Origin of the sequence: Variovorax sp. YR266 (genome assembly GCF_900107295.1) — a bacterium.
Taxonomy (GTDB): Bacteria; Pseudomonadota; Gammaproteobacteria; order Burkholderiales; family Burkholderiaceae_C; genus Variovorax.
The window spans coordinates 166295-278646 of the sequence record NZ_FNPM01000005.1 but is presented as its reverse complement, the minus strand read 5'-3'; the positions used below and the strand labels follow the sequence as shown (position 1 = coordinate 278646).

106 protein-coding genes, 1 tRNA gene and 1 riboswitch (2 of these 108 running past the window's edge) are annotated in these 112352 nt (G+C 66.2%); of the genes, 45 read left to right on the top strand and 62 right to left on the bottom strand.

Features of this window, described 5'->3' with window-relative positions; all coding sequences use genetic code 11:
- The 6 genes from urtD to BLW48_RS15660 all read left to right on the top strand — a co-directional run.
- Positions 1 to 42, top strand: partial view of an urea ABC transporter ATP-binding protein UrtD gene (urtD, locus tag BLW48_RS15685; RefSeq protein ID WP_093055857.1) — the 3' end only. Its footprint begins 702 nt before the window's first position; only the last 42 of its 744 coding nucleotides appear in the window; the start codon falls outside the window, past its left edge; its stop codon occupies positions 40 to 42.
- A gap of 212 nt (positions 43 to 254) precedes the next feature.
- Entirely contained in the window at positions 255 to 944 is a 690-nt protein-coding gene (urtE, locus tag BLW48_RS15680) for an urea ABC transporter ATP-binding subunit UrtE (protein ID WP_093176382.1), read from the top strand.
- A gap of 38 nt (positions 945 to 982) precedes the next feature.
- On the top strand, positions 983 to 2215 hold the full coding sequence (gene fmdA, locus BLW48_RS15675; protein ID WP_093176047.1) for a formamidase: 1233 nt from the start codon (positions 983 to 985) through the stop codon (positions 2213 to 2215).
- A 14-nt stretch (positions 2216 to 2229) separates the two neighbouring features.
- On the top strand, positions 2230 to 2571 hold the full coding sequence (locus BLW48_RS15670; RefSeq protein WP_093176044.1) for a zinc ribbon domain-containing protein: 342 nt from the start codon (positions 2230 to 2232) through the stop codon (positions 2569 to 2571).
- Between the two features lie 157 nt (positions 2572 to 2728).
- A complete protein-coding gene (locus tag BLW48_RS15665; RefSeq protein ID WP_093055861.1) occupies positions 2729 to 3079 on the top strand; it encodes an alpha/beta hydrolase in 351 nt (116 codons plus the stop codon).
- Between the two features lie 123 nt (positions 3080 to 3202).
- Complete coding sequence (locus tag BLW48_RS15660; RefSeq protein ID WP_093055863.1) at positions 3203 to 4498, top strand: aspartate carbamoyltransferase; 1296 nt, start codon at positions 3203 to 3205, stop codon at positions 4496 to 4498.
- Between the two features lie 23 nt (positions 4499 to 4521).
- Here the strand turns inward: BLW48_RS15660 and BLW48_RS15655 are convergent, their stop codons facing one another.
- From BLW48_RS15655 to BLW48_RS15645, 3 genes are all read right to left on the bottom strand, one after another.
- On the bottom strand, positions 4522 to 4872 hold the full coding sequence (locus BLW48_RS15655) for a VOC family protein (protein ID WP_093176041.1): 351 nt from the start codon (positions 4870 to 4872) through the stop codon (positions 4522 to 4524).
- Positions 4869 to 5171, bottom strand: a complete 303-nt coding sequence (locus tag BLW48_RS15650) for a hypothetical protein (protein WP_093176038.1) — start codon at positions 5169 to 5171, stop codon at positions 4869 to 4871. Before BLW48_RS15650 ends, BLW48_RS15655 begins: the two co-directional genes overlap by 4 nt.
- 63 nt (positions 5172 to 5234) lie before the next feature.
- Positions 5235 to 5918: a class I SAM-dependent methyltransferase gene (locus tag BLW48_RS15645; protein WP_093176379.1), complete on the bottom strand. Its 684-nt coding sequence runs from the start codon at positions 5916 to 5918 to the stop codon at positions 5235 to 5237.
- Between the two features lie 187 nt (positions 5919 to 6105).
- On the opposite strand from BLW48_RS15645, the gene BLW48_RS15640 reads away from it, so the two are divergent.
- On the top strand, positions 6106 to 6483 hold the full coding sequence (locus tag BLW48_RS15640) for a hypothetical protein (protein WP_093073610.1): 378 nt from the start codon (positions 6106 to 6108) through the stop codon (positions 6481 to 6483).
- A 28-nt stretch (positions 6484 to 6511) separates the two neighbouring features.
- Here BLW48_RS15640 and BLW48_RS15635 read toward each other — a convergent pair whose 3' ends face one another.
- From BLW48_RS15635 to BLW48_RS15585, 11 genes are all read right to left on the bottom strand, one after another.
- Positions 6512 to 8797: a glycoside hydrolase family 3 N-terminal domain-containing protein gene (locus tag BLW48_RS15635; RefSeq protein WP_093176036.1), complete on the bottom strand. Its 2286-nt coding sequence runs from the start codon at positions 8795 to 8797 to the stop codon at positions 6512 to 6514.
- Positions 8798 to 8885: 88 nt separating this feature from the next.
- Positions 8886 to 9875, bottom strand: a complete 990-nt coding sequence (locus BLW48_RS15630) for a tripartite tricarboxylate transporter substrate binding protein (RefSeq protein ID WP_093176033.1) — start codon at positions 9873 to 9875, stop codon at positions 8886 to 8888.
- Between the two features lie 52 nt (positions 9876 to 9927).
- A complete protein-coding gene (locus BLW48_RS15625) occupies positions 9928 to 10905 on the bottom strand; it encodes a D-2-hydroxyacid dehydrogenase (RefSeq protein ID WP_093176030.1) in 978 nt (325 codons plus the stop codon).
- Positions 10902 to 11885 (bottom strand): Bug family tripartite tricarboxylate transporter substrate binding protein, encoded by a 984-nt coding sequence (locus BLW48_RS15620; protein ID WP_093176028.1) that lies wholly within the window; start codon positions 11883 to 11885, stop codon positions 10902 to 10904. Before BLW48_RS15620 ends, BLW48_RS15625 begins: the two co-directional genes overlap by 4 nt.
- Before the next feature lie 32 nt (positions 11886 to 11917).
- Positions 11918 to 12706, bottom strand: a complete 789-nt coding sequence (locus BLW48_RS15615) for a class II aldolase/adducin family protein (protein ID WP_093055881.1) — start codon at positions 12704 to 12706, stop codon at positions 11918 to 11920.
- 29 nt (positions 12707 to 12735) lie between these two features.
- A complete protein-coding gene (gene tcuB, locus BLW48_RS15610) occupies positions 12736 to 13965 on the bottom strand; it encodes a tricarballylate utilization 4Fe-4S protein TcuB (protein WP_093176025.1) in 1230 nt (409 codons plus the stop codon).
- Positions 13949 to 15376, bottom strand: a complete 1428-nt coding sequence (tcuA, locus tag BLW48_RS15605; RefSeq protein WP_093176022.1) for an FAD-dependent tricarballylate dehydrogenase TcuA — start codon at positions 15374 to 15376, stop codon at positions 13949 to 13951. The genes tcuB and tcuA overlap by 17 nt, the downstream gene beginning before the upstream one ends.
- Positions 15377 to 15453: 77 nt before the next feature.
- On the bottom strand, positions 15454 to 16380 hold the full coding sequence (locus BLW48_RS15600) for a LysR family transcriptional regulator (RefSeq protein WP_093055887.1): 927 nt from the start codon (positions 16378 to 16380) through the stop codon (positions 15454 to 15456).
- A gap of 7 nt (positions 16381 to 16387) precedes the next feature.
- Positions 16388 to 17266 (bottom strand): bile acid:sodium symporter family protein, encoded by an 879-nt coding sequence (locus BLW48_RS15595; RefSeq protein ID WP_093176020.1) that lies wholly within the window; start codon positions 17264 to 17266, stop codon positions 16388 to 16390.
- Positions 17267 to 17374: 108 nt separating this feature from the next.
- Positions 17375 to 18142, bottom strand: coding sequence for a class II aldolase/adducin family protein (locus BLW48_RS15590; RefSeq protein ID WP_093055891.1), 768 nt, complete (start codon positions 18140 to 18142; stop codon positions 17375 to 17377).
- Positions 18143 to 18160: 18 nt separating this feature from the next.
- On the bottom strand, positions 18161 to 18751 hold the full coding sequence (locus BLW48_RS15585; protein ID WP_093176018.1) for an HD domain-containing protein: 591 nt from the start codon (positions 18749 to 18751) through the stop codon (positions 18161 to 18163).
- A 120-nt stretch (positions 18752 to 18871) separates the two neighbouring features.
- Here BLW48_RS15585 and BLW48_RS15580 point away from each other — a divergent pair, with 120 nt between their 5' ends.
- Positions 18872 to 19594, top strand: coding sequence for a Crp/Fnr family transcriptional regulator (locus BLW48_RS15580; protein ID WP_093055895.1), 723 nt, complete (start codon positions 18872 to 18874; stop codon positions 19592 to 19594).
- Positions 19595 to 19609: 15 nt separating this feature from the next.
- Here BLW48_RS15580 and BLW48_RS15575 read toward each other — a convergent pair whose 3' ends face one another.
- The 5 genes from BLW48_RS15575 to BLW48_RS15555 form a co-directional block, all read right to left on the bottom strand.
- Positions 19610 to 20776 (bottom strand): ABC transporter substrate-binding protein, encoded by a 1167-nt coding sequence (locus tag BLW48_RS15575; RefSeq protein WP_093176016.1) that lies wholly within the window; start codon positions 20774 to 20776, stop codon positions 19610 to 19612.
- A 113-nt stretch (positions 20777 to 20889) separates the two neighbouring features.
- The gene (gene trmB / locus BLW48_RS15570) at positions 20890 to 21660 is read right to left on the bottom strand and encodes a tRNA (guanosine(46)-N7)-methyltransferase TrmB (RefSeq protein WP_093176013.1); all 771 of its coding nucleotides are present in this window, start codon (positions 21658 to 21660) and stop codon (positions 20890 to 20892) included.
- Complete coding sequence (gene gluQRS / locus BLW48_RS15565) at positions 21657 to 22619, bottom strand: tRNA glutamyl-Q(34) synthetase GluQRS (protein WP_093176011.1); 963 nt, start codon at positions 22617 to 22619, stop codon at positions 21657 to 21659. Before gluQRS ends, trmB begins: the two co-directional genes overlap by 4 nt.
- A gap of 7 nt (positions 22620 to 22626) precedes the next feature.
- Positions 22627 to 23730: an NAD(P)/FAD-dependent oxidoreductase gene (locus BLW48_RS15560; RefSeq protein ID WP_093176008.1), complete on the bottom strand. Its 1104-nt coding sequence runs from the start codon at positions 23728 to 23730 to the stop codon at positions 22627 to 22629.
- Positions 23731 to 23860: 130 nt separating this feature from the next.
- Positions 23861 to 24814, bottom strand: coding sequence for a LysR family transcriptional regulator (locus BLW48_RS15555; RefSeq protein ID WP_093176006.1), 954 nt, complete (start codon positions 24812 to 24814; stop codon positions 23861 to 23863).
- Between the two features lie 160 nt (positions 24815 to 24974).
- Between BLW48_RS15555 and BLW48_RS15550 the strand changes: the two genes are divergently transcribed.
- Genes BLW48_RS15550 through BLW48_RS15535 form a run of 4 tightly spaced genes read left to right on the top strand, consistent with a single transcriptional unit; the run spans position 24975 to position 27717 of the window.
- Positions 24975 to 25676 carry a pirin family protein gene (locus BLW48_RS15550; RefSeq protein WP_093055906.1) on the top strand — a complete coding sequence of 234 codons (702 nt, stop codon included), beginning with the start codon at positions 24975 to 24977 and terminating at the stop codon, positions 25674 to 25676.
- Between the two features lie 34 nt (positions 25677 to 25710).
- Positions 25711 to 26178: a DoxX family protein gene (locus BLW48_RS15545; protein ID WP_093176003.1), complete on the top strand. Its 468-nt coding sequence runs from the start codon at positions 25711 to 25713 to the stop codon at positions 26176 to 26178.
- A 34-nt stretch (positions 26179 to 26212) separates the two neighbouring features.
- Positions 26213 to 26764, top strand: coding sequence for a flavodoxin family protein (locus BLW48_RS15540; RefSeq protein ID WP_093055910.1), 552 nt, complete (start codon positions 26213 to 26215; stop codon positions 26762 to 26764).
- Between the two features lie 29 nt (positions 26765 to 26793).
- Complete coding sequence (locus BLW48_RS15535; protein ID WP_093055912.1) at positions 26794 to 27717, top strand: pirin family protein; 924 nt, start codon at positions 26794 to 26796, stop codon at positions 27715 to 27717.
- Between the two features lie 62 nt (positions 27718 to 27779).
- On the opposite strand, the gene BLW48_RS15530 is transcribed toward BLW48_RS15535, so the two are convergent.
- The 5 genes from BLW48_RS15530 to BLW48_RS15510 all read right to left on the bottom strand — a co-directional run bounded on the left by BLW48_RS15530 (position 27780) and on the right by BLW48_RS15510 (position 33120).
- Positions 27780 to 29348 (bottom strand): tripartite tricarboxylate transporter permease, encoded by a 1569-nt coding sequence (locus BLW48_RS15530; protein ID WP_093055914.1) that lies wholly within the window; start codon positions 29346 to 29348, stop codon positions 27780 to 27782.
- A gap of 4 nt (positions 29349 to 29352) precedes the next feature.
- Positions 29353 to 29883 (bottom strand): tripartite tricarboxylate transporter TctB family protein, encoded by a 531-nt coding sequence (locus BLW48_RS15525; protein ID WP_176928806.1) that lies wholly within the window; start codon positions 29881 to 29883, stop codon positions 29353 to 29355.
- Between the two features lie 145 nt (positions 29884 to 30028).
- The gene (locus BLW48_RS15520; RefSeq protein ID WP_093176001.1) at positions 30029 to 31636 is read right to left on the bottom strand and encodes a sensor histidine kinase; all 1608 of its coding nucleotides are present in this window, start codon (positions 31634 to 31636) and stop codon (positions 30029 to 30031) included.
- On the bottom strand, positions 31587 to 32303 hold the full coding sequence (locus BLW48_RS15515; RefSeq protein WP_093055918.1) for a response regulator: 717 nt from the start codon (positions 32301 to 32303) through the stop codon (positions 31587 to 31589). Before BLW48_RS15515 ends, BLW48_RS15520 begins: the two co-directional genes overlap by 50 nt.
- Positions 32304 to 32334: 31 nt before the next feature.
- Complete coding sequence (locus BLW48_RS15510) at positions 32335 to 33120, bottom strand: sulfurtransferase (protein WP_093073643.1); 786 nt, start codon at positions 33118 to 33120, stop codon at positions 32335 to 32337.
- A gap of 61 nt (positions 33121 to 33181) precedes the next feature.
- Between BLW48_RS15510 and dnaE the strand changes: the two genes are divergently transcribed.
- Both dnaE and BLW48_RS15500 read left to right on the top strand, forming a co-directional pair.
- Complete coding sequence (dnaE, locus tag BLW48_RS15505) at positions 33182 to 36700, top strand: DNA polymerase III subunit alpha (protein WP_093175998.1); 3519 nt, start codon at positions 33182 to 33184, stop codon at positions 36698 to 36700.
- 113 nt (positions 36701 to 36813) lie between these two features.
- The gene (locus BLW48_RS15500) at positions 36814 to 37167 is read left to right on the top strand and encodes a YgiW/YdeI family stress tolerance OB fold protein (protein ID WP_093175996.1); all 354 of its coding nucleotides are present in this window, start codon (positions 36814 to 36816) and stop codon (positions 37165 to 37167) included.
- Positions 37168 to 37182: 15 nt separating this feature from the next.
- On the opposite strand, the gene BLW48_RS15495 is transcribed toward BLW48_RS15500, so the two are convergent.
- The 11 genes from BLW48_RS15495 to ribD form a co-directional block, all read right to left on the bottom strand.
- Entirely contained in the window at positions 37183 to 38913 is a 1731-nt protein-coding gene (locus BLW48_RS15495; protein WP_093175993.1) for a peptidoglycan D,D-transpeptidase FtsI family protein, read from the bottom strand.
- A 118-nt stretch (positions 38914 to 39031) separates the two neighbouring features.
- Positions 39032 to 39949 (bottom strand): cell envelope integrity protein TolA, encoded by a 918-nt coding sequence (gene tolA / locus BLW48_RS15490; RefSeq protein WP_093175991.1) that lies wholly within the window; start codon positions 39947 to 39949, stop codon positions 39032 to 39034.
- Between the two features lie 3 nt (positions 39950 to 39952).
- Positions 39953 to 40390, bottom strand: a complete 438-nt coding sequence (locus BLW48_RS15485) for an ExbD/TolR family protein (protein ID WP_093055930.1) — start codon at positions 40388 to 40390, stop codon at positions 39953 to 39955.
- A 15-nt stretch (positions 40391 to 40405) separates the two neighbouring features.
- Positions 40406 to 41128, bottom strand: coding sequence for a protein TolQ (gene tolQ, locus BLW48_RS15480; protein ID WP_093055932.1), 723 nt, complete (start codon positions 41126 to 41128; stop codon positions 40406 to 40408).
- Positions 41125 to 41583, bottom strand: coding sequence for a tol-pal system-associated acyl-CoA thioesterase (gene ybgC / locus BLW48_RS15475; protein ID WP_093055934.1), 459 nt, complete (start codon positions 41581 to 41583; stop codon positions 41125 to 41127). The genes tolQ and ybgC overlap by 4 nt, the downstream gene beginning before the upstream one ends.
- The gene (locus BLW48_RS15470) at positions 41580 to 42776 is read right to left on the bottom strand and encodes a pyridoxal phosphate-dependent aminotransferase (protein WP_093175988.1); all 1197 of its coding nucleotides are present in this window, start codon (positions 42774 to 42776) and stop codon (positions 41580 to 41582) included. The genes ybgC and BLW48_RS15470 overlap by 4 nt, the downstream gene beginning before the upstream one ends.
- Positions 42773 to 43318 carry a transcription antitermination factor NusB gene (gene nusB / locus BLW48_RS15465; protein WP_007837974.1) on the bottom strand — a complete coding sequence of 182 codons (546 nt, stop codon included), beginning with the start codon at positions 43316 to 43318 and terminating at the stop codon, positions 42773 to 42775. Before nusB ends, BLW48_RS15470 begins: the two co-directional genes overlap by 4 nt.
- The gene (gene ribH / locus BLW48_RS15460) at positions 43315 to 43776 is read right to left on the bottom strand and encodes a 6,7-dimethyl-8-ribityllumazine synthase (RefSeq protein ID WP_093055938.1); all 462 of its coding nucleotides are present in this window, start codon (positions 43774 to 43776) and stop codon (positions 43315 to 43317) included. Before ribH ends, nusB begins: the two co-directional genes overlap by 4 nt.
- A 6-nt stretch (positions 43777 to 43782) precedes the next feature.
- Positions 43783 to 44937, bottom strand: coding sequence for a bifunctional 3,4-dihydroxy-2-butanone-4-phosphate synthase/GTP cyclohydrolase II (ribBA, locus tag BLW48_RS15455; protein WP_093073649.1), 1155 nt, complete (start codon positions 44935 to 44937; stop codon positions 43783 to 43785).
- Complete coding sequence (locus BLW48_RS15450) at positions 44934 to 45599, bottom strand: riboflavin synthase (RefSeq protein ID WP_093073651.1); 666 nt, start codon at positions 45597 to 45599, stop codon at positions 44934 to 44936. Before BLW48_RS15450 ends, ribBA begins: the two co-directional genes overlap by 4 nt.
- A gap of 43 nt (positions 45600 to 45642) precedes the next feature.
- The gene (gene ribD / locus BLW48_RS15445; RefSeq protein WP_093175986.1) at positions 45643 to 46764 is read right to left on the bottom strand and encodes a bifunctional diaminohydroxyphosphoribosylaminopyrimidine deaminase/5-amino-6-(5-phosphoribosylamino)uracil reductase RibD; all 1122 of its coding nucleotides are present in this window, start codon (positions 46762 to 46764) and stop codon (positions 45643 to 45645) included.
- 96 nt (positions 46765 to 46860) lie between these two features.
- Between ribD and BLW48_RS15440 the strand changes: the two genes are divergently transcribed.
- The 6 genes from BLW48_RS15440 to BLW48_RS15415 are packed head-to-tail and all read left to right on the top strand — an operon-like array spanning position 46861 to position 53197.
- Positions 46861 to 47475 carry a GspH/FimT family pseudopilin gene (locus BLW48_RS15440; protein WP_256330782.1) on the top strand — a complete coding sequence of 205 codons (615 nt, stop codon included), beginning with the start codon at positions 46861 to 46863 and terminating at the stop codon, positions 47473 to 47475.
- Positions 47472 to 48014, top strand: a complete 543-nt coding sequence (pilV, locus tag BLW48_RS15435; protein ID WP_093175981.1) for a type IV pilus modification protein PilV — start codon at positions 47472 to 47474, stop codon at positions 48012 to 48014. Before BLW48_RS15440 ends, pilV begins: the two co-directional genes overlap by 4 nt.
- Complete coding sequence (locus BLW48_RS15430) at positions 48011 to 48820, top strand: PilW family protein (RefSeq protein ID WP_093175978.1); 810 nt, start codon at positions 48011 to 48013, stop codon at positions 48818 to 48820. The genes pilV and BLW48_RS15430 overlap by 4 nt, the downstream gene beginning before the upstream one ends.
- On the top strand, positions 48817 to 49524 hold the full coding sequence (locus BLW48_RS15425; protein WP_093175975.1) for a pilus assembly PilX family protein: 708 nt from the start codon (positions 48817 to 48819) through the stop codon (positions 49522 to 49524). The genes BLW48_RS15430 and BLW48_RS15425 overlap by 4 nt, the downstream gene beginning before the upstream one ends.
- A gap of 51 nt (positions 49525 to 49575) precedes the next feature.
- Positions 49576 to 52722 (top strand): PilC/PilY family type IV pilus protein, encoded by a 3147-nt coding sequence (locus BLW48_RS15420; RefSeq protein WP_256330781.1) that lies wholly within the window; start codon positions 49576 to 49578, stop codon positions 52720 to 52722.
- Positions 52723 to 52735: 13 nt separating this feature from the next.
- Positions 52736 to 53197, top strand: coding sequence for a type IV pilin protein (locus BLW48_RS15415; protein ID WP_093175970.1), 462 nt, complete (start codon positions 52736 to 52738; stop codon positions 53195 to 53197).
- Positions 53198 to 53232: 35 nt separating this feature from the next.
- On the opposite strand, the gene nrdR is transcribed toward BLW48_RS15415, so the two are convergent.
- From nrdR to BLW48_RS15400, 3 genes are all read right to left on the bottom strand, one after another.
- Entirely contained in the window at positions 53233 to 53676 is a 444-nt protein-coding gene (nrdR, locus tag BLW48_RS15410) for a transcriptional regulator NrdR (protein ID WP_093175968.1), read from the bottom strand.
- Between the two features lie 24 nt (positions 53677 to 53700).
- Entirely contained in the window at positions 53701 to 54945 is a 1245-nt protein-coding gene (gene glyA / locus BLW48_RS15405) for a serine hydroxymethyltransferase (protein WP_093175965.1), read from the bottom strand.
- Positions 54946 to 54986: 41 nt separating this feature from the next.
- A riboswitch (ZMP/ZTP riboswitch) is annotated at positions 54987 to 55112 on the bottom strand.
- Between the two features lie 30 nt (positions 55113 to 55142).
- Positions 55143 to 55982, bottom strand: coding sequence for a lytic transglycosylase domain-containing protein (locus tag BLW48_RS15400; RefSeq protein ID WP_093055958.1), 840 nt, complete (start codon positions 55980 to 55982; stop codon positions 55143 to 55145).
- Positions 55983 to 56718: 736 nt separating this feature from the next.
- Between BLW48_RS15400 and BLW48_RS15395 the strand changes: the two genes are divergently transcribed.
- Both BLW48_RS15395 and BLW48_RS15390 read left to right on the top strand, forming a co-directional pair.
- Complete coding sequence (locus BLW48_RS15395) at positions 56719 to 60534, top strand: DUF748 domain-containing protein (protein WP_093175962.1); 3816 nt, start codon at positions 56719 to 56721, stop codon at positions 60532 to 60534.
- 214 nt (positions 60535 to 60748) lie between these two features.
- On the top strand, positions 60749 to 63619 hold the full coding sequence (locus tag BLW48_RS15390) for a DUF349 domain-containing protein (RefSeq protein ID WP_093175960.1): 2871 nt from the start codon (positions 60749 to 60751) through the stop codon (positions 63617 to 63619).
- Positions 63620 to 63732: 113 nt separating this feature from the next.
- On the opposite strand, the gene BLW48_RS15385 is transcribed toward BLW48_RS15390, so the two are convergent.
- From BLW48_RS15385 to BLW48_RS15365, 5 genes are read right to left on the bottom strand one after another with little or no spacing between them, the layout of a single operon-like run.
- Positions 63733 to 64524, bottom strand: coding sequence for a M90 family metallopeptidase (locus BLW48_RS15385; protein WP_093175957.1), 792 nt, complete (start codon positions 64522 to 64524; stop codon positions 63733 to 63735).
- A gap of 17 nt (positions 64525 to 64541) precedes the next feature.
- A complete protein-coding gene (locus tag BLW48_RS15380; RefSeq protein WP_093175955.1) occupies positions 64542 to 65318 on the bottom strand; it encodes a UDP-2,3-diacylglucosamine diphosphatase in 777 nt (258 codons plus the stop codon).
- Positions 65319 to 65337: 19 nt separating this feature from the next.
- Positions 65338 to 65850, bottom strand: a complete 513-nt coding sequence (locus BLW48_RS15375) for a peptidylprolyl isomerase (RefSeq protein WP_093056403.1) — start codon at positions 65848 to 65850, stop codon at positions 65338 to 65340.
- A gap of 32 nt (positions 65851 to 65882) precedes the next feature.
- A complete protein-coding gene (locus BLW48_RS15370; RefSeq protein ID WP_093175952.1) occupies positions 65883 to 66491 on the bottom strand; it encodes a peptidylprolyl isomerase in 609 nt (202 codons plus the stop codon).
- A gap of 60 nt (positions 66492 to 66551) precedes the next feature.
- Complete coding sequence (locus tag BLW48_RS15365) at positions 66552 to 67142, bottom strand: tetratricopeptide repeat protein (protein ID WP_093056405.1); 591 nt, start codon at positions 67140 to 67142, stop codon at positions 66552 to 66554.
- A 204-nt stretch (positions 67143 to 67346) separates the two neighbouring features.
- Here BLW48_RS15365 and cysS point away from each other — a divergent pair, with 204 nt between their 5' ends.
- The 6 genes from cysS (at position 67347) to BLW48_RS15335 (ending at position 72825) form a co-directional block, all read left to right on the top strand.
- Entirely contained in the window at positions 67347 to 68723 is a 1377-nt protein-coding gene (gene cysS / locus BLW48_RS15360) for a cysteine--tRNA ligase (RefSeq protein WP_093175950.1), read from the top strand.
- 17 nt (positions 68724 to 68740) lie between these two features.
- A complete protein-coding gene (locus tag BLW48_RS15355) occupies positions 68741 to 69391 on the top strand; it encodes a DNA-3-methyladenine glycosylase family protein (protein ID WP_093056579.1) in 651 nt (216 codons plus the stop codon).
- 16 nt (positions 69392 to 69407) lie between these two features.
- Positions 69408 to 70388: an acetyl-CoA carboxylase carboxyltransferase subunit alpha gene (locus tag BLW48_RS15350; RefSeq protein WP_093056407.1), complete on the top strand. Its 981-nt coding sequence runs from the start codon at positions 69408 to 69410 to the stop codon at positions 70386 to 70388.
- 15 nt (positions 70389 to 70403) lie between these two features.
- Positions 70404 to 71381, top strand: coding sequence for a tRNA lysidine(34) synthetase TilS (gene tilS / locus BLW48_RS15345; protein ID WP_093175947.1), 978 nt, complete (start codon positions 70404 to 70406; stop codon positions 71379 to 71381).
- 55 nt (positions 71382 to 71436) lie between these two features.
- The gene (locus tag BLW48_RS15340; RefSeq protein ID WP_093056409.1) at positions 71437 to 72705 is read left to right on the top strand and encodes an aspartate kinase; all 1269 of its coding nucleotides are present in this window, start codon (positions 71437 to 71439) and stop codon (positions 72703 to 72705) included.
- 27 nt (positions 72706 to 72732) lie between these two features.
- A tRNA-Ser gene (locus BLW48_RS15335) sits at positions 72733 to 72825 on the top strand.
- Between the two features lie 76 nt (positions 72826 to 72901).
- On the opposite strand, the gene BLW48_RS15330 is transcribed toward BLW48_RS15335, so the two are convergent.
- The 10 genes from BLW48_RS15330 to BLW48_RS15285 all read right to left on the bottom strand — a co-directional run bounded on the left by BLW48_RS15330 (position 72902) and on the right by BLW48_RS15285 (position 82438).
- Positions 72902 to 74233: an MFS transporter gene (locus BLW48_RS15330; RefSeq protein ID WP_093175943.1), complete on the bottom strand. Its 1332-nt coding sequence runs from the start codon at positions 74231 to 74233 to the stop codon at positions 72902 to 72904.
- A complete protein-coding gene (gene argE, locus BLW48_RS15325) occupies positions 74230 to 75369 on the bottom strand; it encodes an acetylornithine deacetylase (RefSeq protein WP_093175941.1) in 1140 nt (379 codons plus the stop codon). The genes BLW48_RS15330 and argE overlap by 4 nt, the downstream gene beginning before the upstream one ends.
- Positions 75366 to 76469: a Leu/Phe/Val dehydrogenase gene (locus BLW48_RS15320; RefSeq protein ID WP_093175938.1), complete on the bottom strand. Its 1104-nt coding sequence runs from the start codon at positions 76467 to 76469 to the stop codon at positions 75366 to 75368. Before BLW48_RS15320 ends, argE begins: the two co-directional genes overlap by 4 nt.
- Before the next feature lie 280 nt (positions 76470 to 76749).
- Entirely contained in the window at positions 76750 to 77427 is a 678-nt protein-coding gene (locus BLW48_RS15315) for a Rieske 2Fe-2S domain-containing protein (protein ID WP_093175935.1), read from the bottom strand.
- Positions 77428 to 77439: 12 nt separating this feature from the next.
- Positions 77440 to 78165 carry an alanyl-tRNA editing protein gene (locus tag BLW48_RS15310; RefSeq protein ID WP_093073687.1) on the bottom strand — a complete coding sequence of 242 codons (726 nt, stop codon included), beginning with the start codon at positions 78163 to 78165 and terminating at the stop codon, positions 77440 to 77442.
- Positions 78166 to 78188: 23 nt separating this feature from the next.
- A complete protein-coding gene (locus tag BLW48_RS15305; protein WP_093175933.1) occupies positions 78189 to 79103 on the bottom strand; it encodes a DMT family transporter in 915 nt (304 codons plus the stop codon).
- An 88-nt stretch (positions 79104 to 79191) separates the two neighbouring features.
- Complete coding sequence (locus BLW48_RS15300) at positions 79192 to 79485, bottom strand: DUF1330 domain-containing protein (protein WP_093056416.1); 294 nt, start codon at positions 79483 to 79485, stop codon at positions 79192 to 79194.
- Between the two features lie 25 nt (positions 79486 to 79510).
- Positions 79511 to 80329 carry a hypothetical protein gene (locus BLW48_RS15295; RefSeq protein ID WP_093175930.1) on the bottom strand — a complete coding sequence of 273 codons (819 nt, stop codon included), beginning with the start codon at positions 80327 to 80329 and terminating at the stop codon, positions 79511 to 79513.
- A 47-nt stretch (positions 80330 to 80376) separates the two neighbouring features.
- On the bottom strand, positions 80377 to 81369 hold the full coding sequence (locus tag BLW48_RS15290; RefSeq protein ID WP_093175927.1) for a class I SAM-dependent methyltransferase: 993 nt from the start codon (positions 81367 to 81369) through the stop codon (positions 80377 to 80379).
- Positions 81370 to 81598: 229 nt separating this feature from the next.
- Positions 81599 to 82438, bottom strand: a complete 840-nt coding sequence (locus BLW48_RS15285; RefSeq protein WP_093073695.1) for an AraC family transcriptional regulator — start codon at positions 82436 to 82438, stop codon at positions 81599 to 81601.
- 279 nt (positions 82439 to 82717) lie between these two features.
- On the opposite strand from BLW48_RS15285, the gene BLW48_RS15280 reads away from it, so the two are divergent.
- Entirely contained in the window at positions 82718 to 84430 is a 1713-nt protein-coding gene (locus tag BLW48_RS15280; protein ID WP_256330779.1) for an acyl-CoA dehydrogenase family protein, read from the top strand.
- A gap of 9 nt (positions 84431 to 84439) precedes the next feature.
- Here BLW48_RS15280 and BLW48_RS15275 read toward each other — a convergent pair whose 3' ends face one another.
- Positions 84440 to 86383: a sensor histidine kinase gene (locus tag BLW48_RS15275; RefSeq protein ID WP_371127551.1), complete on the bottom strand. Its 1944-nt coding sequence runs from the start codon at positions 86381 to 86383 to the stop codon at positions 84440 to 84442.
- A 220-nt stretch (positions 86384 to 86603) separates the two neighbouring features.
- On the opposite strand from BLW48_RS15275, the gene BLW48_RS15270 reads away from it, so the two are divergent.
- Entirely contained in the window at positions 86604 to 87272 is a 669-nt protein-coding gene (locus BLW48_RS15270; protein WP_093073697.1) for a hypothetical protein, read from the top strand.
- A gap of 43 nt (positions 87273 to 87315) precedes the next feature.
- Here BLW48_RS15270 and BLW48_RS15265 read toward each other — a convergent pair whose 3' ends face one another.
- The 4 genes from BLW48_RS15265 to BLW48_RS15250 all read right to left on the bottom strand — a co-directional run bounded on the left by BLW48_RS15265 (position 87316) and on the right by BLW48_RS15250 (position 90769).
- Entirely contained in the window at positions 87316 to 88122 is an 807-nt protein-coding gene (locus BLW48_RS15265; protein ID WP_093175922.1) for a PPK2 family polyphosphate kinase, read from the bottom strand.
- A gap of 64 nt (positions 88123 to 88186) precedes the next feature.
- Positions 88187 to 88624 carry an RNA-binding S4 domain-containing protein gene (locus BLW48_RS15260; RefSeq protein ID WP_093056422.1) on the bottom strand — a complete coding sequence of 146 codons (438 nt, stop codon included), beginning with the start codon at positions 88622 to 88624 and terminating at the stop codon, positions 88187 to 88189.
- A 19-nt stretch (positions 88625 to 88643) separates the two neighbouring features.
- Entirely contained in the window at positions 88644 to 90089 is a 1446-nt protein-coding gene (locus BLW48_RS15255) for a sensor histidine kinase (RefSeq protein WP_093175920.1), read from the bottom strand.
- On the bottom strand, positions 90086 to 90769 hold the full coding sequence (locus BLW48_RS15250) for a response regulator transcription factor (protein WP_093056424.1): 684 nt from the start codon (positions 90767 to 90769) through the stop codon (positions 90086 to 90088). Before BLW48_RS15250 ends, BLW48_RS15255 begins: the two co-directional genes overlap by 4 nt.
- 136 nt (positions 90770 to 90905) lie before the next feature.
- Between BLW48_RS15250 and BLW48_RS15245 the strand changes: the two genes are divergently transcribed.
- From BLW48_RS15245 to BLW48_RS15235, 3 genes are all read left to right on the top strand, one after another.
- On the top strand, positions 90906 to 91865 hold the full coding sequence (locus tag BLW48_RS15245) for a tripartite tricarboxylate transporter substrate binding protein (protein WP_093073703.1): 960 nt from the start codon (positions 90906 to 90908) through the stop codon (positions 91863 to 91865).
- A gap of 138 nt (positions 91866 to 92003) precedes the next feature.
- Positions 92004 to 92540, top strand: a complete 537-nt coding sequence (locus BLW48_RS15240) for a tripartite tricarboxylate transporter TctB family protein (RefSeq protein WP_093175917.1) — start codon at positions 92004 to 92006, stop codon at positions 92538 to 92540.
- 1 nt (position 92541) lies between these two features.
- Entirely contained in the window at positions 92542 to 94065 is a 1524-nt protein-coding gene (locus BLW48_RS15235; protein WP_093056426.1) for a tripartite tricarboxylate transporter permease, read from the top strand.
- A gap of 65 nt (positions 94066 to 94130) precedes the next feature.
- Here BLW48_RS15235 and BLW48_RS15230 read toward each other — a convergent pair whose 3' ends face one another.
- The 4 genes from BLW48_RS15230 to BLW48_RS15215 are packed head-to-tail and all read right to left on the bottom strand — an operon-like array spanning position 94131 to position 100668.
- Positions 94131 to 97247 (bottom strand): efflux RND transporter permease subunit, encoded by a 3117-nt coding sequence (locus BLW48_RS15230; protein WP_093175913.1) that lies wholly within the window; start codon positions 97245 to 97247, stop codon positions 94131 to 94133.
- 21 nt (positions 97248 to 97268) lie between these two features.
- The gene (locus tag BLW48_RS15225) at positions 97269 to 98471 is read right to left on the bottom strand and encodes an efflux RND transporter periplasmic adaptor subunit (protein ID WP_093073709.1); all 1203 of its coding nucleotides are present in this window, start codon (positions 98469 to 98471) and stop codon (positions 97269 to 97271) included.
- Entirely contained in the window at positions 98468 to 99964 is a 1497-nt protein-coding gene (locus BLW48_RS15220) for an efflux transporter outer membrane subunit (RefSeq protein ID WP_093175910.1), read from the bottom strand. The genes BLW48_RS15225 and BLW48_RS15220 overlap by 4 nt, the downstream gene beginning before the upstream one ends.
- On the bottom strand, positions 99964 to 100668 hold the full coding sequence (locus BLW48_RS15215; protein WP_093175908.1) for a TetR/AcrR family transcriptional regulator: 705 nt from the start codon (positions 100666 to 100668) through the stop codon (positions 99964 to 99966). Before BLW48_RS15215 ends, BLW48_RS15220 begins: the two co-directional genes overlap by 1 nt.
- A gap of 138 nt (positions 100669 to 100806) precedes the next feature.
- Here BLW48_RS15215 and BLW48_RS15210 point away from each other — a divergent pair, with 138 nt between their 5' ends.
- The 12 genes from BLW48_RS15210 to BLW48_RS15155 form a co-directional block, all read left to right on the top strand.
- Positions 100807 to 102333, top strand: a complete 1527-nt coding sequence (locus tag BLW48_RS15210; RefSeq protein ID WP_093075131.1) for a sigma-54 interaction domain-containing protein — start codon at positions 100807 to 100809, stop codon at positions 102331 to 102333.
- 118 nt (positions 102334 to 102451) lie between these two features.
- The gene (locus BLW48_RS15205; RefSeq protein WP_093175905.1) at positions 102452 to 103396 is read left to right on the top strand and encodes a dioxygenase family protein; all 945 of its coding nucleotides are present in this window, start codon (positions 102452 to 102454) and stop codon (positions 103394 to 103396) included.
- Positions 103397 to 103511: 115 nt separating this feature from the next.
- Entirely contained in the window at positions 103512 to 103715 is a 204-nt protein-coding gene (locus BLW48_RS15200; protein ID WP_256330778.1) for a hypothetical protein, read from the top strand.
- Positions 103716 to 103871: 156 nt separating this feature from the next.
- The gene (locus BLW48_RS15195; RefSeq protein WP_093056432.1) at positions 103872 to 105059 is read left to right on the top strand and encodes a substrate-binding domain-containing protein; all 1188 of its coding nucleotides are present in this window, start codon (positions 103872 to 103874) and stop codon (positions 105057 to 105059) included.
- Positions 105060 to 105238: 179 nt separating this feature from the next.
- Entirely contained in the window at positions 105239 to 106690 is a 1452-nt protein-coding gene (locus tag BLW48_RS15190) for an extracellular catalytic domain type 2 short-chain-length polyhydroxyalkanoate depolymerase (protein ID WP_093175903.1), read from the top strand.
- 48 nt (positions 106691 to 106738) lie between these two features.
- Positions 106739 to 107503 carry an ABC transporter ATP-binding protein gene (locus BLW48_RS15185; RefSeq protein ID WP_093175899.1) on the top strand — a complete coding sequence of 255 codons (765 nt, stop codon included), beginning with the start codon at positions 106739 to 106741 and terminating at the stop codon, positions 107501 to 107503.
- The gene (locus tag BLW48_RS15180; RefSeq protein WP_093175896.1) at positions 107500 to 108228 is read left to right on the top strand and encodes an ABC transporter ATP-binding protein; all 729 of its coding nucleotides are present in this window, start codon (positions 107500 to 107502) and stop codon (positions 108226 to 108228) included. Before BLW48_RS15185 ends, BLW48_RS15180 begins: the two co-directional genes overlap by 4 nt.
- Positions 108225 to 109208: a branched-chain amino acid ABC transporter permease gene (locus tag BLW48_RS15175; RefSeq protein ID WP_093056436.1), complete on the top strand. Its 984-nt coding sequence runs from the start codon at positions 108225 to 108227 to the stop codon at positions 109206 to 109208. Before BLW48_RS15180 ends, BLW48_RS15175 begins: the two co-directional genes overlap by 4 nt.
- A 13-nt stretch (positions 109209 to 109221) precedes the next feature.
- Complete coding sequence (locus BLW48_RS15170; protein ID WP_093175894.1) at positions 109222 to 110289, top strand: branched-chain amino acid ABC transporter permease; 1068 nt, start codon at positions 109222 to 109224, stop codon at positions 110287 to 110289.
- On the top strand, positions 110286 to 111170 hold the full coding sequence (locus BLW48_RS15165; protein ID WP_093175891.1) for an alpha/beta fold hydrolase: 885 nt from the start codon (positions 110286 to 110288) through the stop codon (positions 111168 to 111170). Before BLW48_RS15170 ends, BLW48_RS15165 begins: the two co-directional genes overlap by 4 nt.
- A 57-nt stretch (positions 111171 to 111227) precedes the next feature.
- Complete coding sequence (locus BLW48_RS15160) at positions 111228 to 111734, top strand: DUF1993 domain-containing protein (protein WP_093176373.1); 507 nt, start codon at positions 111228 to 111230, stop codon at positions 111732 to 111734.
- A gap of 141 nt (positions 111735 to 111875) precedes the next feature.
- A protein-coding gene (locus BLW48_RS15155) for a thioredoxin family protein (RefSeq protein ID WP_093176371.1) crosses the window boundary here: on the top strand, positions 111876 to 112352 show its 5' portion. 87 nt of this gene lie beyond the right edge of the window; 477 of the gene's 564 nt are visible here — the first part of the coding sequence; the start codon lies at positions 111876 to 111878; its stop codon lies beyond the right edge, outside the window.

Sequence of the window (112352 nt, the reverse complement as noted above, 5' to 3'; positions counted from 1 at the left end):
CAGGCGGATCCCAAGGTCATCGATGTCTATCTGGGGCACTAGATGAAGCGCTGTCGTTCAGGGCTCGCTCACGACGACGGGGTACCTTGCTCCGCGAATGTCCCCCGCCCTTCGGGCTCCTCCTTTATTTCGCTGCGCAAGGCACCCCATCGACGTGATCGTTGGACAGAGCAGTCGTTGATCAGTCGTGCACCAGCGGCCTGTGCAAGCACCCCGAACACAACCCGAGAGAGTCCAAAGATATGAGCAACCTCATGCTGAAGGTAGAAGACCTGCACGTAGCCTACGGCCAGAGCGAGGCCCTGCACGGCATCTCCTTCAAGGGCCATGCCAACGAAACCATCGCCATCATGGGTCGCAACGGCATGGGCAAGACCACGCTGTTCAAGAGCCTCATGGGCGTGCTGCCGTTGAAGAGCGGGCGCATCGAAGTGGCGGGCCAGGACGTGTCGCGCGACGAGAGCTTCCGCCGCGTGGCAAAAGGCATCGCCTACGTGCCGCAGGGCCGGATGATCTTTCCGACGCTGACGGTGGAAGAGAACATCCAGACCGGCCTCGAGAACTCGAAGACCCGCCGCATCCCCGAAGAAATCTACGCGCTGTTCCCCGTGCTGTGGGACATGAAGGGCCGCAAGGGCGGCAACCTCTCGGGCGGCCAACAACAGCAGCTTGCGATTGCACGCGCCCTCGTCACCGACCCCAAGGTGCTGCTGCTCGACGAGCCCACCGAAGGTATCCAGCCTTCGATCATCAAGGACATCGCCAAGGCACTCAACGAGATCCGCAAGCTGCGCGGCATCACCATCGTCGTGTCCGAGCAGGTGCTCAGCTTTGCGATGGACGTGGCCGATCGGCTCTTCGTCATCGAAGGCGGCCGCCTCGTGCATGAGACCGCGCGCGACAAGACCGACGTGGACCACATCAAGGCCTACCTCTCCGTTTGATTTCCGTTCAACCACAACCCAACCAGGAGCCACTGCAAATGACGGACACGCTGATCAAGGTCGATCTGACCAAGTCGCCCACAGAGAACGAGTTGATTCACAACCGCTGGCACCCGGACATTCCGATGGCCTGCTGGGTCAACCCGGGCGACGACTTCATCCTCGAGACCTTCGACTGGACCGGCGGCTTCATCAAGAACAACGACAGCGCCGACGACGTGCGTGACATCGACCTGAGCACCGTGCACTATCTCTCGGGCCCCGTGGGCGTGAAGGGTGCAGAGCCCGGCGACCTGCTGGTGGTCGACCTGCTCGACATCGGCGCCAAGCAGGACAGCCTCTGGGGCTTCAACGGCTTCTTCTCGAAGAAGAACGGCGGCGGCTTTCTCACCGACCACTTTCCCGAGGCGCAGAAATCGATCTGGGACTTCAAGGGCATGTTCACCAGCTCGCGCCACATTCCGGGCGTGAACTTCGCGGGCCTCATCCACCCCGGCCTGATCGGTTGCCTGCCCGACAAGCCCATGCTCGACATGTGGAACGAGCGCGAGAAGGCGCTCATTGCCACCGACCCCGATCGTGTGCCCGGCCTTGCCAATCCGCCGTTCGCCGGCACCGCCCACATGGGCAAGATGACCGGCGAGGCGAGGGCGAAGGCCGCCGCCGAGGGTGCGCGCACCGTGCCGCCGCGCGAGCATGGCGGCAACTGCGACATCAAGGACCTGTCGCGCGGCTCCAAAGTGTTCTTCCCCGTGTATGTCGACGGCGCAGGCCTCAGCGTGGGCGACCTGCACTTCAGCCAGGGCGACGGCGAAATCACCTTCTGCGGCGCCATCGAAATGGCCGGCTGGGTGCACATGAAGGTCACCCTCATCAAGGGCGGCATGGCCAAGTACGGCATCAAGAACCCGATCTTCAAGCCCAGCCCGATCACGCCGCAATACAACGACTACCTGATCTTCGAAGGCATCTCGGTCGACGAGAGCGGCAAGCAGCACTACCTCGACGTGAACGTGGCCTACCGCCAGGCCTGCCTGAACGCCATCGAGTACCTGAAGAAGTTCGGCTACTCGGGTGCGCAGGCCTATTCGATTCTTGGCACGGCGCCGGTGCAGGGCCACATCAGCGGCGTGGTCGACGTACCCAACTCGTGCGCCACGCTGTGGCTGCCCACGGGCATCTTCGACTTCGACATCAATCCGAACGCCTCGGGCCCGGTGAAGATGATCGACGGCAGCATCGACATGCCGCTGTCGCACGACCTGCGTTGAAAGATAGCCAGGCCATGCCCACTTACGACTACGCCTGCGGCCAGTGCGGCGGCTTCGAGGCGCTGCGGCCTTCGGGCCTGCGCGACGAGCCCGCCGCATGCCCCGATTGCGGATGCGCCGCGCCGCGTGTACTTTCGGCCGCACCGCGGCTCGCGCTGATGGCCTCGGGCACGCGCCGCGCCATGGAGACCAACGAGCGCGCACGGCACGAGCCCGGCAGTTCGCGCGACTACGCGCGCTTCAAGCATCCGGCGGGCTGCGGCTGCTGCAGTTCAGGCAAGCGGGGTGCGACTGTGACGGCTCCCAACGGGGCCAAGTCCGCGCCTTCGAGGCGGCCGTGGATGATCAGCCACTGAGGCTGGCGTTTCATGGGGCAACCCCTATTGACCGGCTTCTTTTCAAGGCCCTGATTGTTTCAATCCTGTGAACGCCGTGGTTCATTTCGACGGCGTTTTTCAGGGCTCTTCAGGATCAAACTTCTCCTCACCAACCCATCACCTGAAGGAGATTGAAATGAATGCCTCGAAGATCCTCGCCGCTGCTGCCCTCTCGCTCCTGGCTGCTGCCGGAGCCCACGCAGAAACCTACGACGGCGTGCACGTCGTGAACTCTTCTGTGACCCGCGCTGAAGTCGCACCGCAAGCCGTCGCCGCCGCTCGTGCTGGCAACGAATACAGCGATGCCTCGGGCGCTGGCGCACAAGCCTTCACCTCGACCGCCAATCGCGCGACCGTGCAAGCCGAAGCCGTTGCCAAGGCACACGACCCGTTCGCCAGCCTCGACCGCCGCGCGTTCTACCGCGACGAAGTGCCGGCTGCGTACAAGAAGCCCAGCGTGTCGTTCACGCGCCAAGCTGGCCTGTAAGCACCGACCACGGCACCTTCGGGTGTTGCAAAAGAAAGAACGGGCCCTCGGGCCCGTTTTTTCATGGCCGATCACTTTGTGGTCGTTGCCAAAATATACGCATTGAGTATATATTTGCGGCCCATGAACATGCCGCAACAGGTGCTCCTTCGCGACGCGATGCGTCAACTCAACATGACGCGCGACGCATTCGCAGAGCGCATCGGCAGCCGCAGAAGGGCGCTTGACGCCTGGCTCCTGCCCGACGAATCCAATGAATTCAGGGCCATGCCCGAAGTCGCACGGCGCTTCGTGAGCGAGATCCTGGCTTCAGACGGGCGGCGCAGTGAATATACGCAAAGCGCACATGAAGGTGCCTTGCGCCAGGCGCTGGCCACTGAAGGCTCGCACCACCTGCTGTCGGTCAGCCAGTTCAACCGCGACGCCATCGACGAACTGTTCCAGCTGGCTGACGTGATGCAGCCCATCGCGCGTCGCCGCAAGGTCAGCCGCGTGCTCGAAGGGGCCGTGCTGGCCAATCTGTTCTTCGAGGCCAGCACGCGCACCCGCGTGAGCTTCGGCGCGGCGTTCTGCCGGCTGGGCGGCTCGGTGTGCGACACCACGGGCTTCACTTTCTCGTCGATGGCCAAGGGCGAATCGATCTACGACACCAGCCGCGTCATCAGCGGCTATGCCGATGCGATCGTGGTGCGGCATCCGGAGCAGGGCTCGGTCGCTGAATTCGCGCGCGCCACCAACGTGCCGGTCATCAACGGCGGCGACGGCCCGGGCGAGCACCCCAGCCAGGCGCTGCTCGACCTGTACACCATCCAGCGCGAGTTCTCGCGCCTGGGCAAGCTGGTCGACGGCGCGCACATCGCGATGGTCGGCGACCTGAAGTACGGGCGCACCGTGCATTCGCTCATCAAGCTGCTTGCGTTGTACCGGGGCCTGAAGTTCACGCTGATCTCGCCGCCGTCGCTCGCAATGCCGGCGGAAATCGTGGAGGCCGTCAGCCGCAACGGCCATGTGGTCGAGACCGCCGCCACGCCCGCGCAGGCGCTGGCCGGCGCCGACATCATCTACGCCACCCGCATCCAGAAAGAGCGCTTCGCGAACGACGAAGTGCTGGAGGGCTTCGACAACGCGTTCGAGATCAACCGCGCGCTCATCGAATCAGCCTGCAAGCCCGAGGTGGTCGTGATGCATCCGCTGCCGCGCGATGGCCGCCCCGGCTCGCACGACCTGAGCGTCGACCTGAACAATGACCCGCGCCTGGCCATCTTCCGCCAGACCGACAACGGCATCCCGGTGCGCATGGCGATCTTTGCCACGCTGCTGGGCGTGGAAAAGCTCGTCAGCCGCTCGATGCGCGATGCTGCCTGGACGCCGCCCTCGCACATCGGGCCGGACGACAGCGTGTTTCACGGGCTCGATTGAGGCTCAGCACGAGCGCGTGGCCGTCAGGCGTGCGCGAGGATGTTGACCAGCTTGCCGAACGGATCGCGCACGTAGAAGCGGCGCACGCCCCAGGGTTCGTCCGTCGGGCCGTATTCGATGGCGAAGCCCGCGGCCTTCATGCGTTCGAGGGCCGTGTCGATGTCGTCGACCTCGATGGACAGATCGGGCACTGGCGTACCCGAGCCGCCTTCCGACGCGAAGCTGACCTGCAACGTCATCTCGGCCTGCGAGCCGTAGGTCTGGATCCAGCCGTGGTCCATGAGCAGATCGAGGCCGAGGATGTCCTTGTAGAAGACAGCCGCACGCGCGGGCTCGGGCGTTGCGAAGTTGGCGACCAGTCGTTTGACTTTCATGGGGCAGGTTTTCTGATCGTGAAGGTTTGGGGTTGGCCGTCGCGCTCGACGTGCAGCAGGCCGCCTTCGATGCGGATGCCGGTCCAGCGTTCGATGCGCCCGTCCGAATGGATGATCTCGATGCTGTCGTCGGACACCACTCGGTAGTTGAACAGCGGCCCGGCCAAAGGGCCGTTCTTCTTGCCGATCATCGCGGTCACACGGCCGGTGGATCGAAAGGAGTAGCTGTTGACCAGCGTGTCGGAAACGAGGTCGAGGAAGTGGTCGATGGGCAGGGCGTGGTTCGGCGTGATCGTCATGGTCTGGCGTTCGTTGTTTCCACAAGGCAGCCTTCCGATTCAGAAGCGGCCGAATATAGAGCCTCAAGCAGTCGCACGCCGATACGTCAGCAACCGCCCCCTGTATGCCGCCCGGCTCACGGTTGCGATCTGGTCCAGCCGCTCCTCGCACATGCCGAAGCCTTCGTCCGCCATCTGCCTGTTGAATGCCGACCGGTTCCCCCGGTCCGGGTCGACGATCCACACCTCGGCGGCGGGGCTGGTGTGGCGGGCGATGAAGGCGGCGAGCAGGCCTTCCGCATCGCGCTCGTACAGCAGGTCGCTGCCGATCACGAGGTCGAACAGGCCGTGCACGTCGCCGTCGGCGCCGGTCTCCTGCATGCCCCAGTGGCCGCGCCTGTATTTCATGGGCGGCAAGGCGTTCAGCCGAAGGTTCTCCAGCAGGAAGCCGCCAGCGAGCGGGTGGCAGTCGCTCGCTGTCATGTCGTTGCCGCGCCGATGGCCGACCAGGCTTGCTAGCGCGAGGCCGCAGCCAATTTCGAGCACGCGCGCGCCCAGCACCACGGGGTGCAACGCCATGCGCGCGGCCAGTTGCGCGCCCGAGGGCCACAGCAGCCCGAACATTGGCCACGAGGCGGAAGAGATTCCCTGCGCGGCAGCCGTGCCCAAAGGGTCTGAGAACTGTTGCCGATCGAGCAGCGATTGAATGACGAGGTCGTCGGCACCCGCGATGGCGATGCGCTCCAGCTTGAGTAGATAGCCTGGCATCGAAGGGAGCAGGGTCTCGCGTGCGAGGCCCCGGTGCAGCAAAGGTGGGCCAGTATGCGCCCTTGCCGGTTGCGTGCCTTCTCACGCTCACCTAAGCAAACTCTCACTGCTGTGTAAGCGGCCTCTCACGGCCTGGTAAGTACCGCGTCCTAGAGTGAATTCATCGTCATCACTCAAGGAGACAACCATGAGATTTCGTATCGCAACCCTCTGCATCGCCGCTGTGCCGGCGCTGGTGCTGACATCGCTCGCGCACGCAGGCGGGCTGGCCGATCCCGACTACCCGCAGATCTCGCATTCGACACAGTCGCGCGATGCGGTGGCCGAGGACGCCATGCGCGCCAACAACGGCATTCACGCAACAGAGGTTCTGGAATCGCAGGTGCAGGCGCCTGTGTCGGGCGCCGACCGTGCGCAGGTGCAGGCCGAGGCGATTCGCGCGAACACCGGCATCCATCCGACGGAAGTTCTGGAATCGCAGGTGCAGCCGCCGGTGGCTTCTGCGAACCAGCCGGATGCGGCGATGACACACGCCACCAACACAACTGGCGCGACCACCTACTGAGCCGCCGCGGCGCCTTGCACGCCCGGCGTCAATCGCGCGTGAGCACGAAGCGCCTGCGGATGCCGCTTGCGGCCGAAGGCGCCACCCACAGATCGAACTCGCCGGGCTCGACGGTCGGCTTCATGTCGCGGCCGATGAAGGCGAGGTCGTCGGCCGTGAGCGTGAACTCGACGACCGCTGAAGCTCCCGGCGCGATGCCGATCTTGCGAAAGCTCTTCAGCTCGCGCACCGGCCGCGTCACGCTTGCCGCGCGCTGGCCGATGTAGAGCTGCACCACTTCTTCCGCGTCGCGCTGGCCGGTGTTGGTGACGGTGGCGCGCACGCGCAGCGTTCCCGACGTCGGCAAGCGCTCCGTACTCAGCTCGACGTTGTCGTAGCGCACCGGTGAATAGCCGATGCCGAAGCCGAAGGGGTAGAGCGCTTCGTTCGTTGCGTCCAGGTAGCGCGTCTTGAATGACGTGCCTGGCGCGTTCTCGGGCGACGGCCTGCCGGTGCGCTTGTGGGCGTAGTAGTAGGGCACCTGGCCGGCCGTTTGCGGAAAGCTCACGGGCAGGCGGCCCGAGGGGTTGAAGTCGCCGAACACGACGTCGGCGATCGCGTTGCCGGTCTGCACGCCGAGGAACCACGTGACGAGGATGGCGCGCGCATTGCGCACCGCGCCCTTGAGCGCCATCGCTCGGCCGTTGCTCAACAGCACTATCACGGGCTTGCCGGTGGCGGCCACGGCCTCGGCCAGGTCTTGCTGTGCTTGCGGCAGCCCGATGTCGCTGCGCGAGCGCGCCTCGCCCGACATCTTCTCGCTCTCGCCGATGGCGAGCACCACCACGTCGGCATCGCGCGCGGCCGCCACCGCGGCGTCGATGCCGCCGGGCAGCGTCGACTCGATGCCCGAGCCGCGCACCACGTTCACCGACGAGTTGGGCCCCAGCGCCCCGCGCAGGCCCTGGTCGATGCCCACCGGTGCCGACTGTCCGGGGAACAGGCTCCACGCGCCCATCAGGTCGACGGTGCCCTCGGCGAAGGGCCCGATCAGCGCGATCTTCGTGCCGGCCTTGGGCAGCGGCAGCAGCATGCGCTCGTTCTTCAGCATCACGATGGAGCGGCGCGCGCTCTCGCGGGCCAGTGAGATGAATTCGGGGTTCTCGGGGCGCTGCGAGGCGGGTGGGCCGTCGAGGCCGTGCATCGGGTCGTCGAACAGGCCCAGCTTCTGCTTGACGCGCAGCACGCGGCGCACGGCCTCGTCGAGCCGCTCCATGGGCACCTCGCCCGAGGCCACGAGGTCGGGCAGGTAGCGCATGTACAGGCCGCTCTGCATGCTCACGTCGGTGCCGGCCATGAAGGCCTGCTTGGCGGCCTCGCGTGGGTTGGCGGCGTAGCCGTGCTCCACCAGTTCTTCGTCGGCCGTGTAGTCGGAGACCACGAAGCCCTGGAACTTCCATTCGTCGCGCAGCACGCCTGTGAGCAGCGAGTGGTTGGCGGTGGAGGGCACGCCGCCGATTTCGTTGAAGGCGCTCATCACCGAGAGCGCGCCGGCGTCCAGCGCCGCACGGAACGGCGGCAGGTACACCTCGCGCAGCGTCTGCTGCGAGATGTCGCTCACGTTGTAGTCGAGCCCGCCTTCGCCCGCGCCGTAGGCCGCGAAGTGCTTGGGCGTGGCCAGCATCGCGTCGGGCCGCGAAAGGTCCGACCCCTGGAAGCCGCGCACGCGCGCGGCGGCGAACTGCCGCGAGAGGTACACGTCTTCGCCCGCGCCTTCGAGGCCGCGGCCCCAGCGTGCGTCGCGCGCGATGTCGACCATGGGCGCGAAGGTCCAGCGGAAGCCGTCGGCCGTGGCCTCGACCGCCGCGGCGCGCGCGGTGCGCTCGGCCAGGTCCGGCTCCCAGCTGGAGGCCTCGGCCAGCGGCATCGGGAACATGGTGCGAAAGCCGTGGATCACGTCCGCGCCGAAGAGCAGCGGAATGCCCAGGCGCGACTCGTTCACCGCAATCTGCTGCAGCCGCCGCTTGCCTTCGAGGCCGGCGTTGTTGAACAGGCCTGTGAGCCGGCCGGCGCGCACGTCGGCAGTCTCCTGCTGTGCATTGCGCCAGCCGGCCTGGGGGTTGTTGGGGGTGTCGATGTCGGCGGGGCCGTACAGGGTGAGCTGGCCGGCCTTCTCCTGCACTGTCATACGGGCGATGAGAGCCTCGATGCGGGCCTCGGGCGTCAGCGCTGCATCTGCCGCGGCAGGGGCGGCGGATGCAGGGGGAAGCAGGAGCGCGAGGGAGAGAAGGGCGGAGGCGGGAGCGAGAAAGGAAGCCGGGGTTCTGATGCGCATGGCCTCCTATTCTCCAGATAACGCCGCCATGCCCTCTCGGCGGGTTTCCGCGCTGGCCGTAGGCCTTCTCCGATAGCCAGGGCCGTGCTTACTCTGCGGTGGCGCCCGAATCCTTCGCCACCTTCACCCATTTCGTCGTCTCGCTGCCGATGAAGGTTGCGAGCTCGGCCGGCTTCATGTTGCCGGCCGTCACGCCCTGTTCCTCGAAGCGTTTCACCACGTCAGGCTGCTGCAGCACGCGCGACACCTCGGTGTTCAGGCGCTGCACCAGCTCGGGCGGCGTGCCGTGCGGCGCCATGAGCGCGAACCATGTGGTCATGTCGTAGCCCTTGAGGCCGGCCTCGTCGAGCGTGGGTACGCCGGGGTAGGCGGGCGAACGTGTCTTCGTGGTCACGGCCAGCGCCTGCACCTTGCCGGCGCGGATGTGTGGTGCGGCCGAGGGGCTGGTTTCGATGGCCATCTGGATCTGCCCGCCCATCAGGTCGGCCATCATCGGCGCGCCGCCCTTGTAGGGCACGTGCACGATGTCGGTCTTCGTCATCGAACGAAACAGCTCGCCCGAGATGTGCTCCGTGCTGCCGTTGCCCGCCGAGCCGTAGTTGACCTTGCCCGGGTTGGCCTTGATGTAAGCGACGAGTTCGGCCACCGATTTCACGGGCACCTTCTCGTTCACGATCAGCACGTTGGGCGTGGATGCGACCAGCGCCACCGGATCGAAGTCGCGCTGGAAGTCGTAGGGCAGGCGCTTGTAGAGGCCCGGCGCGATCGAATGCGCGATGGTGGCCATGAACAGCGTGTAGCCATCGGCCGGCGCCTTCGACGCGATGGCCGCGCCCACGGTGCCGCCCGCGCCACCGCGGTTGTCGATGATGACCGGCTGCTTGAGCGCTTCCGACAGCTTCTGGCCCACGGTGCGCGCGACGATGTCGGTGGTGCCGCCCGCCACGAAGGGCACGACGAGGGTGATGGGCTTGGCGGGCCAATCGGCCGCGCTGGAAGACGCCGCGGCGGTGGCCAGCAGCAGGGCGGCCATGCAGGTGCGCAGAAAAGTCGAGGGGCGTGGGAGGGAGGATTTCATGGTCTGGATGTCGTGGAGTCGTTGTTATTGGCTATTGAAAAGAGTGCGCGCTTCACGCCACGCGGTTCAGCAGCGGCTGGTTGCGTACCCAGCGCCGCAGGTTGTCGAGAAAGATCGCGGCCACGCGCGCTTCGTTGCCGTCCGAATGGCCGGCGCTGTGGGGCGTGACGATCACGTTCGGCAGGCTCCACAGCGGCGAGTCAGTCGGCAGGGGCTCGTGCGCGAACACGTCGAGATACGCGCCGGCCAGCGCGCCGCTGCGCAATGCATCGATGAGCGCCGGCTCGTCGATCACTTCGCCGCGAGAGACGTTCACGAGCCGCGCACCGGCGGGCATGCGCGCCAGCGCCGCCGCATCGATGAGGCCGCGCGTGCGATCGCTCAGCGGGCAGGCCAGCAGCAGCCAGTCGGCCTGCGGCAGCACTGTGTGCAGCTGTTCGTAGCTCACGCTCTCGTGGGCCGGCACGGCGGCCGGGGCCTCGCTCCCGCGCACGGACACGACACGAAGCCCGAGTGCCGCGAGCAGCGCACCGAGGCCTTGCCCGATCGGCCCCCAGCCGACGACCACTGCCGTCTGCCCCGCAAGATCACGCGGCAGGCCACTGCCCATGAGCGGCGACCAAGTGCGTGCGCGTTGCGCGGCCAGCAGCTGTGGAAACTGCCGTGCCAGCATCAGCACGCCTGCCAGCGCGGTCTGCACGACCACGCCGGCGTTGGCGCCCGACGAGGTCGTGACCTCCACGCCGCGCGCCCGCAGCTCGCCGTACACCGGCCGGTCGGCGCCCGCGGAATGCGCGTGTACCCAACGCAGCGAGGGCGCGTGGCGCATTGCGTCGTGAAAGGCCTGCGTGTGCGGCAGCACCTCGTGCTTGGTCGACAGGCCGGTGACGTCGCGCGAGACAAAAGCCACGTCGGCGTCGTCGCCCGGGTTCACCAGCACGTGCGTGCGTTCGCCGAGCGCCGCGGGCAGGCCGGGAGTCGTCAGCGCCGCTGCTTGCGGCGTCATCAGGATGCGCAGCGGCGAGCTCATTCGGCCGTCGCGCCCGATTCGCGCACGATCGCCTTCCACTTCTCGTACTCCTGGCGCGTGAACTTGCCGAACTGCTCGGGCGTGCCACCGACCGGGTCGGCACCCTCGCGGATCATCTGCGCCTCGAGCGAGGGCAGCGCCTCGTTCACCGACTTGTTGAGCAGCGCGATCACCGGGGCTGGCGTGCCCTTCGGCGCGAAGAAGCCGAACCACGAGCCGGCGGAGAAATCGGGGAAGCCCTTCTCGGCCACGGTCGGTACGTCGGGCAGCGAGCGCGAGCGTTTCTGGCTGCTCACCGCAATGGCCCTGAGCTTGCCCGCCTTGATGTGCGCGATGACCGATGGAATGGTGGCGAACATGAATTGCACGCGGCCCGCGAGCAGGTCGTTGAGCGCGTTAGCGCCCTTGTAGGGCACGTGCAGCGTCTCGGCCCCGATGCGCTTGCTGAGCATGTAGCTCGACAGGTGCGACGAGGTGCCGACGCCGGTGGAGCCGTAGTTCAGCTTGTTGGGGTTGGCCTTGGCGTAGGCGATGAATTCCTCCAGCGTCTTCGCGGGCACCTCGGGGTTCACCACCAGCACGTTGGGCACGTCGGCGATCTGCACCACCGGCACGAGGTCGGTGAGCGGCTCGTAGGGCAGGTTCTTGTAGAGCGTCTGGTTGACGGCCATCGGGCCGACCGAATTGACGATCAGCGTGTAGCCGTCGGCCGGTGCACGCACCACGAACTCGGTGCCGATGTTGCCGCCGCCACCGGGCTTGTTGTCGATGATGAAGGACTGCTTGAGTTTTTCCGACATGTGCTGCGTGACGGCGCGCGCGAGGATGTCGGTGGTGCCGCCGGCTGTGAAGGCGACGACCACGCGCACGGGCTTGCTCGGGTAGGCCGTCTGTGCGGTGGCGTTGAGGCCGGCGGCCAGCAGTGCCGTGGCGCAGAAGAGCTTTTGCAAGAAGCGGGAAGAAGGCTTGTCTCGTGTCATTGTTGTGTTCTCGTGGGTAGTCGGTCTGGTGTTCAGTCGCGAAAGCCCGGGTCCATCCGGTCGAGCTTGCGCAGCAGCGCAGGCCATTCCATGAGGCCGTAGGGTCGGCGCGTGCCGGGCTGGTAGTTGTTCCAGGTTTCCTCCAGCACTTGCTGCGGCACGGCCCTTAGCAGCGTGTTGCAAGACATCGCACCGATCTGCGCGCGGCAGGCCAGCTCGAGCCGGTGCATCCAGTTGAAGGCTTCGCCCACGCTGCGGCCCACCACCAGCGCGCCGTGGTTGCGGAAGATCACGGCCTCGCGGTCGCCCAGGTCGGCCAGCAGCGAGGCCTGCTCCTCGGTGTTCAGCACCACGCCCTGGTAGTCGTGGTAGCCGATCTTCAGGAATCGCATGGCGGTTTGCGTGAGCGGCAGCAGGCCGCATTCGAGCGACGACACCGCCATCGACGCCCAGCTGTGCGTGTGGATCACGCAGGCCACGTCGGGCCGTGCCGCGTGCACGGCGCTGTGGATCACGTAGCCGGCCTTGTTGATGCCGTAGTCCAGCTCGCCGAAGTCGGGCTTCGAGAGGATGTTGCCGTCCTGGTCGACCTTGATGAGGCTGGAGGCGGTGATCTCCTCGTACATCATTCCGTAGGGGTTGATGAGGAAGGCGCCTTTCTCGCCCGGCACGTGCGAGGAGATGTGGTTGGCCATCATGTCGGACATGCCATAGAGGTCCACCAGCCGGTAGCAGGCCGCGAGGTCGATGCGGGCCTGCCATTCGGCATCGGAGCATCGGCCCTTCATGGAGGGAATCTGGAGTACGCCGGGTTGTGTCATGGGGTTTCCTTCGGATGCATGGGGTTCATTCAGTCGGCGCCAAGCTGCAGGCGGTTGGGCAGGCGCTTCTCGATGGCGAACTTCAGCAAGGCGGCCGAGCGGAAGATGCCGTGCGCGAACTTGCCGTAGGGCAGGGTGAGAAACAGCGCCATCACCACGCCCAGGTGCACCGCCAGCAGCAATGCCATGAAGGGCGTGTCGCGCCACGCCAGCAGCGCAAGGCCGGTGATGCTGGTGAGCAGCAGCAGGGCGATGAAACCGCGGTCCATGGGGCGCTGCGCCACGTCGCCGTGCGCCGGGTCGCGCCGCAAGTTGAGGCACAGCAGTCCGACCGGGCCCACCACCAGGCCGATGCCGCCCGCGGTGCCCAGCAGCACGGGCAGGCTGGTGAGCGCATAGGGCGCATGCAGGCTGAACAGGTAGTGGTACAGCGTGGCCACGCAGGTCGACGCGAAGCACAGCATGAAGCCGTAGAAGGTGAAGTGGTGGAAGCGCCGGCGCCACAGGGTGAAGCGGTCGTCTTCGTTGTTGCAGCCTTCGCCGTGGCCGCCGCCCAGGTACTTCAGGCACAGTGCGTCTTGCGCGGCCTCGGCGCTGGCTGCGTTGCGTACGCCGGTCACTTCGGCAGGCACGTTGTCGCGCGACGGCGATACCTCGCGCCAGAAGCGCCGCACGCCCATGGCCAGCGCGAACATCACGAAGAGAAACACCGCGCCGAACACCAGCGCGAGAAAGTTGTGCGGAAAGATCGCGTAGAAATTGCCCGCGAGCGGCTCGTGCAGCAGCGAGCCCGACATCGCTACTGCCAGCACCAGGAAGAGCGCGAGCCCGCCGGCCAGAGCGAGCGCAACCGTGAGGCCCGCGCGCTGGTAGAGCGCACCCATTGCAGGCGGCCAGGCGTAGTCGTGATACGTCTGCATGCGCACCTGCGCCATCGCCTGCGGCACGTTCACCGCGAACTCGTGCGGCGGCGCGTACTGGCAGGCGTGCAGGCAGGCGCCGCAGTTGTGGCACAGGTTGGCGAGGTAGTGCGTGTCGGCCTTGCCGAATTCGAGCCGGCGCGTCATGGCCGGGAACACGGCGCAGAAGCCTTCGCAGTAGCGGCAGGCGTTGCAGATCTGCAGGATGCGGGCGACTTCGCCTTCGCTCGCTGTCAACGGAAGGGCGGGCTGTATCGGGATCACGCGCGACGTGGCACCGCCACCGATGCCGTCGGCATCCGCACGGGCGCGTGCGACGAGATCAGTGAGCTGCTGCAAGGGCGGTCTCCGGGGATTTCTTCGAAAGGTTCTTTGCCGCGTTCGCGGCCTGCGTGCCGGCGATGCGCCCGAAGGCCGTGCCGATGCTCATGCCGACGCCCGCCGTGTAGCCTTTGCCGAGCACGTTGCCGGCCATCATTTCGCCGGCCACGAACAGGTTGGGGCTGGCCCGGCCGCCGAAGCGCACGGCTGCCGTTTCGTCAACCTTCAGGCCGAGGTAGGTGAAGGTGATGCCGGGCCGCACGGGGTAGGCGTAAAAGGGTGCGGTGTCGATGGGGCGCGCCCAGTGCGTCTTGGCTGGCGCGAGGCCTTCGGTGTGGCAGTCGTCGAGCGCGGTGTGGTCGAAGCGGCCCACATGGCAGGCGGCGTTGTAGTCCTCCACCGTGCGCACGAAGGTGGCTTCGTCGAGGCCGATCTTGCGTGCCAGTTCGCCGAGCGTGTTCGCCTGCGTGCCGGGAAACACCGGCGGCATGAAGCGCCCGACCGCTTTCTGGTCGATGACCGACCAGGCAATCTGCCCCGGCTGCTGCGCCACGAGCCGGCCCCAGATGGCGTATCGCTTGGGCCAGAAATCTTCGCCCTCGTCGTAGAAGCGCTTCGCCTCGCGGTTGACGACCACGCCCAGCGACACGCAGTCGATGCGTGTGCAGATGCCGCCGTCGTACAGCGGCGCGCGCGCGTCGATGGCCACCATGTGGCCCTGCGACGGATCGCCGATGCTGTCTGCGCCCGCCGCGATCATGTGCTTCAGCAGCACGCCCTGGTTGAAGCGCGTACCGCGGATCAGGAAGTTGTCGGCCGGCCATTCGCCGCGCTCGTTCTGGCCCCAGGCCTCGCGCAGCCATTCGCGGTTCGACTCGAAGCCGCCTGCGGCCAGCACGCAGCTTTTCGCTGCGATGCGCTCGCCGGCCTCGGTGCGCGCGGCCACGAAGCGGTCGCCGTCGAGCTCGACCGAGGCCACGGGCGTGTCGTAGCGGATCTGCACGCCCAGCCGTTCGGCGCTGCGGAAATAGGCGTTCACCAGCGCCTTGCCGCCACCCATGAAGAAGGCGTTGGTGCGCGCCACGTGCAGCGCGCCCGACAGCGGCGGCTGAAAGTGCACGCCGTGGCTGCGCATCCAGTCGCGGCAGTTCGACGAGGCGCGAATCACCAGGCGTGCCAGATGCTCGTCGGTGAGGCCTCCGGTCACCTTCAGCAGGTCTTGCCAGTATTCCTCTTCAGGGTAGGCCTCGATCAGCACGTCCTGCGGGGCGTTGTGCATGCAGCGCAGGTTGCGTGTGTGCTGCGAGTTGCCGCCGCGCCATGCCTTGGGCGAGGCTTCGAGCAGCAGCACCGAGGCGCCGGCCTCGCGTGCCATCAGGGCGGCGCACAGCGCGGCATTGCCGCCACCGACAACCAGAACATCTATCACTCGTGGGTCTCCTTGGAATACGGGAGACTCTAGGCACGCCGGCCTTCAGGCGAAAGGCCGATCCGGGCAACGGGTGTTCAGTTTTCGAGAAGACTTGCTCCTGTCCAACTGCCATCGCGCACCAGGGCGCGCGCCGTGTCGGCCATCACCACGCGGGTGGCCAGCGCGGCGGGAGAGAGCTCGTCGTCCGACAGGCTCACGAGCAGGTTGCGGCGGCCCACGTGCGCGTCGGCGATCTGCGTGAGCTGCAAGTCGTCGCGGTCGTGCCGTGCGGTGGCGGCGCCGGGTTGGATGGTGGCGCCGTGGCCGGCGCGCACCGCGTCCATCAGCAGCGCGAGGCCGTCGACCTCGGCCACGATGCGCGGCGCGATGCGTGCCCGGGCGAAGGCCGCCATCAGTGTGGCGCGCAGACCATGGCTGCCACTGGGCAGTATCAGCGGCAGTTCGGCCAGTTGCGACAGGCGCACGCGGGCGCCGGTGGGGCGCTGCGGCAGCGTGGGGGATGCAATGACGAAGAGCTTCTCGGCCAGCAGCGGGGTCACGCTCCAGCGCCGCGGCGTGTCGGTCTGGAACAGAACGGCCAGGTCGAGCTGCCGCGCCTGCAGCATGGTCGTGAGGTGACCGGACAGCGCTTCGACCATGTGCAGCCGCACTTCGGGGTAGCGCTCGCGCATGGCGCGCATCAGCGGCACGCCGAGCACCGTGGCGGTGGTGGGTGCCAGGCCCACGCTCACGTGGCCCGAGAGCCGCGCCTGTTGCGCGGCGCGTACCGCGTCGTCGGCATGGCGCAGCGTGAGCTGGGCCTGGTGGAGAAAGGCCACGCCCGCATCGGTGGGCGCAACGCCGGTCGAGCTGCGCTGCAGCAGCCGGGTGGACAACTCGCTTTCGAGCCGGCTGATCTGCTGGCTCAGCGCCGAGGTAACGACGCCCAGCTCGACCGCCGCGCGGCCCATGCTGCGAAGCTCGCAGACCTTGACGAAGTAGCGCAGTTGCCGGAGTTCCATCGCCCGATCATCGCGCAGGCACGGCGGCCGGTGCGGGCCGACGCAACAGCAGCCAGCCGAACAGCGGCGCGGTGATGTACATCACCACCGAGTAGATGGCCGCCGGCAGCGCGAGCTGGAAGCTGCCGAGCACGCTCACCGCGATGAAGATCGCGAGCGTGGAGTTGTGGATGCCGATCTCGTAGCTGATGGCGGTGGCCAGCGGCTTGTCGAGGCCCGCGGCGCGGCTCAGGTAGTAGCCCGCGAGCAGGCTCACGAGATTGAACAGCAGCACCGGCACACCGATCTCGGCGAAGGTGGCGGCCATGGTCTTCCACTCGTTGGTGATGGCGAGCACCGTCACCACCGCGAGCACGACGCCGCTGAAGATCTTGGTCGGCTTTTCCATGCGCGCCGCGAAGCCGGGGCTGCGCGAGGCCACGAACATGCCGATGGCCACCGGCACCAGCACGATGGCGATCACCTCCACCAGCTTGCGCGTCTGCAGCGGCACCACCTGGCCGCCTTGAGCGAAGTGCCCGATGGCCCAGTTCGCGATGAGCGGCAGCGTGACGATGGACAGCAGCGTGTTCACGGCCGTCAGCGAGATGTTCATCGCCACGTTGCCGCCGAACAGGTGCGAGAACAGGTTGGCCGAGATGCCGCCGGGCGAGGCCGCGAGCAGCATCAGCCCGACCGCGAACACGGGCGACAGGCCGAAGCCCACGATGATCGCGTAGCAAGCCAGCGGCAGGCCGATGACCTGCAGCACGAGCGCGATGGTCACGGCCTTCGGGTGCTTGAAGAGGCGCCTGAAGTCGGCGAGCGAAAGCGAAAGCCCGAGCCCGAACATCACGAGCGCGAGCGCGCCGAACAGGAAGCGGGTGACGATGACGGTGGCGTCCATTGGGTTTGTCTCCTCGGTGGTTCTTGTAGTTTTGGGGCGGTAAAAAAATAGCCGCCAGCACCTGTCGTGCAGGCGCTGGCAGCCGTGGAAACCGGGTTCGACGCTGTCTTATTGTTTGTAGCTGTCGTCGATGCGGTCGAGCTTGCGGATCAGCGAAGGCCAGACGAACTGGCCGCCCAGGCCACCGGTCTGCACCTTCATCGCCTGGCCTACGCCCTCGACGATCTTCGGGTTGACTTGCGTGAGTTCGCTGCCGCCCGATTGCGCCGCAATCTGGATCTGGCAGGTGTTCTCGAAGGTGTACATCGAAAGAAAGGCGTCGGCAATGGTCTTGCCGCAGGTCAGCAGGCCGTGGTTGCGCAGCATGAGGAAGTTGGCGCTGCCCATGTCGGCCTGCAGGCGCGGCTTCTCGTCGTCGCGGAAGGCCACGCCTTCGTAGTCGTGATAGGCCAGCGAGGCCAGCACGAAGGTCGATTGCTGGCTGATGGGCAGCACGCCGTTCTTCTGCGCGCTGACGGCGATGCCGGCCTTGGTGTGGGTGTGCAGCACGCACTGGATGTCTTCGCGCGCGGCGTGCACTGCGCTGTGAATGACGAAGCCCGCCGGGTTCACGGGGTAGGGCGAGTCGATGATCTTGTTGCACTGCTGGTCGACCTTGACCAGGCTCGACGCGGTGATCTCGTCGAACATCAGGCCGTAGGGGTTGATCAGGAAGTGGTGCTCGGGGCCGGGAATGCGCGCGCTGATGTGCGTGAACACGAGGTCGCTCCAGCCGTAGAGCGCCACCAGGCGGTAGCAGGCGGCGAGGTCGACGCGAAGCTGCCACTCCTCGGCGGAGACGAGCTTCTGGATTTCGGGTTGGGAGAAGGCGTTCATGGTTTCCTCTTGTCGATGTCAGGCGGCCGCGGGTTCGGTCAGCGCGGCCTTGTAGATGCTCTGCTTCGGCTGCGCCATCACGCGGCGCAGCATGGGCTCGAACTCGCTGATGGGCAGCGTCTCGGCCTTGGGGTCGAAGGCGGGGTTGTCGTAGAGCGCGCAGAACTCGGCCGTGCGCTCGTAGTGCGGGTGGCCCTTGAAGTTGTCGCGCATGTCGCGGTCCAGGCCGATGTGGTGAAAGAAGTAGTGGCCCTGGAAGATGCCGTGGTTCTGCACCATCCAGTGGTTGGCTTCGCTCACGAAGGGCTTGAGGATGGCGGCGGCGATGTCGGGGTGGTTGAAGCTGCCCAGCGTGTCGCCGATGTCGTGCAGCAGCGCGCACACGACGTACTCCTCGTCGCGGCCGTCGCGCAGGGCGCGGGTGGCGGTCTGCAGCGAGTGGGTGTAGCGGTCGACCGGAAAGCCGCCGTAGTCGCCTTCGAGAATCTGCAGGTGCTTGATCACGCGCGCCGGCAGGCCGGTCGTGAACTGCATGAATTCGCCGCCGATCAATTGCCAGTCTTCGCGCGTGCTTTCCTGCATGCTCTTGAAACTTGCGCGTGCGTTCATCGCTGGGGTCTCCGTTCTTGTGGGGTGCCGGCCACTGTATGCCTGCGCTTGACCTTGAACTGTCAAGAATTTGACAATGTGGGGTTCTGGTAAACCCCCGCCTCGCAGCGGTTCATGCCCATGGCTGCCTCCCCTAGACCGCGTCTTTCCGCTGCGCACCGCGCCGCACTGGAGGGCAATCCGTGGTTCATGAGCATGCCGCGCGCCCAGCGCGAGGCGCTGCTGGGCGCGGCCGAACTCCACCACGTGCGGCGCGGCGCAATGGTGTTCCGCCAGGGCGATCCCATTCACGCGGCGGGCGGCGGCTTCTACGGGCTGGTGGCGGGCACCATCAAGATTTCATCGCTGCGCCAGGACGGGCGCGAGGCCATCCTCGCGGTGCTGGAGCCCGGCAACTGGTTCGGCGAAATCACGCTGATCGACGGCTCGCCGCGCACGCACGACGCCACCGCGCTGGAGGCGCTCGACCTGCTGATGGTGCCGCCCGAGGCCTTCGTGCAGCTGATGCGCGACGTGGTCTTTTCCAACGCCATCGCCGCGATGCTCGCGGCGCGCGTGCGCATGCTCTACGGGCTGGCCGAAGACGCCACGCTGCGCAGCCTGCGCGCCCGCGTGGCGCACCGGCTGCTGGTGCTGGCGCGCGGCGATGCCACGCAGTCGGTGCACCTGCGGCACGAACTGCAACTGCCGCAGGAAGCGCTGGCGATGATGCTCGGCGTGACGCGCCAGACGCTGTCGAAGGAACTCAATGCGCTGGCGGGCGAGGGCGTCGTCTCGCTGGGCTACGGGCGCATCGAGCTGTTGTCGCTCGATGCGCTGCAGAAGCTGGTGAGCACGGGCTAGGCCCGCCTGCTGCCGTCAGCGCAAGACCCGGCCGTCGGCGGAGATGCTGATCAGGTCGATGTTGCGCACGCTGTCGCGCAGGCCCGGGCGCAGGTTGATGCGGAAGCCGCCCACGTCGTAGTCGGTCATGCCCGACATCACGCGCTGCAGGCTCGCGGTGTTGAAGCCGCGGCCGGCGCGGCGCACCGCTTCGCCAGCCGCCTTGGCGGCGATGAAGCCTTCGAGGCCTTCGTACGACGCGGTCTGGTCGGAGTTGTCCACGGCCGCGAGGTATTCCTTGACGATGGGAATGGCCGAGGGCCGCGGCGACGGCACCACCTGCGAGATCACGATGCCGCCGATGTCCTTGCCCAGCGTGGCGTAGAGCGGGTCGATGCCGACGATGGAAAAAGCCATGAAGCTGCCCGAATAACCGCTCTTGCGCAGCGCGCGGATGGCGTTGGCCGTGGTGCCCGAGAGCGACACCAGCACGATGGCCTGGGGCGATTGCTGCTGCACCGTCTTCAGGGCTGCATCGAGCTTGTTGCCGGTGGGTGGCACCAGCGCGCTCGCGACCAGCGGCGTGAGCCTGAGCTCGATGATGGCCTGCTCGACGGCCGCCAGGCCGGCGCGGCCCATGGCGTCGTCGTCGCCCACCAGCGCGATGCGGGTCTGCCCCACGGTGGCGCACTGCTTCACGATCTTCAGGGCCTCGTCGATCATGCCGGGCCGCACATGGAACACGTTGGGGTGTTCGGCGCCGCGCAGCGTGTCGGAGGCCGCGAAGGGCGCGAACAGCAGGCTGCCCTGCTGCGTGGCGACGTTCGCGCCGGCCTCGCTGCTGGCCGTGCCGACGAAGCCGAAGAGCATGTCGGCCTTGTTGGTGGTGAGCAGGGTGCGCGCGTTGGCGGCGGCGCGGGCCGCGTCGTAGCCGTCGTCGAGCTGAAGCAGCTTCAGCTGCAGGCCGGTGGCGGCGTTCTTGTCGTTGAAGTCGCTCACCGCGAGGCGGCTGCCGGCGGCGAAGGCGGTGCCTATTTCGTAGGCACTGCCGGTGAGAGGCACCGATTGCCCGAGCAGCACGACACGCGGTGTGCCGCCCGCCGCGCGCGTGGACTGGGCCATGACGGGGTGGGCGATGCCGCTTCCCAGCGCCAGTGCGCCCCACGCCGCCTTGCTCAACCATTCCCTGCGAGATGGGTTCATTGGACACCTTCTTTCACATTAGTAAAAAAGTGTAGCAATAACGGGGCCAGGGGGGAAGTCGGGTGCCGGGGCGGAATTCCCTGATGAGAGGGCCCAGGAAGGGCCGAGGCCGCTCAGGCCGCGCGTTCGAACACCAGGTCCCACACCCCATGCCCCAGCTTGATGCCGCGGTTCTCGAACTTGGTGAGGGGGCGGTATTCGGGCTTGGGTGCGTAGGCCTCGGCGGTGTTGCGCAGCAGCGGCTCGGCCGCGAGCACTTCGAGCATCTGCTCGGCGTAGGGCTGCCAGTCGGTGGCGCAGTGGATGTAACCGCCGGGGCGCAAGTGCTGCGCGAGCTTGGTCACGAACTCGGGCTGGATCAGGCGGCGCTTGTTGTGGCGCTTCTTGTGCCACGGGTCGGGGAAGAACACATGCACGCCGGCAAGTGTGCCGGGCTGCAGCATGTGGTCGAGCACGTCGACCGCGTCGTGCGCGCAGATGCGGATGTTCGACAGCGACTGCTCGCCGATGCGCTTGAGCAGCGCGCCCACGCCGGGTTCGTGCACTTCGCAGCAGAAGAAATTGGTTTCGGGCAGCACGGTCGCGATGTGCGCCGTGGCCTCGCCCATGCCGAAGCCGATTTCCAGCACGGTCGGGCCGGCGCGGCCGCCGAAGGCCACAGTCAGGTCGAGGGGTTCGGGCTTGTAGGGCACGAGAAACAGCGGGCCCAGTTCGGAGAAGGCGCGTGCCTGGCCTTCGGTGGTGCGGCCGGCGCGCTTGACGAAGCTCTTGAGGCGGCGGTGCAGCGGGTGTGGCTTGGCCGCTTCTTCTTCGTCGCTGGCGTCTGGAGTGGGCGCATCTTCGCTGCGCGGGATGTCGTTGGGCACGGTGTCGGGAAAGTTCATGGAGGCCGCGAATTGTAGAGAGCGCGCCATTCGGGCACCCAACCGGCCAGGGCGTCCGCGCAGTTGGCGCCCGTGGTGCGCCGCAATCCGAGCACGCGCGCGGCGCTGTCGAGCGCGGCCAGCGCGGCGGCGGGGGAGCCTGTGTCGATGGATGTTGCGCCGTTCTGCTTCGACAGCTTGTCGCCGTCCGCGCCGCGCACCAGCGGTGTGTGCAGGTAGCTGGGCGTGGAAAAGCCCAGCGCGCGCTGCAGCAGGATCTGGCGGGCGGTGTTGTCGGCGAGGTCTTCGCCGCGGACCACGTCGGTCACGCCCTGTTCGGCATCGTCGACCACCACGGCGAGCTGGTAGGCCCAGGGGCCGTCGGCGCGGCGCAGCACGAAATCGCCGACCTCACGGCTCACGTTCTGGCACTGGCGGCCGAGGCGGCGGTCGGTCCAGCAGAGTTCGCTGCCCGTGCCGGAATCGGCCGTTTCATCCCAGGGCACGCCCGGCGTGGGTGGCCGGTCGGCCTCGAATTTTTCGGTGGCGAAGCGCCAGGCTCGCGCGGGCTTGCCGTGCAGCCCATCGCGGCAGGTGCCGGGGTAGACGCGCTCGCCGTGGCGCTCGTGCCGCTGGCCGAGTCGCGCGAGGGCTTCGTTGATGTCCTTGCGGGAGCAGCCGCAGGGGTAGGCGAGGCCGCGCGCCTGCAGCCGCGCCAGCGCGGCTTCGTAGCGCGCGGTGCGCTGCGTCTGCCACACCGGAGCTTCGTCGGGCAGCAGGCCGCAGTCGGCCAGTTGCTGGAGGATGTGCTCGCCCATGCCGGGCAGGCAGCGCTCGGTGTCGGCATCTTCGATGCGGATCAGCCAGCGCGCCTGCGGACCGCGGGCGCGCACGTCGAGCCAGCTCGCGAGCGCGGCCACCAGCGAGCCCGCATGCAACGGGCCGGTGGGCGAGGGCGCGAAGCGGCCGGTCTCCCTCATCTCCCGATCAGATGACGTCGAGCGCGAGCGACAGGCCCGAGAGGAAAGCGTCTTCGACGCGGTGGCCGGTGCACCAGTCGCCGGCCACGCCGATGCGGGCCTTGCTGTCCCAGAGGTGCGTCGTGCCCACGGGCACCTGCGTCTGCGCTTCGTTCCAGCACAGGGCCTGGGCGTGCGCGGGCGTGGCGTGGATGCCGGTGATCTCGGCGAAGGCGCGCAGCAGCTTGGCTTCGACGCGCGCGGGCGTGTCGCGCAGATGCTCTTGAGACCACGTGGCGCTGGCCTGCAGCGTCCAGCGCTCGATGGGCTCGCGGCCGGGCTTGGACGATTCGCGCGCCAGCCACGCCACGCGGTGGTGGGTGCTGCGGGCTGCATTCCATTGCGGGCCAAGGTGCGACATGGTGGGCTGGTTGGCCTGGGGGTAAGCGACCATCAGCGTCCAGCAGGGCGCGATGCGCACGGGTTCGATCTTGCGGCTGAGCGTGGCCGAGAGCTTGCCGTCGCCCAGCAGTGCACGGGTGCGTGCGGGCGGCACGGCGAGCAGCACGGCGTCGAAGCCGGAATACACGTGTTGCGAATCGTCGGCGCCCGCGGTGCGCAGTTGCCAGCGCTTCGCATCGAGCGCATCGGGCTCGATCTGCGTGACCTGCGTGCCGGTAATGAGGCTGTCGCCCAGCGGCTTGGCCCAGTGGGCGGCCAGCGCGTCCATGCCGGGCTGCGCCACCCAGTGGGGCTCGAGCGAGGGAAGGGCCGCCTCGGCCACGCGGCCATGGGCGTCGAGCACGCGCACGAGGTTGGCGCTCCAGCGCTTGCACAGGCCGGGCGTGCTTTCGAGCGCCAGCGCAAAGCGCGGGTCGCGCACGGTGAAGTACTGCGCGCCGCTGTCGAAGCGGCCGAAGGCGGTGTCGATGCTCGCCATGCGCCCGCCGGCCGTGGCTTCGCGTTCGAACAGCGTGACCTTGTGGCCGGCCTGCACCAGCGTTCGTGCACAAGCCACCCCGGCGATGCCGGCGCCGATGACGGCGAAATTGCGCGGCACGCGCGGGGTGGCTGGGGTTCGGTGACGGTCGGCGGCCTTGGCCGGCTTCTTTGCAGTTGCGCGAGTGCTCATGACGAACTCTTTTCTTCTGGATGGAATGCGGTTGGATGTGTCTGCACTCTACATCGGTCCGAGAGCCGCTTCGCCTGAGGACACACCCTTAGCGGCGCTGCGCGAATCCTCGGCAATACTCGTCAACCCCTCATCGACCCCGATGCCGCTCGAGCAGCGCACGCCGCGTGCCTTCATGCTCGAACTGCGCCAGCCACCATTCGAGCGCCCGCCCCGGCTTGCCCGCGCTGCGCACGCGCCATGCGCAATGCATCGTTCCCATTGGCGGCATGCGCTCGGTCTTCAGCTCGACCAGATGCCCGGCCTCGATGTACGGCCGCGCCATCGGCTCAGGCAGAAAGCCGCCACCCAGCCCATGCAACTGCGCCGCGATCTTGGCCTGCATGCTCGGCACGGTGAGCACGTCCTGCCCGCCCATGAGGTTCACCGTCATGCTCGGCCCGTGCCGCGCCGAATCGGCCGCGGCCACCGCGCGGTGCTGCCGCATCACCGCGTCGCTCAGCGGCTGGGCCAGGCGCGCCAGCGGATGGTGGGGCGCCACCGCATAGACGAAGCGCAGCTCGCCGATCGGCCGGGTGCGGATGCCCGTGGCGGTGAGTGCCAGGCTCGCGGCATCGAGCACCGCGCCGATGGCCAGGTCAGCCTCGCCGCTGGTCAGCGCCTCGATGGTGCCCAGCAGCGTCTCGTCGCGCAGCTTGAGCCGCGTGGGCGGCTCCAGCGCGAAGAAGGCTGTGGCCAGGTCGAGCAGCGGGTCGCGCGCGATCACGCTGTCGACCGCGATGGTCAGCATCGGCTCCCAGCCGGTGGCCACGCGCTTCACGCGGTTGGCCACTGCGTCGATCTCGTTGAGCAGCCGGTCGGCCTCGCGCAGCAGCTCGGCGCCGGCCTCGGTCACCTTGGCCTGGCGGGCGCTGCGGTCGAACAGCAGCACGTCGAGCGCGTCCTCGATCTGGCGCACCCGGTAGCTCAGCGCGCTGGGCACCAGGTCGAGGGCGCGGGCGGCGGCGGCAAAGCTGCCGGTGCTGGCCACGGTCTGGAGCATGGAGAGGGCGTCGGGGGTCAGCACGTCACGGGGGCTGGGCATGGTGGCTCCATTGATCAAATTATTTGAATGGTGCCATCAAACTGCGGCGTCTTTCCGAATGGGGTGCGGACCTAAAGTTCTTTACATCCGCTGCGCATCCGGCGCGGCATACGAAAAAGGCCCGCACACCCCCACAGGGCAGGGCCGAAGGAGTTCGACGATGTTGCAAGTCCGTAAATCACAGGAACGCGGTTATGCCGACCATGGCTGGCTGCGCTCGTTCCACAGCTTTTCTTTCGCCAACTATTACGACCCGGAGCACATGGGCTTCGGCAACCTGCGGGTGATCAACGAAGACCGCGTGGCGGCGGGCGCCGGTTTCGGCACCCACGGCCACAAGGACATGGAGATCATCAGCTACGTGCTTTCGGGCGAACTGGCGCACAAGGACAGCATGGGCAACGTGGAAAGCATTCCGCCCGGCGACGTGCAGCGCATGAGCGCGGGCCGCGGCGTGATGCACAGCGAGTTCAACCACAAGGCCGACGAGACCACGCACTTCCTGCAGATCTGGATCCAGCCGAACGTGCGCGGCATCGAGCCCGGCTACGAGCAGAAGAAGTTCAGCGACGCCGAGAAGCGCGGCAAGCTGCGCCTCGTGGCCTCGCCCGACGGCACCGATGGCTCGGTGACGGTGCATGCCGATGCGCGCCTGTTTGCCGGCCTGCTCGATGGCGAAGAAAAAGCCAGCCTGGCTCTCGACCCGAAGCGCAAGAGCTACGTGCACCTGGTGCGCGGTGAGCTCGAAGTGAACGGCCAGAAGCTCGTGGGCGGTGACGCCGCGATGCTGGAAGGCGAATCGCAACTGACGCTGGGCGCCGGCAAGGACGCCGAAGTGCTGGTGTTCGACCTGGCCGCCTGATCTCCCTTGCCGGGCGCTTGCCGCCCGGCTTTTCTTGTCCCTTTTCCCTTTTCAATTTCAACAACCGAGGAGTTTTTCAATCATGGCAACTACAACCACTGCACCCAATTCGGCACAAGACACGCTGGCCCTGATCGGCCGCATCCTGATCGCCTACCTGTTCATTCCCGCCGGCATCGGCAAGCTCATGGGCTTCGGCGGCACCGTTGGCTACATCACGTCCGTCGGCCTGCCGCTGCCCGAAGTGGGTGCGGCCATTGCGATCATCGTCGAGCTGGGTCTCGGCATCGCGCTGCTGCTGGGTTTCAAGACGCGCTGGACCGCGATCGTGATGGCAATCTTCACCGTGGCGACCGCGCTGTTCTTCCACAAGTACTGGTCCGCACCCGACGCCATGAAAATGATGCAGCAGATCAACTTCAACAAGAACATCGCCATTGCAGGCGGCCTGCTTGCCCTCGCAGGCTTCGGTGCCGGCCGCTTCAGCATCGACAAGCGCTGATCGCAACACCTCACCCACTCAGGAGCACCCAAACATGGCAAACATCGTCGTCGTCTTCCATTCCGGCTACGGCCACACCCAGCGCGTGGCGCAAACCGTGGCGGACGGCGCGGGCGCCCAGCTGCTCGCCATCGACGCGGACGGCAACCTGCCCGAAGGCGGCTGGGAGCTGCTGGCCGCGGCCGACGCCATCGTCTTCGGCTCGCCGACCTACATGGGCGGCGTGAGCTGGCAGTTCAAGAAGTTCGCCGATGCGTCGTCGAAGGTCTGGTACACGCAGGGCTGGAAGGACAAGCTCTTCGCCGGCTTCACCAACAGCGCCACCATGAACGGCGACAAGGTCACGACCATGACCTATCTGTGGACGCTCGCGATGCAGCACAGCGGCATCTGGGTCAGCATGGGCATCCTGCCGAGCAACAGCAAGGCCGCCACGCGCGACTCGATGAACTATGTGGGCGGCTACGGCGGCCTGCTGACGCAATCGCCGTCCGATGCGAGCCCGGCTGAAATGCTGAAAGGCGACTTCGACACGGCCCGCGCATTCGGCGAACGCATTGCCACAGTGGCAAGATCGCGCGAATAACCGGCACCCGCCACCCCACGGAGAACACGATGACCGACACCGCCCCCGAGACCCAACTGCTCAAGCCGCACGACAAGGACCTCGGCGGTGGCTTCAAGGTGCGGCGCCTGCTGCCCGCGGCGCAGCGCCGCTCGGTCGGCCCCTTCGTGTTCTTCGACCATTTCGGCCCGGCCACCGAGCAGCCGGGCAGCGAGCACGACGTGCGGCCGCATCCGCACATCGGCCTCTCGACGGTCACGTATCTTTTCAAGGGCGCGATGATGCATCGCGACAGCTTGGGCAGCGTGCAGGAGATTCTTCCCGGCGCCATCAACTGGATGACCGCCGGCAAGGGCATCGTGCACTCCGAGCGCAAGCCCGATCGCCTCAAGGCCGACACCTACGTGAACCACGGCCTGCAGCTGTGGGCCGCGCTGCCGCAGGCGCATGAAGAAACCGAACCCAGCTTCGAGCACACGCCGGCCGATGCGATTCCCGAGCTGGTGGAGCAGGGCGTGGCGGTGCGCGTGCTGGTGGGCGAAGCCTTTGGCGCCCGCTCGCCGGTCAAGACGCTCTCGCAGACCGTGTATCTCGACATCGCCTTGCCTGCAGGCGGGCGCTTCGAATTGCCTGCGCTCGCATCCGAGCTGGCCATCTACGCAGTCGATGCCGATGTCAGCGTGAATGGCGAGCCGGTCGAAGCGCACACCATGGCCGTGCTGCCCGACGGGCAAGGCGCGGTGCTCACGGCGAGCGCCGCCGCACGCCTGATGGTGATCGGCGGCGAGCCGCTCGACGGCCCGCGCTACATCACCTGGAACTTCGTATCGAGCCGGCGCGAGCGCATCCTCGAGGCCGGCTCCGATTGGGCCGCCCAGCGCATGGGCCACGTGCCCGGCGAGACCGAATTCATTCCGCTGCCCGGCAAGCCCTTTGGTGTGCGCGAGCCCGATACGGGCACCACGCCGGTCTGAAGCTGAAACTCGAGCGCCAATGAAAAAGGGCCCGACGTATCGGGCCCTTTTTGTTTCTGTGGTTACTCGTTGCCGATCGCCACAGTTTCCGACGGCGATGCACCTGGCGGTGCCTTCGGAAGCTCGACCATGCCCTTGCGACCGCCACGGCCGCGCCAGGCCGAGTAGCCCACGCCCAGCAGCAGCAGCACGCACAGCCCGATGAAGGTGCCGCTGATCGGCCGTGTCACGAACACCGACATGTCGCCGCGCGAGAGCAGCAGCGCGCGGCGGAAGTTCTCTTCCACCATCGGCCCGAGCACGAAGCCCAGCAAGATCGGTGCGACCGAGAATTCCAGCGACATCAGCAGGGCGCCGACGATGCCGAACACCAGCACTTCCCAGATCTGGAACAGGCTGTTCTGCGTGCTGTACACACCCGTCGCAATGAAGAACATCGCGGCCGGGAACAGGTACTTGTAGGGCACCTTCAGCAGTTTCACCCACACGCCGATCAGCGGCACGTTCAGGATCACGAGGATCACGTTGCCGATCCAGAACGAGGCGATCAGGCCCCAGAAGATGTCCGGATGCTCGGTAATGAGCTGCGGGCCGGGCTGGATGCCCTGGATCAGCAGCGCACCCAGGATCAGCGCCATCACCGCGTCGCCCGGAATGCCCAGGCTCATCGTCGGGATGAAGTCGACCTGCGTCTTCGAGTGGGCCGAGGCCTCGGGGCCGGCCACGCCTTCGATCATGCCGGTGCCGAACTTGTTCGGCGTCTTCGATACCTTGCGCTCCAGCGCGTAGGCAATGAAGGTGGTGATGGTCGGGCCCGTGCCGGGCATTGCGCCGAACACCGTGCCGACGATGGTGCCGCGGATCATCGCGGGGAAGGCGCGCTTGAGCTCTTCCTTGCTCGGGCGCATGTCGCTGAGCTTGAGCGTGCCGGTGTCGCCGATGGTCTTCATGCGGTTCACGTTGAGCAGGAAGTCGGCCACGCCGAACAGGCCCATCGAGATCGCCACCAGTTCGAGGCCGTCGCTCAGCTCGGGCAGGCCGAACGCGAAGCGGAAGCTGCCGCTGTTCACGTCGGTGCCGACCACGCCGCACAGCAGGCCGAACAGCGTCATGGCCACGCCCTTGAGCGGCGAGCCGCGCGACATGGTGGAGCCGGCGAGCAGGCCCAGCAGCATGATCGAGAAGATCTCGGTCGGGCCGAACTTGAACGCGATCTGCACCAGCAGGGGCGAGGCGAAGATCATCACGATGATGCCGACGGACGCCGCGAAGAACGAGGCGATCATCGTCACCCCTAGCGCGACGCCCCCTTTGCCCTGCTTGGTCATCGGGTACCCGTCCAGACAGGTCACCGCATGCGGCGGGTGCGACGGCATGTTCATCAGGATGGCGCCGATGGCGCCGCCGTACTGCGAGCCGTAGAAGATGCCGGCCAGCATCAGGATGGCGGGCACCGGATGCATCACGTAGGTGAGCGGCAGCAGGATCGAGATGGCCTGCAGCGCGCCCATGCCCGGCAGCACGCCGATCAGGTTGCCCACCAGCACGCCGAAGAAGGACCACATCAGGTTCGAGCCCTGGAAGGCCACGCCGAAGCCGAACCAGAGGTCGTGGAGCGATTGACCGATCATGGTGTCAGCCTCCCCACTGGAACAGGGGCAGCTGCAGCTTGAGCGCCCACCAGAAGATCACCACCGCGATGAAGCACATCGCCAGCGACAGCAGCAGCGCCTCGGTCAGCGTGTTGTCTCGGTCGCCGAGCGCCGAGATGAACACGATGGCGAAGGTGGCCGGCAGCAGGCCGCCGTACTCGCCGAACAGCAGGAACGCGAGGATGCCCAGGATGATGCAGATGCCGCCGCGAATGTCGGGCATGCCGCCCGGATGGCCGTGCGACGCGGCTTCTTCGCTTGCGCCTTCAGCTTGCTTGTCACCGCGCGCGGAGACAGCGATCAGCAGCCCCGTGAGTGCCAGCAGCGCACCGAGCGCGACCGGGAAGAAGCCCGGCCCCATGTGCGCAAGCTCGCCGACGCGGTAGCCGATGCCGGCATAGACGGCGGCCAGTCCGATGACGATCAGCAGGGCGCCGCCGTAGTAATCTTTTTTGAATTTTGAAGCGGGCCGAAGCGCGTGCGAGGCCGGATCTTCACCGAGCTGGTGCTGCATTGAGTCTCCTTCGATTGGAAGGAGCGCAGTCTAGGAATCGAGGCTTTCAATCGCCTTTCGGAGCAGGCGCAAACGGCCCGGCGACCCGCAAAATACGTGTAATCACGTACCGGTGTATCGGGTGAAACCCTTGCAAAAAAGGGCCTCAGAAGGCGCGCAGCGGCAGCCTGAGGATCGCGCGCAGTCCGCCGCCGTTGGGGCTCTCGGGCGTGTCGGCGTTGCCCAGTTCGATCTCGCCGCCGTTGCGCCGCGCATAGCTGCGAGCAATGGTGAGGCCGAGGCCCGCGCCCTGTGTTGCAACGGCAGCCACGGATGGGTCGCGATGGAAGCGCTCGAACACGCTGTCGCGCCTTTCGGGTGCGATGCCCGGTCCGCTGTCGCACACCTCAGCCAGCGCATATGAGGCCTCGCGCCGCACGGTCACGGTGATGTTGCCGCCGCGCGGCGTGTACTTGATGGCGTTGTGCACAAGGTTGGCAAGCACCTCGTGCAGTTCGGCGGCATTGGCCGCCACGGGCAGCACGGGTGAGTCGTCTTCATCGCCGGCTTCGTCGGTGCCGTCCGTGTCTTCTCCGTCGTCGCCTGCGGTGGCGATGCGTTCGGCGGCGTTGTCGCCGCGCGCATCGACCCAGCCCAGGTCCTGGTCGTTCTCGCGCGCCAGCGGCAGGTATTGCAGCACCACCTCGCGCGCGATGGCGTTGAGGTCGACCACCGTGGGCTCGGCAGGGGCGACTTCATCTTCGGTGGTGGCATGGGCCAGCGCCAGCAGTTGTTCGCTGAGGCGGCGCGTTCGCGCGAGCTGCCCGACGATGGCATGCAGCGACTCGCGCATGCGCGCCGGATCGGTCTCGCGCACCGCGTAGCCGGCCTGTATCGACAGGATGCTCAGCGGCGTGCGCAGCTGATGCGAGGCATCGGCCAGGAACTGCGATTGCTCGGCCACCATGCGCCGATGGCCCGCGATGTGGTGGTTCACTGCGTCCACCAGCGGCGCGACCTCCTGCGGCACGCCGCTGGCGTCGAGCGGCGTCAGGTCGTCGCGCGATCGCTCGCGCAGCGAGCTGCGCAGGCGCTCCAGCGGGCGCAGCGTCCACGCCACGCCGAGCCACACCAGCAGCGCCATCACCAGCACCATGCGCGTGTCGCGCAGCAGCTCCTGGCGCAGCGACTCGGCCTGGGCCTCGGTGCGCGGGCCGGTGCCCTCGGCCGCCTGGATCAGCACGCTGTAGGCCGCGCCGGGGTGGACGTTGTCGTACACCGTCTGGCGCAGCGCGGCCACGCGCACCGGGTGCTGCTCGTGCACCGCGTCGTAGAACACCGGCGTGCCGTCGGGCGGTTGCTGTGCCGGGCGGGGCAGGCCGGGCACGCCCATGAGCGTGGTCTCGGGCGAATTCACGTCGAGTGTTTCGCCCTTGGGAATGCGCTGCACGCCGACGTGCAGGTACTTGTAGCGCAGGTGCGTGGACTCGAACATTGCCTGGATCGAGAACGGCTCCTGCACGCGCACGCTGCCGTCGCTCGCCACCACGATGCCGTTGGCCAGCGCTTGCACGGGTTCGAGCAGGCTCTGGTCGTAGGCGACCACGAGCGAATCGGTCAGGGCCTTGTAGTCGTTCCAGCTGTCGAGCGCCAGCAGCGCGACGATGCCGGGCAGCAGCAGCGCGAGCAGCCGCGCGCGGATGCCGAAGCGCTGGGGCTGCGGCTCAGTCGCCTTCGCCGGGGAGTTCGGGTTGGGCTGGGGCTGAGGATCCATCGGCAATGCTCTCCAGCATGTAGCCCAGGCCGCGCACGGTGACGATGCGCACGTCGCTGTCCGCGAGCTTGCGCCGCAGCCGGTGCAGCACCACCTCGATGGCGTCGGGGCCGGCGGTGCTGTCGTTGGTGAACACCTTGGCGAAAAGCTGCGACTTGCCGACCGGCGCGCCGCTGCGCATCAGCAAGGCGGTGAGCGCGGCCTGCTCGCGCGGCGTGAGCGACAGCAGCGTGCCGCGCAGCGTGAAGGCGTGGCTCTGGCTGTCGTACGAGAGGGAGGCGCACTGCAGGCGCGGGTGCTGCTTGCCGCGGCTGCGGCGCACCAGGGCCGACAGGCGGGCTTCGAGTTCGACCAGTTCGAAAGGCTTGGTGAGGAAATCGTCGGCGCCGAGGTTCAGGCCGCGTACGCGGTCTTGCAGGGCGCCTTGCGCCGTGAGGATCAGCACCGGCGTGCGGTCGTCGGCATTGCGCATGTCGGCCAGCACGCTCAGGCCGTGCTTGTCGGGCAGGCGCAGGTCGAGCACGATGGCGTCGTATTCGGTGCCGGCCATGAAGGCTTCGGCGGTGCGCGCGTCGGGGGCGTGGTCGGCAACGAAGCCGCTTTGCGTGAGCGCGCGGATCAGCCACGAGGCCATGTCCAGTTCGTCTTCCACCAGGAGGATGCGCATGGGAGGCCTGTCGACGTCTTGGTTGTTGCCGTTACTGCTTGATGGCGAGGTCGGGGTCTTCCGAGGCGCGGGCGCTGGCGCGTGCCGAGCGTGCGCTCAGGTCGGGTGCCAGGGCCTCGCGGCCGTCGAACACGAAGCAGTCGCCCTTGTAGTGCGCGCCGCCGACCTGCTCGAAATACTTGAGGATGCCGCCTTCGAGCTGGAGCACGTGCTCCACGCCTTCTTCGCGCATCAGGATCGCGGCCTTCTCGCAGCGGATGCCGCCGGTGCAGAAGCTCACGACCGTCTTGCCCTTGAACTCGTCGCGGTGCGCTTTCAGGGCGGGTGGGAATTCGGTGAACTTGCCGATGCGCCAGTCGATCGCGCCTTCGAAACTGCCGTGATCGACCTCGAAGGCATTGCGTGTGTCGAGCAGGGCGATTTCGCGGCCCTCGTCGTCGTGGCCCTGGTCGAGCCAGCGCTTGAGCGTGGGGGCGTCCACGCCGGGTGCCCGGCCCGCGGCGGGCTGGATGGCCGGATGGTCCATGCGGATGATCTCGCGCTTGAGCTTCACGAGCATGCGGCGGAAGGGCTGAGCGGCGGACCAGCTTTCCTTGGCCTCGAGGTCGGCAAAGCGCGCGTCGGCACGCAAATGGGCCAGAAAGGCCCGCACCCCGTCGGCGCTACCGGCCAGGAACAGGTTGATGCCCTCGGGCGCCAGCAGGATGGTGCCCATGAGGCCCAGGGCCTGCGTGCGGGCGCGCAGGTCTTCGCGCAGCACGGGGCTGTCGTCTATGGCCACGAACTTGTAGGCCGCGATATTCAGAATCTCTTGCACGGGGCGCGATTGTAGGGATTGCCAACCCACATCGTGGAGTGGCAGTTTCTACAATGGCCGGATGTTTGTTCACCTGCGCCTGCACACCGAATTTTCCGTCGTCGACGGCACCAACCGGATCGACGAAGTCATCAAGGCCGCCGCTGCCGACAAGCAGCCCGCGCTGGCCATCACCGACCTGAACAACCTGTTCGGGGCGGTCAAGTTCTACAAGCAGGGCCGCGGCAAGGGCGTCAAGCCCATCATCGGTGCGGAAGTCTTCGTGGAAGGGCTGGGCAAGGAGCCCGGCGTGCTCACCCGCATCGTGCTGCTGGTGCAGAACATTGAAGGCTATCTGCACCTGTCCGAACTGCTGGCGCGGGCGTGGACGCAGAACGTGGGCCGGGGCCAGTCGCAGGCGGCCTGCAAGCTGGAATGGCTTGAAGAGCTCGCGGGCGGGCTGATTGCGCTCTCGGGCGCGCAGGCCGGGCCGTTGGGGCAGCCGTTGCTGCAGGGGCAGGGCGAGCGCGCTGCCGAGCTTGCATTGCGGCTGGCGGGGATTTTTCCGCACCGCTTCTACATCGAGCTGCAGCGCGCAGGCCGGCCCGAGGATGAGCCGCACGTCATCGCCGCTGTGCAACTGGCGGCCCGGCTGCATCTGCCAGTGGTCGCCACGCATCCCGTGCAGTTCGCCGCCCGCGAAGACTACGAAGCGCACGAGGCGCGCGTGTGCATTTCCGAAGGCGAAATTCTCGGCAACCCGCGCCGGGTGCGCCGGTTCACCGAAGAGCAGTATTTCAAGTCGACCGCCGAAATGCAGGCGCTGTTCGCCGACGTGCCGAGCGCGCTGGCCAACACGGTCGAGATCGCCAAGCGTTGCAACCTGACGCTGGTGCTGGGCAAGCCGCAGCTGCCCGACTTTCCGACGCCCTTCGTCAGCGAAGACGTGCGCATGCCGATCGATGACTTCTTCCGCCAGGAGTCATTCGAGGGCCTGGAGGTGCGCCTGAAGCACCTCTACCCCGATGAGGCCAAGCGCGAGGCCGAGCGCCCGCGCTACGTCGAGCGGCTGGAGTTCGAGATCAACACGATCCTGAACATGGGGTTCCCCGGCTACTTCCTGATCGTGGGTGACTTCATCCAGTGGGCCAAGGCCAACGGCTGCCCGGTGGGCCCGGGCCGGGGCTCGGGCGCAGGCTCGCTGGTGGCCTATGCGCTGAAGATCACGGACCTGGACCCGCTCGAATACAAGCTGCTGTTCGAGCGTTTCCTGAACCCCGAGCGCGTCTCGATGCCCGACTTCGACATCGACTTCTGCCAGGGCAACCGCGACCGCGTGATCGACTACGTGAAGGACAAATACGGCCGCAACGCCGTGAGCCAGATCGCCACCTTCGGAACCATGGCCGCGCGCGCGGCCATCCGCGACGTGGGCCGCGTGCTCGACATGAGCTACATGTTCTGCGACGGCATCAGCAAGCTGATTCCGAACAAGCCCGGCATGTCGGTCACGCTGCAATACCCGCCCGAGAAGAAGATCGAAGGCGACAAGAACAACTACGCCATCGAGATGGAGCCGCAACTGGCGGAGCGCATCGAGAAGGAAGAAGAAGTCCGCATGCTGGTCGAGCTCGCGCAAAAGCTCGAGGGCATGACCCGAAACATCGGCATGCACGCCGGTGGTGTGCTCATCGCGCCGGGCAAGCTCACCGACTTCTGCCCGCTCTACCAGCAGCCCGGCAGCGAATCGGCCGTGAGCCAGTACGACAAGGACGACGTCGAAGCCATCGGCCTCGTGAAGTTCGACTTCTTGGGCCTCGCCACGCTCACCATCCTGGAGATTGCGCGCGAGTTCATCATGAAGCGCCACAAGGGCCAGGAGAACTTCGCGTTCGAGAACATCCCGCTGAACGACGCGGCCACCTACCGGCTGTTCTCCGACGGCAAGACGGAAGCCGTGTTCCAGTTTGAATCTCGCGGCATGCAGGGCATGCTGAAAGATGCGCGCCCGACGCGCCTGGAAGACCTGATTGCGCTGAACGCGCTGTATCGCCCGGGCCCGATGGACCTGATTCCCAGCTTCGTGGCGCGCAAGCACGGCCGCGAGACGGTGGAGTACCCACACCCGGCCGTGGCCGAGATGCTCTCCGAGACCTACGGGATCATGGTCTACCAGGAGCAGGTGATGCAGACCGCGCAGATCCTGGGCGGCTACTCGCTCGGCGGCGCCGACCTGCTGCGCCGCGCAATGGGCAAGAAGAAGCTCGAGGAGATGGCCGAGCACCGCGAGAAATTCCGCGCGGGCGCCCTTGCAACGCACGGCATCGTCCAGGACAAGGCCGACGAAATCTTCGACTTGATGGAGAAGTTCGCGGGCTACGGCTTCAACAAGTCGCACGCGGCCGCCTACTCGCTGCTGGCGTACCACACGGGCTGGCTCAAGGTTCACTACACGGCCGAGTTCTTCTGCGCCAATATGACCGTGGAAATGGACGACACGGACAAGCTCAAGCTGCTGTTCGAAGACGCCCAGAAAAACTTCGGCATCACCTTCGAGCCGCCGGACGTGAACCGCGGCAACTACCGCTTCGAGCCGGTCACCAACAAGATCATTCGCTACGGCCTGGGGGCAGTGAAGGGCACGGGCCAGCTCGCGGTCGAGGCCGTGGTGCGGGCACGCGAAGAGGGCGGGCCGTTCAAGAGCCTGTTCGACTTCTGCGTGCGCATCGACCGCCAGCGCATCAACAAGCGCACGGTCGAAGCGCTGATCAAGGCCGGCGCCTTCGATGCCATTCAGCAGAACCGCGCGTCGCTGATCGCCTCGCTCGACCGTGCCTTCGAATTTGCGAATGCCACCGCGGCCAATGCATCGCAGGTCGACATCTTCGGCGACGCCGAGCACGGCTCGGCCACCGCCGAGCCCGACCTCGTCGACGCCACGCCCTGGGGCGTGAAGGAGCGGCTGACGCTCGAGAAAACAGCCGTCGGCTTCTACCTCTCGGGCCACTTGTTCGACGAGGTTTCGCACGAGGTGCGGCGCTTCTGCAAGCGCGAGATCGGCGACCTGCTCGACAGCCGCGACCAGCAGGTCATTGCCGGCATCGTGAGCGACTTCCGCGTGATCAACGGCCAGCGCGGCCGGCTGGCGATCTTCAAGCTCGACGACAAGTCGGACTCGATCGACGCCACCGCCGACGAGGCGACCATCAACGCCAACCGCAACACGCTGAAAGACGACGAACTGGTCATCGTCAGCGGCCGGCTACAGCCCGCGCGCGGCGGCTTCGAGGCGCGCTTCCAGGTGCAGCAGGTGTGGGACCTTGCCACGGCGCGCTGCCGCTTCGGCAAGTTCCTGCGCGTGGCGGTGAACGGCAAGGCGCCCGACATCGCACGCCTGCTGAAAGACTTTCCGCCGCGCACCGAGCAGACTGAGGTCGGCGACCTGATCCAGGGGCTGCCGGTGCGTCTGTCGATGGCGCGTGGCGGCGCGCAGGTCGAGCTGCAACTGGGCGAGCGCGCCAAGTTCTTCCCGACCGATGCTGCGCTGGCCAGCTGGACCGCGCAGGCGGAAGCGGGCAAGGCGCTGATCGTCTACGACTGATCTGATCGCGCGCTGCAAGAGCGCGACAAGTGCTTGGGTGGCGTGGGCCCTTTGACGGGCCCGCTACGATCCTTTCTGCTTTTTCCAATCAGCAGTTCAAGGAGGAACTCGCCATGAAGAAATCATCCCTCGTCCTCGCATTGGCCCTGGCGTTGCCCTTTGCCGCATCCGCCCAGTACGCCGGCCCCAGCACCGTGCCGACGATGAGCGTCAAGCAACTGCTCGACACCGGCAAGGATGATCAGCACGCCACGCTGCGCGGCTTCATCGTGTCGCATGACGGCGGCGAGCACTACACCTTTGCCGACGACACCGGCCGCATGAAAGTGGAGATCGACGCCAAGCATTTCCCGGCCGGCGTGAAGATCGACGACAAGGTGCGCGTCGAGATCTCCGGCGAGTTCGACAAGGACCTGGTCGGCAACAAGGCCGAGCTCGACGTGAAGCGGCTCAGCGTAATGCGCTGAACCGGGTTCGCGGGCTCAGTGCGCCATTGGCGCCACGGCGAGGTCGGGCACCACGTTCATGATGCGCAGCGTCTGCTGCACAACCTGGCTGAACACAGGTGCCGCCACCAGCCCGCCGAAGTACTTGCCCGCGCTGGGTTCGTCGACCATCACCGCGACGATGATGCGCGGCTTGTCGATGGGCGACATGCCGGTGTACCAGGCGCGGTACTTGTTGCTGGCGTAGCCCTTGCCGACCTGCTTGTGCGCGGTGCCGGTCTTGCCGCCCACCGAATAGCCCACGGTCTGCGCCAGCGGCGCGGTGCCGCCGGGCGCGGCAGCCATGTGCATCATCTGGCGCACCTCGCTTGCGACCAGCGGCGAGAAGACCTGCACGCCGGCCGGCTCCTCGCCCATGTTCTTCAGCAGGCTCACCGGGATCACCTCGCCGTTGTGCGCGAAGGCGGTGTACGCATGCGCGATCTGGAACAGCGAGGCCGAGAGGCCGTAGCCGTACGACATGGTGGCTTGCTCGATGGGGCGCCACGACTTCCACGGCCGCAGCCGGCCCGTCACCGCGCCGGGGAAGGGCGTCTGCGGCTTCTGCCCGAGGCCCACGGCCGTGAGCGAATTCCACATCTCCTGCGCAGTCATGCGCTGCGAGATCTTGGTGGCGCCCACGTTGCTCGACTTCTGGATCACGCCCTCGACCGTCAGCACGCCGAAGTTCTCGTCGTCGTGGATGGTCGCGCCCGACACGGTGATGCGTCCGGGGTTGGTGTCGATGATGGTCTTGGGGGTGACTCGGCCCAGCTGCAGCGCGGTGGCGATGGTGATCGGCTTCATCGTCGATCCCGGCTCGAACACGTCGGTCATCGCGCGGTTGCGCAGCTGCTCGCCGGTGAGGTTGCGGCGGTCGTTGGGGTCGTAGCTCGGGTAGTTGGCCATGGCCAGCAGCTCGCCCGTCTGCGCATCGACCACCACCACGCTGCCGGCACGCGCCTTGTTGGCGACGACGGCATCGCGGATCTTCTCGTAGGCCACGAACTGCACGCGGTCGTCGATGCTCAGCTGGATGTCGTGGCCCTCGGTCGGCGGCACCTGGTCCTCGGTGTCCTCGACGATGTGGCCCAGCCGGTCCTTGAGGACGTGGCGCGAGCCGGACTTGCCAGCCAGCTCCTGGTTGAAGGCCAGCTCCACGCCTTCCTGCCCGATGTCTTCCACGTTGGTGAAGCCGGCCAGGTGCGCCGCCGCCTCGCCCTCGGGATACTGGCGACGGTAGTCGCGGCGCAGGTAAATGCCCTTGATGTTGAGCGCCGCAACCTCCTTGGCAACCGGCTGGTCGACCTGGCGCTTGATCCAGACGAAGGTCTTGTCCTCATCCTCCAGCTTCTTGTCGAAGTCCTTCTGCGGCATGCCGAGCAGCTTGGCGGCCTGCTTGAGCTTGGCCTGCACCTCGGGGTCGTCGCGCTCGATGTCCTCGGGAATGGCCCAGATGCTGGGCGCCGGAATGTCGGAGGCCAGGATCAGCCCGTTGCGGTCGAGAATGCGGCCCCGGTTGGCCGGCAGCTCCAGTGTGCGCTGGTAGCGCACCTCGCCCTGATGCTGGAAGAAGTCGTTGTTGAAGATCTGGACATAGGCGGCCCGACCTGCCAGCAGCACGAAGCCGAAGGCGATGCTGGCCACGATGAATTTGCTGCGCCACACGGGGGTGGGGCTGGCGAGCAGCGGACTGCTGCCGTAGCGGATGCGGCCGTTGGGATTCATCTTGTGCGGGCGTGGCGCCCGGCTGTTGTTGTCCGCGTGTAGACAGCGCGGCATCGAACGAGTTCCGGGCGGTTGTTCATTGCCGCCCGGAATCGATGCACGAATAGACGTTGTGCCGTCAGCGCTTGGGCCGCAGCGACACGATCAGCGAGGGGAAGATGCGCCCGTCGGTGTCGCGCGGCAGCTTCTCGGTCTTGCGCAGGCCGCGCTCGGCGGCCTCGTCCCAGCCCTGCAGGCCGCTCGACTTGCTGAGCTTGACGCCGACGATGGTGCCGTCGGGCGCCAGGTTGACTTCGAACTCCGCGGCCGGGTTGCCGTTCACCATGTCGGCATCGGGGAAGGTGATGTTCGGGCGCACGGCTGCGGCGATGCGGCCGGCGTAGCCGCTCGAGGGGCCCGACGAACGCTGGGCTATGCCCTTCGAATCGTCGGCACCGCTGGCGCCCGCAAGACCCTGCATGCGCTTGAGCGCGGCGGCACGGTCGGCGGCTGCCTGCTTCGCAGCGGCGTCGGCCTTCTTGGCTTCAGCCTGCTTGGCCTCGGCTTCCTGCTGCTTTTTCTGGTCGGCGAGCTTCTGCTGCTGCTCTTTCTTGCGCTGGGCCTCGTCTTCGGCGCGCTGCTTGGCTTCGAGCTCTTTCTTCTTCTGCTGCTGTTGCTGCTCGAGTTCGCGCTCTTTCTGTTCCTTCTGCTCCTTGAGCTTCTTCTCGCGCTCCAGGGCAATGTCGGGCGCCTTCGGCGCGGGTGCGGGCTCGGGCGCCTTCGCCACCGGTGGGGGTGGCGGTGCGGGTGCGGGCGGCGGCGGCGCGGGAGCAGGCGTGGGGGCTTGCGGTGCCTGCAGGCGGGGCGCCGCCTGCTGCACCGTGGACGACCACAGCTCCGCGTCGACCGCACCTTCGTCGGGGTCGCTGCGCCAGCGCACGCCCCAGGTCAGCGCGGCGATCAGCAACGCATGCGCAATGAGGGCCAGCACGACGGCACGCGGCGTGCCGCGCTGCGGCGGCGGCGCGAACTCGGGGCGATCCAGTGCGAGCGACATGCCTTATTTGCCGCCCGTGGTCGTGACCGACAGGCCCACGCGCTCGATGCCGCTGCGCTTGAGCTGGTTCATCGCCTTCACGACGGTCTCGTACTTCACCGACTTGTCGGCGCTGATGACCACCGGGCGCTGGTCGTCGCCGCCCTGGGCCTGCTTGGCCGCGGAGCCGATCTGGGTCATGGGGATCGAGGTGCCGCCCGAGCCGGTGGACGGATCTTTCTTTATCTGTACTTCGTCTTCGCTCTTGATGACGATCTCGATGGGCTTGTCGGGCTGCTTGTTGGCGCGGTCGACCGAGGGCAGGTTGATCACGCTCGGCGTGATGAGCGGTGCCGTGACCATGAAGATGATCAGCAGCACCAGCATCACGTCGATGAACGGGACCATGTTGATCTCGTTGATCGTCCGGCGGCCGCGGCCCCGGGATGAAACGGCGGGCATGCGCTGCGCCTCCGTTCAGCGGTTGGCCGGAGCCACCGACGATGCGGCGCCGCCAGCCGTCGGATTGGCCGACAGGTTGCGCTGCAGGATGTTGGAGAACTCCTCGATGTAGGTTTCGAGGGCAATGGCGATCTTGTCGATCTCGCGGGCGAAGCGGTTGTAGCCGACAACGGCAGGAATGGCTGCGAAGAGGCCGATGGCCGTGGCCACCAGCGCCTCGGCGATGCCAGGCGCCACAGTGGCCAGCGTCACTTGTGCCAGCGCAGCCAGGCCGGTGAAGGCGTGCATGATGCCCCAGACCGTGCCGAACAGGCCGACGTAAGGCGAGACCGAGCCCACGGTGGCCAGGAACGAGAGGTTCTGTTCGGCTGCGTCCAGCTCGCGCTGGAAGCTGGCGCGCATGGCGCGGCGGGCACCGTCGAGCAGCGTGGGAGCGTCGGTCACGTGGCGTTCGCGCAGCTTTTGATATTCGCGCATGCCCGAAGCGAAGATGCGCTCCATGGGGCCGGCGAACTTGGCGTTCTGCGCGGCCGAGGCGAACAGCTCATTGAGGCTGGTGCCCGACCAGAACTCGCGTTCGAAGTCGTCGTTGAGGGCACGCATGCGCCGAAGTGCGAAGTACTTGCGGATGATCGCGGCCCAGCTGGCGATCGAGACGATCACCAGCAGCAGCACGACCAGTTGAACCACGAAGCTCGCATGGAGCAGGAGATTGATGATGGAGAGGTCTTGGTTCATGGCTTGAAAGGTTGTGTCATGGAGCCGCTGTAGCGCTCGAGGGTTCCCGTCACTTGCTTCGGAATGCGTGCGGGACGCAATGTGGCGGCGTCCACCCAGCCGATGCGGATCGTGCCTTCGCACAGCAAGACGGGTGCCGAGGCTCCCGTTCGCTCTTGCTCTGTTTTTGATAGCACTCGCTGACCGATTATCAACGACGCAGTGCCCAATTGTTGAAGATCGGCTGTAACGAGCAGTTCGTCGTCCAGCCGCGAGGGCCGATGGTATTTGAGCTGCGTTTCGCTCACCACGAACTGGCCGCCCGTTTCCTCGCGAAGCTTGCGCTGTTCGACGCCCAGGGAGCGCAGCCATTCGGTGCGGCCGCGCTCCATGAACTTCAGGTAGTTGGCGTAGAACACGATGCCGCCGGCGTCGGTGTCTTCCCAGTAGACGCGGATCGGAAACGCGTAGCTCATTGCGCCTGGTTCTCTGCCATGGCCCGCAGGCGTTCGATGGATTCCTGCAGGTGCGCCATCGAACTGGCAGTGGAGAAGCGCACGAACTTGGCCGTCTCGGCTGTGCCGAAATCGCGACCGGGCGTGACGGCGACGTGGGCGCGCTTCATGGTCTCGAAGGCGAAGTCCCAGCTGCCCGAGATGCCGAGCTTTTCGGCGAAGCTCGTGCAGTCGGCCCAGGCGTAGAAGGCGCCGTCGGGCACCACGGGCACGTTCAGGCCCAACGCGTTGAGCTGCGGAATGAACCAGTCGCGGCGCGCCTTGAATTCGGCGCGGCGGCGTTCGTACTCGGCAATGCTCTCGTCCTCGAAGCAGGCGAGCGCCGCGTACTGCGACACCGTGCTCGCGCAGATGAAGAGGTTTTGCGCGAGGCGCTCGACCACCGGCACCAGCACTTCGGGCACCACCAGCCAGCCAAGGCGCCAGCCGGTCATGTTGAAGTACTTGCTGAAGCTGTTGATGCTGATGACGTTGTCGTCGATGGCCAGTGCCGTCTGTCCGAAGGCATCGTCGTACGAGAGGCCAAGGTAGATCTCGTCGATCAGCGTGATGCCGCCGCGCTGCGACACCACCTCGTGGATGCGGCGCAGCTCGTCGGGCGCGATCGAAGTGCCGGTCGGGTTCGACGGCGAGGCGAGCAGCACGCCACGCGTCTTGTCGGTCCAGGTGGCCTCGACCTTGGCCGCCGTGAGCTGGAAGCGCTCTTCGGCGGTGGTCGGCACCAGCACGGCCTTGCCGTCCGCCGCGCTCACGAAGTGGCGGTTGCACGGATAGCTCGGGTCGGGCATCAGGATCTCGTCGCCGGATTCGATCAGCGCGAGGCAGGCAAGCTGCAGGGCGGCCGAGGCTCCGGCAGTGACGACGATGCGGCGGGCCGGCACGTCGACGTTGAAGCGCTGGCGATACCAGGCGCTGATGCGTTCGCGCAGGTGGTCGAGGCCGGTGGCCTGCGTGTACTGCGTGGCGCCGGCGCGCACGGCGCGGGCCGCGGCTTCCTGCACCAGAGGCGGGGCGGTGAAGTCGGGCTCGCCGATGTTCAGGAAGATCATCGGCCGGTCGGTGTGGGCCACTTGGCGCGCCAATGCACTGGCGGCCTTCGCCACTTCCATCACATAGAAGGGCTCGATGCGCTGCGCGCGCGTCGAAATCCTCATGCCTTTGCTTTCCCCGAAGCGCGGTCTGCTTCCACTTCGAGCGGACGAAGCTGCGGCGCCAGTCCGTTGAGCACGGCGTTCACGTACTTGTGTCCGTCGGTGCCGCCGAATTCCTTGGCGAGTTCGATGCACTCGTTGAGCACCACGCGCCACGGCACGTCGGGGCAGTTCTGGAACTCGTACACGCCGATCCACATCACGGCGTGCTCGATGGGCGAGATCTCTTCGAACTTGCGGTCGAGCAAGGGGCGGATCAGTGCGTCGAGCTGCTCGGCGCCTTCGATCGAACCGTGCAGCAGCGCGTCGTAGTGCAGCGCATCGGCCTTGTGGAAGCCTGCGAGGTCGCGCGTGAAATGGTCGATGTCGGTCGGGTCGTTGCGGCCCACCAGGTGCTGGTAGAGCGCCTGCAGCGCGAACTCGCGCGCGCGGCTGCGGTTCGACTTGGCCGAAGCCTTGCGCGCGCCCGTGCTGGTGAGGCCGACGCGCGACTGGCGCGGCTTGGCGCCAGCGGGCTTGAGGGGCTTGGAGGTGTCTTCGGTCATGAAAGGGTGGCCAGCAGTTGCGCCATCTCGACCGCCACGCGGGCTGCATCGCGGCCCTTGTCGGTCTGGCGGGCGATGGCCTGCTCGAGGTTTTCGGTGGTGAGGATCGCGTTGGCGATGGGCAGGCGGTAGTCGAGCGCAATGCGGCTCACGCTCGCGCCTGATTCGTTGGCCACGAGTTCGAAGTGATAGGTTTCGCCGCGGATGATGCAGCCCAGCGCCACCAGCGCGTGGTAGCCGCCGCGTTCGGCGAGCGCCTGCAGCGCCACGGGCACTTCGAGCGCGCCGGGAACCTGCAGGTGATGGATGTCGCTGGCGGCCACGCCCAGCGCCTCGAGCTCCGAGAGGCAGGCCGAAGCCAGCGCATCGGTGATGTCGGCGTTGAAGCGCGCCTGCACGATGCCGATGCGCAGGCCTTTGCCGTTGAGCGTTGTCTCGCCCTTGTTTGAACCTTGCATGGTCGTTCAGTCTTTCGTGAGGTAGCCGGCGATTTCGAGCCCGTAGCCCGCCGCCATGCTCGGCATGCGACGCGGCGTGCCCAGCAGATTCATCTTGTGCACGCCGCATTCGCGCAGGATCTGCGCGCCGATGCCGTAGCTGCGCAGGTCCATGCGGCCGCGCTCGGGTGCTTGCGCGGGGCGCGCGGTGCCGTCGAACTGGGCGAGCAGCTCACCGGCGGTTTCGCCGCAGTTCAGCAGCACGGCCACGCCCTTGCCCTCGTTCGCGATGTGAGAAAGGCTGGCGTCGAGGCTCCACGAGTGCAGCGAGCGGTTGATTTCGAGCGCGTCGAGCACCGACAGCGGCTCGTGCACGCGCACCGACACCGTGTCTTCGGGGGCCCACTTGCCGCGTACCAGCGCAAGGTGCACGCCGTGGCTGGGCTTGTCGCGGAAAGCGTGGGCGGTGAAGGCGCCCCAGTTGGTCTGGATCTCGCGGCAGCCGACTTTTTCGACCAGCGATTCGACGCGGCTGCGGTGCTCGATGAGCGCGGCGATGGTGCCGATCTTGAGGCCGTGCTCGGCCGCGAAGATCTGCAGGTCGGGCAGGCGGGCCATGGTGCCGTCTTCGTTCATCACCTCGCAGATCACCGAGGCGGGCGAGCAGCCGGCCATGGCGGCGAGGTCGCAGCCGGCTTCGGTATGGCCGGCGCGCATCAGCACGCCGCCGTCCACCGCCTGCAGCGGGAAGATGTGGCCGGGCTGCACCAGGTCGGCAGCTACGGCGTTGGGTGCCACGGCGGCCTGCACGGTGCGGGCGCGGTCGGCGGCCGAGATGCCGGTTGTCACGCCTTCGGCCGCTTCGATGGAAACGGTGAACGCGGTCGAATGTTTGGCGCCGTTGCGCTGCACCATCGGCGGCAGCTGCAGCCGCTCGCACATCTCGCGCGACAGCGTCAGGCAGATCAGGCCGCGGGCATGGCGCGCCATGAAGTTGATGGCCTCGGGCGTGATGTGGTCGGCCGCGACGACGATGTCGCCTTCGTTCTCTCGGTCTTCCTCGTCGACCAGGATCACCATGCGGCCGGCGGCAAGCTCGGCCACGATTTCCTCGACCGACGAGATCGGGGCTGGGGCGCGCGCGGCGCGGGGAGCGCCGATCGGCGTGACGGAGGCGTTCATTCGGCTGTGTCCTTGGAATACGTGGAAGAGGGGGGCACCAGCACGCCCGCCTGAAGCATGCGCTCCACGTAGCGCGCCACGGTATCGATTTCGAGGTTGACCTTCGAGCCGGCCTTCAGGCCGCCGAGGGAAGTGTTTTCGACGGTGTGCGGGATCAGGTTGATGCTGATCTCGGCGCCGCCTTCGATGTCGTTCACCTTGTTGACGGTGAGGCTCACGCCGTTGACGGTGATCGAGCCCTTGTAGGCGAGGAAGCGGGCCAGCGCGGGCGGTGCCACCACCCGCAGTTCCCAGCTTTCGCCGATGGGCTCGAAGAAGCTCACGGTGCCAATGCCGTCCACATGGCCCGACACGATGTGGCCGCCGAGACGGTCGCTGGCGCGCAGGGCCTTTTCGAGGTTGATGCGGCTGCCCTCGTCGGTCAGGCCCGCGGTCTTGTCGAGGGACTCGGCGGAAATGTCGATGGTGAACTGCTGTCGCTCGGGAGCGAGCGTGGTGACGGTCATGCAGGCGCCGTTGAGCGCGATGCTGTCGCCAAGGCCCACGTCATCGAGATACCCGTCGGGCACCGCAATGCTGAGTCTTTTGCCAAAGGAGGAGGAGGTGCCGAGGTCGTGGATGGCGGCGATGCGCCCCACGCCGGTGATGATTCCGGTGAACATCTCGGCATTTTCGCAGAGAACGAGAGGGGCTTCGGGCTAAACGTCAGAAGGTGTCCCTTCCGGCGACTCGGGCCACGATGCGCAGGTCGGGCCCGATCTGCTCGAAGCCGCGGAATTCGAGGGGAAGAGCGCCCGTCAATTCGGTCAATGCGCCGCCGACGTGGATGCCCGAGGCGATATCCAGCCCGTCGCCGATCAGCTTGGGCGCCAGGTAAATCAACAGCTCGTCGACCAGCCCTTCGCGCAGCAGCGAGCCATTGAGCTTGTGCCCGGCCTCGACATGCAATTCGTTGACTTCGCGGCGGGCGAGATCCTTCAGCATCGCAGCGAGGTCGACCTTGCCCTGCGCATTCGGCAAGTAGGTGACGGTTGCACCGCGTGCCGCCAGTGCAGCCGCCCTCTGTTCGTCCTGCCTGGCGGCGTAGATCCAGACCGCGCGGCCGGGCATGAAGAGCTTCGCAGCCGGGGGCGTCTGCAGCTGGCTGTCGATCACCACGACGCGCGGCTGACGCGTGGTCTGCACCAGCCGCACGTCGAGGCGCGGGTCGTCTTCCAGCACCGTGCCCACGCCGGTCAGCACTGCGCTGGCGCGAGCCCGCCAGGCATGGCCGTCGGCGCGTGCCGGCTCGGAGGTGATCCACTGGCTCACGCCGTTGCGCAGGCCGGTCTTGCCGTCCAGGGAAGCCGCCGCCTTGAGCCGCACCCACGGCGTCTTGCGCACCATCCGGCTGAAGAAGCCGAGGTTGAGCTCCCGAGCCTCATCGGCTCCAGGCCCGACCTCGACCGCCACGCCCGCGGCACGCAGCCGCTCGAAGCCCTGGCCCGAAACCAGCGGGTTGGGATCGGCCATCGCCGCCACGACCCGGCCGATGCCGGCCGCGACCAGGGCATCGCAGCACGGGCCTGTACGGCCGTGATGCGAACAGGGCTCCAGCGTGACCCAGGCCGTCGCGCCGGCGACCGAATTGCCGCGCGCCGCCGCATCGCGCAGCGCCATCACCTCCGCATGCGGACCGCCGACCTGCTGGGTGTGGCCCCTCCCGATCACCGTGCCGTCGGGCGCAGCCAGCACGCAGCCGACGCGGGGGTTCGGATCGGTCTCCGGGCCGGCCTGGCGCGCGAGATCCAGGGCCTGAACCATGAAATTCGGATTTTCTTTTGTCATTCTTTTGTTAAATCAATTGCCTTGCAAATGTCAATTTTGAAATCCATTGAAAACAATTTGCCGCCAATCCATTTGTTTTGACCGTCTGTCGCGCAATTGGCGTTATTGGCCGGCCAATGGGAAATCGGAAAAATAGAATTCGCACCCATCGAAATCAGGGAGGAGCGCCCGTCCGGCACACAGGTGCAAGGCGGCGGGCGGCACGACATGGACAACAACGGATTCTGCGCGTCCGAACGAGGCTTCACGCTCATCGAGATGATGGTCGTGATCGTACTGATGGCCGTGATGCTGGGAATGGCGCTGCCGAGTTTCAACGGCCTCGTCGAACGGTATCGGGTCGAAGCCATGGCCAAGGCGCTGATGGCGAGCATCGCCGATGCCCGCGCCGAGGCGGCTCGCCGAGGGGTGAAGGTGACCATGCAGCAGCGCACGGGGTGCCAGGGCCGGGACTGGAGCTGCGGCTGGGAGACGCTGGTCGGAAGCGGCGACGCCGCCGAAATCCTCAAGCGCCAGGACCCCGACGGCCGTGTCTCCATCGAGAAGGGCGCGGCTGGCGCCATGTCGTTCGACCCCATGGGCTACTCGACCGGTCCGGGCCGTTTTCGCCTTCGTCCGGCCGGCAGCGCCGATTCATCCAACATCGTCGCGGTATGCCTCGCGCTCGGCGGGCGCATGCGGCTGGTGAAGGGGGACGGCCCGTGCTCATGAAGCGCTTTTGCTTTCGCCGGGTGCAACAGGTGCAGTGGGGCTTCTCGATGATCGAAGCGCTGGTCGCGCTGCTCGTGCTCTCGCTGGGCCTGCTGGCGCTGGCCGGCTTCCAGGTTCGCGTGCTGGTCGACAGCGTCGGCGCAAGCAACCAGAACCTCGCGATGCAACTGGCCGGCGACATGGCCGATCGCATCCGTGCCAATCCCGCAGCAGCGGCGACGACGCCCAGCCGGTACGTGACAGGCTGGTCAGCTGCAGCAGCCGAACGGCCCAGCCCTTCTTGCGAGGGGGGCAGGGCGGCCTGCAACGCCGCCGAACTCGCGGCGCACGATCTGTGGAGCTGGAAGCGTGCGATAGCTGCCGCCTTGCCCGGCGGGATGGCCGACGTGAAGGCCAGCGCGACGGCGGGCGGCATGCTGTTCATACACGTTGCCTGGGACGAGCCGGCGGTGATCGACCCGATCGCGCCCGACCCGAACTGGCAGTGCCCCACGGGAAAGGCCTGTCTCGAAGTCGCCGTCGCGGTGCCGCAGCCATGAAGCGCCGAACGCCATCCGGCTTCACGCTGGTCGAGTTCCTCGTCGCGCTGGTCGTCGGCATGCTGATCGTGCTGGCCGCGATCGCGGCCATGCTCGGCACGCGCAGCGCCGCCATGACCGGCGACGACGTCAACACGCTCAACCAGTCCTCGGCGCTGGCCTTCAGGATGCTGGGCCAGCAGATACGGCAGGCCGGCTACATCCCCATCGATCCCACTGAGCCGCTCTACTACTTCAACGTCAGTGCCGACCGGGGCACCAACCTGAACGACGAGCGGGCTTTCTTCGCGATCAAGGGCGTGGAGTCTGCGGGAGGCTCCGCCAATGACAAGCTGAAGCTGGGCTATGCGCCGAACCCCGACTATTTCAAGGACTGCCTGGGTCAGGAGCCAGGGCGGTCTTCGGGCGGCGAATACGACAGGGCCGCCCCCGAAGCGCAGGGCAATGCGCGGCTCATCACCAGCGAGTTCTCCGTGTCGGACGGCGTGCTCAGGTGCCGGGGCAGCGGCAATACGACCCTGCAGCCGGTCATCGACGGTGTGGAGCGTTTCGACGTCATGTATGGGGTCAGCGCCACATCCGGAAGCCGGCAGGTGGTGCGCTACGTGACGGCCGACGACGTCGATGAGGGCTTCCGCGACGTCCGCACGGTTCGCATCTGCCTGCAGCTCGCAGGCACTTCCAGGAGCAACCCTGCAGGCAGCCATGTCGACTGCGACGGGGTCTCGAAGACGAGCGGCGACGGCAAGCTGCGGCGCGTCTACACGGCAGTGTTCTCGCTGCGAAACGACCTGGGGGCGTTGTGAGCACGGCGAAGGCGACAGGTCCCGCCCGCAGGCTGGCCGGCGAACTGCCGGCACAGCATGGCTTCACGCTGTTCATCGTGATGATCATGCTGCTGCTTTCGGCCCTGCTGCTGATCGGTGGCGCGCGCACCGCGGTGCTTCTCGAGTCGATGGCGGGCAACCAGCGCGAATACCAGCGCGCCTTCGAGGCTGCCGAGGCAGCGCTGCTGGATGCGGAGCGCGACATCCGGCAACTGGCCTTCGATTCCGCGAGCAAGACCTACGTGGCGTGTTCGGCACTTGCCGCGGCGCGCTGCCGCAAGGCAGAAGACGGCCGCGTCTTTCCCGACCGGGATACGGGCTGGGTCACCGCCTACATGAACGCCGGCCCCAACAGCTGCGAGCGGGGCATCTGCTATTTCTCCGAACCCGATTCGGTCGCCGCCGCCGCCGGCAGCGAGGCCTACCGCTTCTGGCGCGGCGATGCCTACAAGGCCGAGTACGCCAGGTACGGCGAGTTCACCGGAGCGCCCAGTGCCGGCAGTCCGGCGCTGCGCGGCGCCAGGTACTGGATCGAGGTGATCGATCGAAGGAACAGCAAATACCCGCTGTATCGCATCACGGCGACTGCCACGGGAGCGCGCAGCGGCACCGGCAAAGGGGATGCGACGAAGGTCGAGCTGCAGGTGTCCTTCGATCCGGACCCGGTCTCCGGGGTGAACTGAATATAGGGAGAGAAAGAGATGAGGATCAGGAAGCTGCCGGGACGCGCCGTCGTGTCCGGCCTGGTGCTGGCACAGACCGTCGTGCACGCCGCGCAGTATCCGCTGGCGCAGGTGCCGCGAAATGCCGCGGTCGCGGAGCCGGCGCCGAACGTGATCGTTTCCGTCGACAACTCCGGAAGCATGTACGGCAGCGGCATGGCTGCCCTGCAGGCTGCTCTCAGGGAGAACTTCTCCGAGGCCAACATTCCCGATCACCGCATCCGCCTCGCCTGGCAGGCGCTGAACGACGATCGCAGTGATCGCAACTGCGCTGCATTCAGAAGCGCCGCGCCTCCTTGCAGGATCGGCGGACGTGTCAACGCGAACCTGATGCGTTCGCTGGACCGGACGCACCGCGCCAATTTCATGGCCTGGGTCAATGCCGTTCAGGCGACGGGGGGCACGCCTCTTCACGAAATGATGACCCGTGCCGGCGAGTACATGCAGATCACCGGCCAGCACAGCCCCTTCTCGGATGATCCGGGTGTGGCCGGAGCCCCGCAGTCGGGTTGCCGCAGGTCGTTCCACATCTTCATGACAGATGGCGACTACTGGCCTCCCTCGGGGTTGGAGAGCTTCATGCCCATCGTCGCCAACGAAGACGGCACGCACCGCTGGCTCCCGGACGGCACCCTCTACGCGCCGTACGCACCCTATGCCGACAACTTCGGGAGGATGAAGCGTCCGACGCTCGCTGACTTGACCTTCGAGTACTGGGCCCGCGATCTGCAACCAGGCGTGCCGAACAACCTGAAGAAGATCATTGCCGAACCGGGCGATGTGACAGTGGGGCGTGCCAAGGTTCCCGAGTACTGGAATCCCAAGAATGATCCGGCCACCTGGCAGCACCTGACGACCCACTTCATCGGGTTCGGTGCTGCGGGTGACTGGTGGTCGCGACCGAAAATCTCGACGACTGCATTGCACCCCACCTACAGCGGAGACTATGCCGGCGTGGTCGACGGCTCGATCCAATGGCTGGATCCGTTCAGTGGCAATGCACGCATGGACCTCTGGCATGCCGCCCTGAACAGCCGTGGCACGTTCACGCCGGCTTCCAATGCCAAAGCCCTGAGCAGCGCCTTCAAATCCATCCTTGGACAGGTTCTGGTCAACACCGGCACCCCGCTGACCTCCATTTCCGCCAGCGCTTCCCGAGTCTCGACAGGCACTTCCGTCTATCAGGCCGGCTACGACACGGCCGACTGGTCCGGCAGACTCAGCGCCACGAAGTTCGGCACCGACGGCAGGCTTGCTGCCAAAGCCGACTGGTCGGCGCGCGACCTGCTCGATACCCGCATGGCAAGTACTGGCGCACACGACCGGGACCGCGTTGTACTCAGCTTCTCCGGCACCACGGCTGCGTCGGCAGGCCGCGCAGCGACCACCGGCGCGGGCGTGCCGTTCAGGTGGGCCCACTTGGGCGACGCGCAGAGGGCCGCGCTCAAGGCCAGCACCGACACCGACGCCGAGAGCACCGCCCTCGGCCGGGCCGTGCTCGACTTCCTGCGCGGCGACCGCAGCAACGAGGGCGCCGGCCGCCAGTTCCGCAAGCGCGGCCATGTGCTCGGCGACATCGTGGGCTCCAGCGTCTGGTACGCGGGACAGCCGAAGAGCGGCTTCACTGGCAACGCCTATGCGGCGTTCGCGGCCATCCCCCGCGCGCCGATGGTCTATGTCGGCGCCAACGACGGCATGTTGCATGCTTTCAACGCGAGCACCGGCAAGGAGGCGTTCGCCTACGTGCCCGAAGGCCTCTACGGCACGGCGGCGGCGCCGAATCTCAAGCGGCTCAGCGAAGGCGGCTACACCCACCGGTACTACGTCGACGGCAGTGCCTTCGTCGCCGACATCTACATGGGGCCGACATCCTCGGCCAAGACGACCGACGAGCAGAAGGCGGCGAACTGGAAGTCTTTGCTCGTGGGCACGCTGGGCTCGGGTGGCAAAGGCTATTTCGTGCTCGACGCCACCAGGCCCGAGAGCGTCGACGAGGGCAAGGCCGCCAGCGTCGCGCTGATCGACACGACCGCGCTTGCGGACGACGACCTGGGCCATCAGTTCCAGCAGCCTGCGCTCGATTCCTTCTCGGGGCGGGCGCTGCAGGTCGCCCGGTTGAGCAACGACCGAAAGGCCCTGATCCTGGGCAACGGCTACAACAGCAAGAGCGAGAAGGCGGTGCTGTGGATCCAGTATCTCGATGGCGACAAGGCGGTGCTCAAGATTCCGGCGCCGGTCACGCAGGAGAAGGACACGGGCAACGGCCTGTCCGCGCCACGTCCGGTGGACCTCAATGGTGACGGCAAGGTCGACCTTGTCTACGCCGGAGACCTGCTCGGCAATCTCTGGAAGTTCGACCTCGGCGGCACCGACAGCCGTCAGTGGAAAGCCACGATGGGGCCTCTCAGCTCGAATCGTCCGGCCGCAACCGGGGCCGTGACCCCGTCCGGCCTCGACAACAAGCCGCTGTTCGCGGCCGGCGCCAGCCAGCCGATCACGACGGCGCCGGTGGTTGTGGGGCATCCGCGCGGTGGCTACATGCTGGTGTTCGGCACCGGTCGGCTGTTCGCCTCCGGCGACGAGCGCTCGACCGCCGACCAGTACCTGTACGGCATCTGGGACCCGGTCAACGGAAGCTCGAGCACCGCGACGAGGAACGACCTCGTGGCGCAGACCATCGGCGCCACACCGGTCGAGGAGGGCGATGCCGAGTTGCGCACCGTCTCCCACAACGCCGTGAGCTACACCGGTTCGGAGGCCAAGCGCGGCTGGCACCTGAAGCTGCCTGCGTCGGGAGAGCGTGTCGTCTATCCGGGTGATGTGCTGACCAGCGGCATCGGGCTGTTCTCGAGCACCATTCCCGGCTCGGGCAGCAATTCGGTCACCTGCACCGCCGGAACGGGCGACGACGGCTGGTCGCTGGTAATCGACTTCTTCAGCGGCTCGGCGCCCGAGGGCATTGCGTATTCCACTTCCGGCGCGGTGGGGGCCTATGCCGGCTTCCGGAATCGCTCCGGCAAGGACGACATGGTTCTTCAGCCGAAGAACAAGGAAAAGGGCAAGGACGTGATCTGCAATGCCGCCGGAGAGTGCAAGACGTTGACACGGCCCGACGTCGTGCGCCGCTTCGGCTGGCGCAGCCTGATGTCGACCGACTGAAGGGAGGAGAACCATGAAAAAGCAATCCAGGACACAGACTGGTAGACGGGGCCGCTCGCGCGGCTTCACGCTGATCGAACTCATGATCGTGACGACGGTGATCGGCATCCTCGCCGCCATCGCCTACCCGAGCTACACGCGCTACGTGCTGCGGGCCAAGCGCGCCGATGCCAAACAACAGTTGTTGCAGGCGGCGCAGTGGACCGAGCGCTACATGACCGCCAACGGACGCTATCCGCCGGCGACCGTCGCGCTGCCGGCCGGACTGGGGCAGTCGCCGTCGTCCGGCACGGCGAACTATTCCATCAGCTATGTCGCAAGAAACGAGACCAGCTACACCTTGCAAGCCGTTCCAGCGGGGGCTTCGCGCAATGACGAGTGCGGAACCCTCACGGTCAACCAGCTGGGCGTCAAGCTGGCGGGCAGCAGCACCGACGCTTCGAGTGCGCTGGTGCAGCTTTGCTGGAACCGTTGAGGTGCCTGTGAGAGTACGGCCGTTGCCGACGCGGCTCAGATATCGCGCAGCAACTGCCTGAACTCGTCCACGTCCTCGAAGCTGCGGTACACCGAGGCAAAGCGCACGTAGGCGACCTTGTCGAGCTTCTTGAGTTCGCGCATCACGAGCTCGCCGACCTTGGTCGAGTCGATTTCGCGCAGGCCGCTGGCCAGCAGCTTCTGCTCGATGCGCAGCAGGGCGTTGTCGATCTGCTCGATGCTCACCGGGCGCTTGCGCAGCGCCAGCATCATGGAGGCGCGCACCTTGGTCGATTCGAAGTCGGCGCGGCTGCCGTCCTTCTTCACGACGACGGGAAAATTGACGTCGGGCCGCTCGTAGGTGGTGAAGCGCTTGTCGCAGGCGCTGCACTGGCGGCGCCTGCGGACAAAGTCGGCGTCTTCCGAAACGCGGGTCTCGACGACCTGCGTTTCAAGATGACCGCAAAAAGGGCATTTCATGCGGTCAAGTCTTCTTGCTCGGAATCAGCGGTAGACAGGGAAGCGGCTCGTCAGCGCGTGGACCTTGGCGCGCACGGCGTCGATGTTTGCTGCGTCGCGCGGGTTCTCGAGCACGTCTGCAACCAGGTTCGCGGTGATGCGGGCCTCTTCGTCCTTGAAGCCGCGGGTGGTCATGGCGGGGGTGCCGATGCGCACGCCGCTGGTGACCATCGGCTTTTCCGGGTCGTTGGGGATCGCGTTCTTGTTGATCGTCATGTGGGCGCTGCCCAGCACGGCTTCGGCTTCCTTGCCGGTGATGCCCTTGGCGCGCAGGTCGACCAGCATCACGTGGCTTTCGGTGCGTCCGCTCACGATGCGCAGGCCGCGCTGGGTGAGGGTGTCGGCCACGATCTGGGCGTTCTTGACCACCTGTTGCTGGTAGGCCTTGAACTCGGGCGCCATGGCTTCCTTGAACGCGACGGCCTTGGCGGCGATCACGTGCATCAGCGGGCCGCCTTGCAGGCCGGGGAAGATGGCGCTGTTGATGGCCTTCTCGTGCTGCGACTTCATCAGGATGATGCCGCCGCGCGGGCCGCGCAGGCTCTTGTGGGTGGTGGAGGTGACCACGTCGGCATGCGGCACCGGGTTGGGGTACACGCCCGCGGCCACGAGGCCTGCGTAGTGGGCGATGTCGACCATGAAGATCGCGCCGACGTCCTTGGCGACCTTGGCGAAGCGCTCGAAATCGATGCGCAGCGAATACGCCGAGGCGCCCGCGATGATGAGCTTGGGCATGTGCTCGTGCGCCTTGCGTTCCATCGCGTCGTAGTCGATGGCTTCGTTGGCGTCCAGGCCGTAGCTCACGACGTTGAACCACTTGCCGCTCATATTGAGAGGCATGCCGTGGGTCAGGTGGCCGCCTTCGGCCAGGCTCATGCCCATGATGGTGTCGCCGGGCTTCAGGAAGGCGAGCATCACGGCTTCGTTGGCCGAGGCGCCGCAATGCGGCTGCACGTTGGCGGCGTCGGCGCCGAAGATCTGCTTGACGCGGTCGATGGCCAGCTGCTCGGCCACGTCGACGTGCTCGCAGCCGCCGTAGTAGCGCTTGCCCGGGTAGCCTTCGGCGTACTTATTAGTGAGCTGCGAGCCCTGGGCGGCCATGACGGCCGGCGAGGCGTAGTTCTCGCTGGCGATCAGCTCGATGTGATGTTCCTGGCGCGCGTTTTCGGCTTGAATCGCGGCCCAGATTTCGGGATCGGTCTGTTCGACCAGGATGTTGCGTTGGTACATGGCAGTCCTTTGAAGACGAGGTCCTTGTTCTTCAACCAAACAAGGGCTGCCCAGGCGAACGGCTGAACGCCTGTTGTGGTCAGGCGGTACGCTTCCCAGTGGTATTCCACGTCAGCGCGTGGCACCGTGTTCGGGTGCTGCGCCTATCGCCAGTCGCGTACCCGCCGAGTGTAGCTCACACCCGGCCCGAAACCTCTTCAGGAAACGGAGGAGAGCAGGGCCACCTTGGCCGGCTCAGTGCGTTCTTCGGCAGGCTTGGGCGGTGTTGCCACAGGGATCGGCTGCGGACGCACGGTTGGCGGTGTGACCGTCGACGGCGCGCGGCCGTTGGCCACCTGCAGCAGGCGTTCGTGCTCGGCCATCACCTTGGCGGCGTAGCCGCCGTCGTCCTCGAGGTTGGCCGCGCCCACGTAGTAGCGCAGGCCGCCTTCGAGGGAGCCGGCGCGCGAGATGCATTCCTGCAGCACCTTGACGCCGACGCGCATGTTGGTCACCGGGTCGAAGGCGGTGAGCGTGCCGCCCGCGCTTTCGTACTTGTCGCCGTGCACGCGGGTCATGACCTGCATGAGGCCTTGCGCGCCGACCTGGCTCTGGGCGAACGGGTTGAAGCTGGATTCGACGGCCATGATCGCGAGGATCAGGGTCGGGTCGATCTTCGTGCGCTTGCCGATGCCATAGGCCTCGGCCACGAGCACGCTCAGCGGTTCGGCGGCCACGCGGTACTTCTTGCTCAGCCAGTAAGCCACGGCGGCCTGCTGCTTGGGCAGGTCGGCGGGGCTCGCGGCCGTGGTGCGCTCGATGGCGGTGGGCTCGAGATCGGTGACTTCAGGCGCAGGCTTGCGCGACTGCAGCCAGCCCATCAGTTGCTCCTCGCCGGTCTTGCGCAGGTCGGGCCGCGCCACGAGGGCGAGGGCCGCGAACACAATGGCCAGGCCGACCAGTGCAAACCCGTTGTGGGTAATTTCAAAAAAGCCGTCTGCCACATCGGACACGAAGGTCCTTAGCCCGCGGGCCGTGACATCAAACGCCTTGTTCATCGCTCTTCCTTTCTGTGCGGCACCCGAGTCGCAACGCCACGGAAGGCGATGGATGAAGGCAGCGGCGCTTGGATTGGTACGAATCAGGCTCCGCGCATGGAGTGAAGGGGGTTAGGGGCGCGGCGACCTGATCAAGCCGGGGGAGTTCGGCAGCGGATTCAGGGTGGCTCTGCCGCGTCGGGCGGTCAGAGCAGGGCGGATTCTAGCGTGGCTAAATACCCGGTCAAGCATAAGGACTTGCTTCGTTATGCTAATAGTTGTTTAAAAAAGTTGCCGTTTCGAGGCGTTTCGGCTTAGGGGAAATCCCTTTGTAAAACGCGTTTGCAATCCGAGGGTGCGACGCCTAATCTGGACGGGCCTGAGCTTTTCAGGTGTTTTTCCGAGGTCCGGCAGCCCGAGGTGCAAGTCAAGGGTTCAGCGTCCGAGGATCCACGGTGGCAATCTCTTGCTGCCAGCACGGCAGGAACCATTGACTTCCGGTCGCGCGAATCGATGGCATGGGTTTTGTGCCCGCCATCAAGCCCGGTGACTAGACACTCCGTCGAATCACCGGGCTTTCTTTTGGCTCGCCCCCAGGCTGCGCGCACTTCGTGTCGCTTCTCCTACCCCCTGCCGGGGGCAACGCCTGAGGCCCGGTAAAACCGGTTCCTCGGTGTTTCTGGCATTTCTTCCGGAGGTGGGCTTGCGTCCTTTTTGCGTACCTCGCGTTGCCGCTTGTTTGCGGCACACTCTGGCGATGGACGTAGCTTCGATCAAACAAAACAAATGGGTGCGACGTGGGATCGTCGCGGTGCTGGTTCTGTTGGCCTTCTGGGTCATTGCCTGGCTGGCGGTGCCGCCGATTGCCAAGAGCCAGCTTCAGAAGATCGCAAGCGAGAAGCTGGGGCGGCAGGTAACAGTCGGCAAGATCGATTTCAAGCCCTGGACGCTCGAACTCACGCTGAACGACCTGCGCATTGCCACCGCGGATGGCAGCAAGTCGCAGGTGGCCGTCAGCCGCATCTACGCCGACGCCGAACTGCAGTCGATCTTCCGGCTCGCACCAGTGATCGACGCGGTCACGGTCGACGGGCCTGCAATCCTGCTCACGCACCAGGCCGACGGCAAATACGACATCGACGACATCCTTGCCAAGCTCTCGGCCGGCCCGCCGCCCGACCCGAACGCCAAGCCGGCGCGCTTTGCCATCTACAACATTGCGATCAATGGCGGCTCCGTCGACTTCGACGACCAGACCGTCAAGCGCAAGCACGAACTGCGCGACTTCGTGCTCAAGGTGCCCTTCCTGAGCAACCTCGATTCCAAGCGCGACATCAACACCGAGCCCAAGCTCGCCTTCGCGCTCAACGGCAGCAAATTCGACTCGGCGGCTTTCACCACGCCCTTCTCCGACAACCGCAAGACCGACGCCCACGTGCAGTTCAAGGGGCTGGACCTCGTGCCGTACCTCGGCTACATCCCGGGCGGCCTGCCGGTGAAACTCCAGGCAGGCAGCCTCGATGCCGACCTGAAGATCGGCTTCGAGCAAGCCGCGACCACCGGGCTGAAGATCACTGGCACGGTCGAGGCGCACGCCACCAAGGTGGCCGATGCGCGCGGCCGCGACCTGCTGGCTTTCGATTCGCTCAAGCTGGCGCTGGCCGACGTGCGCCCGTTGGAGTCGGTGTTCCATCTGAGCGAAGTCACGCTCGTCAAGCCGCAACTGGCGGTGGCGCGCGACGCGGCCGGAAAGCTCAATCTGCTGGCCACCGACCCCGCCACCGGCGCGACCGAGAAGGTCGCGTCACCACCCGCCGCGGCAGCGAGCGCACCGGCCGGCAAGCCGGCACCAAAGCCCGTTCTGAAGGTGCAGGTCGACAAGGTGGCCCTGAACGGCGGGCGCATCGGCTGGCGAGACGAAACCGTCAATCCTGCTGCCGCCGTCGACCTGACCGACCTCGGCATCGACGTCACCGGCGTCACCTGGCCGATGGAAAAGCCGGCAGAGTTCAATGGCAGCACGGCCATTGCCGGCGCCTCGCTCAAGTTCAAGGGCAGCGCCACAGAGAAGGTGGCCGACGTGCAGACCGAGGTCGACGCGCTGCCGCTGTCGCTGGCCGCACCTTACCTGGCGCAGAGCCTGGAGCCCACGCTGGACGGCAAGCTCAGCGGGCAGATCGACATCGCCTGGGCCCAGCCCGATCTCAAGTTCAAGGCGCGCCGCCTCGCCGCCGACGGGCTCGCGCTGACGCAGGCCAAGACCGCGCTGGCCAGCGTCGGCCGCTTCGAACTGGTCGACGCCGAGGTCGACATGACGAAGCACACATTGAATGTGGCCTCGTTCACTGCGACCAACCCCAAGGTGCGCGTGGAGCGCGACAGCGAGAAACGCTGGATGTTCGAGCGCTGGCTCAAGACGCCGGCCGGCGGCGGCACCAAGGAAGCCGAAGCGAAGGTCGCTGCCCCCAAGCCTGCGGCTGCCGAAACGCCGCAGCCCGGCGCCAACACCAAGCCCTGGGCGCTGACCATCGGCACGCTGGCGGTCGACAACGGCGCGCTCTCCTATGCGGACAAGGCCGGCGCGAACCCGGTGACCGTGGAAGTCACTGCCTTCAAGCTCCACGCCCAGAAGATCGCGCCCGACACCAATACGACGTCGCCGCTCGAAGTTTCCGGCCGCATCGGCTCAGGGCGCTCCGACCCGGGGCGCTTCGACTACAAGGGCAATGTCGTGCTCAAGCCGCTCGCGGCCGAGGGCCGCCTGGAGGTGGTGTCGTTCCCCGCCCATACCTTCAAGGCCTACTACGCGGATGCGCTCAATGTCGACATCCGCCGCGCCTTCGCGAGCTATCGCGGCACGGTGCGCTATGCGACGTTGCCGGCGGGCATGAGCATCAAGCTGTCGGGCGACACCGCGCTCGATGACTTCCGCGCCAACAGCGTCTCGCTCACCCAGTCGCCCGGCTTCGACCGCAACACCAACCAGCTGCTGAGCTGGAAGACCCTGAGCCTGCGCGGCCTGCAGGTCAGCATGGCGCCCAATGCGCCGCCGAACGTGGACGTGCGCGAGACCACGCTGACCGACTTCTTCGCCCGCGTGATCATCGACCCCACCGGCCGGCTCAACCTGCTGAACCTGACCAAGAAGGGCGAGGCGCAAGCCAACGCCGTTGCCGCGGCAGCGGGCGAAGCCTCCACCCGCAAGGGCCCGGGTGGCACGACCACCACGACACGAGCCGTGCCGGCGAGGCCTTCGGGCGGCGCACCGGTGTCGGCCGAAAACATGGTCGGGGGAGCGCCCGAGCCGGCCAAGCCGGCGGCAGCCGCCGCGCCAGTCGCCACCGCGCAGGCGGACAGCGGCCCCGCGCCCGTCATCAACTTCGGCCCGATGAGCCTGGTCAACGGCAAGATCGACTTCACCGACCTGTTCGTCAAGCCCAACTACTCGGCCGACCTCAGCGAGCTGACCGGCAAGCTCAGCTCGTTCTCGTCGAACCCGCCGAAGGGCGAGAGCGGCCGGCCCGCGCTGGCCGACCTCGAGCTGCGCGGCAAGGCGCAGCAGACAGCCGCGCTGGAAATCACCGGCAAGCTCAACCCGCTGGCCAAACCGCTCGAACTCGACATCACCGCCAAGATGCGCGACCTCGACCTGGCCCCGCTGTCGCCGTACTCGGTGCGCTACGCCGGCCACGGCATCGAGCGTGGCAAGATGAGCATGGACGTCAACTACAAGGTCGCCCCCGATGGCCAGCTGACGGCCACCAACAAGCTGGTGCTCAACCAGCTGCAGTTCGGCGACGAAGTGGCGGGAGCGCCTGCCAGCCTCCCGGTGAAGCTGGCCGTGGCCCTGCTGGCCGACCGCAACGGCGTGATCGACGTCGACCTGCCGCTCAGCGGCTCGCTCAACGATCCACAGTTCAGCGTCGGCCCGCTGATCTGGAAGGCCGTGGTCAACCTGATCGTCAAGGCCGTGACGGCACCGTTCAGCCTGCTTACCGGTGGCCTGGGCGGCGGCAGCGGTGAATCGAGTGCCATCACCTTCGAGCCCGGCAGTTCCGAGCTGAGCGCCGCCGCGAAAGAAGGCCTGGACAAGGTCGCGAAGGCGCTGACCGACCGGACCACGCTGCAGATGACGGTGATCGGCACTTCCAGCCTCGAGAAGGAGCGCGACGCCTACCAGCGCCAGCGCGTGCGCCAGCTCGCCTACGCCGAGAAGCGCCGCGTCGCGGTGCGCGGCGGCCAGACCGGCACCGACGTGCCACCTGTCACCGACGCCGAATACCCCGAACTGCTGACCGCCGTGTACAAGCGCGCGGACATCACCAAGCCGCGCAACCTCGTCGGCCTGGCCAAAGACCTGCCCGTGCCGGACATGGAAAAACTGCTGTTCGCCAGCGTGCCGGTCGACGAGGAGTCGATGCGCCAGCTCGCGGTCGAGCGCGGCGCGGCCGTGCGCGACTACCTGCTCGCGAAGAAGCTGCCGAGCGAGCGCCTCTTCCTGGGAGCCGTGCGCACAAGTGCCAGCGGCAGCGACTGGAAACCGGGCGCCGAGCTCAGCCTGACCATGAAGTGAGGCGCGACGACCCGATCAGGATCCGGTCCGCGGACTTGGTTTTTTTCTCCAGCTTGCTATATATGTAGTCCGTTAACCTCCACGCCCACAACCCCGCGTACGCCACCGTTTCTGGACGGAATTCAATGGCCAGCCGCAAGTGGGTGAAAATGTCGATGTGCGCCGGCCTTTGCCGGCGCCTTCGCTTTCTCTACCAAGACAACGATTTCGCGCAGTGACCTCTACTTCTTCCAAGCCACACGACCTTCAGGCCCTCGACACGCTCACCGGCGGCGCCTTCACCGCGCCGACTTCCGGCGAGCGCGCCGCGCGCATCCGCGACTGGCTCGCGGGCACTCCCACTGCCGAGCAGATGCAGGAGGTCTTCAAGGAGCTGAGCGGTCGTGACAAGGGCGCTGCGCGCCTGCTGCGCGAAAAGCTCGACGAACTCAAGCGCGCCAAGGGGCAGGAGGCAATTGCCGCCGAATGGGCGCAAAAGGCCGAGGCCCTGCTGGGGCAGTCCAAGCTCAACATTGCCGATGCGCTGGCCTGGCAGCGCGACGCCGCCAAGGCTGGCGCGCCGCTGTCGCGCGAGCCGCTGGCCGGCCTGAAGCTCAAGCTGGCCGAACGCGTCAAGGGTATCGAAGACCTGCAGCACCGCGCCCAGGTGCACCGCGAAGCCGCCGTGCTGCTGGCGCAGCGCTTCGAAGTGCTGTCCACCAAGGGCTGGCAGGACGCCCAGGCCGCCGAAGAATCGCTGCGCGCCGACGTGACCCACTGGCAGCAGCAGGCGGCGGAGATCACGACCGACGCCAACTGGACCAGCCTCGACGCCAAGTTCGCGCCGCAGCTCGAATCGTCCAAGTCGCAACTGCTGGTGGTGTCCGATGCGTTCCACAGCGCATTGGCCCAGGCCCTTGCTGCTGCCGCCGATGCTGCTGCGCCGCTGCCGCCAGTGCCCGTGTGGGCCGACGAACTGCGCGCTGCGCGCGGTGAGGTCGTGGCGCCCAAGCCTGCCGCGCCCGCTCGCCCCGCCGCACCCAAGGTCGACCCGGCCTTGCGCGCTGCCGCGCAAGACGCCGTGCAGGCTGCGCTCGCCAAGCTCGAACAGGAAACTGCCGAAGGCCATGGCAAGGCCAGCGCCGGCGCGGCTGCCGCGCTGCGCGCCGTGCTCAAGGAGCACGGCAAGCTGGTCGAAGCGCCGCTCGAAGCCCGCGTGCATGCCGCGCTGGTGGCCGCTGGCGAGCTCGAAGGCTGGCAGCGCTGGAGCGCCGACAAGGTGCGCGAAGACCTCGTGGCCAAGGCCGAAGGCCTGCTCAAGCGCCCCGAAGGCCAGGCCCTTGGCGGCCGCAAGATGCAGGAAACGCTGCGCGCCCTGCGTGACCAGTGGAAGCAGGCCGACCAGGGCGGCGTGCCGAACCACGCGCTCTGGAAGCGCTTCGACGAAGCCTGCAACGAAGCCCACAAGGTGGTCGAGGCCTGGCTCGAAAAGGTGCGCGCCGATGCGGCCGAGCATCGCTCGCTCCGCGTCGCGCTGATCGAGGAAGTCAAGGCCTGGGCTGCCGAGCATGCCGGCGCCACCGACCTGAAGGCGCACAACCGCGCGCTGCACCAGTTCGCCGACCGCTGGCGCGATGCCGGTCACGTGGGCGAAAAGGTGTTCGCAGAGCTGCAGCCGCTGTGGAACGAAGCCTTCGGCGCGGCTCGCGCTCCGTTCGAGACGGCGCAGAAGGCCAGCGTCGAACGGCGCCAGGCCATGATCGCCGAGGCGGCTGAACTCGGCGCCCAGCCGATGCTGCGCATCGACGCCGTGAAGGCGCTGCAGCAGCGCTGGCAGGCCGAGGCGCAGAGCGTGCCGCTTGACCGCCGCCACGAACAGAAGCTGTGGGACGCGTTCCGCGCGCCCATCGACGAAGCTTTCAACCGCAAGACGGCAGAGCGCGAAAAGGCGTCGGCCGCGATGAGCGAGCACGACCGCTATGTGCTCGAAGCGTCCAAGGCGCTCGACGCAGCCAATGCCGGCGGCGACGTACAGAAGATCCGTGCCGCCATTGCCCGCCTGGAAGGCGCGCTGCGCGGCGAGGCACCGCCGCCCGCGCCGAAGGCCGAGCAAGCCGCTGTCGCGACCGACGGCCCATCGGTCGGCGCGACCGAGGTCGTGGCCCCGGGGCAGGCGGCTGCCGAATTCGGCGAAAGCGCCGAGCAGGCACCGAGCCCGAGCGATGCGGAAGCCTCGCCCGGCACGACCGCTGATGCAGCACCCGCCGCTTCGGCCGATCTCGTGGCTCCCGCCGACGGCGCCGATGCTTCGGCACGCACCGATGGCGAGGCGCATGACGCCGGCGAAGCCGCCGCTGCGGAAGCGCCAGCCGCGGCGCCGAAGCCCGCACCGAAGCCAGTCGTGGCCATGCGTGGCGACGACCGCCCGAGCAGCAAGAAAGCCGAAGCAGCGCCTGCAGCCCGCGGTGCCGGTGGCCGTTTCGGTGACCGCCGTGATGGTGGACGTCCCGGTGCCGGTGGTCCGAGTCGCCCTGGTGATCGCGGCGACCGCGGGGCGCCCCGTGGCGACGCGCGTGGCGATCGCGGTGCACCGGCCGGCCGCTTCGGCGATCGTCCGCCGCGCTTCGAAGATCGCGGTCCGCGCCTCGGCGACGCAGCCTTCCGTGCGCAGCGCGAAGCGCTCGAACGCGCCGACATGGCGCTGCGCAAGCTCGCAGCACAAGCGCATGGCGAAGCCCTGACGCAGGTGCTGGGCGCATGGGAACAGCGCGACGCCAGCCGCTTGCCGAGCATCCAGGAACTGGGCCGCGCGGTCACGCCCGCGGTGCGCACTGGATGGTCGCAGGCCATCGGCTCTGCGCCGACGGCCGCCGCGAACGATGCCGCCGAAGCGCTGCTGCGTCTCGAAATGGCCGCCGAAGTGCCGACACCTGCCGAGCAACTCGACGCGCGCCGTGCACTGCAACTCAAGCTGCTGACGAAGCGTGGCGATCCGGCCCCGGCTCAGACCTGGGGCCAGGATGCCGGCAAGGTGCTGGCCGCGGCGCACGATGCTTCCAGTGCGCGCCGTCTGCAGAATGCGCTGAAGGCATTGCTGCGCAAGTAAGAGCCAACCTCCAAGGCCTCCGGCCAGATATCGATGGCCATGAAAAAGGCGCCCCGCGGGGCGCCTTTTTCTTTGGGGCAGCTGCTGCAAATCGACTGCCCCCTGTTCAGGTGTCAGGGCCTTCTGGGCAGAAAGAATTCATCGAAGAGCGCGAGCACGCCGGGGAAGTCGCGAGCGAAGTTGGGACGGCTCACGAAGTAGGCCTCACAGGCTACCGCGAAGAATTCGCTGATCGACGTGGCGCCATAGGCGTCGAGCCACGGCGGCTCGGTGCCGAAGCGCTCCGCCTTGATGGTCTGCTCGCGGAAGTCGTCGTAGGCGGACTGCAGCACGGCGAGCCAGGCTTTGCGGGCCGCGCGCGCACTGCGCTGGCCCGCAAAGCCGGGCGGCAGCGGCGGGCAGCCGTTGGCGTCGCCGCTGCGCATGTCGATCTTGTGGGCGAACTCGTGGATCACGACGTTGTAGCCGCGCTCGCTGGTGACGCTGCTCGCCAGCACGTCGTCCCAGCTCAGCATGACGGGGCCACGCTCCATCGCTTCGCCAGCCACGACTTCGCCGTACTCGTGCACCACTTGGGCCTCGTCGACCACCTTGCGTCGCGCCACCACCTCGGAGCGGTGCACGACGATGCCGACGAAATCGCCGTACCAGTTCAGTCCGCCCTTGAGGTGCAGTACCGGCAGCATGGCCTGGGCCGCGATGGCCAGCGCCACTTCATTGGTGATGGTGAAGCCCTTGGCGCCGTGGAATTCCTTGTCGCGCAGGAACTCGGCCGTCAGCGTGCGAAGGCGTTGCCGGTCGGCGTCCGGCAGTGCGCCCAGAAAGGCGTAGCGCCTGAGTGCGGCCTGCCAGGCGGCTTCAGGAATCGGGGGCAGGGCGCGCAGGCGGCGCAGCCACTTGAACATTGCTGGCGGCGGCGCGGCTAGCGCAGATCGACGCGCTGCGCGCCGGCGGTGGAGAGGCACAGCAACTGCGCGCGCGGCGGATGCGCGGCAGCATCCCAGTCGCTCAGCACGACGCGGCGCAGGCCGTTGCCCATGTCGTGATCGGCGGGGCGATGCGTGTGGCCGTGCACCAGCGTGCTGGCGTTTGCCTGTTGCAGCCACTCGCGTGCGGCGGCGGTGTCGACATCGGCCCAGACGGTCGACGGATTGCGCTTGCGGTCTTCGCTCTGCACGCGCATGGAGCGCGCGAGCGCGCGGCGTTCTTCCAGCGGCCTTGCGAGGAACGCGGCCTGCCACTCGGGTGTGCGAACCTGCGCACGGAACTTGAGGTACTCGGTGTCTTCCAGGCAGAGGATGTCGCCGTGGCTCAGCAGCCAGCGCTGACCGTGCAACACGAGCACCGTCGGGTCGTCGAGCAGCGTGAGGCCGCACTGCGTCGCAAACGCCGGGCCGACGAGGAAGTCACGGTTGCCGTGCATGAAGAACACCGGCAGCCGCTGCGCGGTGCGGCGCAGCAAGTCGGCGCACTGAGCCTCGAAGCCGGGGAGGGTGGCCGAATCGTCGCCGACCCACACCTCGAACAGATCGCCGAGGATGATCAGTGCGTCGGCAGGCGTGGTCTGCAGATAGCCCCGCCAGGCCTCGAAGGTGGCGGGCTCGCCGGCCTGCAGGTGCAGGTCGGAAATCAGGTCGACGGTGCGCCACGCGGGTGGCGCCACCAGCTCGGTAAAAGCCGGGTTCGCCACAGTCGTCATGCCGCGTCGCGCCTGTTCGTCATTCAGCGGTGACAACGGCCTTTTCGATCACGACGTCTTCGAGCGGCACGTCGTCATGGAAACCCTTGCGGCCCGTCTTCACGGCCTTGATCTTGTCGACCACGTCGGTGCCGTTGATGACCTTGCCGAACACGGCATAGCCCCAGCCCTGGGCCGAAGGTGCTGTGTGGTTCAGGAAGCCGTTGTCGGACACGTTGATGAAGAACTGCGCGGTGGCCGAGTGGGGCGCGCTGGTGCGGGCCATTGCCACGGTGTAGTTGTCGTTCTTCAGGCCGTTGTTGGCTTCGTTCTGGATCTCGGCGTCGGTGGGCTTTTGCTTCATGCCGGGCTCGAAACCGCCGCCTTGCACCATGAAGCCGGGGATCACGCGGTGGAACACCGTGTTGTCGTAATGACCCTTCTTCACGTACGAGACGAAGTTCTCGACCGACTTCGGCGCCTTGGCGGCGTCGAGTTCGAGCGTGATCACGCCGTAGTTCTTGATATGCAGTTCGACTTGGGGGTTGCTCATGAGGGCTCCTGCTTGAGAAAGGGGGAAAGGGATTACTTCGCCAGCAGCGTGGCGGACTTGATGGTGACGGCTTCGAGCGGCACGTTCTGCATGCCGCCCTTGTTGCCGGTGGCCACCGTGCGGATCTTGTCGACCACGTCGGTGCCGGCAACGACCTTGCCGAACACGGTGTAGCCGTAGCCGTCGGGGTTGGGCGCGTTGAGCGAGTCGTTGTTCTTCACGTTGATGAAGAACTGCGAGGTCGCGGAATTCGGGTTGCCGGTGCGGGCCATGGCGATCGTGTACTTGTCGTTCTTCAGGCCGTTGCTCGCTTCCAGAGGAATGGGCGCGCGCGTGGGCTTTTGCTGCAGATCGGCCGTGAAGCCGCCGCCCTGGATCATGAAGCCGTCGATCACGCGGTGGAACACCGTGCCGTCGTAGTGCTTGTCCTTGACGTACTGCAGGAAGTTCTCGACCGACTTGGGCGCCTTGGCTGCATCGAGCTCGACCACGATGTCGCCGGCCGAGGTGGCGAGCTTGACGCGCGGTGCCGCGGCCGTTTGCGCGTGGCCCGTGGCGGCGAACGTGAGTGCGGCGGCCAGGACGAGGGCGCTGCGGCGGCTGAAACGGGAGAGGGTGTGGATCGTCAAACGGGGCTCCATGTGCGGATGAAGGGACGGCGCTGCGCGGCAGGCACCCTGGGGCGCCCGTGCCGGCGGCGATTACTTGCTGGTGCGGCCGACCGGCTTGCGGATGACCACCGGCGGCGCGGGCAGGGCGGCCGCTTCGGCTTCGGCCTTCGAGCTGAAGATCTGGCGGATCAGCGCGAGCTTGGGCGCGACGCTGGCGTTGGTGCTGGCGAACTGCTGCGCGCGCACGTATTCCTGCGCCGCGAGGCGGGCGTACACATCGCCGAGGTTCTCGTGCGCCGTGGCGTAGTTCGGGTTGAGCTTGAGGGCTTGCTCGAGGGCGTTGCGCGCCTGGTCGAACTTGCTTTGCGAAGCGTACAGCGCGGCCAGGTTGTTGTAGGGCTCGGAGAGCTCGGGGAAATCTTGCGTGAGCTGCGTGAAGGCGGTGATGGCCTCGGCCTGCTTGTTCTGCTCGGTGAGGATCACGCCGCGCAGGAAGCGCATCTGCGGGTCGCGCGGCTTGCCGGCGATGTAGGTGTCGGCCTTGGCGAGCGCTTCGTTCGACTTGCCCTGGCGCAGCAGCGCGTTCACGTCGTCGTATTCGTTGGCGTGCACGGCGGAGCCCCACAGGCTGAACAGCAGTGCGAAGGCAATGGAGAGTCTGGAGAATGCGGCGTGCTTCATGAAGCCTCGGCGGAAATGGGGGGAGATGCAGGCTTGCGGGCTTGGGGAACACCCGAACGCTGCGCGGTGGCAGCCGTTTATACTTGGTTTCATTGTAGCCGAGGGGCCATGTCCAACCCCTCGCGACCACAGTCCCCGTCACCCCTGAAAAACACCGTCGTTCGCCCGTGCCGTACGTGCGCGAAGCGACGCTTTCCGAATCTCATGAGTCTGCGCATCTACAACACGCTGTCGCGTGAATTGGAGGAATTCTCCCCATTGCAACCGGGACAGGTGCGCATGTACGTTTGCGGCATGACGGTCTACGATTTCTGCCACATCGGCCACGCCCGCATGATGATGGCGTTCGATGTGGTGCAGCGCTGGCTGCGCGCCAGCGACTACGCCGTGACCTACGTGCGCAACATCACCGACATCGACGACAAGATCATCGCCCGCTCCGTGCAGCGCGGCATCACCATCCGCCAGCTGACCGACGAGGTGATCGCGGCCATGCACGAGGACATCGGCGCGCTCGGCATCGAGCCACCCACCATCGAGCCGCGCGCCACCGAATACGTGCCGCAGATGCTCGGCATCATCGAGAAGCTGGAGCAAAAAGGCCTGGCCTACCGCTCGGACAACGGCGACGTGAACTACGCGGTGCGCAAGTTCCCGGGCTACGGCAAGCTGTCGGGCAAGTCGCTCGACGAGCTGCATGCGGGCGAGCGCGTTGCCGTGCTCGACGGCAAGCAGGATCCGCTCGACTTCGTGCTCTGGAAGGCCGCCAAGCCGACCGAGCCCGCCGACGCCAAGTGGGAAAGCGTCTACGGCACAGGCCGGCCGGGCTGGCACATCGAGTGCTCGGCCATGAGCTGCGCCACCCTGGGCGAGACCTTCGACATCCACGGCGGCGGGGCGGACCTCCAGTTCCCGCACCACGAGAACGAAATCGCCCAGAGCGAAGGCGCCAACGGCAAGCCGCTGTCGCGCTTCTGGGTGCACAACGGCTTCGTGCGCGTGGACAACGAGAAGATGTCCAAGAGCCTGGGCAACTTCTTCACCATCCGCGAAGTGCTGCAGAAGTACGACGCCGAGAGCCTGCGCTTCTTCCTGGTGCGCACGCATTACCGCAGCGCGCTCAACTACAGCGACGCGCACCTCGACGACGCGCGCAATTCGCTCAAGCGCCTGTACACCGCGCTCGACCTAGTGGCCCCGGCCGACGTGGCCATCGACTGGGCCGATCCCCATGCGGCGCGCTTCAAGGCCGCCATGGACGAGGACTTCGGCACGCCCGAAGCCATCGCCGTGCTGTTCGAGCTTGCCGGCGAGGTCAACCGCACAAAGTCCGCCGAGACCGCCGGCTTGCTGAAGGCGCTGGCCGGCTCGCTGGGTCTGCTGCAGGGCGACCCGCGGGCCTTCCTGCAGGCCGGTAGCACGCTCGACGACGCTGCCATTCAAGCCCGTATCGCGGAGCGCGCCGCCGCCAAGGCCGCGAAGAACTTCGCCGAAGCCGATCGCATTCGCCAGGAACTCCTCGAGCAGGGCATCGTGCTCAAGGATTCGCCCACGGGCACGACCTGGGCGGCTGCGCAGTGAACGGAACGACGAACCCCATGCCCGCCAGCAAGAAGACCAGCGTTCAGATCTACACGCCGGACTATTGGGAAGAGGCATGCAAGCACCTCTCGCGGAAAGACCGCGTCATGAAGCGGCTGATTCCGAAGTTCGGCGACGCGTGTCTCGAATCGCGCGGTGATGCGTTCACCACGCTCGCTCGCAGCGTCGTGGGCCAGCAGATCTCGGTGAAGGCCGCGCAGTCGGTCTGGGACAAGTTTGCCGCGCTGCCGCGCAAGCTGACGCCGGCCAACGTGCTCAAGCTCAAGGTCGACGACATGCGCGGGGCGGGGCTCTCGGCGCGCAAGATCGAGTACTTGGTCGACCTGGCCCTGCATTTCGATTCGGGCATGGTCCACGTCGATGCGTGGAAGGACATGTCGGACGAGCTCATCATCGAAGAACTCGTGGCCATTCGCGGCATCGGCCGCTGGACGGCCGAGATGTTCCTCATCTTTCACCTGATGCGCCCGAACGTGCTGCCTGTAGACGACCTGGGGCTGCTCAACGGCATCAGCGTCAATTATTTTTCGGGCGATCCGGTCAGCCGAAGCGATGCCCGCGACGTCGCCGTGGCCTGGGCACCATATTGCAGCGTGGCGACTTGGTATATTTGGCGATCGCTGGACCCGGTTCCAGTCGCGTACTGAACAACAGGAGAAGACGTTGGCGAAACGAACCTTCCTCGACTTCGAGCAGCCCATTGCTGAACTCGAAACAAAGATCGAAGAATTGCGCTATGTGCAGACCGAATCCGCGGTCGACATCTCTGAAGAAATCGATCAGCTCGGCAAGAAAAGCCAGCAGCTCACCAAGGACATCTACAGCGACCTGACGCCCTGGCAGATCACCAAGATCGCGCGGCATCCGGAGCGCCCCTACACGCTCGACTACGTCAACGAAATCTTCACCGATTTCGTCGAACTGCACGGCGACCGGCATTTCTCGGACGACCTGTCGATCGTGGGCGGCCTCGCGCGCTTCAACGGCGTGCCCTGCATGGTGCTTGGCCACCAGAAGGGCCGCGACACGAAGGAGCGTACCGCGCGCAACTTCGGCATGAGCAAGCCCGAGGGCTACCGCAAGGCCTTGCGCCTGATGAAGACGGCCGAAAAGTTCAAGCTTCCGGTGTTCACCTTCGTGGACACCCCCGGCGCGTACCCCGGCATCGACGCCGAAGAGCGTGGCCAGTCGGAAGCCATCGGCCGCAACATCTTCGAAATGGCGCAGCTCGAAGTTCCGATCATCGTCACCATCATCGGCGAAGGCGGCTCCGGCGGCGCACTGGCCATCTCGGTCGGCGACCAGCTGCTGATGCTGCAGTACTCGATCTATTCCGTGATCAGCCCCGAAGGCTGCGCTTCCATCCTGTGGAAGACCAGCGAAAAGGCACAGGAAGCGGCCGATGCGCTGGGCATTACCGCGCACCGCCTGAAGGCGCTGGGTTTGGTCGACAAGATCGTGAACGAGCCCGTCGGCGGCGCGCACCGCGACCATCGCCAGATGGCTGCGTTTCTCAAGCGCGCGCTCAACGATGCCTTCCGCCAGGTCAGCGACCTGAAGCCGAAGGAGCTGCTGGAGCGCCGCTACGAGCGCCTGCAGAGCTACGGCCGCTTCAACGACACCAAGGCCGACACCGGCAGATAACGCGCAGGCGCTGTCATGAACTCCGCTTTCGAACGCGCCGTTGCCGCGTTCGAGCCGGCGCATTGGCCGCTGGCGGTGGGGTTCAGCGGCGGTGCCGATTCAACCGCCTTGCTGGCCACCTGCGCGGCGCGCTGGCCGGGGCAGGTGCTTGCCTTTCATGTGCATCACGGGCTGCAGGCTGCGGCCGACGGCTTCGAGCAGCATTGCCGTGTGGTGTGCGAGCGCATGGCCGTGCCGCTGGTCGTTCATCGCGTCGATGCCCGGCATGGGCCCGGCGACAGCCCTGAAGACGCGGCCCGCCGTGCTCGCTATGGGGCGTTTGCCGAGATGGCGCGCGCTAATGGGGCGAGGGCGGCTATCAAATCCATAGCGCTGGGGCACCATGCCGACGACCAGGTCGAAACCCTGCTGCTGGCGCTGTCGCGCGGTGCGGGGCTTCCGGGGCTGGCGGCCATGCCGGCGCATGCGCAACGGCACGGGCTTGACATCTACCGGCCGCTGCTCGCGGTTGCCGGCGCCGATATCCGTGAATGGCTGGCCGGCCGCGATCTGCCGTGGATCGAAGACCCGACCAACGACGACGCGCGCTACACCCGCAACAAAATCCGCTCCGTGCTGCTGCCCGCGCTGGAGCAAGCATTTCCGCAGTTCCGCGCCACCTTTGCGCGAAGCGCCGGCCACGCCGCGCAGGCGCAGCAGTTGTTGAGCGAGCTGGCGGCGCAAGACCTGGACGCCGTGGGCGACCCGCCGCGCATTGCGACGCTGCAGACGCTGTCGCGCGCCCGCCAGGCCAATGTGCTGCGCCACTGGCTGATGCAGTCGCACGGCTGCGCCCCCAGCGCCGCGCAGCTCGACCAGCTGCTGGACCAGGTCCGTGCCTGCACCACGCGGGGCCACCGCATCCACCTCAAGGTTGCCGCCGGTTTCATCCAGCGGCAGGGCGATTTCCTGCATTGGTACAATGCCCCGCCCTCGCCAAAGACTTTGCTCTGACAGCTTGCAGGGCGCCGCCTTTCAAGCGGCCCTTTCCTTTTCTCTGATTTCACCCATGGCATTGATCGTTCACAAATACGGCGGTACGTCGATGGGCTCGACCGAGCGCATCAAGAATGTCGCCAAGCGCGTCGCCAAGTGGGCGCGCGCAGGCCACCAGATGATCGTGGTTCCGAGTGCCATGAGCGGCGAGACCAACCGCCTGCTCGGCCTGGCCAAGGAACTGGCGCCCAGCAAACCCGGCGTGGCGCACAACCGCGAGCTCGACATGCTGGCCTCGACCGGCGAGCAGGCATCGTCGGCGCTGCTGGCCATTGCGCTGCAGGCCGAGGGCGTCGAGTCCGTGAGCTATGCGGGCTGGCAGGTGTCGGTTCGCACCGACAACTCGTACACCAAGGCCCGCATCGAAAGCATCGACGACGAGCGCGTGATGGCCGACCTGAACGCCGGCAAGGTGGTGGTCATTACCGGCTTCCAGGGCGTGGACGACGACGGCAACATCACCACGCTGGGCCGTGGCGGCAGTGACACCTCGGCCGTGGCCATCGCCGCGGCCATGAAGGCGCACGAATGCCTGATCTATACCGACGTCGACGGCGTCTACACGACCGACCCGCGCGTCGAGCCCGATGCGCGCCGCCTGACGACCGTGAGCTTCGAAGAAATGCTCGAAATGGCGAGCCTGGGCTCCAAGGTGCTGCAAATCCGCTCGGTGGAATTCGCCGGCAAGTACAAGGTGCCGCTGCGTGTGCTTTCGAGCTTCACGCCGTGGGACATCGACATCAATGAAGAGGCCAAGTCCGGCACGCTGATCACTTTCGAGGAAGACGAAAACATGGAACAAGCCGTCGTATCCGGCATCGCATTCAACCGCGACGAAGCCAAGATCTCGGTGCTCGGCGTGCCCGACAAGCCCGGCATCGCGTATCACATCCTCGGTGCTGTGGCAGACGCCAACATCGAAGTCGACGTGATCATCCAGAACCTCAGCAAGGACGGCAAGACCGACTTTAGCTTCACCGTGCATCGCAACGAGTACGCGAAGACGATCGACCTGCTGCAGTCGAAGGTCATGCCCTCGCTGGGCGCGACCGAGATCGTCGGCGACACGAAGATCTGCAAGGTCAGCATCGTCGGCATCGGCATGCGCAGCCACGTGGGCGTGGCGAGCAAGATGTTCCGCGTGCTGAGCGAAGAGGGCATCAACATCCAGATGATCTCGACCAGCGAAATCAAGACCTCGGTCGTGATCGACGAAAAATATATGGAACTGGCCGTGCGAGCGTTGCATAAAGCGTTCGATCTCGACCAACCGAGCGCCTAAGTGATGGCATAATCTCGGCTTCTTTCAGGAACTGTGACCGAGTGGCCGAAGGTGCTCCCCTGCTAAGGGAGTATGGGGTGTAGAGCCTCATCGAGGGTTCGAATCCCTCCGGTTCCGCCAAGACAAAAGCCCCTGTAGTTGTGAGACTACAGGGGCTTTTTTCTGTCCGAGCCCATGGCAGAAAAGAACTTTGGCACTAAGCCTTGCTGCGCAAAGCAGAACCTCCGACCAGGAGCGCCACCAGGCTGGCGGCCGCGGCGAACATCACATACCACGCAGGGGCGAGCGGGCTCCCGGTCCGGGCGATCAGCGCCGTGGCAATGAATGGCGCGAAGCCGCCGAAGATCGTGACAGCAAAGTTGTACGCAATCGAAAGCCCCGTGGACCTCACCTGCGGTGGATAGAGCTCGGCCATGGCGGCGGGAGCGGGGCCGGTGAACCCGGCGATCAGCACGGCAAATACGACCAGCACAGCCGTCAAGGTCGCGGCACTCGGAAAGGCCGTGAGCAGCCAGAGCGCCGGATAGGCAAGCACGAGGATCGCGGCAGCAAACCCGACCAGCAGCGGCCGGCGCCCGATCCGATCCGACAGCCCGCCGAAAACCGGCGCCAGCACGACCAGCACCAGGAGCCCGGCGCCATTTGCCCACAGCGATGCGCTCTGCGGCAACTTCAGCGTGCGCACGGCGTACGTCGGCATGTAGACCAGAAAGAAATACGTGCACACCGTCCACACGATGGTGACGCCGAACCCGGCAATGATTTCCTTGCGGTACGAGCCCATCACCTGCCTCAGCGGGGACGCCTGTTGGTTGGCGGCCTTGGCCCGCTCGAAAGTTGCGGGCTCCCGCGTCTTGGCGCGGATGTACCAGCCCACCGGGCCGATGACCAGGCCGAACAGGAATGGAATCCGCCAGCCCCACGCTTCCAGTTGCTGGGGGCTCAGAACCCCCGTCAGCGTCGCGCCAAAGAGCGAACCGAGCAGGAGTGCACCGGCCTGGCTCGCCTGCTGCCAGCTTGCGAAGTAGCCCTTGCGATCTTTCGGCGCGTGCTCGACGAGAAACGCCGTCGCCCCTCCAACCTCGCCGCCGGCGGAGAAGCCCTGGATCAGCCTCGCCAGCACGATCCACGCGGGCGCCCAGAGGCCCGCATCGGCGTACGTCGGCGCCAGGCCGATCATTGCCGTTCCAAGCGCCATCAGCAGGATCGTTGTCGACAACGCGGCTTTGCGCCCATGTGTGTCGCCGAGCGCGCCAAGAATCACAGCACCGATCGGCCGCATCACGAAGCCCACGCCGAAGGTCGCCACGGTCAGCAACAGCGAAGAGGTTTCGTCGCCCGTGGGGAAGAACAGTTTGGAAATCGTGATCGCGAAGAAACCGTAGACGGCAAAGTCGAACCACTCGAGCGTGTTGCCGATGACCGCCGCGGGAATCATCCGGCGCGTTGCATCGTGGGGCTCGTTGGAGGCAAGGGTGCCGAAGGCGCTGGTGGCATCAGCCACCGTGGCTGCGTCGAGATTTTTCATGCTGTCTTGAGAGAAGGGGCGGGTGAGATATCGGCTTCGGCGAGCGCCCATGCGCCGGCCGATTGCATGAAGCGATCAGCCGCCTGCAGTTGGGCTGCGGAGATCCATTCGTCCGGCTGATGGGCCTGCGCGATGGAGCCGGGGCCGCATACCACCGTTGAAATACCGACCTGCTGGAAGAAGCCCGCTTCGGTGCCGAACGGCAGGTCTGCCTCCGGCCAGAGCGCGCCGAGTTCGCGCGCGACCGAGACTGCCGCGTCGTTGTCGCGTGCCGACAGCGCCGGCACGCCCGCTACCTGCACTGCCTCGACCGTGACGCCAAGGGGAAGGTCCATCAGCGCATCCCGGACCGTATCGCGCACGAGTTCCGCAGCCGCTTCGTCTTGCGGACGAAACTCCCACAAGACCTCGCAGCACCCCGGCACGATGTTGATGGCGGTGCCCCCGTCGATCCGGCCGATGTTGATCGTGGCCTCGCCACCCCGGCTGGCAAAGCTGCGCCGCAACCCGGCCAGGCAGGTGACCAGGTAGGCGGCGGGCTCGATCGCGCTGGCGCCGAGCGATGGGTCGCTCGAATGCGCGGGAAGCCCGCTGAAGAGCGCCCTGTGCCCGAAGAAACCCCGGTGCCTGACGCCGATCCGCATCTCGGTCGGCTCGCCGATGATGGCCAGCGCGGGGGCTTCCACTTGCGTCTTCAAGCGGTTCACGAGCTCCGGAACGCCGAGGCACCCGATCTCTTCGTCATAAGAGAAAGCAAGGTGGATCGGACGGCCCAAGGGGTGCCGCTGCCAGGCAGGCACGGCCGACAGGCAGGCGGCGATGAAGCCCTTCATGTCCGCCGCGCCGCGGCCGTGGAAGCGGCCGTCGCGTTCGACCAGCGTGAAGGGATTGGCGCTCCAGTTCTGGTCGGTCACGGGCACGACGTCGCTGTGCCCGGAGAGCACCATGCCGCCCGCCATGTCGGGGCCGATGCTGGCGAGCAGGTTCGCCTTCCGCTTGTCCTCGCTGTGCACCAGGTGCACTTTCACCCGGTGTCCCGCGAGGTAGTCGGCGATCCAGTGGATCAGGTCGAGGTTCGAGCGATGCGAGGTCGTATCGAATGCCACCAGGGTTCTGAGGATCTCGATGGTGGTCATGCGACACGCTCGGCCATGGCATTGCTGGCGCTGTTGTTGCCGTTGTTCGCGCTTCTGCCGGAGTTGCCGCCGCCTAGCCGCTCCTGCACGAGCTGCATGGCTGCGGATTGGGTCGGTGTGCCGGTGCGCCCGGCGAGTTCGAAGATCCGGTGCAGGGTGGCGCCGATGGCTTTCACCTGCGAATCCACTTTTGTGGAATTGAAGCCCTCGTGCTCCGACGCCACGCGGATCAGGCCGCCCGCGTTGATCACGAAGTCCGGCGCGTACAGGATTTCCTTGTCGCGCAGCTGCCTGCCATGTTCGTCGCCGGCCAGCTGGTTGTTGGCGCCGCCGGCGATCACCCGGAACTTCATCTGCGGCAGGGTTCGATCGTTCACGACGGCGCCCATCGCGCAAGGAGAGAACACGTCGGCCTGAACGGCATAGATCTCGTCGGGCTCGACCGCCTGCGCATCGAACTCGGCGCAGGCCTTGCGCGCGAGCGCCGCATCGACGTCGGATACCGTGAGGCGCGCCCCCGCGGCGACGAGCAACCGGCACAGGTTCCAGCCGACGTTACCCAAGCCTTGCACCGCCACCGTCAGCCCACGCAGGTCGCGGTCCAGCCGATGCGCGACGCTGGCCACGATGCCGTGATAGACGCCCAGTGCCGTGGTCGGCGAAGGATCTCCGGTGCCGCCCAGTTCTTCCGGCAACCCGACCACGTGCCGGGTGTTCTGTCGCACCCAGGCGAAGTCGGCGACAGTGGTGCCCACGTCTTCGGCGGTGATGTAGCGGCCGCCCAGGCGGTTGACCGCCACGCCCATCGCCCGCAGCAGTTCGGGCGTCTTGCTCTTGCGCGGGTCGCCGAGGATCACCGACTTTCCACCGCCCAGGCCGAGTCCCGCGGCCGCGGCCTTGAAAGTCATTCCACGCGACAGGCGAAGCACGTCGCGCAGGGCGGAAGCTTCGTCGGCGTAGGGATACATGCGGCATCCGCCCAGGGCCGGCCCGAGCCGGGTGCTGTGAATGGCGATGATGGCCCGAAGCCCGACCCGATCGTCGGATACGAAGACCACCTGTTCATGGCCCGCAAAAGACTCGGTAGAGAAGACGGTCATTTATTTATCTGTTTTTTGAGTTTCGATGTGAACGAATGCGGACGCGGCCTGCTCCAGGGCCGCTGCCGCATCAATGCCCGGGAGCGCAGGCTAGAAACAGCAGCAAGCGGTGTAGATATAGCGATAGCTCTACTGGAGGAACGTCGAGCACCGCATCGGTGAGCGACAGAACTTCAGGGCTTGCTTGGCGGAATGATTGCGTCATGTGATGGCCTCGCTGTTGGGCACAGCATGACATCGGGAGACGCGGTGATATTGGTGAAAATTTGGCGCCGCAAGATCAGGCGCGGGACGGCTGCAATGCGGGCGCTGTCGTGATCAATCCCATCTCGCTGAACAGCCTTTGGTACTCGTTCAGTGCGAGATCCTGCAGCGACCGGTGATGCTCGGGGTCGATTGTTATTTCGCCTTCGGAAAATTCGAATTTTGTCGAACCCATCCAATCTTCATATTGAAGTTTGATTGGCGATGCCGGATGCTCCGGATCGGAGGCTTCGATCGTCGAATGAATATCCGGTATTCCCGGTTCGCCTTGGGGGATCAGGCAAGTCCAGACAAGGCCATGGCGTTCAACAGCAGGAAACATCGTGATCCTGAAGCATTCCACCGTCTTGAGTGCAAGCTTCTCCGGGGCCTTGCGGCATTGCCCATCGGACCCGTAGCGCAGGCCGTGGTAGGCGCAGACCAGTTCGTCGTCTTCGATGCGCCCCGTGCTCAATGGCAGTCCGCGGTGCGGGCACATGTCCCGGCCAATGCGAATGCCATCCGGCATGCGATAGATGGCCAACCGCAGATTCAGCAAGATCACCTGCCTAGGCTTTGCCGGCACCTCGTCGACGCGTGAGACCGGAAACCATTGCCTGGCCAGAACCGGCCAGTCTTGCTCGGAGAACGTGCAGTTCGGAGGCAAAAAACCCTCGGGCAGAGGGCGCGAGGGGGGCGGTTCAACGGGCGGCATGGCTCGCTCGTCTTATTTGACCAGGCCGATCCGGATCCTCCGGTTGTGCTGCCCCTTGTTCTCGATCTTCAGGATGCGCAACGGTGCCGATTGCGAAGTCTTCGAAAGATGCGTTCCACCGCAGGCCTGCCGGTCGAGCCCCACGATTTCGATGATGCGCGTGGTGCCGTCGTCCTGGCTCGGCGGTGCGACGGACCGGCTGCGTAGCACCCCAGGTTCGCGCGAGAGTCCGGCTGCGTCGAGGTACACCGCATTCACCTGCAGCCCGTCGGAGATGAGGGTGTTGAGCTCGGGCTCGAGCTTGCGCAACTCGTTGTTGTCGGCCGCGGGCAAGTCGAAGTCGATGCGGGCCGTGCCGTCGGCCGCCATTTGCACGCCCGTTACCAGCGAGCCCTCGAAGCGCTGATAGACGAGCGCATTGAGGATGTGCAGGCCCGTGTGCAATTGGCTCATCATGAAGCGGAAATCCTGATCCACTTTGGCGACGACCTTGTCGCCGGGAATGGAGGCGGTTTCAGCTTCGTCGAAGATGTGCCACGCATTGCGACCCTCCGTTTCGACCCGGCCGATCTTGATTTCGCCACCATTCCATTGCAGCGTGCCGCGATCCGCCAATTGCCCGCCACCGCCCGGATAGAAGAAAGACCGGTCGAGAAGAACCGCATTCGGGCGGCGCGCTATGACATTGGCTTCGAATTGAAAGCAATCGGGTTCGATATGGCAGAGATAAGGAGACATGAATTCCTCGGTTGGCGAAACGCTTATGAAAATCGTCGTGCGGTAACGATGCCGATCAGAATGATCACGGCCCCCGCAAACTCGGTGGCGCTCAGATATTCGTGGAACAGATAGGCGCCGAGCACGGTTGCAATGACAGGCTGTATCAGCAGGGTGATTGAAGAAAGCGCGGCCGGGAGCTTGGCCAGCGCATAGGCAATGAGGCCCTGGCCTCCGACGTGCGAGACGACTGCCAGCGCGAGCAGCATCAGCATCCCGTTGATCGTGTGCGGAACAAGCGACTCGCCGCGCAGGAGCGTGATGGGCAGGAGAATGATCAACGTACCGACGCTGCTCCATGCCATGACGGTCATCGTTCGATAGTTCGAGCGCACGAGGCTGACTGCCAGAAGATACGAGCCATAAAAAACTGCGGTCAAAAGGCCTAACAGATTTCCTGCCATGTAGGTCGAACCAAAATCCAGCCGATGTCCGATCAGGATGAATGCGCCGGCCAGCGCAAACAGCATTCCGAACAGGAAGCCAGGCTTGAATTTCTTCCCCAGAAACAGGTTGGACCCAAGCACCACGAAGATCGGCGCTAGGTTGGCAAGAAGATTGGAATTGGCCAGCGTGGTCAGCGTCATCGACCAGTGATAAAGCGCCAGATTTCCGGAAAAGATGAATCCGACAAGAATTAGCTTGATCGGAATGGCCGGCATTTTTTCAGTGGGCGAGCCGGTCGTGCGCACGGGCTCGGCTCTTGCCGCAAGCATGTCGAGCAGAAAGAAAATCGGAATTGCCAGCGCAACCCGATAGACCGCGCTCGCGGTCGGAGGCAATTCGCTGTGGCGAAGAAAAACGCCGCCCAGCGCCAACGCCGCCGCGCCAAGCAGAAGCGCAACGAAAGAAAAGAAGTTTTTGCTTTTTGAAGCAACAGGTAGGGCAATAGTCGTCATATTTCGTTCCGGCACGACCGGGTCTCCATCGGTCGTGCCAGCCAGTTTGTTTTTTAAAGCATCAAAAGGGCAGGGCGAAGAGCTATCGCTATTCAAATCCCTCGATCACCATGAGCTGCATATCAGCTGCAGCATCCTTTCGCAATTCCTTTGCAAAGGTGTATTCCGGCGATTCGTAGAATTTTCTCGCCGCATCGGCAGATTTGAATTCGACAAGAACCACGCGCCGATCATCCAGAGCGCCTTCCAAATGCATGCGCTCGCCTCCCCGCGTCAGAAACCTGCCTCCGAACTTTTCTATGATCCCGGGCGTGAGTTGCTTGTATTGGTTGTATTGATCCGGGTCCACAATGGACATCCGGCCAATCAGATAGGCGACCATATGACAACCAGGCTTGGCGCCGCCGTTATACGTAAGCCACTTTTCTTTGCTCCGCGGCGACACCGGATTGCAGCAATGCCGCATCCAGAACGTCCCAGAGGCCGGTCAGCGAATCGAGAAAATCGTCCGCGCCTTCGATGACCAAGTGGGCGTACTCGGTTTTCAAGGCGAGTTCGACCGCGGTGCGGGCGTTTTGCTCGTGGTGCTGCTCGGCGCCGACTTCGCCCCAGTGCTCCAGCAGGTAGTGCATTTCAGGCACTTCGAGGTCGGCGTTGTAGATGCCGCTGTCCACCAGGCAATACTTTTCGCCCGGAATCAATTGCTGGTTGGAGATCATTTCCAGCGCCAGCGTGGTGCCGAGATTCCGGTAGGTGTTTTCGATGTCCGTCATCTTGCGGTGATCGAAGACGCCGATGGCCTTGCGGACTTGCGCGGTCAACCCGGTGTCCATGTCGTAGCCGGGCAGGGAGCCGAGCAACTGGTTGGAAAAGTCCTTGAGCTTCGCTTCGACCTTCTCCTGGTTGTAGAGGTCTGCAAACACGGGCTTTTCGGCCGACTGGTTGACGATGTATCCCGCCATCGTCGCCAGTTCAGGGCCGTGGCCCGATTCGCTCTCGACGATTTCTTCCAGCAACTCGCTCTGCCTGTGCAGCCCGTGCTCCTTGAGCGCATCCGGAAAACTCCATCCGGGACGCGTGGATGCGCAGAAGCTCTGGATCTGGTGGAAAAGGGCTCCCACAACAGGAGGCTCCGGTTCGACCTTGACCCAATTCTTGAAAATCGGATGGGAATAGCAACGATGACTTTTAACTCTCTCAACCAGATCGGAAATGGTAACGCTCATTTCGTGCTCCTAATTACAGTTGGTTAAAAAATGCCGTGAAAATTCAATTATTTACTGGCCATCAACATTCGCCCTCCAGGGTGATCAAGTATTTCGACCCGCACATTGGAAAAGCCCGCGCGGAACAATTTTTCAGTCCATTCATCTTCACTGAGAAGCTTTCTGGACATGAAATGATTGTGCAGATGATTGAATGCCGCGGCGAACGGCTTTTCCCAGCTGGATTGAGCAACAGGAATCGCATCGACGATGATCAGCGTGCCCTTGATTGCATTGGCGCAGCAGGCGCGCAGCAACGAGTCGAGCGTTTCTTCTTCGGCGGGAAGAAGATCGTGCATGACAAATCCTGCGTGGATGATGTCCGCGTCCCTGATGAGAGAGGCATCTTCGGTGAGGATCTGGATGGGGGCAGTCACGAACTGAAGCCTGTCGCTCATTCCCGCTTCACTGGCTGCGCGAACGGCCTGTTCGGTGGCCGACGCGCTCAGATCAATTCCAACGCCTTTTGAGCCCGGAATTTTCCTGAGCATGCGGATCAGGAATCCTCCGGAGCCTGATCCAAGATCTACGATTTTCTTTGGTGCCATCGCTACGATGGCGTTTTCCGGCTGCGGATAGAAGGATTTTTCGCCCATCCATTTCGATGTGCGAGCGACCAGACCCCCGCTGCGCGGGTATTTGAGTTGCGCCTCTTCGTTGTTTTCCGAAAATTCTTTCGCGTTGTTGATCAATGGGGCACATGCACGGAGCGCCCACGAAAGATATCCGACTTCATTGATCAATTCGTCGAAATTGCTGCCGGCCTTGTAGGTGGCGGGTGCTTTTTCATCCAACACCTCGATGATTCCGGCCTTGCTCAGGGAGTCGAGGTAGGCGGAAATCACGGATTCCTTGATTCCGCAGGATCGGGACGCCGTTGCAGCGTCCACGACCGGCGATTTCTGGAGAAATTCAATGATTCCGTACTCTGCACCTATTTCCAGCAGGATTGCGGATCCTGCGAGGGAGGAACCAGTAATGCCGCGATCAACATTTTGCATGGGTCACCTGTGGGTTAAACACTATTGAAAACGAACTGATTACTTTGCGCTGGTCGAAACCATTTAGTTGCACGATAGTCAGCGCGGAGAAACCCGTATTGGTAAAAATTGCGGCCAGGAGCAATCGCGCCAAAAAGACGAATCCGAATTCCGCGCGAGCCGAGCGGAAACAAGAAGCGGAGGAAAGAAGGCCCTCAGCGCATGGCCCGAGGGCGGGGGGAGCGGCTTCTCAGCAGGTCCGGGCGCGGACGTACTGGAGAGGCGTCATGCCGAAGGTGCGCTTGAAGTGCCTGGTGAGCGCGCTCTGGTCGTAAAAGCCGCTCGCAACAGCGGCTTCGATCAGCGGCCGGCCGGCAGTGAGGTGACTGATGGCGGCCCTGAGCCGCAACTGCGTGAGGTACGTGTGGGGCGTCAATCCGATCGTGCGGTTGAATGCGCCGATCAGCTGGAAGGGCGTCAGGTCGGCGGCCGCCGCCATCTGCTCGAGGGTCAACCGCTCTGCAAAAGAGTCGCGCAGCAGTTCCAGCACCGGCGCGAGCACGTTGGCATCTGCCGGCACCGGGAGCACGCGTTGTCCCGGCTGTGCGTGGCTCTGGAAGAGCGTTCCGAAGCTATGAACGAACAACTCCTGCTGCCGCAGAGGGTCCCATTGATCGCTGTTTCCGTCGTAGGCGCGATGAAGCTCCAGAAAGCTGCCGATGAGCTCCTGGTCGCAGTAGATGTTCGATCCGAAGTACCGGGTCTGATCGATGCCCAGCGTCGTCATCAGATGCCTGATGCCCGGCTCGGCAAGATAGAGGGCCCGGTACCGCCAGCGGGCACTGCCGCCCATGCGGCCCGAATGGGGCTCGGCCGGGTTGAAGACGAGGAGCGCCTGCTGATTGGCAATGCCCGTGCGGCCGCGGCTCTTGAATTCGGCGCCTCCAACCTCGGTGACCGCGATCACGAAGGAATGGTGCACGTGGGGCGCGTATTCATGCGTCGTGAAGTCCGCATGCAGCATGTCCATGCCCGGCATGCCGGGCACATGCCAGTAGCGCGATGTATTCAGAGGGTCCAGCTTGGCCAACGAAGCCTCCGTTTGGATCAGCGGTTGTAACGCTTTCAGCGTCCAACCGGTTGCATGGCACCTGAATGGTGAGCAAGGCTGTCTATTCCAGTGACTACGGCGCGATCTGGGGAGCGGGCGGGGCGGCGCCAGGTCGCTGTAGCTTGAGCACGCAAAGACTGTGCCATTTTGTGGTCCTGGTGTGTCGGGTGCCCGGCCCGGGAAAGAACGGATTCAGGTTCACGAATCGCGAAGAATGATTCACTATGCCTGTAGCGCGGCGAACTTCTGGAGACCTTCATGAACATGCCCCTCGAAAGTACGGCTCTGGCGTTTCAGTTTCCCCTGGCCGATGGCGTCGAGACGCACAGGGTATTCAACCAGGCCAGTGCTTGCACCGGCCACAACGCATTCACAGGCGATGTGGCTCTACGAGAGCTCGTGGAGCGTCATGCGGCCTGGAGCATTCCCGATGCAACGGCGGTCGGCGCATTGGCGGGCAATGAAGAGGTGCAGGACCTTGCACGATTGGCCAACGAGCACAGTCCGCAACTGCGCACGCATGATCGGTTCGGCAATCGCCTGGACTGGGTGGAGTTTCATCCCGCGTGGCATCAACTCATGGCCCTGGGTTTCGCGCATGGCGTACCGAGCCTTGCATGGACAACCAATGAGCCGTCGGGCCATTTTGCGCGTGCGGTGCTGAGCTACCTGTGGAACCAGGTCGAGAACGGCACCGGATGCCCCACTGGCATGGCATACGCTGCCTGTGCTGGTTTTGCGGGGCGGCCGGAGTTTGCACTCTGGAGGGAGAAGACACTTTCCGGTCGCTACGACCCGCGCCGCCTGCCGCTCCCGCAGAAAACGGGCGCCGTGATCGGCTATGCCATGACCGAGAAGCAGGGCGGCTCCGACCTGCGCCAGACGCAGACCACGGCCACCTTCGTCGGAACCGAGAACGGTGCTCGCATCTACAACGTGACGGGCCACAAGTGGTTCTTTTCGGTTCCGACTTCCGACGGCTTCTACACGCTGGCTCAAACCAATTCGGGCGTGAGCTGCCTTTTCGTTCCGCGCTTCCTGCCGGACGGCAGTGCCAACCGCGTTGCCGTGCAGCGCCTGAAGGACAAGTGCGGAAACCGCTCCAACGCATCGAGCGAAGTCGAGTTCAACAAGACCTGGGCGATGCTGGTCGGCGAAGAGGGACGCGGGATCCGCGAGATCCTGTCGCATGCACACCTGACCCGCCTCGACTTTGCCGTGGGTTCTGCGGGCCTGATGCGCCAGGCACTCACGCTGGCGATCAACCACGCATCGACACGCGACGGCTTCGGTCGCCGGATGGCCGACCTGCCCATGCAGACGAATGTGCTGGCGGACCTGGCGCTGGAAAGCGAAGCGGCCATGTTGTCGGCGATGCGTGTCGCACGCGCAACCGACAGCATGGAATCGAACGAACGCGAGCGGCTTCTTGCCCGCGTGGCAACGCCCGTGGTCAAGTACTGGAACTGCCAGCGTGCGACGTACTTCGTCTACGAGGCATTGCAGGTTCACGGCGGCAACGGCTTCATCATGGAGAACCCCATCGCGCGGCTGTACCGCGAGGCGCCGCTCAATTCGATCTGGGAAGGCACGACGAACATGATGTGCATGGACGTGGTGCGCGCGCTCGGCCGCGAGAAGGGCTCGCTCGAAGTCTTTCTCGATGAAGTCTCCCAGCCGGGAGTTGCCAACGCGGCGTATGCGAAGTTCATCGCCGGCCTGCGCGACGATCTTTCTGCGGGTGCAGTCGATGAGGGCAATTCGCGCGCCATCGTGACGCGCATGGCTCTTGCGCTCCAGGCGAGCGAGATGCTCAGGCACAGCGATGGCGCGGTGGCACAGCGCTTCGTCGAGTCGCGCCTGGGCGGTAAGCACGCCGGTGTGATGGGGACTCTGGCCACTGGGGCGGATCTGCGCGGAATCGTCTCTCGCGCCGATGTGTCTGAGGCGGCGCAGTCGGTATCCATCTGAAGGCTGGCCTCAAGCCGCCTGCTTCTCCCGCTGCAACGGCAGCCACAACACGAACCGCGTTCCCGTCGGTTTGGACTCCCACTGCACCACGCCTTTGATCGCCTGCGCTCGCCGCCGCTGGTTCTGCAGGCCTCGGCCCCCCGCGGACTGATTGCCCATCACCTTCTGGACGTCGAAGCCCTGGCCGTTGTCCTCGATCGTCACCTGCACGCCCGCGCCTTCAAGCGAGGTGCCCACGCGAATTTCCGTCGCGCGCGTGTGCCGCAGGATGTTCGAGATGCTTTCCTGCACGATGCGCAGGATGTGCAGCGCACTCGACGGGTCGAGCCAGTCGAGGGCCGGCAGCTCCTGCACTTCCCACCGCAGCGAAACACCGGTGCCTTCGAGCCGCGGTTCCAGCCGGTAGCGCAGCGTGGCCAGCAGCAGCAGCAGGTCGGCCTCGATCGGCTCCAGCGAGTCGAGCGTGAGCTTCAGGTCGTCCAGGCAGCTCTTGAGAATCTGCGAGACCTTGTCGTCGCTCATGCCGCCGCCTTCGACCGAGCGGATGGCGCTGATCAGCGAAGAGCCGAGGCCGTCGTGCATGTCCTGCATCAGGCGCTGGCGTTCGTCGCTGATGGTCTGCAGGCGCTCGACCTCGCGCAGCCGCCGGTGGCTGAGCTCGAGTTCGGCCTCGCGCTTCTGCAGGCGCTGCGCAAGGCTCGCATTGAGCTGCTCGACTTCGCCGATGGCGTGCATGTAGCGGCGGTACATCAGCGCGCCGAAAACGCTGAAGGTGACGGCGTTGGTGTACGCCCCCAGATACCAGCCTTCGGGGCTGATGAAGTTGTTCTGCAGCAGCCAGTCGGTCATGCCCAGCAGCACGCAGATGCCGATGCCGACCGCGACCAGCCGGCCTTCGGTGGAGCGGCGCCATGCGCTGACGCTACCCACCAGGCAGACCAGCGTGCCCATCAGCGCCGCGACAGCGTAGATCAGGGGCGTTACCTGCGGCGTGTTCTGCACGATGTTCAAGCCGGGCAGGGTGACGAGGCCGATGGTGGTGGTCGCCACGACCACGCTGACGGTCAGCCACTTGAGCTGCAGGCCGTGCAGCTGGCGCAGGAAGAAGTGCACCACCATCACCAGCCAGAAGAGCGAGTTGACGGTCAGCCACGCGAACCAGTCATTGGCGACGGGCAGGCTCACGTAGAAGTGCAGGCCCCGCATGAAGGAAGTGGCCGCGAGGTTGAAGAACAGCAGGTAGCCCGTCTCGTCGCGGCGCCTGAACCACACGAACAGCGCGAACACGCCCACGGCCATGAATGCCGCGCCGAGCATCGCGGGCAGCTCCTGCTGCAGCCACTGGCGCATGCCATGGCGCCCCCTGAGTGCGTCGATGGGGCCGATCCACAGCGACGACAGCGCCACCTGGGCGTTGCGGGTGTGCTCCAGGCGCAGGAGGATCTCGCTGGGCGGCTTGCTGTCGGCACTGTTGTCCAGCTGGACCCACAGCGGAGTGCGGGTGCTGTTCCACAGCGGGCCCGACTGCTGCGCGCGATGGACCAGTTGCCCGTCGGCATAGACCGCGATGGTGCCGTCGGTCTTGATCCGGATGCCGTACAACGCCAGCGGCCCGGCGTCGGGCGGCAGGCCGCGCGTGGACAGCCTGATCCAGGTCGTGCGCGTCGTCCTGGTGGAGGAGGCCTCCGCCTGGCGCAGCAGCGCGATGGGAAGGGCCAGGGGCAGTTCGACCCGCTTCCAGGTGTCCGGCAGGGCGCCGCTGTCCTGCTTCAACGGCGGAGTGCTGAAGCCCGAGGCTTCGTCGACCTGCCAGTCGGCGCGCGTCAGGTGCAGCAGCGAGTCGGACTGCTGCAAGCCGGCCGTCCCGCCCAGGAAGGCACCGATGGCGCCCAGCAGTGCCATCGACAGGACGAGCACCACGTTGGCGAAGAAGGGTGCGGGACGGTAGTTCAAGGGGTGTTCGGATGAGTCGCGCCCAAAGCTGATGCGGCAGCGCTTATGTAACCTATTTTCTCATTCTGTAACCATGCGCGCGATGTTGCTCGCCCAGGGCTTCTCGGTATGGCCCCACTGATCCAGGTCGGCCGTAGTGCATTCACGACAAATGCGGTTCAAGAGTAACTATATGTATGGTTAAATCCCCGCAACTATCGCGAAGAAGACGAGGGATTGCATGAAGCTGCTGCTGAGCATTGCGTTCGCTGCCGTGGCCCTGGCCGGTTGCGCCAGCGCACCGACTACACCCACCGAGCCCGGAACGGGCAGGGGCACTTCCTATGTGCCCATGGTCGCCATGGAGGGCGTGGACAAGGTGCGCTACGACAACGACGTGGCCGAATGCCGCACGGCGTCGAACCGCATCACGGCGCGCAGCGAAACCGGCGACGCCATGTGGGGCGCGCTGGGCGTCGGCCTGATCACGGTGTACGGGCAGGGCATCGTCGCCGCGGCGTCGTACACCGGCATCACCGCCGCCGTCATCGACTGGAACGGCCGTCCCGACTCGGAGCTGATTGCCGAGCACCAGCAGATCGCCATCGTGCATTGCATGGCCAAGCGCGGCTATCGCAACCTCGACCCCAACGTGCGCGACTCGTTCTATGGCAACACCTTCGACCCCGGCGTCGTCATGAAGCCGCGCCGCACCGGCGTCGATACCTACAACGTCGAAACGCTGGCCAAGGCCGGCCGCTGCAACCTTCAGCCGCGCGCCGAACTCACGGCCAAGGGCCCCGGCTACGAAACCTACAACGTGCCTTGTGACAACGGCGGAACATGGGCGGTGCGCTGCGAGTTCGGTAAGTGCCGCGTGCTGGCGCAGGCGTTGATCCGCCGCTCCTGAGCTTTCGATGGGCCCGCGAGGGCCCTGCCTGCTCAGCCGTCGCTCACTTGACGATCATTCCCTTGAGCGCCGGGTCCGGCGGCGGAGCCTTGAGCTTCATCTGACGCATCGTCTTCACCAGCAGCTGCGCGATCATCACGTTGCGGTGCCGCTTGCTGTTGGCTGGCACCACGTACCACGGCGCATGGTCGGTCGAGGTGGCGCCCAGCGCGTTCTGGTAGGCCTGCTGGTAGGCGCTCCACTTGGTGCGGACCTCCAGGTCGTCCATGCTGAACTTCCATTGCTTGCCGGGCGTGTCGATGCGGGCCTGCAGGCGTTCGCGCTGCTCGTCCTTGTCGATGTGGAGCATGCACTTGACCACCACCGTGCCGGTCTCGGTGAGCAGCCGCTCGAAGTCGTTGATCTGCGCGTAGCGGCGTTTTGCCTCGGCCTTGTCGATCCAGCCTTCGACCACGGGCACCAGCACGTCTTCGTAGTGGCTGCGGTTCCACACCATGATCTCCCCGGTGCGCGGCACGACGGCGTGGCAGCGCCAGAGGTAGTCGCGCGCGCGTTCGTCCACGGTCGGTGCCTTGAAGGCCGATACGCGCACGCCCAGCGGCGAGGTGCGCGAGAACACCCAGCGCACGGTGCCGTCCTTGCCGCTGGTGTCCATGCCCTGCAGCACCAGCAGCAGCTTGCGCCGTCCCTCCGCGTGCAGCAGGTCCTGCAGCTCGTCGAGCTCGACGGCCAGCGCATCGACTTCGGCGCGCTGGGAGGCTTCGTCGCCCTCGCAGAAGGGCGTGTCGCCGGGGTCGATGTGCGAGAGCTTGAACTTGCCGCTGACGCGGTATTTCTTGAAGCTGGCCATGAAGCGGGACTCCGTGAAGAACAACGAAGCCGACAGCGTAAGCGATCGACCCGACGGATGGTCGTCAGCGGTCGTCGTCTTCAGGGGGCAGCGAGGCGCTCCAGCGGTTGTCCCAATCGGCATGCTGGCGCACTGCGCCGTCGAGATCGCGCCGGTCGCGCTTGGTGGGGCGGCCCTGCTCGATGGCCAGCGCCGGTTCGCTGCCCATGCGGCGCAGCTCCCGGAACGCGGCCTGCGCCGCCACGCTTTCGGCTGTTTCCTCGTAGAGCTGCTGCGCGACCGGTGCCGGTCCGCGCTGGCCGCTGAGGCCGAGCACCTTCACGGTTCGCGTCAGCGGGCCCATGCGCATGGCCACGGTGTCGCCCGCCTTGACCTCGCGCGAGGCCTTGGCGACGTCGCCGTTCACCTGCACGCGGTTCTTGCCGATTTCCTCCGCGGCCAGCGAGCGCGTCTTGAAGAAGCGGGCGGCCCAGAGCCATTTGTCGATGCGCAGACGGTCCATGGAGTGTCGGAAGTGGATTTCAGGAATTGTGCCGTGAGAGCGGCACCGACGACAGCGGCAGGCGCACGACGGCGTCGAGCCCGATCACCCGTTCGGCGCCGTCCTCCACGGCCAGCGCACTGCGGTTGTCGAGGCTGATGCGCCCGCCGAGCGCCAGCACGATCTCGCGGCAGATCGCCAGCCCCAGCCCCGAGCCGCTCGACGTGCTGCCGGCGGAGAAGGGCGCGAACAGGCGCTGCCGCAGCTCGGGCGAGATGCCGGGGCCGCTGTCGCGCACCGTGAGCACCGCGTCCCCGCCTTCGGAGCGCACCGAGACCGACAGCGCAGCGCCCGCGGGGCTCTGCTTGATCGCGTTGTGCAGCAGGTTGCGCGTGAGCTCCTGCAGCATCCAGTGATGGGCCTGCACCGGCACGGGCTCGTCGATGGCGAGTTCGAAGTCGAGCGCCTTGTCGGCCACCAGCGGCGACAGGTCGAGCGCGATCTGCCGGGCCACCTCGCCGAAGTCGAGCGTTACCGACTCCGGCTGCTGGCGCAGTTGCTCCACCTTGGCGAGCGACAGCATCTGGTTGGCCAGCGTGGTCGCGCGCTCCACCGTGTGGCTGATCTCGCCCAGCGCCTGCTCGGGCGCCACGTCGCCGCGCTGCGCCGACTGCACCTGCGCCTTCAGCACGGCCAGCGGCGTGCGCAGCTGGTGGGCGCTGTCGCGCACGAAGCGCTTCTGGTGGTCGAGCAGCTGCTGCAGCCGGCCCATGACCTGCGTGGTGGCGTCGATCAGCGGCCGCAGCTCGCGCGGCGCATCGGGCGCATCGATGGGCGAGAGGTCGTCGGCCTGGCGCTTCTCGATGGCTTCGCCCAACTCGCGCACCGACCGCGTGGCGCGCTGCACCACGAACACGGTGACCAGCGCGATCACGCCCATCAGCAGCAGCTGGCGCCACAGCGTGTCGATCAGCAGCTTGCGCACCAGTGTCTCGCGCAGCTCCAGCGTCTCGGCCACCTGCACCACGGCCATGCCGCGGCCGGTTGCGCTTGCCACCGGCTGCAGCAGCACCGCGACGCGCACCGGCTGGTTGCGGAACTGCGCGTCGTAGAAGTCGACCAGCGCCGCATACGCGCTGCGGTCCGGAATGCGGCCGCGCCAGAACGGCAGCTCGGCAAAGCCCGAGATCATTTCACCGTCGAGCGCCGAGACCCGGTAGAACAGCCGGCTGCGGTTGTCGGCCTCGAAGGCCTCGAGCGCGGAATAGGGCACGATGGCCCGCAGCTGCGCCAGGTCGTCGTAGCCCTCCACGTCGAGCTGTTCGCCGATGGTCTTGGCCGAGGCGAGCAGCGTGCGGTCGTAGGCCGTGGTGGCGGCCGCGAGGCTCTGGCGGTACAGGCTCACGCTGTTGATCACGATGAACACCGCAATCGGCGCAAGGATGCCGAGCAGCAGCCGCGCACGAAGCGAGGAGACGCGGGTCATGCCTCGGGGCGCAATAGATAGCCGAGGCCGCGCATGGTCATCAGCACCGCGCCGGTGCCCGCGAGCTTCTTGCGCAGGCGGTACACCACCACCTCGATAGCCTCGTACTGCACCTCGGTCTCGCCCGGAAACACCAGCTCGAACAGGCGCTCCTTGGTCACGGCGTGGCCCGGCTTCATCATCAGCGCCTTCAGCAGCGCCAGCTCGCGCGGCGTGAGTTCGAGCAGTTCGGCGCGGTTGTAGATGGCGCCGTTGTCGGGCTCGAAGCGCAGCCCGCCTATCTCCTGCGGGTTGAGCCCCGCGTCCGGTCCGGCAACGCCGTGGCTGCGCCGGCGCAGCGCGCGAATGCGGGCTTCGAGTTCGTCGAGGTCGAAGGGCTTGGGCAGGTAGTCGTCGGCACCGGCGTTCAGGCCGACGATGCGGTCGCCGACCGTGCCGCGCGCCGTCAGCAGCAGCACCGGCGTGCGCAGGCCCTCGGCGCGGGCCTGGGCCAGCACCTGCAGGCCGTCGAGGTTGGGCAGGCTCAGGTCGAGGGCGACCACGTCGGGCTCGATGGCGCGCCACTGGGCGACGGCTTCGGCCCCGTCGCCGCAGACGCGCACGTCGATCCGGCGGCGCCCGAGGGTTCGCTGCAGGGTGATTTGCATCGAGGGGTCGTCTTCGACCAGCAGCAGCTTCATACGGTGGCGGCGGGCGTGTTTACTTTGGTGTTTTCCCCAGTCTGGCGGACAGCCAACTGACAGCAGGGCGGCGCATGATAGCGCTCAGCTAAAAGTCAGCTTCCTTTCAAGTTCCTTCCAATTCCAGGAGACACGCATGCGTCGCGACACCTTTCTGAAGTCTTTGGCCGCACTGGCCGCCGCCGGAGCGCTGCCGCTCTCGGCACGTGCTGCAGCCAACGTCAAGATGATGATCCCCGCCAACCCGGGCGGCGGCTGGGACACCACCGGCCGTGCGCTGGGCAAGGCGCTGAGCGACGCCAAGGTGGCCGACACCGTCACCTACGACAACAAGGGCGGCGCTGCCGGCGCGCTGGGCCTGGCCCAGTTCGTGAACGGCTCCAAGGGCGACGCCAACGCGCTGATGGTCATGGGCTCGGTCATGCTGGGCGGCATCATCACCGGCAAGCCGCCGGTCAAGCTCGAGCAGGCCACGCCCATTGCGCGCCTGACCACCGAATACAACGTGTTCGTGCTGCCGGCCAATTCGCCGCTCAAGACCATGAAGGACGTGGTCGACCAACTCAAGAAGGACCCGGGCAGCGTGAAGTGGGGCGGCGGTTCGCGCGGGTCCACCGAGCACATCGCCGCGGCCATGATTGCGCAGAAGGTGGGCGCCGATCCTTCCAAGATCAACTATGTGGCATTCCGCGGAGGCGGTGAAGCCACCGCCGCCATCCTGGGCGGCAACGTCACCGTCGGCGGCAGCGGCTACAGCGAATTCGCCGAATACATCGCCGCCGGCAAGATGAAGGCCATTGCCGTCACCTCCGCGCAGCGCCTGCCGGGCATCAACGTGCCCACGCTGAAGGAGCAGGGCATCGACGTCGAAATCGGCAACTGGCGCGGCGTGTACGGCGCCCCCGGCATCTCGGCCGAGCAGCGCAAGGCGCTGACCGACATGGTGCTGGCCGCCATGAAGAGCGCGTCGTGGGCCGAATCGCTCAAGAAGAACGACTGGACGCCGGCCGTGCTGTCGGGCGAAGCTTTTGCCAAGTTCGTCGACGACGACTTCGCCAGCCTGCGCGCCATCATGACGAAATCCGGCATGGTCTGAAATCGGCTCGCCCCCAGGCTGCGCGCACTTCGTGTCGCGCGCGCCAACCCCCTACCGGGGGCAACACCTGCGGCCCGGCAAAGCCGGTTCCGCGGTGTTTCTGGAAGGGGCACCCGTACTCCCACTCCAGGACAAAAAATGACAACTCCAGAATCCTCGGCCCCTGCGCAACCCGCGGCCACTTGGCCGCAAACCCTGGTCGGCGTCGGCGTGCTGCTGACCGGCCTGGCGCTGGCCTTCGGCGCCATCGGCATTTCTTCCGAAGCCGGCTACGGCGGCGTCGGCCCCAACTTCCTGCCCTGGCTGGTGTCCGTGGTGCTCGTGCTGTGCGGCGGGTGGATCCTGTGGGAGGCACGCACCGGCGGCTTCCGCGAGCTCGATGCGCCCTCGGGCGCGGAGCATGCCTACTGGCCTGGCTTTGTCTGGGTGTCGGCGGGGCTGCTGCTCAACGCGGCGCTCATCACCACGCTCGGCTTCATCCTGAGTTGCACGCTGTGCTACCTGCTGGCCGTGCAGGGCCTGCGCCGCGCCAGCGGACAGGGCGGCGTCAACTCACCGCGCACCTGGCTCATCGACATCGTCACAGGCGCGCTGATCGCGGCCCCGGTGTTCTGGATGTTCACGCAATTCCTGGCCATCAACCTGCCTGGCCTCACTTCCACCGGGTGGTTCTGACATGGAAATCTTCAACGCACTCATGGCGGGTTTCGCCACGGCGATCACCCCGATCAATCTGCTCTGGTGCCTCGTCGGCTGCGCCCTGGGCACGGCCGTGGGCGTGCTGCCCGGCATCGGCCCGGCCGTGGCGGTGGCCATGCTGCTGCCCATCACCGGCAAGGTCGACATCACGGCCTCGATGATCTTCTTCTCGGGCATCTACTACGGCGCCATGTACGGCGGCTCGACCACCTCCATCCTGCTGAACACGCCCGGCGAAACCGCGAGCATGGTGACGGCGATGGAGGGCAACAAGATGGCCAAGAGCGGAAGGGCGGGCGCGGCGCTCGCAACGGCCGCCATCGGCTCTTTCGTGGCCGGCACCATTGCCACCGTCATCGTCACGCTGTTCGCGCCCTTTGTGGCCGAGTTTGCGGTCAAGCTCGGCCCGCCCGAGTACTTCCTGCTCATGCTGCTGGCCTTCACCACCGTGAGCGCGGTGCTCGGCAAGAGCACGCTGCGCGGCATGACGGCGCTGTTCGTCGGCCTGGCGGCCGGCTGCGTCGGGCTCGACCAGATCTCGGGCCAGGGCCGCTACACCGGCGGCGTGCCTGAGCTGCTCGACGGCATCGAGATCGTGCTGGTGGCCGTGGGCCTGTTCGCCGTGGCCGAAGTGCTGTACGCCGTGCTGTATGAAGGCAAGGTGGTCGAGGGCCAGAACAAGCTCAGCCGCGTGCACATGACCAAGCGCGACTGGAGGCGATCCATTCCCGCCTGGCTGCGCGGCACTGCCATCGGCACGCCCTTCGGCTGCATTCCGGCCGGCGGCACCGAGATTCCGACTTTCCTGAGCTATGCGATGGAAAAGAAGCTCGCCAAGGACAAGGACGCCAAGGCCGAGTTCGGCACCACCGGTGCCATCGAAGGCGTGGCCGGCCCCGAGGCTGCCAACAACGCCACGGTGACGGCCGCGTTGATTCCGCTGCTCACGCTCGGCATTCCGACCTCGAACACCACCGCCATCCTGCTGGGCGCGTTCCAGAACTACGGCATCCAGCCGGGCCCGCAACTCTTCACCACCTCGGCCGCGCTGGTGTGGGCGCTGATCGCCTCGCTCTACATCGGCAACGTGATGCTGCTGGTGCTGAACCTGCCGATGGTCGGCCTCTGGGTCAAGCTGCTGAAGATTCCGAAGCCCCAGCTCTACGCCGGCATCCTGATCTTCGCGACGGTGGGTGCCTACGGCATGCGCCAGAGCGGGTTCGACCTGTTTCTGCTGTACGCCATCGGCCTGCTGGGCGTGGTGATGCGTCGCTTCGACTTTCCGACCGCGCCAGTGGTGGTCGGCATGATCCTCGGCCCGCTCGCCGAAGCGCAACTGCGCAACGCCATGTCGATCGGCGAAGGCAGCGCAGTGGTGTTCTTCCAGCGCCCGATGTCGATCGCGCTGGTCGTCATCGTGGTGGCCGTGCTGGTGCTTCCGCGCCTGGCCAAGCGCATGAGCGAACGCAAGCTGAAGCGGCTGGCACAGCTGGACGCCTGATCTTCCTTGGGGCAAAAAAAAAGCTGCGGCAATGCCGCAGCTTTTTTTATTTCCGCCGGGGCGCCCTACCGCCCCGCCGCAGGCGTCTCGACCAGGTCGTCGTCGATATGCGGATCCGCCGGCTGCCCGCGCAGCTTGCGCACGGTGCGACGAATCCAGTGCTCGATGTCGTCGATGTAGGTGAACACGGCAGGCACAACCAGCAGGCTCAGCACCGTCGAGGTGATCAGCCCCCCGATCACCGCCATCGCCATCGGAGAGCGGAAGCTCGAATCCGCCGCGCCGAAGCCGACCGCGATCGGCAGCATGCCCGCGCCCATGGCGAGCGTGGTCATGATGATGGGCCGCGCGCGCTTGTGGCAGGCGTCGCGTAGCGCGTCCCAGCGGCTCATGCCGTGGTCGCGGCGCGCCACGATGGCGTACTCCACCAGAAGAATCGAGTTCTTGGTGGCAATGCCCATCAGCATGATGAGCCCGATCAGCGAGGGCATCGACAGCGCCTTCTGCCCGATCAGCAGCCCCACGAATGCACCGCCCAGGGCCAGCGGCAGCGCGCACAAGATGGTGACCGGGTGCAGGAAGTCCTTGAACAGCAGCACCAGCACGATGTAGATGCACAGCACGCCCGTCAGCATCGCGAGCCCGAAGCTCGCGAACAGCTCGGTCATGACTTCCGCGTCGCCTATCTCGGCGATGCGCACGCCCGGTGGCAGGTTCACGATCGACGGCAGCTTCGTCACCGCGTCCTTGGCGTCGCCCAGGCCCACGCCCGACAGCTCGATCTCGAAGTTCACGTTGCGCGAGCGGTCGTAGCGGTCGATGACGGCCGGGCCGCCTTCCATCGTGAGCGAGGCCACCTGGTTCAGCATGACCGGGCCGCGCGTGCCTGGCACTGCCAGGCGTCCGAGCAGGTCGATGTCTTTTCGCGCCGAGTCTTCCAGTTTCACCACGATCGGCACCTGCCGCTGCGCGAGGTTGAGCTTGGCCAGCGACTGGTCGTAGTCGCCCAGAGTGGCCACGCGCAACGTTTCGGCAATGGCGGAGCTGGTCACGCCCAGGTCGGCGGCGCGTGCGAAGTCGGGGCGCACGGCAATTTCTGGGCGGATCAGGCTCGCGGTGGAGGTGATGTTGCCCAGGCCAGGAATGGTGCGCAGGTCTTTCTCGACCGCGCTGGCTGCGCTGGCCAGCGCCACCGGGTCTTCGCCGGTCAGCGCCAGGATGTACTTCTCGCCCGAGCCGCCGAGGCCCACGGTGCTGCGCACGCCGGGCAGTGTTTCGAGTGCGGCGCGAATCTGGTTTTCGATCACCTGCTTGCGCGGCCGGTCGCCGCGCTCATCGAGCTTGATGGTGAGCGTGGCCTTGCGCGTCTCGGGCGTGCCGAAGTTCGCGAACGGGTCGCCGCCCGCACTGCCGCCGGCCACCGTGGTGTAGACGCTCTTCACGTGGTTGATCTGCATCACGCGGTTGCGGGTTTCCTCGGCGGCTGCAGTGGTCTGTGCCAGCGTGGAGCCGGGCGCGAGCGACAGGTAGATCTGCGTCTGCGAGTTGTCGTCCGGCGGAATGAAGCCGGTCTTGAGCAGCGGGATCATCGCCAGCGAGCCGAAGAAGAAGAGGGTGGCCAGCACCATCGTCTTGAAGCGGTTGTGCGTGCTCCACTCCACCGCGCGCATGTACCAGCGCAGCCAGCCGGGTTCCTTCTCGGCGCCGACGACGGGCTTCAGGATGTAGGCCGCCATCATGGGCGTGAGCACCCGCGCGACCACCAGCGAGGCGAACACCGCGAGCGATGCCGTCCAGCCGAACTGCTTGAAGAACTTGCCAGCCACGCCGCTCATGAAGGCCGTGGGGAGGAACACCGCGATCAGCGTGAAGGTGGTGGCGATCACGGCCAGGCCGATTTCATCCGCCGCCTCCATGGCCGCCTGGTAGGGCGACTTGCCCATGCGCAGGTGGCGCACGATGTTCTCGACCTCCACGATCGCGTCGTCCACCAATATGCCGACCACCAGCGACAGCGCGAGCAGCGAGATCACGTTGACCGAGAAGCCCAGCAGGTGCATGCCGATGAACGCCGGAATCACCGACATCGGCAGCGCAATCGCCGAGACAAAGGTCGCGCGCCAATCGCGCAGGAACAGCCACACCACGATCACCGCCAGGATGGCGCCCTCGTACAGCAGGTGCAGCGAGCCGTTGTATTCCTCTTCCACCGGGTCGACGAAGTTGAAGGCCTCGGTCAGCTCGATCTCGGGGCGTTGCGCGCGCATGTCGGCCAGCGCCTTCTGCACCGCGTGGCCCACTTCCACTTCGCTGGCGCCGCGGCTGCGCGCCACTTCGAAGCCCACCACCGGCTTGCCGTTGAGCAGCGCGGCCGCGCGCGGCTCGGCGATGGTGTCGCTCACGCGCGCCACCTGGTCGAGGCGGATGCGCCGGCCGTCGGTCAGCACGATCTGCATGTCGGCGAGCTGGTCGGCCGACTTCACGGTGGCCATGGTGCGCACCGGCTGTTCGCTGCCGCCAAGGTCGAAACGGCCCCCAGCGCTTTCGGTCTGCACCTGGCGCAGCTGGCGCGAGATGTCGGCCGCCGAGGCGCCCAGCGCCTGCAGCTTGCTCGGGTCGAGGTCGATGTGCACCTGGCGCGTGACGCCGCCCACGCGGTTCACCGCGCCCACGCCGGGCAGCGCGAGCAGCTTCTTGGTGACGTCGTTGTCGACGAACCAGCTCAGTGCCTCGCTGTCCATGGCCGACGAGGCAATGGTGAAGGCCAGCACCGGCTGGGCCGCGAAGTCGAGCTTGGTGACGACCGGGTCGCGCACGTCGGCCGGCAGGTCGGCGCGCACGCGCTGCACCGCGGAGCGCACGTCGTCCACGGCTTCCTGCACCGGCTTCTCGAGGCGGAATTCGACGATCAGCGTGGCGGCGCCGTCCTGCACCTTGGTGGTGATGTGCTTCAGGCCCTGCACCGTGGCAATGGAGTTCTCGAGCTTGCGCGCGACGTCGGTCTCAAGCTGCGAAGGCGCGGCGCCGGGCAGCGACGCCGAGACCGTCACGGTCGGCAGGTCGATGTCCGGAAAGTTCTGCACCTTCATCGCGTTGAACGACAGCAACCCACCGAAGGTGAGCAGCACGAACAGCATCACCGCCGGAATCGGGTTGCGTATGGACCAGGCGGAAACGTTCATGGGCGTGTTCCTTTGAATTGCTTACTTGGCCGCGGCAGCGGAGGCCGCAGACCTGGCCGGCTGCGCCGCGGATGCGGATGCGGGCGCATCCACCACGCGCACCAGGTCGCCGTCGTTGAGGAAGCCCGCGCCTTGCACGATCACCTGGGCGCCGTCGGGCAGCGCGCTGGTGATCTCGATGCGATCGTTCAGGCGCCGGCCGATCTGTACCTTCAGCTGGGTCACTTTGTTGTCGGGCTTCAGCAGAAAGACGTTGTTGAAGCCGTCGCGCGGCACGATGGAGGCCTGTGGCACCGTCGGCGCCGTGCTGCGACCCAGCTCGAAGTCGCCGCGCGCGAACATGCCGGCCTTGATGCCGGTGTTCTGCTGCACGTTGGGCAGGTCGACATACACCAGCGCTGCGCGGGTCTGCGGATCGACCGTGGGCGCGATGCTGCGAACCTTGCCGCGCACCTGTGCGCCGCTGGCACTCACCACGAAGGCGGTGGTGCCGACCGCGACGCGGCTGAGTTCGGCCGAGGTCACTTCGGCGCGCCATTCGAGCCGGCCCTGGCGGATCAGCCGGAACAGCTCGGTGCCGGCCGACACCACGCTGCCCACCGTGGCGGTGCGTGCCGAGATCACGCCGTCGTCGGGCGCCAGCACCTGCGTGTTGCGCCCGCGCACCTGCTGCGCGGCCAGCACGGCCTCGGCTGCCTCGACGCGTGCCTTGGCGGTCTGCTCGGTGGTCTGGTACTGGTTGATCTGCTGCTGGCTCAGTGCGCCGGTGGCCTGCAGCGTGCGGGCGCGTGCGGCATTGCCTGCGGCGTCTGCCGCGGTGGCGCGGGCTTCGGCCAGGGAGGCGCGCGATTGCGCAATGTCGGCCTGCACCGTCTCGGGCGAGAACACCGCGAGCACCTGGCCCTTCTTGACCAGGTCGCCCACGTTCACGCGCACTTCGGCCAGCTTCAGGCCGTTGGACTCGGAGCCGACCACGGCCTCCTGCCAGGCGGCCACGTTGCCGTTGGCTGCGAGCGTGAGCATCAGCTCGGTGGCTTCGGGCTTGGCGACAGTGACGGTCAGCGCGGGCTTGGGCGAGTGGGCGCCGTCCTTGGTCTTGGCTGCTGCGGCAGGATCGGCCGACTTGTCCGACGGCTTGCCGCGCGTCATGAAGAAGATCGCCGCGATGACGACGACCAGCGCAATCAGCGCGATGACGAGGGTGGAACGCTTCATTGATTTCATGGCGACGTCGCGACCTTGGTGGCCGGGGTGGAGGTCATTGAGGACGATTCGGAAGATGGGGCCGAGGCCGACTGGCGATTCCAGCCGCCGCCCATCGAGCGGTACAGCGCAACCCATGCCTCGGTGCGCTCGCGCTGCAGCGTGACGCGCGCGGTCTGCGCGGTGAACAGCGTGCGGCGCGAGTCTTCCAGCTCGAACAGGCTCGCGAGGCCGCTGCTGTAGCGGGCCTGCGTGGCGTCGAAGGAGGCTTGGTAGTTCTTTACCGCGGCATCGGCATCGGTGGTGCGGGCGTCGGTGGCGTCGAGGTTGACCAGCGCTTCCTCGACTTCGCGCACGGCCTGCCGCACGTTGGAGCGGTAGAGCGACACGGCTTCGGCGTAGCGCGCCTTGGCGGCATCGATGTTCGCCTTGCGCGAGCCGCCGTCGAGCAGCGGCACGGTCAGCGAGATCGGGCCCACCGTCCAGGTTTCGAGCGACTGGCGCAGGCCATCGACGCGGTACTGCGTGCGCCCGATGGAACCCGACACTGTGAGCTTGGGGTAGCGCTCGGCCTCGGCCGAGCCCACGTCGGCGCTGGCCGAGGCCACGCCGAGTTCGGCCGAGTACACATCGGGCCGCTGCGAGATCGCCTCGGCCGGCACGCTGGCGATGCTGCCCACGACCGGCAGCGCGCGCTGCGCGGGCGAGGCGGCGAGCTTCTGTTCGAGCGTGGTTTCGTCGATGCCGCTGAGCGCCACCAGCGCCTTGCGCTGCACCGCGCACTGGGCACGCTGCTGCGTGAGCCGGCCCGAGGCGTCGGAGGCGCTGGCGCGTGCCAGCGCGGCATCGGCCGGCGCGGTGAAGCCGGCCTTCGCGGAGAGGTCGTTGAGCCGCGCGGTTTCCGAGCGCGAACGCGCGTCCGCTTCGGACACGCGCAGCTGCTGCTGGCAGGCGCGCTCTGAAAAATAGGCGTTGGCCGTTTCGGCTGCCACCGCCACGCGGGCGTCGTGCCACTTGGCGTTGGCGCTGTTCTGCTTGGCTTCGGCGGAGTCGCGGTCGGCGCGCAGGCGGCCGAACAGATCGACTTCCCACTTCGACTGCAGGCCGGCCTGAAGCGTGGTGATTGGCGTGCTGGCCGAGAGGCTGCTGCTCGAACTGCTGCTGGAAGAAAAGCCCGAGGTGCCGCGGCTGGCCGATGCCGTGCCGTCCAGGCTCGGCAGCAGCGCGGCGCCGGCCTGCACGCGCGTGGAGCGCGCTTCGGCCACGCGCGCCGCGGCGCTGGCGACGTTGGGGCTCGCAGCCTCGGCGGCGGCGATCAGCTCGACCAGCAGCGGATCGTTGAGCTGGCGCCACCAGTCGGCCAGCGACGCGAGCGAGCCGCCATGGGGCAAGGGAGCGTGCCATTGCGCGGGGACGGGCGCTTCCACCTGCGTCGGCGGGCGCGTCAACGAGCAACCTGCCAGGCCGATGCCCAGGCAGAGGGTGGCCATCAGTTTCAGTCGGAGTCTTCTCATCATTTCTTCAGCTTTCTCTCGGCGCGGCGGCGGGCCGCTTCGGCTTCCACCAGCGCCAGCGCATAGCCCGTGAGGCGGTCGGCCCAGGTGTCGATGGCGCGCGGCGTGCGCAGCAGCGAAGGGCGGATGGCCTCGATGAAATCCTGGCTCACGTAGAGCTGCATCGACAGCCCGGTGATCGCGAAGGTCAGGCGGTGGATGTCGTCATCGGCCCGTTCCACCTTCAGGTGGCGGCACAGCAGGTCGGCAATGGCGCGGTGCGGACCCTTGATGTCGCGCTCCAGCTCCTCGGCCCAGCGGCTGGTGGGCTCCAGCATCTCGCGCATGTGCAGCTGGATGCATTGCCGCACGATCTCGCCCTGCTTGAGCGGGTCGATCATGGACACCATGCACAGGCGCAGCGTGGTTTCGAGTGACTGGCCGGGCGCGTTGCAGGCGACGATCAGGTCGCTGGAGTCGCCGCCCATCGGCTCGCAGAAGGTGGCCGTGTACAGCCCTTCCTTGTCACCGAAGTAGTAGCTGATGGCCGAGATGTTGACTTCGGCCTCGCGGGCGATCTCGCGCGTGGAGGTCTTGGAAAACCCCTTTTGCGCGAACAGCCGCAGTGCGGTGTGGAGCAGCCGGTGGCGTGCCTCGGCGCCATCGCTGCGCGGTGCGCGGCGTGGGGCCTGGGTAATCGGGTCTCTCGCGTTCATGCCCGGCATTACACCACGCATGAAATCAAACGATTGATTTACTTAAGGCTTGCTGAAGGGTTTTGTCCGTGCGCCGGATCCTGAGCATTTCCTGAAGGCATTTGATGCCCGATTTGTTGCGGTTTGATGCGCGCTACGATTCGCGCCATGCCCGCCGCTCCCACCGCACCGCCCACATTGCCCCTCGATGCCGAAGGGATCCTCGCGCTGGCCGCGCGCTCGATGTTTCATTTGTTTTCAAGCATCAGCCAGGGCATGTTCCTGGTGGACAGCAGCGGGCGCATCGTGTGGGTGAATGAAGGCTACCGGCGCTTCCTGCCGGCGCTGGGCTTTTCTTCCATCGACCAGTTCATGGGGCATATGGTGGAAGACGTGATTCCCAACACGCAGATGCGGCGCGTGCTCGAGACCGGCGAGCCGATATTGATCGACCTGCTCACCAACAAGGCCGGCACCTTCGTGGTCAGCCGCATTCCGCTGCGCGAAGAGCGCGAGGGTGGCGAAGGAGGAATGGGTGAGGTGATCGGCGCCATCGGCATCGTGCTGTTCGACCAGCCCGAGACCACGCTGCAGCCGCTCATCAGCAAGTTCGCGCTGCTGCAGCGCGACCTCGACGATGCGCGGCGCGAACTCGCGAGCCAGCGCAACAACCCGCTGTACCAGCACGCGCCCGACGGCCAGCGCCGTTCCAAGTACACCTTCGCGAGCTTCATCGGCAGCAGCCCGGCGGCGGTGGAAGTGAAGCGGCACGCGCGCCGTGCGGCGCAATCGGCCAGCCCGGTGCTGCTGCTGGGTGAAACCGGCACCGGCAAGGAATTGCTGGCGCACGCGATTCATGCCTCGTCCGCGCGCGCGAAGGGGCAGTTTGTCAGCGTCAACATCGCGGCCGTGCCCGACACGCTGCTCGAAGCCGAGTTCTTCGGCTTCGCGCCCGGCGCCTTCACTGGTGCCGACCGCAAGGGCCGCGAAGGCAAATTCAAGCTGGCCGACGGCGGCAGCCTTTTCCTCGACGAGATCGGCGACATGCCGCTCGGCCTGCAGGCCAAGCTGCTGCGCGCGCTGCAGGAAGGCGAGATCGAGCCGCTGGGCTCCAACAAGCTCGTGCCCTTCGACGCGCGTGTGATCGCCGCCACCTCGCGCGACCTGCCCGAGCTGGTGCGGCGCGGGCAGTTCCGCGAAGACCTCTACTACCGCCTCAATGTGCTGCCGCTGCGCGTGCCGCCATTGCGCGAGCGGCGCGCGGATATTCCCGCGCTGGTCGAGGCACTGGGCGAAGACATGGCGCTGCGCAGCGGCGAGGCACCGCCCGAACTCACGCCCGACGCGCTCGCGCTGCTCGCGGGCCAGCATTGGCGCGGCAACATCCGGGAGCTGCGCAACGTGCTGGAGCAGGTGACCATGCGCAGCGACTCGCAGCGCATCGACGCCGTTCAGCTCGAACGGATCCTGCGCGAAGCGGGGCTCGACCAGATTGCGCCGCCTGACGCCATGCAGCTGTCAGGCGACGAAGAGGGAGCGCTGCTGCGGCCACTGGCCCAGCAGATTGCGGAGCTGGAGCACAAGGCCATTGCCGCCGCGCTCGCGAGCACGGGCGGCAACAAGCTCGCCACCTCGCGGCTGCTCGGCATTTCGCGCGCGACGCTGTACGAGCGCATGACGAATCCGCTCCGCTGAAGAGGAAGCGCCCGGGCCCGCGGGCCGGCCGTGTTCAGCAACAAAGCTGCAACACGGTGAAATTTGCGCGCAAAGCAGCTTGCGGAAGCTGCGGGTTTTAACCTGCAAGAAACCCCGCATGAAAACCTTCGGCGCCCACCCCGAATCGCAACACCACGGCCATAGCCTGGCAGAAGACCTTCCGCGCATGGAGGCGCAACTCCTGGAGCGTCGCCGAGCTTTGCTCTGGCTTTCTTCCTCGGCGCTGCTGGCCAGTTGCGGCGGAGGTGGCGGCAGCGATTCGAGCGGCGCCAGTGCGCTGACCGCTGCCGCCGTAAGCGCTGCGGCGTCGTCGGGTACCACGGCAGCCAGCACGAGTACGACCTCCAGCACGTCGACCAGCACCACTACGAGCACCAGCAATAGTGCCTGCCCCGCGTTGCCCGCTGAGACCTCCGGCCCCTATCCCGCGGACGGCACCAACACCGCCTCCGGCTCGACCTCCGACGTGCTCACCGCCAGTGGCATCGTGCGAAGCGACATCCGCAGCAGCTTCATCAGTTCGAGCACCGTGGCGCAGGGCGTGGCCCTGACGATCACGCTGACGCTGCAGAACACCAACGCCAGCTGCGCCGGGCTGGCGGGCTATGCGATCTACCTGTGGCACTGCGACCGCAGCGGCAACTATTCGTTGTACACGGCGTCGGCCGAAAGCTACCTGCGCGGCGTGCAGGTCACCGACAGCGCGGGGCAGGTGAGCTTCACGACCATCTTTCCGGCCTGCTACTCGGGCCGCTGGCCGCACATGCACTTCGAGGTGTTCACCAGCCTGTCGGCCGCTACCACCGGCAAGAACTCCGTGCTCACCTCGCAGCTGGCCATGCCCAGCGACGTCTGCAATGCGATCTACCCGAACGTCACTGGCTACAGCGCGAGCGTGGCCAACCTGGCGGCGGTGTCGCTGTCCACCGACAACGTCTTCGGCGACAACACGGCCGCGCAGATTGCGGCGATGACGCCCACGATGTCGGGCAGCGCCAGCGCTGGCTACACCGCGCGTGCCGTCATCGGCCTCGCGGTGTAGGCGATCCGGGTGGTCCGAGAATGGGGGCATCGCATCACCCCATTTCGTATCACCCATGAGCGTGCAAGCACTCAGATCGTCTTTCGGATCCAACTGTCACTGGTGCGGCCTGCCGATGGATTTCGAAGAACCGCGCGACAAGCCCGATTCGGCGACCATCGAGCATCTTTTCGACGCGACCCTGGGCGGCGTTCGAAAACCAAAGTACCGGCGGCTCGCGCATGCCATCTGCAACCACACGCGCAACGAATTCAGGCTGCAGGCGCAGCGCCAGTTCGAGCAGTGGATCGCGCAGCGCCAAACCTCTGGCAAACCCTGACTGTAAAAAATACACTTGTCTGAATTTCAGGCAATAGAAGTGTTTTGAATTCAGGCGAAAGGCACATCTTCCGAGTGAAGAAGCCTTTGTTATCAACGAGTTGGCGCGTGGCACGAACTGTGCAATATTCAGTCACCAATATCAGGAGACATGAATATGAATCGTCGCCACCTCGTCGCGCTGGCTGCGCTCGCCACGTGTGCCGCTGCCGCCCCCGCATGGGCCCAATCCAACGAAATCCGCATTGCCCACATCTACAGCAAGACGGGTGCGCTGGAGGCCTACGGCAAGCAGACCCAGACCGGTTTCATGATGGGCCTGGACTACGCCACCGGCGGCACGATGACGGTCAACGGCAAGAAGATCGTGGTCATCGAGAAGGACGACCAGGGCAAGCCCGACCTCGGCAAGTCGCTGCTGGCGGCGGCCTATTCCGACGACAAGGCCGCGCTGGCCGTGGGCCCGACCGCTTCGGGCGTGGCGCTGGCGATGCTGCCAGTGGCCGAGGAATACAAGAAGATCCTGCTGGTCGAGCCCGCGGTGGCCGACTCGATCACCGGCGACAAGTGGAACAAGTACATCTTCCGCACCGGCCGCAATTCGAGCCAGGACGCGATCTCCAACGCTGTGGCCGTCGACAAGGCCGGCGTTACCGTCGCCACGCTGGCGCAGGACAACGCTTTCGGCCGCGACGGCGTGAAGGCCTTCGGCGCCGCGCTCAAGAAAGCCAAGCTGGTTCATGAGGAGTACCTGCCGCCCACCACCACCGACTTCACGGCCGGCGCGCAGCGCCTGATCGACAAGCTGAAGGACCAGCCGGGCCGCAAGATCATCTGGATCGTGTGGGCCGGCGCGGGCAACCCGTTCAAGATCGTCGACCTCGACCTGAAGCGCTACGGCATCGAGATCGCCACCGGCGGCAACATCCTGCCGGCCATGGCGGCCTACAAGTCGCTGCCGGGCATGGAAGGCGCGGCGTACTACTACTTCGGCATTCCGAAGAACCCGGTGAACGAGGCCATGGTGTCGGCGCACTACAAGCAGTTCAAGACGCCGCCGGACTTCTTCACCGCCGGCGGCTTCTCGGCCGCGATGGCGGTGGTGACGGCGCTGAAGAAGACCAACGGCGACACCAACACCAACAAGCTCATCAGCACCATGGAAGGCATGAGCTTCGACACGCCCAAGGGCAAGATGACCTTCCGCAAGGAAGACCATCAGGCGATGCAGTCGATGTACCACTTCAAGATCAAGGTCGACCCGGCGTTCGCCTGGGGTGTGCCGGAGCTGGTGCACGAGATCAAGCCTGAGGAAATGGACATCCCGATCAAGAACAAGCGCTGAACACGACAGCGCCGATCACCCCCTGACCCGCGCGGCGCTCGAGGAAGCGCTGCTCCCCTTTCGCCCCGGATGGCCGCCGGGCGAAGCGCCAGCCTGCGTCCGCGCAACCTGTCGCGACCTACGGCCGATTCGTCAGTCTGCAAGCAAGCGTTCGATACCCACAACACAAGGAGACAGCGATGCCAGCGATGAAATGGAACTGGAAGGGACTTGCCGCGGCTGCGGCAATGGCGGTGGCGGCGCATGCCGCGACGGCGGCGGTGCCGCTGCCGGCGCTCGGCGCCAACCCGGCGGAGGTGAGCGTGTCGGGCCTGTCGGCCGGCGGCTTCATGGCAGTGCAACTGCACGTGGCGTACTCGGCCACATTCAAGCGCGGCGCCGGCGTGGTGGCGGGCGGACCGTTCTATTGCGCCGAAGGCTCGGTGGTCAACGCCACCGGGCGCTGCATGACGCACAGCACCAGCATCCCGGTGTCGACGCTCGTGAGCACCACCAACAGCTGGGCGGCCAGCGGGGCGGTCGACCCGGTGTCGAACATGAGCGGCTCCAAGGTCTACCTGTTCTCGGGCACGTCCGACAACACCGTCAAGCAGGCGGTAATGGACGACCTGAAGACCTACTACCAGAGCTTTGTGCCCGCGGCCAACACGGTCTACAAGAACAACATCGGCGCGGGCCACGCGATGGTCACCGACGACTACGGCAGCGCCTGCAGCACCACCGCCGCACCGTACATCAACAACTGCGGCTTCGACCTCGCGGGCGAGATCCTCACGCAGCTCTACGGGCCGCTGAACCCGCGCAACAACGGCACGCTGGGCGGCACCTTCACCGAGTTCAACCAGTCGGAGTTCATCTCCGGCCACGGCATGGCCACCACTGGCTGGATCTACGTGCCGCAGGCCTGCACCACCACCTCATGCCGCGTGCACATGGTGCTGCACGGCTGCAAGCAGAACTACACCGACGTGAGCGACCAGTACGTGCGCAAGACTGGCTACAACCGTTGGGCCGACACCAACAACATCGTGCTGATCTACCCGCAGACCAGCACGGCCGCCACCAACAGCTGCTGGGACTGGTGGGGTTACGACAGCGCCAACTACGCGAAGAAGTCGGGCCCGCAGATGGCGGCGATGAAGGCCATGATCGATCGCGTCACCGGCTCCTCGGGCGGAAGCGGCCTGCCTGCGCCCACCGGCGTGGGCACTTCGGGCGCGACCAGCAGCAGCATGGTGATCGGCTGGGCCGGCGTGACGGGCGCGAGCGGCTACAACGTGTACCGCGGCGGCAGCAAGGTCAACGCAGCGCCTGTCGCCGCCACCAGCTACACCGACACCGGCCTGGCAGCGTCCACCACCTACAGCTGGACCGTGGCCGCGCTGGACGCCAGCAACGTGGAGGGCGCGATGTCGACCGCAGCCACGGGCGCGACCACCGCGGGCTCTGGCGGCGGCGGAACGTGCTACACCGCGAGCAACTATTCGCACACCGTTGCCGGGCGCGCCTATGCACTGTGGGGCCTGACCTATGCCTACGGCTCGGGGCAGTCGATGGGCCTGTGGAACATCTACGTCACGACCACGCTGAAGCAGACGGGCCCCAACTACTACGTGATCGGCACCTGTTGAGGCAGGCCGCTCTTCGTTTCTCTTTTCGATTCGCAATGACCAACAACGATGCTTGAGACCCGAGATCTGACCATCCGCTTCGGTGGGCACGTGGCCGTCAACAGTGTGAGCTGCGCTTTTGCGCCGGGCACGCTGACGGCCATCGTCGGCCCCAACGGCGCGGGCAAGACCACTTACTTCAACCTGATCTCGGGCCAGCTCAAGGCGAGCGCGGGCACGGTGTCGCTCGACGGGAAGTTGCTGTCGGGCCTGTCCCCCTCCGCGCGCACGCATGCGGGGCTGGGGCGGGCCTTCCAGCTGACCAACCTGTTCCCGAACCTCACGGTGCTGGAGAACGTGCGCCTCGCGGTACAGGCCACGCGCGAGGGCGCGCACCGGCGCGGGCTCAACCTGTGGAGCATCTGGAGCGACCATAAGGCGCTGACGGAGCGCGCCGACCAGATCCTGGCCGACGTGGCGCTGAAATCGCGCGAGTACGCGACGGTGGCGAGCCTGCCGCACGGCGACCAGCGCAAGCTAGAAGTGGCGTTGCTGATGGCGCTGGAGCCCAAGGTCTTCATGTTCGACGAACCCACGGCTGGCATGAATGCGGCCGAGGCGCCCGTCATCCTCGACCTGATCCGCAAGCTCAAGCAGGACAAGAGCAAGACCATCCTGCTGGTCGAACACAAGATGGACGTGGTGCGCGAGCTTGCCGACCGCATCATCGTGCTGCACAACGGCACGCTGGTGGCCGACGGCGAACCAGCGGAGGTGATTGCCTCGCCGGTGGTGCAAGAGGCCTACCTGGGCGTCGCGAAGGAGGCCGCATGAGCACCCAGAATCTTTTGACGCTCGAAGGCGTGCACACGCACATCGGGGCGTATCACATCCTGCATGGCGTCGACCTCGCGGTGCCCAAGGGCCAGCTCACGATGCTGCTGGGCCGCAACGGCGCGGGCAAGACGACCACGCTGCGAACCATCATGGGCCTGTGGCATGCGTCGCAGGGCAGGGTGCGCTTCGGCGAGAAGGAAATCACCGCGCAGCACACGCCGCAGATCGCCGGCCTGGGCATTGCCTACGTGCCCGAGAACATGGGCATCTTCTCCGACCTCACGGTGAAGGAGAACATGCTGCTCGCCGCGCGCGGTGCGAAGAATGCAGCGCAGATCGACGACACGCGCCTGAAGTGGATCTTCAAGCTCTTTCCTGCGGTCGAGAAGTTCTGGAACCACCCGGCGGGCAAGCTCTCGGGTGGGCAGAAACAGATGCTGGCCGTGTCGCGCGCCATCGTGGAGCCGCGCGAGCTGCTCATCATCGACGAGCCCAGCAAGGGCCTTGCGCCCGTGATGATCAACAACATGATCGACGCCTTCGCCGAGCTCAAGCGCAGCGGCGTGACCATCCTGCTGGTGGAGCAGAACATCAACTTCGTCCAACGCCTGGGCGACAACGTCGCGGTGATGGACAACGGCCGCGTGGTGCACAGCGGCTCCATGGCGGCGTTCTCGGCGGACGCGCAATTGCAGCAATCGCTGCTCGGACTGGCTCTATGAAGAAACTCGACTTCGACTGGAGGCCGCTGCTGCTGGCCCCGATCCTCGCGCTCGTCGCGCTGCCGCTCACCGGTTCGTTCTCGACCTGGCTCACGCTCACGGTCGCGGGGCTGGCGATGGGCATGATCATCTTCATCATCGCCTCGGGCCTCACGCTCGTATTCGGGCTGATGGACGTGCTGAACTTCGGCCACGGCGTGTTCATCGCGCTCGGCGCCTTCGTGGCGAGCAGCGTGCTCGGGCTGATGGGCGACTGGACCGGTTCGGGCGAACTGTGGCGCAACCTCGTGGCGGTGTTCCCGGCCATGCTGGTCGCGATGGCAGTCGCCGGGGCGGTGGGCCTGGCCTTCGAGCGCTTCATCGTGCGGCCCGTGTACGGCCAACACCTGAAGCAGATCCTCATCACGATGGGCGGCATGATCATTGGCGAAGAGCTCATCAAGGTGATCTGGGGGCCGGCGCAGATTCCGCTGCCTTTGCCTGAGGCGCTGCGTGGCTCGCTGCTGATCGGCGACGCGGCCATCAGCAAGTACCGGCTGCTCGCGGTGGCTGTGGGCGTGGTCGTGTTCGGTGTGCTGGCATGGACGCTGGGCCGCACCAAGATCGGCCTGCTCATTCGCGCCGGCGTGCAAGACCGCGAGATGGTCGAGTCGCTCGGCTACCGCATCGGCCGGCTGTTCGTCGGCGTGTTCGTGGTGGGCAGCGCACTGGCTGGCCTGGGCGGCGTGATGTGGGGGCTGTTCCAGCAGAACCTGGTGCCGCAGATGGGCGCGCAGGTCAACGTGCTGATCTTCATCGTGATCATCATCGGCGGGCTGGGCTCGACGGGCGGGGCGCTCATTGGCGCGCTGCTGGTGGGGCTGATGACCAACTACATCGGCTTCCTGCTGCCCACGCTCACGCAGTTCGCGAGCATCTTCCTGATGGTGGCCGTGCTGCTGTGGCGACCGCAGGGTGTGTACCCCGTGGCGAATCGTTGAGGAAGAAGACGACATGTTCCTGAAACGACTTCTCTCCAACGACATGCCGCGCAGCCGCCTGCTGGCGCTGCTGCTGGTGGCGCTGTTCATCGCCCTGGCGTTCGCGCCGTTCATCTTCCCGGGCGTGAAGGCGCTCAGCGTCGCGGCCAAGATCCTGGTGTTCGTCGTGCTGGTGGCCAGCTTCGACCTGCTGCTGGGCTACACCGGCATCGTGAGCTTTGCGCACACCATGTTCTTCGGCATCGGGGCCTACGGCATCGCGATTTCGGCGACGCGGCTCGGCCCCAGCTGGGGCGCTGTGCTGGTGGGGCTGGGCGCGTCTCTGGCGATTTCGCTGGTGCTCTCGTTCGCCATCGGCTTGTTCTCGCTGCGGGTGCGCGCGATTTTCTTCGCGATGATCACGCTGGCCGTGGCCTCGGCCTTCCAGACGCTGGCCTCGCAGCTGTCGGACTTCACCGGCGGCGAAGACGGCCTGACCTTCAAGCTGCCCGAGCTGATCTCGCCGAGCTTCGAGTTCTCAGAAGAGCCGTTCTTCGGCGTCTCGCTCGATGGGCGGCTGCTGTGCTACTACCTGCTGTTCGTGGCCGCGGTGGTGCTGGTGCTGGCGCTGCTGCGCATCGTGAACTCGCCCTTCGGCCGTGTGCTGCAGGCCATTCGCGAAAACGAGTTTCGCGCTGAAGCCATCGGCTATCGCGTGGTGGTGTACCGCACCACGGCCGCCGTGCTGTCGGCGCTGTTCGCCACGCTGGCCGGCGCGATGCTTGCGATCTGGCTGCGCTACAACGGGCCGGATACCTCGCTGAGCTTCGAGATCATGATCGACGTGCTGCTGATCGTGGTGATCGGCGGCATGGGCACCATCTACGGTGCGGCCATCGGCGCGGTGCTGTTCGTGGTGGCGCAGAGTTATCTGCAAGACCTGCTGCGCCTGGGCAGCGAGGCCGCGAGCGGGCTGCCGTGGCTGGCTGCGCTGCTGTCGCCCGATCGCTGGTTGTTGTGGCTGGGCGTGCTGTTCGTGCTGTCGGTCTACTACTTTCCGACCGGCATCGTGGGCAAGCTGCGGGCGAGGGCGGCGCGATGAGCGACAACAACATTCCGCTCTCCCGCTACGCCCAGCTCGCGGGCCGCGAAGTCCATTGGCTCGAATGGGGCGCGCCCGAGGCGCCGGTGGTCATTGCCTGGCATGGCCTGGCGCGCACCTGCCGCGACATGGACGAGCTGGCGCAGCACTTCGCGTCACGCGGCTTCCGCGTGATCTGCCCCGACACCATCGGCCGCGGCCTGAGTCAGTGGAGCCCGCTGCCCGACGAGGAATACAAGCTCGCGTTCTACGCGCGCATCGCCAATGCGCTGTGCGACGAGTTGCGGCTGGGGCGCGTGCACTGGGTCGGCACCTCGATGGGCGGCGCCATCGGCACAGTCTGCGCGTCGGGCCTGTTCGAGCCGCGCATGAAGGCGCGCATCGCGAGCCTGGTGCTGAACGACAACGCGCCCGAACTGGCCCAGCCCGCCATCGAGCGCATCCGTGCCTATGCGGGCCAGCCGCCCGCGTTCGACACGGTGGCCGAGCTGGAGGCTTTCTTCCGCACCGTCTACAAGCCCTACGGCTGGCTCAGCGACGCGCAGTGGCGCCGGCTGACCGAGAGCTCCACGCGCCGCCTGCCCGACGGCCGCGTCACGCCGCACTACGACCCGGCCATGGTTCGCCAGTTCAGCGCGCACGACAACGACTACCTGATCTGGCCGCACTACGACGCCATCGAAGCTCCGGTGCTGTGCCTGCGCGGCGCCGAGTCCGACCTGGTGCTGCCCGGCGTGATCGAGGAGATGGAGCGCCGGGGCCCCGGCGCGGCCGGCAGGCTGCAGGTCATCGAAGTGCCTGCCTGCGGTCACGCGCCCGCGCTGAACGTGCCCGGACAACTGGAGCCGATCGAAGGGTTTATTCGGGCGGCCGGTCGTTGAAGGAGCGGCGGCGTGACAATCGCCGCCGATTCCAACCACAACAAGGCCTCGAACACCATGACGCTCTCTCTGTACGACCTGTCAGTGCCCGTCTTTACCCGCGGACTCGGCCAACTCACCCACCTGCTCGACAAGAGCCTTGCGCATGCCAAGGCCAACGGCATCGACCCGGCCACGCTGGTCGAGGCGCGCCTGGCGCCCGACATGCTCACGTTGGCCGGCCAGATCCAGCGCGCGAGCGATGCTTGCAAGCTGGGCACGGCCCGCATCGCGGGCATCACCGCGCCGAGCTTTCCCGACGAAGAAAAGACCTGGGACGACCTGCTGGCGCGCATCGTGAAGACGCAGGACTTCCTGAATAGCGTCGAGCGCGCGCAGATCGACGGCCAGGAAGAGCGCCCCGTGACCATCAAGGCGCGCGAAGGCGAAGCACATTTCACCGCTCAGCGCTACCTGCTGCAGTTCGCGCTGCCCAACTTCTTCTTCCACGTGACCACGGCCTACGACGTGCTGCGCCACAAGGGCATGCCCATCGGCAAGATGGACTATCTGGGCAGGTTCTGAGGCATTGAAGGCCGGCGGCCTTCACACCGCCGGGACAAACTTCAAATTGCCGTGACACATGCGCACGCACGGCGTGCGCCGCAAACAATCGCGCCAGACCGCTGTCGGTCTGACACACGAACGAGGTTTGCGATCATGAAGATGTTGTCCAGAAGGGCGTTCTCGGGGCTCGCCGTGGGGTCCTCTGCGCTTGTTGCGGCAGCGGGCGGCGGATGGCCGGCGCGTAGTGCGCTGGCTGAGTCACCGGGCCTGCGGGACTATGGCAAGGCCCCCGAGTTCGCGGGCATCGACAAATGGCTCAACTCGCAGCCGCTCACGATGCAGGGGCTGGCCGGCAAGGTGGTGCTGGTCGACTTCTGGACCTACTCCTGCATCAACTGCATTCGCACGCTGCCGCACGTGGTGCGCTGGTACGAGAAGTACAAGGACCGGGGCTTCGTGGTGGTCGGCGTGCATTCGCCCGAGTTCGCCTACGAGAAGTCGACGCGCAATGTGCAGGACGCGATCGAGCGCTTCAACATCCGCTACCCGGTGGCGCAGGACAACAGCTTCACCACCTGGAAGGCCTACAGCAACCAGTACTGGCCGGCGTTCTACCTGGTCGACAGCAAGGGGCAG

Coding starts and splice junctions, on each gene's coding strand:
- urtE (WP_093176382.1), top strand. CDS start 255: ATGCTGAAGGTAGAAGACCTGCACGTAGCCTACGGCCAGAGCGAGGCC.
- fmdA (WP_093176047.1), top strand. CDS start 983: ATGACGGACACGCTGATCAAGGTCGATCTGACCAAGTCGCCCACAGAG.
- BLW48_RS15670 (WP_093176044.1), top strand. CDS start 2,230: ATGCCCACTTACGACTACGCCTGCGGCCAGTGCGGCGGCTTCGAGGCG.
- BLW48_RS15665 (WP_093055861.1), top strand. CDS start 2,729: ATGAATGCCTCGAAGATCCTCGCCGCTGCTGCCCTCTCGCTCCTGGCT.
- BLW48_RS15660 (WP_093055863.1), top strand. CDS start 3,203: ATGAACATGCCGCAACAGGTGCTCCTTCGCGACGCGATGCGTCAACTC.
- BLW48_RS15655 (WP_093176041.1), bottom strand. CDS start 4,872: ATGAAAGTCAAACGACTGGTCGCCAACTTCGCAACGCCCGAGCCCGCG.
- BLW48_RS15650 (WP_093176038.1), bottom strand. CDS start 5,171: ATGACGATCACGCCGAACCACGCCCTGCCCATCGACCACTTCCTCGAC.
- BLW48_RS15645 (WP_093176379.1), bottom strand. CDS start 5,918: ATGCCAGGCTATCTACTCAAGCTGGAGCGCATCGCCATCGCGGGTGCC.
- BLW48_RS15640 (WP_093073610.1), top strand. CDS start 6,106: ATGAGATTTCGTATCGCAACCCTCTGCATCGCCGCTGTGCCGGCGCTG.
- BLW48_RS15635 (WP_093176036.1), bottom strand. CDS start 8,797: ATGCGCATCAGAACCCCGGCTTCCTTTCTCGCTCCCGCCTCCGCCCTT.
- BLW48_RS15630 (WP_093176033.1), bottom strand. CDS start 9,875: ATGAAATCCTCCCTCCCACGCCCCTCGACTTTTCTGCGCACCTGCATG.
- BLW48_RS15625 (WP_093176030.1), bottom strand. CDS start 10,905: ATGAGCTCGCCGCTGCGCATCCTGATGACGCCGCAAGCAGCGGCGCTG.
- BLW48_RS15620 (WP_093176028.1), bottom strand. CDS start 11,885: ATGACACGAGACAAGCCTTCTTCCCGCTTCTTGCAAAAGCTCTTCTGC.
- BLW48_RS15615 (WP_093055881.1), bottom strand. CDS start 12,706: ATGACACAACCCGGCGTACTCCAGATTCCCTCCATGAAGGGCCGATGC.
- BLW48_RS15600 (WP_093055887.1), bottom strand. CDS start 16,380: ATGGAACTCCGGCAACTGCGCTACTTCGTCAAGGTCTGCGAGCTTCGC.
- BLW48_RS15595 (WP_093176020.1), bottom strand. CDS start 17,266: ATGGACGCCACCGTCATCGTCACCCGCTTCCTGTTCGGCGCGCTCGCG.
- BLW48_RS15590 (WP_093055891.1), bottom strand. CDS start 18,142: ATGAACGCCTTCTCCCAACCCGAAATCCAGAAGCTCGTCTCCGCCGAG.
- BLW48_RS15585 (WP_093176018.1), bottom strand. CDS start 18,751: ATGAACGCACGCGCAAGTTTCAAGAGCATGCAGGAAAGCACGCGCGAA.
- BLW48_RS15580 (WP_093055895.1), top strand. CDS start 18,872: ATGGCTGCCTCCCCTAGACCGCGTCTTTCCGCTGCGCACCGCGCCGCA.
- BLW48_RS15575 (WP_093176016.1), bottom strand. CDS start 20,776: ATGAACCCATCTCGCAGGGAATGGTTGAGCAAGGCGGCGTGGGGCGCA.
- trmB (WP_093176013.1), bottom strand. CDS start 21,660: ATGAACTTTCCCGACACCGTGCCCAACGACATCCCGCGCAGCGAAGAT.
- gluQRS (WP_093176011.1), bottom strand. CDS start 22,619: ATGAGGGAGACCGGCCGCTTCGCGCCCTCGCCCACCGGCCCGTTGCAT.
- BLW48_RS15560 (WP_093176008.1), bottom strand. CDS start 23,730: ATGAGCACTCGCGCAACTGCAAAGAAGCCGGCCAAGGCCGCCGACCGT.
- BLW48_RS15555 (WP_093176006.1), bottom strand. CDS start 24,814: ATGCCCAGCCCCCGTGACGTGCTGACCCCCGACGCCCTCTCCATGCTC.
- BLW48_RS15550 (WP_093055906.1), top strand. CDS start 24,975: ATGTTGCAAGTCCGTAAATCACAGGAACGCGGTTATGCCGACCATGGC.
- BLW48_RS15540 (WP_093055910.1), top strand. CDS start 26,213: ATGGCAAACATCGTCGTCGTCTTCCATTCCGGCTACGGCCACACCCAG.
- BLW48_RS15535 (WP_093055912.1), top strand. CDS start 26,794: ATGACCGACACCGCCCCCGAGACCCAACTGCTCAAGCCGCACGACAAG.
- BLW48_RS15530 (WP_093055914.1), bottom strand. CDS start 29,348: ATGATCGGTCAATCGCTCCACGACCTCTGGTTCGGCTTCGGCGTGGCC.
- BLW48_RS15525 (WP_176928806.1), bottom strand. CDS start 29,883: ATGCAGCACCAGCTCGGTGAAGATCCGGCCTCGCACGCGCTTCGGCCC.
- BLW48_RS15520 (WP_093176001.1), bottom strand. CDS start 31,636: ATGGATCCTCAGCCCCAGCCCAACCCGAACTCCCCGGCGAAGGCGACT.
- BLW48_RS15515 (WP_093055918.1), bottom strand. CDS start 32,303: ATGCGCATCCTCCTGGTGGAAGACGAACTGGACATGGCCTCGTGGCTG.
- dnaE (WP_093175998.1), top strand. CDS start 33,182: ATGTTTGTTCACCTGCGCCTGCACACCGAATTTTCCGTCGTCGACGGC.
- BLW48_RS15500 (WP_093175996.1), top strand. CDS start 36,814: ATGAAGAAATCATCCCTCGTCCTCGCATTGGCCCTGGCGTTGCCCTTT.
- BLW48_RS15495 (WP_093175993.1), bottom strand. CDS start 38,913: ATGAATCCCAACGGCCGCATCCGCTACGGCAGCAGTCCGCTGCTCGCC.
- tolA (WP_093175991.1), bottom strand. CDS start 39,949: ATGTCGCTCGCACTGGATCGCCCCGAGTTCGCGCCGCCGCCGCAGCGC.
- BLW48_RS15485 (WP_093055930.1), bottom strand. CDS start 40,390: ATGCCCGCCGTTTCATCCCGGGGCCGCGGCCGCCGGACGATCAACGAG.
- tolQ (WP_093055932.1), bottom strand. CDS start 41,128: ATGAACCAAGACCTCTCCATCATCAATCTCCTGCTCCATGCGAGCTTC.
- ybgC (WP_093055934.1), bottom strand. CDS start 41,583: ATGAGCTACGCGTTTCCGATCCGCGTCTACTGGGAAGACACCGACGCC.
- BLW48_RS15470 (WP_093175988.1), bottom strand. CDS start 42,776: ATGAGGATTTCGACGCGCGCGCAGCGCATCGAGCCCTTCTATGTGATG.
- nusB (WP_007837974.1), bottom strand. CDS start 43,318: ATGACCGAAGACACCTCCAAGCCCCTCAAGCCCGCTGGCGCCAAGCCG.
- ribH (WP_093055938.1), bottom strand. CDS start 43,776: ATGCAAGGTTCAAACAAGGGCGAGACAACGCTCAACGGCAAAGGCCTG.
- ribBA (WP_093073649.1), bottom strand. CDS start 44,937: ATGAACGCCTCCGTCACGCCGATCGGCGCTCCCCGCGCCGCGCGCGCC.
- BLW48_RS15450 (WP_093073651.1), bottom strand. CDS start 45,599: ATGTTCACCGGAATCATCACCGGCGTGGGGCGCATCGCCGCCATCCAC.
- ribD (WP_093175986.1), bottom strand. CDS start 46,764: ATGACAAAAGAAAATCCGAATTTCATGGTTCAGGCCCTGGATCTCGCG.
- pilV (WP_093175981.1), top strand. CDS start 47,472: ATGAAGCGCTTTTGCTTTCGCCGGGTGCAACAGGTGCAGTGGGGCTTC.
- BLW48_RS15430 (WP_093175978.1), top strand. CDS start 48,011: ATGAAGCGCCGAACGCCATCCGGCTTCACGCTGGTCGAGTTCCTCGTC.
- BLW48_RS15415 (WP_093175970.1), top strand. CDS start 52,736: ATGAAAAAGCAATCCAGGACACAGACTGGTAGACGGGGCCGCTCGCGC.
- nrdR (WP_093175968.1), bottom strand. CDS start 53,676: ATGAAATGCCCTTTTTGCGGTCATCTTGAAACGCAGGTCGTCGAGACC.
- glyA (WP_093175965.1), bottom strand. CDS start 54,945: ATGTACCAACGCAACATCCTGGTCGAACAGACCGATCCCGAAATCTGG.
- BLW48_RS15400 (WP_093055958.1), bottom strand. CDS start 55,982: ATGAACAAGGCGTTTGATGTCACGGCCCGCGGGCTAAGGACCTTCGTG.
- BLW48_RS15395 (WP_093175962.1), top strand. CDS start 56,719: ATGGACGTAGCTTCGATCAAACAAAACAAATGGGTGCGACGTGGGATC.
- BLW48_RS15385 (WP_093175957.1), bottom strand. CDS start 64,524: ATGTTCAAGTGGCTGCGCCGCCTGCGCGCCCTGCCCCCGATTCCTGAA.
- BLW48_RS15380 (WP_093175955.1), bottom strand. CDS start 65,318: ATGACGACTGTGGCGAACCCGGCTTTTACCGAGCTGGTGGCGCCACCC.
- BLW48_RS15375 (WP_093056403.1), bottom strand. CDS start 65,850: ATGAGCAACCCCCAAGTCGAACTGCATATCAAGAACTACGGCGTGATC.
- BLW48_RS15370 (WP_093175952.1), bottom strand. CDS start 66,491: ATGGAGCCCCGTTTGACGATCCACACCCTCTCCCGTTTCAGCCGCCGC.
- BLW48_RS15365 (WP_093056405.1), bottom strand. CDS start 67,142: ATGAAGCACGCCGCATTCTCCAGACTCTCCATTGCCTTCGCACTGCTG.
- cysS (WP_093175950.1), top strand. CDS start 67,347: ATGAGTCTGCGCATCTACAACACGCTGTCGCGTGAATTGGAGGAATTC.
- BLW48_RS15355 (WP_093056579.1), top strand. CDS start 68,741: ATGCCCGCCAGCAAGAAGACCAGCGTTCAGATCTACACGCCGGACTAT.
- tilS (WP_093175947.1), top strand. CDS start 70,404: ATGAACTCCGCTTTCGAACGCGCCGTTGCCGCGTTCGAGCCGGCGCAT.
- BLW48_RS15340 (WP_093056409.1), top strand. CDS start 71,437: ATGGCATTGATCGTTCACAAATACGGCGGTACGTCGATGGGCTCGACC.
- BLW48_RS15330 (WP_093175943.1), bottom strand. CDS start 74,233: ATGAAAAATCTCGACGCAGCCACGGTGGCTGATGCCACCAGCGCCTTC.
- argE (WP_093175941.1), bottom strand. CDS start 75,369: ATGACCACCATCGAGATCCTCAGAACCCTGGTGGCATTCGATACGACC.
- BLW48_RS15320 (WP_093175938.1), bottom strand. CDS start 76,469: ATGACCGTCTTCTCTACCGAGTCTTTTGCGGGCCATGAACAGGTGGTC.
- BLW48_RS15315 (WP_093175935.1), bottom strand. CDS start 77,427: ATGCCGCCCGTTGAACCGCCCCCCTCGCGCCCTCTGCCCGAGGGTTTT.
- BLW48_RS15310 (WP_093073687.1), bottom strand. CDS start 78,165: ATGTCTCCTTATCTCTGCCATATCGAACCCGATTGCTTTCAATTCGAA.
- BLW48_RS15305 (WP_093175933.1), bottom strand. CDS start 79,103: ATGACGACTATTGCCCTACCTGTTGCTTCAAAAAGCAAAAACTTCTTT.
- BLW48_RS15300 (WP_093056416.1), bottom strand. CDS start 79,485: ATGGTCGCCTATCTGATTGGCCGGATGTCCATTGTGGACCCGGATCAA.
- BLW48_RS15295 (WP_093175930.1), bottom strand. CDS start 80,329: ATGAGCGTTACCATTTCCGATCTGGTTGAGAGAGTTAAAAGTCATCGT.
- BLW48_RS15290 (WP_093175927.1), bottom strand. CDS start 81,369: ATGCAAAATGTTGATCGCGGCATTACTGGTTCCTCCCTCGCAGGATCC.
- BLW48_RS15280 (WP_256330779.1), top strand. CDS start 82,718: ATGAACATGCCCCTCGAAAGTACGGCTCTGGCGTTTCAGTTTCCCCTG.
- BLW48_RS15270 (WP_093073697.1), top strand. CDS start 86,604: ATGAAGCTGCTGCTGAGCATTGCGTTCGCTGCCGTGGCCCTGGCCGGT.
- BLW48_RS15265 (WP_093175922.1), bottom strand. CDS start 88,122: ATGGCCAGCTTCAAGAAATACCGCGTCAGCGGCAAGTTCAAGCTCTCG.
- BLW48_RS15260 (WP_093056422.1), bottom strand. CDS start 88,624: ATGGACCGTCTGCGCATCGACAAATGGCTCTGGGCCGCCCGCTTCTTC.
- BLW48_RS15255 (WP_093175920.1), bottom strand. CDS start 90,089: ATGACCCGCGTCTCCTCGCTTCGTGCGCGGCTGCTGCTCGGCATCCTT.
- BLW48_RS15250 (WP_093056424.1), bottom strand. CDS start 90,769: ATGAAGCTGCTGCTGGTCGAAGACGACCCCTCGATGCAAATCACCCTG.
- BLW48_RS15245 (WP_093073703.1), top strand. CDS start 90,906: ATGCGTCGCGACACCTTTCTGAAGTCTTTGGCCGCACTGGCCGCCGCC.
- BLW48_RS15240 (WP_093175917.1), top strand. CDS start 92,004: ATGACAACTCCAGAATCCTCGGCCCCTGCGCAACCCGCGGCCACTTGG.
- BLW48_RS15235 (WP_093056426.1), top strand. CDS start 92,542: ATGGAAATCTTCAACGCACTCATGGCGGGTTTCGCCACGGCGATCACC.
- BLW48_RS15230 (WP_093175913.1), bottom strand. CDS start 97,247: ATGAACGTTTCCGCCTGGTCCATACGCAACCCGATTCCGGCGGTGATG.
- BLW48_RS15225 (WP_093073709.1), bottom strand. CDS start 98,471: ATGAAATCAATGAAGCGTTCCACCCTCGTCATCGCGCTGATTGCGCTG.
- BLW48_RS15220 (WP_093175910.1), bottom strand. CDS start 99,964: ATGAGAAGACTCCGACTGAAACTGATGGCCACCCTCTGCCTGGGCATC.
- BLW48_RS15215 (WP_093175908.1), bottom strand. CDS start 100,668: ATGCCGGGCATGAACGCGAGAGACCCGATTACCCAGGCCCCACGCCGC.
- BLW48_RS15210 (WP_093075131.1), top strand. CDS start 100,807: ATGCCCGCCGCTCCCACCGCACCGCCCACATTGCCCCTCGATGCCGAA.
- BLW48_RS15205 (WP_093175905.1), top strand. CDS start 102,452: ATGAAAACCTTCGGCGCCCACCCCGAATCGCAACACCACGGCCATAGC.
- BLW48_RS15200 (WP_256330778.1), top strand. CDS start 103,512: ATGGATTTCGAAGAACCGCGCGACAAGCCCGATTCGGCGACCATCGAG.
- BLW48_RS15195 (WP_093056432.1), top strand. CDS start 103,872: ATGAATCGTCGCCACCTCGTCGCGCTGGCTGCGCTCGCCACGTGTGCC.
- BLW48_RS15190 (WP_093175903.1), top strand. CDS start 105,239: ATGCCAGCGATGAAATGGAACTGGAAGGGACTTGCCGCGGCTGCGGCA.
- BLW48_RS15185 (WP_093175899.1), top strand. CDS start 106,739: ATGCTTGAGACCCGAGATCTGACCATCCGCTTCGGTGGGCACGTGGCC.
- BLW48_RS15180 (WP_093175896.1), top strand. CDS start 107,500: ATGAGCACCCAGAATCTTTTGACGCTCGAAGGCGTGCACACGCACATC.
- BLW48_RS15175 (WP_093056436.1), top strand. CDS start 108,225: ATGAAGAAACTCGACTTCGACTGGAGGCCGCTGCTGCTGGCCCCGATC.
- BLW48_RS15170 (WP_093175894.1), top strand. CDS start 109,222: ATGTTCCTGAAACGACTTCTCTCCAACGACATGCCGCGCAGCCGCCTG.
- BLW48_RS15165 (WP_093175891.1), top strand. CDS start 110,286: ATGAGCGACAACAACATTCCGCTCTCCCGCTACGCCCAGCTCGCGGGC.
- BLW48_RS15160 (WP_093176373.1), top strand. CDS start 111,228: ATGACGCTCTCTCTGTACGACCTGTCAGTGCCCGTCTTTACCCGCGGA.